This window comes from Amycolatopsis balhimycina FH 1894, assembly GCF_000384295.1.
GTDB lineage: Bacteria > Actinomycetota > Actinomycetes > Mycobacteriales > Pseudonocardiaceae > Amycolatopsis > Amycolatopsis balhimycina.
In genome coordinates this window covers 843,968-956,069 of the sequence record NZ_KB913037.1, presented here as the reverse complement: position 1 = coordinate 956,069, position 112,102 = coordinate 843,968, and the positions used below count along the sequence as shown (strand labels likewise).

Genomic DNA, 112,102 nt, shown 5'->3' with positions numbered 1-112,102 from the left:
AGGTGGGTGAGCGCGTCGTCGACGTCGACCCACAGGTGCTCGTTGCCCGGCAGCACCACGTCGTAGGTCCGGTCGAGGAAGTCGGCCAGCTCCTGGGCGGACGCCTCGAACATGGCGTGCCCGGACGGCGAGTTCAGCTCGATCAGGACGGCTTCGGGGTCCTCGACGGAAGGGCGGATGCGGACGTCTCCGTCGCCGGCGTCGGCCAGGAGGCCGTCCGCGAGGAGGTCACGCGCGTACACCCATTCGACCCACCCCGCGCGGCCGGTGCGGAAGGCGGCGACGACCGCGTACGGGTCGCGTGTGTCGTAGCGCAGCTCCACCTTGACCGGAACCGCGGGCGTCCGCGGCGCCAGCAGGTCGAAGACCGCCGTCGAGCGGAGCGTCACGTGATCGTTGCGCATCGTCCTACCCTTCGTCTCCCTTCCCGGCCCGGCCCGGCCGAGGGCATCACCACTGGGACGCATCAGGAGGCCGATTCCGTCGCGGGTGCGCCGCAAATCACCCGGTCGGGCTCATCGGCCCCCGTCTCCACCCGTGACCACCCACGGCGCGCAGCTGACCGGCGCGCCCCGTGAGGCCCACGCCTCCATATTGCGCGGTTTAGTCGCCGGGCGATAGCACCGTCGCACGGGTGTCGAACGTGGCGTCAGGCGGCCCCCCGTCGGCACAACCCCGGCTAGCTCGGGGTTGTTCGTTCCGTACTCGCCAGTAAGCGGAGTGTGGTCGGTGAGGACCACCCGTTTGCAGGCGCCCTAAAGTCGTAGGCTAGAGTTCTCGCAACAACAAGGGCGGGCGATTAGCTCAGCGGGAGAGCGCTTCGTTCACACCGAAGAGGTCACTGGTTCGATCCCAGTATCGCCCACTCGATTCGGGGTAGCCCCTGTTCGCGGAGTGCGCGAACAGGGGCTCTCTCGTTCTGTGTCTTGTGGGGGCCGAGCCCCCACACCCCCGCCGGGGGCAAGCCCCCGGGCCCCCGCGTGTGGTCCCGTTCGGGTGTGAACTTCCGTGAGTTGGGGTGGTCGACCCGCGCCTGGTCCGCTGCCGGGGTGGGGAACTTCTGTAAGTGGAGTGAACGATCCGTTCGGATCTTCCGTATCAGGTGACGAGAGCAGTTCGCGCCCGTGCCGCCTGGGCTCGCCGGAACTGCCTCTGAACCCTGCCGCCGCGGTGGGTTTCTGGTGAACGAACCGCCGCGGGAGGTGTGGATGTGATCTTCGGCACCGCGCGTGCCCGGCTGGTCCGGGGTAGGTACGACAAAACCGCGTGCGCGTGACGAATTGACGAGGAACGTCACGATCTGTGTACCGGGCACCCGCGCCGCGGCGGTCGCGTCCGCTCTCTGGTCCACTGTGGACCACTTCGGTGCCACAGTGTCCACAGTAGATCTTCACGGCCGTGCTCGGCCGTTCGCGAGCGTCTGGTCCACCCGGGTGCGGACAACGGTCCTCTCGTTACGGAACGTAGTTTTCCGGGGGATACGTCCTCTTACTCATCGTCACCTTCTTGTTATCTTGCGGCCATTTTCTGGCGGATAAGACGCGCAGCATGTGGCTGGAAATCCTTGTAACGATGGCGAGAGAGTCGCCGATACCTTGCCGTGAAGCCCTCCGCAGGCTCCGCGCGAGACCCGAACCGTGATAACGCTACGAAATCACCTTTGGTAACGCTGCGTGCTTGCGGATCCAACCCCGATCCTTGTTTCCGGGAGGTCAGATGGAAGAGTCTGTGCGGCCCTCTTACACGGTGAGCCAGCCACCGCCGCACATCGACCTCCAGGCCATCCCGCGTCCCGCCCACCGGGACGGCCAGCCGGGCGTCGAACCCTCGGGTACGCCGTCGCCCAAGGCATTGCCGGCCGCCTGGGAAGCGCGGTACAGAGCCTGGGTCATCGGCAGCGACGTCTTCATCACGCTGCTCGTCATCGCGATCAGCGCGTTCGTCATCGATCGCGTTGCGCCGCACGACATGCACGCCTTCGGCACGATGCTCGCGGTGTTCGTCTCCCTGCCGGTCAGCCGGGCGTGGAGCCCGCGTGTGCTCGGCGAAGGCGCGGAGGAGTACCGCACCCTCGGCCGCGGGTTCATCACCGCCGCCGTCCTGGTCGCGCTGGGCGGCCTGCTGTTCGGCGCGCTCGAGGTCCAGGTCTGGGTGTTCGTCGTCGTCCCGGCGATCGCGCTCGTCGCCTTCCCGCAGCGGTACCTGCTGCGCCAGGTGCTGCACCGCAAGCGCGCCAAGGGACTCTGCCTGCTGCCGGTGATGGCGGCAGGCAGCCCGGAGACCGTCGCCGACCTCATCGCGCGCACCCGCTCGGAGGTGCATGTCGGCTGGCGCGTCGAGGCGGCCTGCACGTTCACCGGGCACGGCGCCGACCGCGACAGCGGCGAGATCGACGGCGTCCCGGTGGTCGGCAGGCTGGAGGAGCTGTCCCGGTACGTGCGGCGCGGCGGCTACCGGGTCGTGGCGATCACCGCGGACCAGTACTGGACGCCGAAGCGGCTGCAGCGGCTGGCCTGGGACATGGAGGGCACCGGCGCGGAGATGGTCGTGGCGCCCGTGCTGATGGAGGTCGCCGGGCCCCGGCTCAACGTCACGGGCGTGCTCGGCATGCCCCTGCTGCGGGTCACCGCGCCGATGTTCACCGGCGGCCGCCGGGTGGTGAAGGAGATCGTCGACCGCTGCGGCTCGGCGCTGCTGCTCACCCTGCTGTCCCCGCTGCTGCTCGCGATCGCGGTCGCGATCAAGCTGAACGACCGCGGCCCGGTCATCTACCGCCAGCGCCGCGTCGGCCGCGACGGCGCGACGTTCACCATGCTCAAGTTCCGGACGATGGTCACCAACGCCGACGCGATCAAGCAGACCCTGGCCGCGGACAACGAGGGAGCGGGCCCGCTCTTCAAGATGAAGCGCGACCCGCGGATCACCCGCGTGGGTGGTTTCCTGCGCCGGTACTCGCTCGACGAGGTGCCCCAGCTGTTCAACGTCGTCTCCGGGAAGATGTCGCTCGTCGGCCCGCGGCCGCCGCTGCCGGAGGAGACCGCGCAGTACGCCCCGGACGCCCGGCGCCGGCTGCTGGTCAAGCCGGGGCTGACCGGCCTCTGGCAGGTCAGCGGGCGCAGCGACCTCACGTGGGCCGAGAGCATCCGGCTCGACCTGCGTTACGTCGAGGACTGGTCCCTCGCGCTGGACCTGGTGATCCTCTGGAAGACCTTCCGCGCGGTGATGGGCGGGCAGGGCGCCTACTGACCCGTCTCCGCCGCGCACTGCGCACCACGGCCGCCGATCCCCGTCGCAGGGGGTCGGCGGCCGTGTCCATTCCCGGGTCTTGTGATCCGCTCCACAGATGGTTGAACGCGAAATAGTTCAACGCTCAACCTGGTTGCAGGGGGTACCGACCCAACGGAAGGAATCTCAGCCCCATGACCACCTTTGCCGAGCAGACCGAGGCCCTTCAGCTCCCCGCGGACGTCCAGAACCTGCTGTTCCGCGAGGCCCGCACGGCCAACAGTTTCAGCTCCGAGCCGGTGACCGAGGAGCAGGTCCGCGCGATCTACGACCTCGTCAAGTGGGCCCCGACGTCGATGAACACCCAGCCGCTGCGCGCGCTGGTGCTCCGGACCGCCGAGGCGAAGGCCCGCCTGCTCCCGCACCTGGCCCCGGGTAACCGGGACAAGACCGAAGCCGCTCCGCTGACCGTCGTGCTCGCCGCGGACGTCGACTTCCACGAAAACATCCCGCAGGTCTTCCCGCACGCCCCGCAGGTGAAGGACAACTTCGCCGACGAGCAGGGCCGCGTCGAGTTCTCGAAGCTGAACTCGCTGCTGCAGGTCGGCTACTTCATCATCGGCGTCCGCGCCGCCGGGCTGGCCGCCGGCCCGATGACCGGCTTCGACGCCCAGGGCGTCGACGACGAGTTCTTCGCGGACAAGAAGTGGCGCTCGCTCGTCGTGGTGAACGTCGGCAAGCCGGGCGAGAACCCGTGGTTCGACCGCCTGCCGCGGCTGAACTTCGACCAGGTCGTCGAGACCCTCTGACGTCGTTCGGGCAGGCCGCTTCCGGAACCGGAGGCGGCCTGCCCGGCGTTCGCGCCACGCGCGTGAGGCGCGCGCGGGCCGCGGACTAGCATCGACGGCGTCGTCTTTGTCACTCCAGCTTGAGGAGCCGATCGTGTCGCAGTCGCCCCCCGTTTCCCCCGTGGCCGCCTCCCGTGTGGTGGTACCGGCGGGCACTACGGCGGGCGCGGCGGTCCGCGAAGCCGGTCTGCCGACCAAGGGCGAGGACACGATCGTCGTAGTCCGCGACGCCGAAGGGAAGCTGCGCGACCTCGCCTGGGCCCCGGAAACCGACGCGGAGGTCGAGCCGGTCGCCGCGAACACCGAGGACGGGCGCAGCGTCATCCGCCATTCGGCGGCGCACGTGCTCGCCCAGGCCGTGCAGCAGCAGTTCCCGGATGCCAAGCTCGGTATCGGCCCGCCGGTCAAGGACGGCTTCTATTACGACTTCGCCGTGGACACTCCGTTCACCCCGGAGGACCTGCAGGCGCTCGAAAAGCGCATGAAGCAGATCGTCAAGGGCGCCCAGCAGTTCTCGCGGCGCGTTTTCGACTCCGTCGACGAGGCCAAGAAGGAGCTCGCCGACGAGCCGTTCAAGCTCGAGCTCGTCGATCTCAAGTCCGAAGTGGACACGTCCGAGGTGATGGAGGTGGGCGAGGGCGAGCTCACCATTTACGACAATCTCGACCCGCGCACCAAGGAACGTGTCTGGAGTGACCTCTGCCGTGGTCCGCACGTGCCGACCACGAAGTTCATCCCGGCGTTCAAGCTGACCCGCGTCGCCGCGGCGTACTGGCGGGGTAGCGAAAAGAACCCGCAGCTGCAGCGGATCTACGGCACGGCGTGGGAGTCGGCGGAGGCGCAGGACGCCCACCTCGAGCGCATCGCCGAGGCCGAGCGCCGCGACCACCGCAAGCTCGGCGCCGAGCTCGACCTGTTCTCCTTCCCCGAGGAGATCGGCTCCGGCCTGCCGGTGTTCCACCCGAAGGGCGGCATCATCCGCCGCGAGCTGGAGAACTACTCGCGCCGCCGCCACGAAGAGGCCGGCTACGAGTTCGTGAACACCCCGCACATCAGCAAGGGCGAGCTGTTCCACACCTCCGGCCACCTGCCCTACTACGCGGACACGATGTTCCCGCCGGTGCAGTTCGACGAGGAGAACTACTACCTCAAGGCCATGAACTGCCCGATGCACAACCTGATCTTCCGCTCACGCGGGCGGTCCTACCGCGAGCTGCCGCTGCGGCTGTTCGAGTTCGGCACGGTGTACCGCTACGAGAAGTCGGGCGTGGTGCATGGCCTGACCCGCGTGCGCGGGCTGACGATGGACGACTCGCACATCTACTGCACCAAGGAGCAGATGCCGGGCGAGCTGCGGTCACTGCTGAAGTTCGTCCTCGACCTGCTGGCCGACTACGGCCTCTCCGACTTCTACCTCGAACTCTCCACCCGCGGGGACTCCGAGAAGTTCATCGGCGAGGACTGGGAGTGGGAGGAGGCCACCGAGACGCTGCGGCAGGCCGCCGTCGACTCCGGCCTCGAGCTGGTCCCGGACCCGGGCGGCGCGGCCTTCTACGGCCCGAAGATCTCGGTGCAGGCCAAGGACGCCATCGGCCGCACCTGGCAGATGTCGACCATCCAGCTGGACTTCAACCAGAACAAGCGGTTCGAGCTCGAGTACACCGCACCCGATGGCACCCGGCAGCGGCCGGTGATGATCCACCGTGCGCTGTTCGGCTCGATCGAGCGGTTCTTCGGCGTGCTGACCGAGCACTACGCGGGCGCGTTCCCGGCGTGGCTCTCGCCGGTGCAGGTGGTCGGCATCCCGATCACCGCCGACCAGGTCGAGCACCTGCAGGACGTCGAGAAGGCGTTGCGCGCCAAGGGGATCCGCGCCGAGGTCGACGCGAGCGACGACCGCATGCAGAAGAAGATCCGCACGCACACCACGCAGAAGGTGCCGTTCATGCTGCTGGCCGGCGCGAAGGACGTCGAGGCGGGCGCGGTGTCGTTCCGCTTCCGCGACGGCGGCCAGATCAACGGCGTGCCGGTGGACGCGGCGGTCAAGGCGATCGCGGAGTGGGTCGAGCGCCGCGAAAACGCGTCGCCGTCGGCCGAGGCGCTGGAGACGGTCGTTCGGTGAGTGAGGGTCCCGAGTTCGTCGAACAGCAGGGCATCGGGGTCCAGGACGCGTTCCAGCGCCTCTGGACCCCGCACCGGATGGCCTACATCAAGGGCCAGGACAAGCCGGCGGACGACGAGGACACCGGCTGCCCGTTCTGCCGCATTCCGTCCCTGGACGACAAGACGGGCCTGATCGTCGCGCGCGGCGAGACGGTGTACGCGGTGCTGAACCTGTACCCGTACAACCCCGGCCACCTGATGGTGGTGCCGTACCGGCACGTCGCGGACTACACCGAGCTGACGGTCGAGGAGACGCGCGAGGTCGCCGAGTTCACGCAGCACGCGATGAAGGTGATCCGGGCGGTGTCCGGCGCGCACGGGTTCAACATCGGGCTGAACCAGGGCGTGATCGCGGGCGCCGGCATCGCCGCGCACCTGCACCAGCACCTGGTGCCGCGCTGGGGCGGGGACGCCAACTTCATGCCGATCATCGGCCAGACGAAGGTGCTGCCGCAGCTGCTGGGGGAGACGCGGGACCTGCTCGCCGACGCCTGGTGAACTCGTCTGGACCACCGGCGGCCGCCCCTCGGCCGCCACGTCCATGACCGGGAAAAACTCCTTATTGAGTGTTCAACCGCGGGTATAGTGGAGGTATGTCCGAAACCCGATGGCTCAGCGACGACGAACAACGCGTCTGGCGTGAGTTCAACGCGGCCACCCGGATGCTCAGCGCGCATCTCGAGGCCCAGCTGCAGCACGACTCGGCCATGCCGCACACGTACTACGAGGTTCTCGTGGCGCTCTCGGAAGCACCCGGCCGCCGGCTGCGGATGAGCGAGCTCGCCGACGTGCGGCAGGCGTCGCGGAGCCGTCTTTCCCACGCGGTCGCGAGGCTCGAAGCGAACGGGTGGGTGCGGCGCGAGGCGTGCCCGACCGACAAGCGCGGCGCCTGGGCGGTGCTGACCGACGCGGGGTTCACCGCGCTGGAAGCGGCCGCGCCCGGACACGTCGAGGCCGTCCGGGAAAGCCTGTTCGACCCGCTGACGCCGGAGCAGGTGAGGGCGCTCGGCGAGATCAGCGCGGCGATCCGCCGTCAATTGTCGCCGAAATGCGCCGCCGCCGTGGCCGCCGAAGAGGCGAGGGAGCACGAAGCCGACGTCGTCCGGCTCACGAAATCGGGCTGACCCGGGGCGGCGCGTCGGGGCCGCGCACGTGGGTCGATAGGCTGCCATCGCCCACCCGACCCTCGTAGCCAGGTGCCTCGACGAACCGATGCTCAATATCTTCGCGCGTGCCTCCGTCTCCCGCGTCACCGATCCGATCGGCCAGGCGCTGGTCCGCTCCGGGCTGACCCCGAACGCGATGACCGTGTTCGGCACCGCCGGCGCGGTGGTCTGCGCACTGATCTTCTTCCCGAACGACCACCTCCTGTGGGGCACCTTCACGGTGTGGGGCTTCGCCATGCTCGACATCCTCGACGGTGCCATGGCCCGGGCCCGCGGCTACGGCACCCCGTTCGGCGCGGTGCTCGACGCGACCTGCGACCGTCTGGTCGACGGTGCCCTGTTCGCCGCCATCGCCTGGTGGTGCTTCGTCGTCGACGACAACCACCCGGCCGCCGCCGCGGCGCTGCTGTGCCTGGTGCTGGCCCAGGTGATCTCCTACGTCAAAGCCCGGGCCGACGCCTCGGGCCTGCCGGTCGACGGCGGGCTCGTCGAGCGCGCCGAGCGGCTGATCATCGCGCTGGTCGGCACCGGCCTGCACGGCTTCGGCATTCCGTACACCGTGGACGTGACGCTCTGGCTGCTCGCCGCCGGATCGGTCGTCACGCTGCTGCAGCGCTTCGCCGCCGTAGCGAAGGCGGCCCGCGAAGCGGCCGCCGGGGAGCAGCCGGCATGAGCAGGGTGAGCGAGCGGCTGAGCGCCTTCGGCTACGCGGCCGGCTGGCGGCTCGCCGGCTGGCTGCCCGCCGGGTTCGGCGGCACGGTCTTCTCGCTCGGCGCGGACCTGGCGGTCCGGCGGGACGGCGGGGCCGTGCGGCAGCTGCGCGCGAACCTCGCCCGCGTGGTGCCGCAGGCCGACCCGGTCGAGCTGGACGAGCTGACGCGGCGGGCGATGCGCTCGTACGCCCGGTACTGGCACGAGATGTTCCGGCTGCCCTCGATGGACCACAAGGAGGTCAGCGCCAAGGTCGCGGCCTCGATCACCGGCGTGGAGAACCTCGACGCCGCGCTCGCCGAGGGCAACGGCGCGGTGATGGCGCTGCCGCACAGCGGGAACTGGGACGCCGCCGGCGTGTGGCTGGCCGACTACCTCGGCAGCTTCACGACGGTGGCGGAACGGCTGAAGCCCGAGTCGCTCTACCGCCGGTTCGTCGAGTACCGCGAGTCGCTGGGCTTCGAAATCGTGCCGCTGACCGGCGACAGCTCGGCGATGCGCGTGCTGCTGAAGCGGCTGCGGGAGAACAAGGCCGTCTGCCTGGTCGGCGACCGCGACCTCACCACGAGCGGGATCCCGGTGAAGTTCTTCGGCGAGCAGGCCCGCTTCCCCGGCGGACCGGCGCGGCTGGCGGCGACGACCGGCGCGGCGCTGATCCCGGCCGGCTGCTGGTTCACCGAAGACGGCTGGCAGATCCGGCTGCACCCGCGCATCCGGGTCACCGCGCGGGCCGAGGTCCCGGCCGCGACCCAGGCACTGGCGGACATCTTCGCCGGCGACATCGCCGCGCACCCGGCCGACTGGCACATGGTGCAGAAGTTCTGGCCGGCCGACATCGAGGCCGGCGACCGGGTCAGCCTCGAAGAAGCGAGCTGAGGCGTGGCCACGCGGCCGATGCGGGTCGGGATCGTGTGCCCCTACTCGTTCGACGTGCCCGGCGGGGTCCAGGGGCACGTGATCGACCTGACGAAGGCGCTGCTCGGCCGCGGGCACCAGGTGTCCGTGCTGGCGCCCGCCGACGAGGACGCCGACCTGCCGGAGTTCGTGCACCCGGCGGGCAAGGCACTCGGCATTCCCTACAACGGCTCGGTCGCGCGGCTGCAGTTCGGCCCGGTGTCCTACGCCCGCGTGCGGCGCTGGATCCGCGAAGGCGATTTCGACGTCCTGCACCTGCACGAACCGGCCGCGCCGAGCCTTTCGCTGCTCGCGCTGCTCATCGCGGACGGCCCGATCGTGGCGACGTTCCACACCGCGACGACGCGCTCGCGCACGCTGTCGGCGTTCCAGCCGGTGCTGCGGCCGCTGCTGGAGAAGATCACGGCCCGGATCGCGGTGTCGGCGCTGGCCCGCCGGGTCCAGGTGGAGCACGCGGGCGGCGACGCCGTCGAGATCCCCAACGGCGTCGACGTCGAGTTCTTCTCTTCGGCGACGCCGCTGCCGGGCTATCCGCGGGCCGGGGGCACGGTCGGGTTCGTCGGCCGGTTCGGGGAGCCGCGCAAGGGCATGGGCGTGCTGCTGGAGGCGCTGCGGCGGATCCTGCCGGAGTTCGAGGACCTGCGGCTGGTCGTCGTCGGCCGCGGCGACGAAGACCAGCTGCGCCGCGAGGCCGGGCCGGAGCTGGCGCCGCACCTGGAGCTGCTCGGCCAGGCCGACGACCACGTGAAGGCCCAGGCGCTGCGCAGCGTCGACGTCTACTGCGCGCCCAACACCGGCGGCGAGAGCTTCGGGATGATCCTCACCGAGGCGATGGCGGCCGGGACCCCGGTGCTGGCCAGCGGGCTCGACTCGTTCCGGCGGGTGCTCGACGACGGCCGCGCCGGGCAGCTCGTCGAGACCGGTGATCCGGCCGCGCTCGCGGACGGGCTTCGCGAGCTGCTCGGAGACCCGGCGCGCCGGGCTTCGCTGGCCGCGGCGGCGGGGGAGCGCGTCACGATGTACGACTGGTCGGTGGTGGCCACACAGGTGCTGCGCGTCTACGAGGCCGCCGTCGCCGCCGACCCGCGCCGGGTGGCGGCGCCGGAGCGGGAGTTCGCCCGGTGAGCGTGCTCGGCTGGCTGCTCCCGGTGCTCGCGCTGGTCGTCGTGCTGGGCGGGCTGTTCCTGGTGGCGACGGCGAACCGGCTCGACCGGCTGCACGTCCGGACGGACGCGGGCTGGGCCGCCCTGGACGCGGCACTGGCGCGCCGGGCCGTGGTGGCGCGCGCGGTCGCTCTGGTGCTGGGCGACACAGCGCTGCGGACGTCGGCCGAGCGCGCCGAAGCGGCGCCCCGGACCGACCGTGAAGCCTCGGAGAACGAGCTGACCTTGCGGCTGAGCCGCGTCGACCGGGCGATCCTGCCCGCCGAGCTGGCCGAAGAGCTGACCGACGCCGAGCACCGGGTGGTGATCGCCCGGCGCGTCCACAACGACGCCGTCCGCGACACGCTGCGGCTGCGGCGCCGGCGCAAGGTCCGGTACTTCCGCCTCGCGGGCACCGCACCGCTGCCGGAGTACTTCGAGTTCGCGGAGCCGGAGGTCTGACATGTGGTGGGTGGTCGTCGAGGAGCCGCGCGGGTCGGACCGGAACTGGTCGCTGTCGGAGACGTTTCCGCATCCCGACCGGGAGACCGCCGAGAGCGAGGCGCTGCGGCTGGCGCGGGAGTACCAGCCGGCCTACCCGTGGTCGCCGAAGTCGCGGAAGGTGCTGCGGGGCCCGGACGGGTACCTGGTGATCGTCGAGGGGCGCACGTCGACTTTCCACTTCCGGTTGAGCGTGCTCGAAGAGATCTGAAGCTGCCACACTGAACTCCATGAGTGAGACCTGCGACGTCGCCCACGGCACGGCCCCGGCCGACCCGGGCGTGCGGACGCTGGTGGCGGTGTTCGCGTCGCCGGTGTCCCGCTTCCTGCTCCGGTTCGCGCGCGACCTTGGCTACCACGTCGCGCTGTACGAACCCGATGCGGCGCGCGTCACCGACGTGCCGGACGGCATCGAAGCGGACACGACGCCGCCGCCGCTGGACGGCTCGGCGGACGTCGTCGTCACCGACCACCACCGGCCGGAGCTGGGCGTGGTGCTGAAGATCGCGCTCGAGGGGAAGCCGCGCTGGGTCGGCGTGCTCGGCAACCCGCGTCACGAGGGCCCGCACGTGGCCGCGCTGCGCGGGCTGGGCGTGCCGGACGAGGAGATCGCCCGGGTGCACCGGCCGGTCGGGCTGAACATCGGGTCGCGAACCCCGGCGGAGATCGCGCTGGCCACCCTCGCCGGCCTCCTGGCCGACCGCAACGGCCGCCCCGGCGGCTTCGACTTCGGCGCCTGACCCGCTTCGGTTTCCGTAACTCGCGTGCCGGAAAACGGATCTCGCGTGATTGAAGCCGTAACTCGCGTGATTGAAGCCGTGACTCGCGTGATCGGAGCCGTACCGCCTCGAATCACGCGAGTCACGGGCTCGATCACGCGAGATCCGGCTCCGATCACGCGAGATCCGGGCCTGTCAGTGGACTGCCATTCCTTCCGGCATCGGTTCGAACCTCGCGTGGCGGCGGGTGAACGTCGCCGTGCCCGAGGTCATCGACCGCAGGTCGATGAGGTACCGGAGCAGCTCGGTCGCCGGGACCTCCGCCCTGATCACCGTCCGCCCGCCTTCGCCGGCCTCGGTGCCGAGGACGCGGCCCCGCCGGGACGACAGGTCGCCGAGCACGGTGCCGAGGTGCTCGTCCGGCAGCCGGATCGCCACCTCCTCCAGGGGCTCCAGCATCGTGATGTGGCCGTTCGCCGCGGCCTCCCGCAGGGCCAGCGCGCCGGCGGTCTGGAACGCCGCGTCCGAGGAGTCGACGCTGTGCGCCTTGCCGTCGACCAGCGTCACCTTGACGTCGACGACCGGGTGCCCGTCGGCGAGCCCGCGCTGCAGCTGGGCCCGCACGCCCTTCTCGACGCTCGGGATGAACTGGTGCGGCACCGAGCCGCCGACCACCTTGTCCACGAACTCGAACCCGCCGCCGCGCGGCAGCGGCTCGACCTCGATGTCGCAGACGGCGAACTGGCCGTGCCCGCCGGACTGCTTGACGTGCCGCCCGTGTCCCTTGGCCGGTTTGGCGAACGTCGAGCGCAGGCTGATCTTCACCGGTTCGGTTTCGACGTCCGCGCCGCCCGCCCGCAGCCGCGACAGCACGACGTCGGCGTGCGCTTCACCCATGCACCACAGCACCAGCTGGTTGGTCTCGGCGTTGCGGTCCAGCCGCAGCGTCGGGTCGCCGGCGACCAGGCGGGCGAGGTTGCGGGCCAGGGTGTCCTCGTCGCTGCGGGTCTTCGCGACCACTGCCACCGGCAGCAGCGGTTCCGGCATCGCCCACGGCTCCATCAGCAGCGGATCGTCGGGGGAGGAGACGGTGTCGCCGGTTTCCGCCGAGCCCACCTTCGTGAGCGCGCAGAGGTCGCCCGCGACGCAGTAGGGCACCTCCCGCAGGTTCGCGCCGAGCGGCGAGTAGAGGTGCGCGACGCGCTCGTCGGCGTCGTGGTCCTCGTGGCCGCGTTCGGCGAGGCCGTGCCCGGACACGTGCACCGGCCGTTCGGGGCGCAACGTCCCGGAGAACACCCGGACGAGTGACACCCGGCCGACGTAGGAGTCGACGGCCGTCCGGACGACCTCCGCGGCGAGGGGGCCCGCGGGGTCGGCGCTGATCGCGGAGTGCGGGCCGCCGTCCGGCGTCGTGACGTCGGGTGGCCGGTGCTCCAGCGGGGAGGGGAACGCGCGGACGATCCCGTCGAGCACCTCGGCGAGGCCGATCCCGCTGGTCGAGCACACCGGGATGACGGGGTGGAAGGAGCCGCGCGCGACGGCGGTTTCGAGGTCGCCGATCAGGGTTTCCTCGGCGATCTCCTCGCCGGCGAGGTAGCGGTCCATCAGGGACTCGTCCTCGCTCTCGGCGATGATCCCTTCGATCAGCTCGTTGCGGGCCTCGGCCATCCGCTCCAGGTCGGCCGGATCGGGCTCGCCGATCTTGGGCGGGTGGCCGCCGGAGTAGTCGAAGTACCGCTGGGTGATCAGCCCGACCAGGCCGTCGCCCGCGGGGAGGTACAGCGGCAGCACGCCGGCGCCGAACGCGGACTGGCAGGCGCCGATCTCCGCCGTCGCGTCGGCCCGGTGGTGGTCGAGCCGGGAGACGACGACGGCGCGCGGCATCCCGACCGCGGCGCACTCCTCCCAGACGGCGACCGTCGCCGCGTCGACGCCTTCGGCGGCGCTGACGACGAACAGCGCGGCGTCGGCCGCGCGCAGCCCGGCCCGCAGTTCCCCGACGAAGTCGGCGTACCCGGGCGTGTCGATCAGGTTGATCTTGTGGCCCTGGTGCAGCACGGGGGCGACCGAAAGGCCCACCGAACGCTGCTGGCGGACCGCCGCCGGGTCGTGGTCGCACACCGTCGTCCCGTCGACCACCGAGCCCGCGCGCGGCACCGTGCCGGACGCGGCGAGCAGGGCCTCCGCCAGGGTGGTCTTCCCGGAGCCCGCCGGGCCGACGAGCACGACGTTGCGGACCTTGGCGGGGTCGTCCACAGCGACGGCGGCCCCGGTGTCGGCGTTCTTGGCTTGTTTGTCTGCCATGACGACTCCTCGGCGAACGGCTGATGTACGGGATGTGTCCTCGATCACACACCCGCTACCCTGGTCACGGCAAGGCAGGGCTCCGGGGACCAGCCGAATGCCCAGGCGCGCGGCAGGGGTCCGGGAAGCGCGGCAGGGGCCCGGGGGCGTGCGGCAGGGGGAGGACATGGCGATGGACAGGCGGACCTTCTTGCGGATGTCCGGGGCGGTCCCGGTGGCGGGCCTGGCGGAGTGGCCGCCGCCGGACGACTGGGAGCGGCTGCGGCGGCGGCTTTCCGGGCCGCTGTTCCGGCCCGGCGACCCGGAGTACCCGGAGGCCAAGCAGGGGTACTTCACGATGTACGACGACCGCACGCCGGCCGCGGTCGTCGGCGCGGCGCGCGTCGAAGACGTCCAGGCGGCGGTCGGCTTCGCGGCCCGGCACCGGCTGCCCGTCGCCGCCCGCGGCGGCGGGCACAGCTACCCCGGCTACTCCACTGTGGACGGCGGGATCGTGGTGGACCTGAGCCGGTTTTCGGGGATCGACGTGCGCCCGGACGGCCGCGTGGTGATCGGCGCGGGGGCCCGGCTCGGGCCGATCGCGACGACGCTCGCCGCAGCCGGGCGCGTGCTGCCGGCGGGCAGCTGCGACACCGTCGGGATCGCCGGGCTGGTCCTCGGCGGCGGCGTCGGCGTGCTCGACCGCAAGTACGGGCTGACCTGTGACCACCTGGAGGCGGCGCGGATCGTCACGGCGGACGCCCGCGTGCGCACGGTGTCGAGGGCGGCGGAGCCGGATCTGTTCTGGGCGCTGCGCGGCGGGGGCGGCGGCAACTTCGGCATCGTCACCGGCTTCACGTTCCGGACCGTGCCGATCGCGGACGTGGCCACCTTCACCCTGAAATTCCCGGCGGGCACCCAGACGGCGTTGTTCGCCGCCTGGCAGGAGTGGCAGCCGTCGATGCCGGACGAGCTGTGGTCAGGGCTGAACCTCGACGCGACCGCCGCCAACGCCGGCGGCAGCTTCCTCGGGCCGCAAGCCCGGATGGACGGGCTGCTCGACGACCTGATCCGCCGCGTCGGCACCCGGCCCACCGAGCGGGAGGGGCGGGTGCTGGACCACCTGACCGCGATGCAGTCGTTCGACGATCCGGAATCCCGGCCCGGGGCGGTCGCGGCGCGAGCGGCGTACGTCGGGACCTCGCGCATGCTGACGCGGCCCGCCGACGACCCCGCCGCGGTCGTCGAGGTGCTGCTCAGCGAGCCGGGCGTCGGCACGCTCATCGACTCCGGCGGCGGTGCGATCGCCCGCGTCGGCGTGCGCGAAACGGCGTTCCCGCACCGGAAGGCCCTGGCCAGTTTCCAGCTTCTGCACGGCGCCGCCCCGGCGGACGGCGGCGAAGCCGAGGCCAGGCGCGCGCTCGCCGTGGTCCGTGACGGGCTGGGGCCGGAGTTCGGCACGACGGGCTACGTCAACTACCTCGACCCGGAGATGCCGGACTGGGCCGAGGCGTACTACGGGGTGAACCTGGCGCGGCTGCGCGCCGTCGCGCGGAAGTACGACCCGCGAGGAATTTTCGCGTTCCCGCAAGGGCTTTCTTCACCCCGCTCCACTGTCCACATGGGATAGACCTAGACTGCGCCGGACCCGAGGCAGAGAGGCAGCGCGTGCTCGACCTGGCTTTTTCCACCGAAGACCTGGCACACACCCGGTTCGCGTTCTCCCCGGCGTGGGAGATCGTGGCGAGCGTCCGCGTCCTGAACTCCCCGGGCGAGCACGCCCTGCACCTGCCGTGGGTCAAGCGCGCCACCGTGGCGCTCGGCGAAGCCGGCCTCGACATCGGGCTCCTGCGCGACCTCGTCCCGCTGCGGCACCTGCCCGGCTTCCTGGCCGGGACGCCGTCGACGCCCCTGCCCGAGCTGGCCGACGAGCTCGCCGACCTGCGCGACGTGCCGCCCCGCTTCGTCCGGCGCGAGCTGGACGCGATGTCCGGGCCGCGCTCGCCCGCGCTGAGCCGCTTCCACCGCGACCCGGAGGCGGGTCTCGAGCGGCTCGCGACGCTGATGGAGCGCTACTGGGACCTCGTGCTCGCCCCCGAGTGGCCCCGGATCCGCGCGCTGCTCGAGGCCGACGTGCTGCACCGGTCCCGGCTGCTGGCCCAGGGCGGGGCCGCCGAACTGTTCAACGACCTCACGCCGCTGGTCCGCTGGCAGAGCGGCACGCTGACGGTCGCGCACCGGCACCTGCGCGCGGCGGTCCCGCTGGACGGGCGCGGTCTCGTGCTCGTGCCGTCGGCGTTCGTCTGGCCGCGGGTGTTCTCCAAGACCGACGCGCGCTGGCAGCCGGTGCTGCGCTACCCGCCGCGCGGCATCGCCACGCTGTGGGAGACCGGCACGGCCACCGCGCCCGGGGCGCTGGCCGCCGTCGTGGGCCGTGGCCGGGCCATGCTGCTGGCCGAACTGGGCGCCCCGGCGTCCACCGCGGAGCTGGCCCGGCGGACCGGGCTGAGCACCGGCGCGGTGTCGCAGCACCTCGGCATCCTGAAGGCTGCGGCGCTGGTCAGCGGGCACCGTGCCGGACGTCACGTGCTCTACGCGCGTACTCCGCTCGCGGAAGCCCTGGTCGCGGGCACCGGCGAAGTGGACTGCTGAGATACCCGCGTACTGGCCTGCCTGAAGGGTCCACCGCCGACTTACGCTCGGAAGCGTAACCCCCGATTTCGTGTCGAAAGGCCCCGTCGTGTCCGAGCAGCAGACCACTCCCACCAGCGGCCCCGTCCAGTCCGTCACCGGCACCGCCAAGGTGAAGCGCGGCATGGCCGAGATGCTCAAGGGCGGCGTGATCATGGACGTGGTCACCGCCGAGCAGGCCAAGATCGCCGAAGACGCCGGCGCCGTCGCGGTGATGGCGCTGGAGCGCGTGCCCGCGGACATCCGCGCCCAGGGCGGCGTCGCGCGGATGAGCGACCCCGACCTGATCGACGGCATCATCGAGGCCGTCTCGATCCCGGTGATGGCGAAGGCCCGCATCGGCCACTTCGTCGAGGCGCAGGTCCTGCAGTCCCTCGGCGTCGACTACATCGACGAGTCCGAGGTGCTCACCCCGGCCGACTACGCCAACCACATCGACAAGTGGGCGTTCACCGTGCCCTTCGTCTGCGGGGCGACCAACCTCGGCGAGGCGCTGCGCCGGATCACCGAGGGCGCGGCGATGATCCGCTCCAAGGGCGAGGCGGGCACCGGCGACGTCTCCAACGCCACCACCCACATGCGGAAGATCCGCGGCGAGCTCCGGCGGCTGCAGTCGCTGCCCGAGGACGAGCTGTTCGTCGCGGCGAAGGAACTGCAGGCGCCGTACGAGCTGGTCCGCGAAGTGGCCGAGGCGGGCAAGCTGCCGGTGGTGCTGTTCACCGCGGGCGGCATCGCGACCCCGGCCGACGCGGCGATGATGATGCAGCTCGGCGCCGAAGGCGTGTTCGTCGGCTCGGGCATCTTCAAGTCCGGTAACCCGGCCCAGCGCGCCGCGGCGATCGTCAAGGCGACGACGTTCCACGACGACCCGGACGTGCTCGCGAAGGTCTCGCGCGGTCTCGGCGAGGCCATGGTCGGCATCAACGTCGAAGAGGTCCCGGAGCCGCACCGGCTGGCCGAGCGCGGCTGGTAAAGCCACGTCGATCGCGCAAGGGGCCCCGTGAACGCCTGTCCACGGGGCCTCTCTCGTGCGCTGGGATGCGGTCTACACCGTCATGGTGCGGTGCGCCGCGAGGTAGGCGACGAGGTTGTCAGGCCGATACGGCGGCTGCATCTGCCCGTGGCGGTCCACCGCGGTGGACGCGGCGAACTCGGACTGCGGGTCCACCGTGCCGATGCCGCGAACCACCGAGCCGAACAAGCGGAAGAACGCGTTGGGCGAATCATGCAGTACGCCGAGCGGGTTGCCGGGGAGCAAGCCGGTGAAGGCGTCCGGCTCGAAGGCGAGGCCGCACTTGTGCGCCCGGTCGGTCATCCAGCGCAGGGCGAGGTCCGAAAGGTCGGACACCGGATGCCCGCCGCCGACGTCGGAGTGGTCCCCGGCGAACCAGACCTGTTCGTGCTCCTGGCCGCTCTGTGACGGCTCCCAGACCGCCGGTTCGAACGACGGGCGGTGCTCGTCCACGGCCAGGGCCTGGAAGGCCGATTGCACGATCGAGGACAGCCGCGTGTCGTGGAACTGCCAGCGCCGGTTCAGCACGTTGAGCAGGCGGCCGCCGCTCAAGGGGATGCCCAGTGCGCCGACGGTGTCCCAGACCCCGATGAACCGGATCGGCGTCCTGTCTTCGTGGGCGTATTTCCGGCGGAACTCGGTGGCCTTCGGGCTGTCCGGGCCGGTGGCCGAGGTGTCCCGGTCGCGATAAAGCTGGTAGGCCTCTTTGACGAGGCCTGCGTTCTCGCGGCGGAGGACGCCGCAGTTCCGGATGAAGCCCACGGTGCTGCGCGCGGTGAACGCGCCGCGGCTGAAGCCGAAGAAGAAGAGTTCGTCGCCGGGCTCGTAGTTGTCGACGATGAACCCGTAGGCGTCCTGCACCTTGGCCGAGAGTCCCCACCCGAAAGCGCCACCGGTGAGGTGGTCCCACAGGTTCGGCCCGGTGCCGACGCCGTCGCCGTGGAAGGCCTTCTGGCGAATGCCGGCGGAGTCCGTTTCGGCGACCGCGTTCTTGACCTTCGCCACGTTCGTGGGATTCGGCTGGCCTAGTTTGTTCCAGGTGCCGTCGCAGCAGATCACCAGACGTTTCGCCATGTTTCCTCCCCGGCGTCGGATCATTGTGAGTCGCACCTGGACGGTGGCGTGTTACGCGCGAAAATACGAATCCCGCCTTGGTTTCCTGATTTCCGGATCGACCTCCGGTCGGTGATTTCTCCTCGCCCGGGAGTCCGTATCACGGCCGCCGGAAGGCGCTCTGTCTTGGCGGAGGTGTCATCATGTGGACTGTCGGTTTTTGGAAAGACGCGCTCGAACGTTCGGTCCGGACGGCCGCGCAGGCGGGCGCATCGGTGTTCGTCGCCGCCGGGTCGGGGCTGCTCGACATGCACTGGCTCACGTTCTTTTCCACGGTGGGCACGGCGACGGTGCTGTCGCTGCTGATGTCGATCGGAGGCGTGATCAAAACTCCGGACGGGACCGCGGCCTTGTACTCGAAGAGCAAGAGCGACGGGCGGACATCGGAGGACCCGCCGCCGGTCGACGTGGTTCCGGCGACGTCGTCGAGTTCGTGACGTCGGGTCGGCGTGCCTGCCAGAACGCCGAAGTGGGGAACCGGCGCTCCCAGCCGTAGATTTCCGAATGGCGGGCGTAGTAGCCGGCTGCCATGGCGTCGACCAGAGCGAGGTAGTTCGCCCGGTCGCCGTCGGCCAGGGCAGCCGCCGCGGCGATCGCCGTTCGCAACGCGGAAGTCACCCCGCCGGACGAAAGCGGGTCCGTCGCGAAGGCGGCGTCCCCGACCGCCAGCCAGCCTGGCCCGGCGCAGGGCCGCAGCCGGTGGCCGGCGGCGGTGACGACCCGGACGGGGCTCTCCGCCCGGCCGCGCACGAACTGCCGGACGTAGGTGGTGGCCACCAGGGCCGCGCGCCACCCGGCCGGCGTCGCCAGTCCGGCCCGTGCCGCGATGGGTGCGTCGGTGAAGCAGGCCACGATCCGGTGACCGTCCGGCAGGGGCGCCGAATACCACCAGCCCTCCGCCACGGCCTCCACGAAGGTGTCGCGGAACGGCTCGTCGCCGCGGCGGGGGACCACCCGGGCCGCACAGACCAGCCGGTCGTGCCGGGCCGGCCGGGCGTCGAGTTCGCGGGAGATCCGGGCCGCCCGGCCGGTGGCGTCCACCACCGCGTCCGCATGGGCGGGGATCGCCGCGTCGACGGTGAAGCCGCCCGCGATCCGGTGCACTCGCCGGACCCGCGACGGAAAGACCGTCGCGCCGGCCCGTGCCGCGGCGGTCGCGAGCATCTCGTCGAAGCGGGCCCGGTCGACGTGCCAGCCAGTACCGTGTGGACTGAACAGGAACGACTGTGACGACACCTCGTCGGTGCCCCAAGCACCGGACGTCCCGTACGACGGCAGCGCACCGAGCGCGGCGAAGCCGGCTCCGACACCGAGTTCGTGCAGCACGGGGTTCACGGCCGGTGGCAGGGACTCGCCCAGGCGCGGCCGCTCGCAACCCGGGGCGTCGTACAACCCGACGTCGGCGCCCAGGCGCGCCAGCAGCAGCGCGGTCGCCGAGCCGGCCGGACCGCCGCCGATCACCGCGACGTCGAGGTGCCTCACTGGTTCAGCGGGTCGCTGTCGGTTTCGACGAGTCCTTCGGCCTGCCGCGTGACGAACCCCATCCTGGTCCAGCCGCCATTCACGAACACGGGTCTGCTGTACCCCCGGTTCCACTGAACCGGCGCGGCGCCGGGCGGGGAGCCGGCCGGCACGACCTGGCCGGGCCGGGGCGCCGGCCACCAGAGCGGGTTGCACGCGTGGAAGTCGGCTTGCCACGGCAGCGACATGCCCGCGGTCACCTGACCGGGTTCGACCTGGTTGTGGTCGAGCCGGAACGACGGCTGCCCGTTGACCGTCTCGATCGGCCCGTACCTCGCGGGTTCGAGGAGGAACTCCCCGGCCTCGATGCCGGGGCGGAGCGCGCCGCCGACGCAGTTTTCCAGTGCGGCCTTGTCCATGCCGTCGGGCGTGAAGTCCTTGGACACCGGTGGTCCGTCCACCCACGTCATGTCCCAGGAGATGTCCGGGTTCCCGGCCTTCGCCCAGACCCGCATCCGCTGTTTCTGGGTCGGCGTCAGCGGCAGGTCCAGCGCAGCGCCGCGGCCGGACGCGAGCCGCGGCATGTGCCCCACTTTGGCGAGCTGTTCGTCGAGCTCGCGGGGTGACACGGGGTGCCGGAAGTGGTGGTGCGGCTTGGCGACCGAAGCGACCGCGCCGGAGTCGATCGCGGCCTGCAGGATGGGGTAGATGTCGTCCACGTAGGACGGCGGCGCGGATTTCTGCTGCTCTGTCGCGAGCGCGTCGAACATCGCGTCCCAGAGCCGGATCGCGCTGCCGACCGGCGGCGCGAAGTTCGGGGGAGCGGTGATCACCCAGGACCCGGCCACCGGGTGGTCCGCGCCGTTGATCCGGACGGTCGCCGTGACCGGGCCGTCGGCGATGTCGTCGTACCAGTTGTCGCTGTCGTCCTGGACGGACAGCGACGTGTGGGCGGGGGACCCGGTGGCGCCGGCTCCGCCGAAAACCAAGAGCCGCCCGTCGTCGTCCAGCCGGATTTCCCCCAGCGGAACCCGCTGGGGGCGGCACTCCTTGAGGATGAACTTCCCGGTGCCGAACTCGGCGCGACGATGGAGCCGGTCGACGGTGCGCGGCCCGGGATCGATCACCAGGTCGCGGAGCGCGTCGCCGGAATAGCCACTGTTCCGCGTCGAATCGGGCCGGAACAGCCGGGCGGCCGCTTTCGCGTTGACGAGGTGGACGGTCCAGGTGATCTCGACGCCGGGTCCTTCGACCAGTTCGGTGGGGACGCCCCGTTCGTCGTAGGCGAACAGCCGGAACCGCGCGACCTGGCGCTTGATCCGGTGCGAGCGGTCCTTGTAGGACCCGTCCGCCGGTGCCGAACGGTCCCACTGCCGCTCGGGGCCGATGAAATACTCGTCCACGCTGTTCCCCACGCGCGCGATACCGATCGCCGGGTGAATGCGTACCTCGACCACACCCATTTGAGCCCACCTCGACAGAAATCTCGCGAACCACGGTTTCACGCCGCCTCGACCTCCAGAGTCGCGGCCGGGAAAAGAACGTTACTGTGCCGATCGTTACTAATCCGACCACAGTCACGGCCGAATGGCTTTGTAGCAACGGTTGCGTCCCGCGCGGGGGGTCGGCCTACTTTTGGCCGGATTAGTACACCGAGCGATTTCAATGACCGGCTCCGAAACAGCCGAATCCCGCGGCGGCGACGAGCGCTTCCAGCCCGTTGCCGCGCAACGACTTCTGGGCGTCGGCCAGCGCGGCCGCCGGCGCGGCGCCGCGCGCGAGCCCCCGGTGGAATTCGACCATCAGCGGCCGGGTTTCCGCGTCGGGCACGGGAACCACGGACGCGATGAGGTGAACCGTGCCCGATCCCATGAACGTGGCGCTGAGGCCGAGGAGCTCGTCCCCCGTGCACACCACCGACCGGCCACTGTCGCAGGAGGCGAGCACGACGGTCCGCGGCACCCGGTCGAGCCGTTCCAGGTCGTGCACGACGAGCGGGCCGTCGTGCAGCCGCAGGTCGGAGAACAGCGGCTGGTCCACGGCGAGCCTGCCGTGCGCGGCCAGGTGCAGGGTGTCGGCCGTGCCCACGGCCTTCAGCACGGCCTCGACGGTGGCGGCTTCGCCCGCGAGCGGGGCGACGCCGTGCAACGCCGCCACGGCCTGTGCTTCGTCGTGGGCTCCGGCCAGGCCGGGCCCGGCGGCGACCGCGACCGTGCCGAGGACCGCGTCGCGGCGTTCGGCGGCGGCGTGCCACAGCGTGGCCGACGGCGACACCGTGACCGGACGCCCCGAGCAGGACGGCAGCACCGACCACGGCACACTGTGCAGCGAACCGGTCGGCACCAGGACGAGCGGCCGGTCACCGATCTCCGGCAGGAGCCCGAAAAGGGTCCGGTCCAGCACCTCCGCGGTCCGCTGCAGCAACGTCAGCGCGGCGGCCCGGGACTGCGCGCTGCCGGTGCGGTGCGCGAGGCGCCGGAGGGCGAACGCCAGGCGGGCCACCAGCTCGGCGACGTCGTCGTCGGCGGCGCCCAGCGCCCGCAGCCGCAGCCGCCCGCCGACCAGGCTGAGGGCGTGCAGGGCGCCGTCCGCCCGCGCGAACTCGATGAGCGCGCGATCGCCGAGGTCGAGGTCGGCGACCTTGACCGGGGTGGCCGGCGGCTGCCCGGGCACGCCCGGGTAGAGCCGCGCCCGGTCCCGGATCCGGCGTTCGAGCAGGGACTGCCGGTGCCGCAGGTCCGGCGCCGCGCGCCCGGGCTGGTCGATCTCCCGGACCGTGGCGCGCAGTTCGGCGAGCAGGGCGGCGAGCTCCGGGTCGTCGGGCGGGCGCACCGGCCGGTGGGCGAGCCGGCCGGCCCGGCCGCGTTCGGCCCACTCGAAGACCCGTGCCGGCTCGCCGGAGCGGAGGGCGAGCCGCAGCCCGAGTTCGCTCAGCTCGCTGCGGTGCGCGGCGGAATGGGCCCGCAGGTCGGTCGCCCCGAGCGACGCGGCGTGCTCGTCGAGGATGCGCAGCCCGGCCCGCACCGCCCGGTCCGTGGCCTGGGCGTTCCCGTCCTCCCAGGCCAGCAGGGCCCGCGCGTACCAGCCGCGCGCGCGAAGCGCGGCCGGCCCGCGCCGGTCCACCGCGCCGGCGCGGTGGAGGTGGAACCGGCTCCGCTTGGCTTCGGCGCGGGAGCCGGCCAGCCGGGCGGCGGCGAGGTGGGCTTCGAGGGCCGCGGCGGGCCAGCCCGCCGAGCTCAGGGTGGCCACCATGGTCTCGGCGTCCTCGCCGGAGATCGGCGTGTCATGCCCGAGCGCCAGCTGGGCCCGCAGCACGCCCAGCTGGGCCAGCGCCGCCCATTCCGCGCGCTGCTGGGCGACGAAGTCCCGGTGGGCCTGGCGCGCCTGGTCCAGCGCGGTCGTCCAGTCGCGGCCGAGCACCGCGGCTTGGGTGAGCAACAGGCGCGCGGCGGGCACGAGCAGGTGCCGCTGGTCCCGTTCGAACGCGAGGACGGCTCGCTGGGCGGCGTCGGCGGCCTCGCCGCGCGCGCCCACCGACAGCAGCAGTTCGGCCTGGTCGGAGAACACCGGGCCGAGCTGGCCGCCCAGTTCGCCGATCGCCTGCTCGGCCCGGCCGAGCCGGGCGAGCGCGGCGGGAACGTCGCCGCGCACGGTCTCGAGGAAGCCGAGGTTCTCGTCGATGATCGCCGTGGCCAGTTTCCGGCCGAGCCGCCCGGCCAGCTCGCGGGCCTCCTCCAGGTCGGCCTCGGCGGCGGGGAAGACGTACCGTTCGGTGTGCAGGATGCCGCGGTTGACCAACGCGCGTTGCAGGTTCAGCAGGTCACCGCCGTCACGCAGCAGCGAAATGGCGGACTCGTACTCGGTGTGGGCCTCGGTCAGCCTGCCGATCTGGTGCAGGATGTCGGCGCGCTGGGCGCGCGCCCGCGCGTGCCCGGCCCCGGTGAGCGAAGCGACGGCGTCGTCGATGTTCCGCAGCGCTTCGTGGGGTTCTCCGCGCTGGAGCAGTGCCGCCGCGAGCGGGATTCGTGTTTCGCCGGCGAGCGCGGGGGAGCCGGATTTCTCCGCGAATTCTACGGAATCTCGCAGGTGACTGATCGCGCTGTCGACGTTCCCGCATTGCAGCAATGCGCGGCCCCAGGCCCGCTCGGCGATCGAGGCCGCGGCGTCGTCGCCCTCGGCGTCGGCCTGCCGTTTGGCCCGTTCCGCGACCGGCACGGCGCGACCGGCGTCGACGTCGGCACGGCGCAACGCCTCGAGTGCCTGATCGAGGGCCGCGGTCGGGTTCATGCCTGACAGCATGAACCGTGTTGGCGGTATCCGGAACTAATTTTCCGATGCTGGAATCAAACGGGTGAGGGACGCCTCCGTCGAGCATGGGCCGAGTACGAGCGGAAGGCAGATCATGACTGTGCAGACCGAACTGATTGTCGACTCCCGGTACGTCGAAGACGTGGGAAACAAACTGAAGGATCTCCGGGTCTGGGCGGGAGCAACGGAACCGGAGACCGACGACGTGCTGCAGTTGTCCTTGATAAGGGACCTGGCCGGAATCGCGGAGTTCGCGACGAAGACCCGCGCGAAGTATTGGCAGGAGATCTCCGCGCTCGAGCGCCGCGGCGGCCGGCAGTTCACCGATCTCGACGTGCTGTTGTACGAGGTGCGCAATCAGTTCGCGAGCGAACTCGGAGCCCTTCCGGCGATCGGGAAGAACCGGGACACCTTGATCGGCTACCCGCAGCACAAGGGGCTCGGTGATCCCGATTTCGGTGACCGGATCGACCCGCCCGGTAACACCTACGAGGTCACGGCGGAGAACCCGGTTCGCGTCGGCATCGTGGACACACCGCTGTATTGGCACCCCGATTTCCCGAAAGATCAGATCGAGGCCGAGGACGGCGTGGCGGCGGAGCCCGACCGGAAGGGCATCTATTCGGTCTGGGCCGGGCACGCCACCTTCGTCGTGGCCGCCGCGGGCAACCTCGGCCACATCGCCCGGCCGCCGTGGCAGATCTGGCCCGCGGCGATGAACGGTGTCCTCGCCGTCGGGGCGGCCGGCGCGGACTTCAGCATGAAACGGGACTGGGTCGACACCGAAGCCGACGGCCTGCAGGTCAACGGCTACTACCTCGACAAGCCGGTGCGGCTGTCCGACGCGTCGGAGCAGAACTTCGAGGGTTTCGCGCGGTGGAGCGGGACGTCGTTCGCCGCCGCCGCCGTCACGGGCAAGATCGCCCACGATATCGCGTGCGGCAAGCGCTGACCGGCCCTTCGACCCGAGGTGGTGCCATGCGAGACGATCCTGCCGTGATCGCGCTGGTCAAGCGGGCGCGGGACGGCGACAACCGGGCCTGGGACCAGCTCGTCGAGCGGTACGCGCCCCTGGTGTGGTCGATCTGCCGCCGCTACCGGCTGTCCCCGGCCGACTGCGACGACGTCGGGGCGAGCGTGTGGCTCAGGCTCGTCGAAGGCCTGCCGTCGGTGCGTGAGCCGGCCGCGCTGCCGGGCTGGGTGGCGACCGTCACCCGCCGGGAATGCCTGCGGTTCCTGCGGGAGCAGCAGCGGACGCAGCCCGTGCCCGACGACGGCCGGCTCGTCGACGAGGCGGCTCCGGAGGCCGATGCCGAGTTGCTGAAGCAGGAGCGGTTCATCGCGCTGCGCCAGGCGTTCGCCGAGCTGCCGTCCCGCTGCCGGGAGCTCCTGACCCTCCTGTTCAGCGATCCGCGGCTGCCCTACGCCGAGATTTCGGGGAGACTGGCCATGCCGATCGGGGGGATCGGCCCGTCCCGCTCGCGGTGCCTCGCCGCGCTCCGCGGCAGCCGGGCCTTGGCGTCGTTCGTCGATCCCGGGGAAGCGTGATGGCCATGGCGGACCACTGGAGGGGCGACGAAGAGCTGCTCGCCGAGCTGGGCGAGGCGCTCCGGACTGCGCGGGAGGTGCCCGCCCGGTTCGTCGAGGCAGGCAAAGCCGCGTTCTCGTGGCGCGATCTCGACGCGGAACTCGCCACGCTTTCCTACGATTCCGTCACCGCCGGGCGGTCGACGGAGGTGCGCGCCGACTCGGCCCCATTGCGTGCGCTCACCTTTTCCGGCCGCGACTTCACGATCGAGCTCGAGGTCGGCTCCGGCGACCTCCACGGGCAGGTCGTGCCCGCGCAGCCGGGCGAACTCGACGTCGAAACCCGCGACGGGACCGTCATGACCGTGCCGGTCGACGAAGTCGGCTGGTTCGTCGTCCGGCCCAAGCCGGCGGGACGGTTCAGGCTGCGTCTGCGCGTCGGGACGGGACACATCGTGCTCACGGACTGGACGGCAGTCTAGCGGTTCCGCCGCGTATCACGGCCGCAGTTCCGTCCCCCGTCCGATAACGGCATGAAGGGTGCCGGAACGGAGGAGGAAAAATGGCCGCGAAAGAGAAGAAGCACCCTGCTGCGGGGGAGAAACGGAAAGGGTGCGGTGATTGTTCCGGCTGTGGCGGCGGGTGTGAGGAGCCGATCCCGGGCGAATGCGGCGGCCCGGCACCGGTTCCCTGGCTGCCCTACGACCGGGCCCAGTACTTCTACGAGGGCCGGGTGTTCGCGCTCGACCGGTTCGACCAGGGCCGGCTGGAAATCAGGATCACTTACCAGCACGCGCTCAGCCTGGTGGGCAGGCAGCAGGGGCCCTTGCTGTACACGGTCACCCTGCTGCCCGGCGAGTCGGTGGAGGTTTCCGAATTCGACCGGTACCGCCGGGTGCGGGCCGCGGAGCAACGGCTGTCGGTGCATTCGTCGTTCCGGCAGACGATGAGCGCGCTGTCCGAGACCAGCAGGTTCTCGTCGGCGTCGGCGTACACGAACAGCCTGGTGGACATCCGCACGCGGGCCGACACGTCGGTATCCGTGGGCGGCGGGCTCGCCGGCTTCTTCGGCGCACCCCAGGTGAGCGGCGAATTCGGGGTCGCGACCGAGACGACGGTGGCCAGCGGTGCCTCGGTGCGGACGGCGAGTTCCCAGTTCACCCAGAACGCGATCACCGCCGCACAGTCCACCGAGGCGGAACGGTCGGTCGTGGTCTCCACCTTCGACGAAGCCGACAGCCAGACGACGACGCGGCGGACCCTCCGCAACGAAAACCCTTGCTACGCCGTCACTTACTACGTGCGGCGGGTGCTGGAGGTGTACTCCGCGTCGAGCAGGGTCGAGTCGATCGAGTGGCGCATCGGCGACACGCCTTGGCGGTCCATCGAGGACAAGGCGGCGGAACTCGAGCGCGCCATGGAGCGCGTCGGCGACGTGCTGCCGCGGCCGCTCGAGGAGGTCATGGACGCCCGGCAGGTGACCCTCCCGACGGACGGCACGCTGTACGAGGCGGAGCTGGCGCACTGCTCCTCGTGCGATCCGATGCGCGAGGCGCGACTGCGGAGCGAGACGGAGGAGGCCCGGATCCGGAACCGGAGGGCCTGTCTGGAGGCGGAACTGCTGACCGGTCCGAAGGCGGAGGCCGGCGGAGAGACCGCGTGACGTCCTGGATGTACGTCCTAGATGTACTCGGAGATCTCGACGCCGTAGGTACCCGGCTCGAGGGCTTCGAAGATGTGGGGGACGTCGCCGGGGTAGGAGATGTAGTCGCCCGGGTGCAGTTCCTCCGGGGCGTCCAGGACGCCGATGCGCGCCCGGCCCGCACAGAGCACGATGTGCTCGACCACGCCGGTCATGTGCGGGTCGGAGCGCCGCGGCGTGCCCGGCTCACCGCGGACGATGTAGATGTCCCGCCGGGCGCCGGTGGGACACGCCGACAGCAGGGTGCACGCGTAGTCGGAGTGCTCGGCGAACACCGTCGGGCCCTTGCCGGCGCGGACCACGCGGACCTTCGGCCGCTCCGGCTCGACCAGCCGGGAAAACGGGACGTCGAGGGCGACGCCGAGCGCCCACAGCGTCTCGACGCTGGGATTGCCGGTGCCGGACTCGAGCTGCGACAGCGTCGACTTGGCCAGGCCGGCGCGGCGCGCGACCTCGGTCAGGGACAGTCCCGCGCGGGTCCGCTCGCGGCGCAGCGACGCCGCGATGATCTCCAGCGGTGCTCCGGTGGTCTCCTGTGACATTCCGTTCGCTCCATCGGTCGATCTGTTCGTCTTGACGAACAGGTGGCCTGTCGTTCACTGTAGAATACATGCGTTCGATATGGCGAACACTCGATCGGGGCCTCGCCCGTGACATCGGCCTGGTCTGTCTCGCCGATTGTCTCGTGGGGGTCTCCTACGGCGCCATCGCGGTGAGCTCGGGCTTTCCGCTGTGGCTGCCGATGCTGATGTCGCTGCTGGTCTTCGCCGGGGCGTCGCAGTTCATGTTCGTCGGCATCGTGGCCGCCGGCGGCAACCCGTTCGCGGCCGTGCTCGCCGGCCTGCTGGCCAACGCGCGCCACCTGCCGTTCGGCTTCGCGATCGGCGACGTCCTGGGCAAGCGGTGGACGGCCCGGCTGGCCGGCAGCCACCTGATGATCGACGAATCGGTCGCGTTCGCCCTGGCCCAGCGCGAGGCGCACCGCCGCCGTGCGGCGTACTGGGCCTGCGGGATCGGCCTGTTCGCCTGCTGGAACCTCGGCGTGGTCGCCGGCGCGTTCGCCGGGACGGCGATCAGCGACACGGACGTGTTCGGCCTGGACGCGGCGTTCCCGGCGGTGCTGCTGGCGCTGGTGCTGCCGTCACTGCGGGACCGAGCGGCGCGGCTGCCGGTGCTGGCCGGGGTGGTGGTGGCGCTGGCCGCGACGCCGTTCCTGCCGGCCGGGCTGCCGGTGCTGCTCGCCCTGGCGGGCGTCGTCGTGGGCGTCGCGGCGAAGGAGCCCGAACTGCAGGAGGCGTGCTGATGGACGGGGTGGAGCTGCTGATCGGCACGGCGGTGCTGGCGCTGGGGACGTTCGCGTTCCGGTTCGCCGGCCCGGTGCTGCGCAGCCGGGTGAAACTGTCGCCTCGAGCGGAACGGCTGATGGCGCTGGCGGCGGTGGTGCTGCTGGCGGCGCTGGTCGCGGTCAGCGCGCTGACGGAGGGGCACGGCTTCGCGGGCTTCGCCCGGCCGGCCGGGGTGCTGGTCGCCGGGGTGCTGGCGTGGCGGAAGGCGCCGTTCGTGCTGGTGGTGGTGGCCGCCGCGGCGACGGCGGCGCTGCTCAGGCTGGCCGGCGTGCCCTGAGGGCCCGGCTCACGCTGTTGTCCGGTCGCCGGCGCCCCAATGTGGCATTGGTGCGCTTGGGTCACGGGCGCCGGCGCCGCGAATGAGTCATTCGCGGCGGTGCGGACCGGGGCTGACCTGCCGGTAAGCCGCCGGGCCCGTGCGTCTAGGCTGGTGGGAAGGTCTTTCGGGAGGTCGGGTTGTCGTCGGAGCCGGTGGTCGGGGTGCTCGCCATGCAGGGTGCCGTGCGTGAGCACGTCGCGATGCTGGCCGAAGCGGGTGCGCGGGCCAAGCCCGTGCGCCGCGCCGCCGAGTTGTCCGAAGTAGACGGTCTGGTGCTGCCCGGTGGCGAGTCGACCGCGATGTCACGGCTGCTGGAGAGCTTCGAACTGCTCGAGCCGCTGCGGGCGCGGATCGCCGAGGGGCTGCCCGCGTTCGGCTCGTGCGCCGGGATGATCCTGCTCGCGCGGCAGACCCTCGACGGGCGGCCCGACCAGCAGCAGCTCGGCGGGCTCGACGTCGTCGTCCGGCGCAACGCCTTCGGCAGGCAGGTCGACTCCTTCGAGGCCGACCTCGACTTCGCGGGCATCGAAACGCCGCCCGTGCACGCCGTGTTCATCCGCGCTCCCTGGGTCGAGAAGGCCGGTGACGGCGTCGAGGTGCTGGCCACCGTCAGCGGCGTGCCCGGCGTGGACGAGGACACCGCTAGGATCGTCGCGGTCCGGCAGGGGGCGGTGCTGGCGACCGCGTTCCACCCGGAACTCACGCCCGACGTGCGGGTGCACCGGCTGTTCGTCGACCTGGTGCGAAAGGCCGGCTGAGACGCGGTGCCCGCCCGGGGTACGGAACAGATGGAGGAGAGATGAGCGGCCACTCCAAGTGGGCCACCACGAAGCACAAGAAGGCCAACCTCGACGCGAAGCGCGGCAAGCTCTTCGCGCGGTTGATCAAGAACATCGAGGTGGCCGCCCGCACGGGCACCGGTGGTGGCGACCCGGATGGCAACCCCACGCTCTACGACGCCATCCAGAAGGCGAAGAAGAACTCGGTCCCGCAGGACAACATCGAGCGCGCCCGCAAGCGTGGCGCCGGTGAAGAGGCCGGCGGCGCGGACTGGCAGGACATCACGTACGAGGGCTACGGCCCCAACGGCGTGGCGGTGCTGATCGAGTGCCTCACCGACAACAAGAACCGCGCCGCGATGGAGGTCCGGACCGCGCTCACGCGCAACAACGGCTCCCTCGCCGACCCTGGGTCGGTCGCCTACATGTTCAACCGCAAGGGCGTGGTGATCATGCCGAAGGGCGGCGTCACCGAGGACGACGTCCTCATGGCGGTGCTCGACGCGGGCGCCGAAGAGGTCAACGACCTCGACGAGAGCTTCGAAATCGTCTGCGAGGGCGGCGACCTGGTGCCGGTGCGCAAGGCGCTCCAGGAGGCCGGGTTCGAGTACGAGTCGGCGGAGCTCACCTTCCTCCCGACGGTCAACGTCCCTCTCGACGTCGACGGCGCGAAGAAGGTCTTCAAATTGATCGACGCCCTCGAGGATTGCGACGACGTCCAGAACGTCTACGCGAACTTCGATGTGTCCGACGAGGTGCTAGCCGAGGTCGGCTGAGTTTTCCCTTGTCCAGTAAGGATTCCCCGCCCGGGCCGGAAACTTTCCGGCCCGGGCACTGGGCTCCGGCGGGCTCGTCAGGCAGAATGTGCGTCGTGACCTCGATGACCCCCGCCGCTGCCGCCGACATCACCGCCGAACTGTCCGCGGAAGAACTGCGCCTCATCGAATGGATCGAGGGGCAGGCGAAAGAACGCGGTAACGCCGTCATCACCGTCGCCGCGGACGACGACGGTGCCGGCTACTGCTTCACCGCCTGTGCGTGGGCACTGCACCACGTGCCGGAAGCCGTCGTGGTCGGGCTGCCCGACCAAATGGGCCAGGTGCTGCTCGACGCCTACGTCGACCGCGCCGCCAACGGCGAGATCTTCGAGGTCGGCCGGCGCTACGACGACTTCTTCGAGGGCGTCCCGGTGGTCCTCGAGCGGGTCAACAGGGGGCACTACCCCGAGTACTTCGGCACCGCGTTCCTCATCTACCCGGACGGCGACTTCCCGGCCCTGCAGCTGATCGTCGCGACGCCGGAAGGCAAGTTCCCGTGGCACCCGGACGCACCCGAGGGCTTCGCCGCCTGGCAGCCGGTGCTGACCGAGAGCGGCGACCCCGAAAGCTGGACCCCCGGCGTCGACGGTCCCTAGAACTTCCGCAGGTCGGCGGCGGCTTCCGGATACTCCAGAGCCAGCTGTGCGGCGGACGCGAACTCGACGCAGTCGTCAATGTAGGGCGGCACGACCACGGTCCCCAGCAGGCTCCACGCACCCCGCGTGACGGTGGCCTGCCAGGTCCCGGCGGGCACGACGACCTGCGGGCGTTCCCCGGCGGCGACGTCGGTGCCGAGCACCGGCCGCTCGACCGAGCCGTCCGGGTGCAGCAGCAGCATCGCGGCCGGCGCGCCCGCGTGGTGCGCGTAGACCTCGACGCGGTCCAGCCGGTGCGGCGCGGAGAACTCGGGGTCGACGAGCAGGTAATAGATCGCCGAGCCGGTCTCCGACCGCCAGCTCTGCGCCCACCGCCCGCCTTCGACGGGCAACGGCTGAAGTCCCAGGTGGGTGACGAAATCCGAGGGCTGCGGCATGTCTGCCATCCTGCCGCAGACGCGCCCAGTAGCCTCTTGGCTCGAACTGATGTTCGCGGCGGGAGGAAGAACTGTGCGGGTGCTCGGGGTCGACCCCGGTCTGACCAGGTGCGGCCTGGGGGTGGTCGACGGCGGCAAGGGCCGGACCGTCCGCTGCGTCGCCGTCGACGTGGTGCGTACGTCGGCGGACGCCGATCTGGCGCACCGGCTGCTCGGCATCTCCGACGAGGTCGAGCGGTGGATGGACAAGTACAAGCCGGCCGCGGTGGCGGTCGAGCGGGTGTTCGCCCAGCACAACGTCCGGACCGCGATGGGCACCGCGCAGGCAGGCGGGGTCGTCGCGCTGGCCGCCGCGCGGCGGGGCCTGCCGGTCGTCTTCCACACGCCGAGCGAGGTCAAGGCCGCCGTGAGCGGGTCGGGCCGGGCGGACAAGGCGCAGGTCACCGCCATGGTGATGCGCCTGCTCAACCTCGAAGTCGCGCCGAAGCCCGCCGACGCCGCCGACGCGCTCGCGCTCGCCATCTGCCACCTCTGGCGGGAGCCGATGCGGGCCCGGCTCGCCGAGGCCGAAGCCCGCGCGGCCGAGATGGCCCGCACGCACAAGGCCCGCCTCGCCGCGGCGGCGAAACAAGCCAAGAACCCAGGAGCAGCACGATGATCTCGTCGGTACGCGGAGAAGTCCTTTCGGTCGGCCTGGACCACGTCGTGGTCGAGGTCGGCGGGGTGGGCTTAGCCGTGCAGGCCACCCCCGCCACCCTCGCGACCCTGCGCCGCGGCGAAGAGGTCCGGCTGCACACCGCGCTGGTCGTGCGCGAGGACTCCCTGACGCTGTTCGGCTTCGCCGACGCCGACGCGCGGGAGCTGTTCGGGCTGCTGCAGACGGTCTCCGGGATCGGGCCGCGGCTCGCGCTGGCCACCCTCGCCGTGCTCGACCCCGGCAAGCTGCGGGCCGCGCTGGTGGAAGGCAACATCACCGTGCTCACCTCGGTGCCCGGCATCGGCCGCAAGGGCGCCGAACGGCTCACCCTCGAGCTGCGCGACAAGGTCACCGCGCTCGGCGGCACCGGCGACGTGCCCGCCGTCGCGGCCCCCGGCGCCCTGCGCGCCGAGGTCGTCGAGGCGCTGGCCGGGCTCGGGTTCCCGGCCAAGCAGGCCGAGCAGGCCGTGGACAAGGTCATCGCCGACGGCGACGGCCACACGACGTCGAGTGTGCTTCGCGCCGCGCTGGCCACCCTCGGCCGGAAGCGGTAGGCGCGGCCATGGAGTATGAGGCCGTGAGCGACGAAGAGGACGACGCCCTCTCGGCGTGGGCCCAGACCGGCGAGGAGAACGTCGAGGGGACCCTGCGGCCCCGCAAGCTCGACGAGTTCGTCGGCCAGCCGCGCGTGCGCGAGCAGCTGGAGCTGGTGCTGGAGAGCGCGCGCCGCCGCGGCGTGCCGCCCGACCACGTCCTGCTGTCCGGTCCGCCCGGGCTGGGCAAGACGTCGATGGCGATGATCGTCGCGGCCGAGCTGGGCGCGGCCATCCGGATCACCTCGGGCCCGGCGCTCGAGCGCGCCGGCGACCTCGCCGCGATGCTGTCCAACCTGGCCGCCGGCGACGTCCTGTTCATCGACGAGATCCACCGGATCGCCCGCCCCGCCGAGGAGATGCTCTACCTCGCGATGGAGGACTTCCGGGTCGACGTCGTGGTCGGCAAGGGCCCGGGCGCCACCAGCATCCCGCTGGAAATCGCGCCGTTCACGCTGGTCGGGGCCACCACCCGGTCCGGCTCGCTGACCGGCCCGCTGCGCGACCGGTTCGGCTTCACCGGCCAGATGGAGTTCTACACCGACGCCGAGCTGGAACTGGTCGTCCGCCGGGCCGCGACGATCCTCGACATCCCGATCGACCGCGACGGCTGCGCCGAGATCGCCGGCCGCTCGCGGGGCACACCCCGGATCGCGAACCGGCTGCTGCGGCGCGTCCGCGACTACGCCGAAGTCCGCGCCGACGGCAAGGTGACCCGCGAGATCGCCCAGGCCGCGCTGGCCGTCTACGACGTCGACGAGCTGGGCCTGGACCGGCTCGACCGGGCCGTGCTGACGGCGCTGACCAGGTCGTTCGGCGGCGGGCCGGTGGGCATCTCCACGCTGGCGGTCGCCGTGGGGGAGGAGGCGACCACCGTGGAAGAGGTGTGTGAGCCCTACCTCGTGCGCGCCGGTATGCTCGCCCGCACCCCGCGTGGCCGGGTCGCCACCGCGACCGCTTGGGAACACCTCGGCATGGTGCCGCCAGCCGATCTCCCGGTGCGTCCGGACCAGGGCGGGCCGGCGCTCTTCGAGCAGGACTGAGCGGCCGGTACCGGCGGGTGGGTGTCAGCGTCCGCGCTGGTACCTGGCACACTCGACAGGAGCACATACCCAAAAACCGGACATTTCGGCTGGGCCCGGAGTCCGTCGAACGGAGAATCATGCAACAGCTATTGCTGCCCCTGCTGCTCGTGCTCGTCCTCGCCGTGCCGTTGGTGATGAGCACGCGAAAGCAGAAGAAGCAGCAGGCCGCGCAGCAGGAACTGCAGAGCAGCCTGGGGCCTGGTGACCGCGTGATGACCACGTCGGGTCTCTACGGCACCGTCGCCGACGCTTCGGGCGACAACACGATCGACATCGAGATCGCGCCGGGTGTCGTTACCACCTGGCTGCGCCTCGCGGTCCGCGAGAAGGTCGAGCCGGTCGTCGAGACCGAGGAGGACTCCGCCGACGAGGTGGAGACCCCCGCCGAGGAGCCGTCGATCATCGAGTCGACCTCCGGCATCAAGGACGACGAGCCGCAGACCACCGCGCAGGTCGCGCCGCCGCTGGAGCACGGCAAGAAGTAACCCCCGAGGCACCTCCTGGGCGGCCGGGAATCCCGACGAAAGTCGGGATGACCTCCAACGCCGGGCTCACGCAGCACCGAGTAGTGTCTCGGTGCTGCGTGCGTGTCCGCCGTCATACCCCGCGCCCGGGAGTGAGTCGCACACGGTCGGTTAAATGCACACAGTCCCTCCCGGTAACCCTCCGGGCGGGCACCGCAACTTTGGGGTCCACCCAGTCCGAGGAGACCGAAGCACCGTGGCAGCATCGGCCGGGCATCTCCGCCCGGGACGCTATCTCGCCCTGTTCGCCCTGATCGTGATCGTGCTGTACGCGCTGGTGTTCCTCACCGGCAACCACAAGCCGACCCCGAAGCTGGGCATCGACCTGCAGGGCGGCACCCGGGTCACGCTCACCGCCCGCACCCCCGACGGCGGCCAGCCGACCCGCGAGTCCCTGAACCAGGCGCGCCAGATCATCGAGCGCCGCGTCAACGGGATCGGCGTCGGCGGCACCGAGGTCCTCCTCGACGGCAACAACGTCGTCATCACGGTCCCGGGCGAGCAGGGCGACCAGGCGAAGAGCCTGGGCAAGACCGCGAAGCTGGGCTTCCGGAAGGTCGTCGCGAACGCCACCCAGCCGGTGGTGCCGCCGCAGACCGCGCCGCCGGCCACGACCCCGCCGGCCTCGGGCACCCCGAAGAGCTCGACGCCGCCGTCTTCGGGCGCGCCGTCGGCGACGTCCGGCGCCCCGACGACGAAGCCCGGTGGCGGTAACGCGCCCGGTTCGGCACTCGCGCAGCAGCAGAGCACCACGCCGGCCGCGCCGAGCAGCAGCACCCCGCCGCCGCCCGCGTCGACCCCGGCGCCTTCGGACGGCTCGGTCGACGCGCAGACCGCGCAGGAGATCCAGGCCGCCAAGGCGGTCCGGCAGAACCCGCAGCTGATCGGCGCCGACGGACAGCCGAACCAGGAGCTCGTCGCCAAGGCGATGGCGGCGCTGACCTGCGCACCGAACACCAAGGACCCCCTCGAGGGCAACGACGACACGAAGCTGCCGCTGGTCGCCTGCGGTGACCACGACACGTACAAGTACCTGATGGAGCCGGAGTTCCTGCCGGGCACCGAGATCTCGGACGCGAACGCGAACTACAACACGCAGAACGGCCAGTGGGTGGTGAACCTCAGCTTCAAGGGCGAGGGCACCAAGATCTGGGCCGACTTCACGACGAAGAACGTCGGCCAGCAGGCCGCGTTCGTCCTCGACACGCAGGTCGTGTCCGCGCCGAACATCCAGGTGGCCATCGTCGACGGCAACACCCAGATCACCGGCAAGTTCACGCAGGCCGAAGCGAAGGACCTCTCGGACATCCTCAAGTACGGCTCGCTGCCGCTGTCGTTCGCGTCGTCGGACGCGACCACGGTATCGGCGACTCTCGGCCTCGCGTCGCTGCAGGCCGGCCTCATCGCCGGTGGCATCGGCCTGCTGGTCGTGTTCATCTACTGCCTGTTCTACTACCGGCTGCTCGGCGTGCTCACCATCCTGTCGCTGGTTCTGTCCGGCGCGCTGGTGTTCGCCGTGCTGGTGCTGCTCGGGCGCTGGATCGGCTACACGCTGGACCTCGCCGGCATCGCCGGCCTGATCATCGCCATCGGTATCACGGCGGACTCGTTCGTCATCTACTTCGAACGGCTCAAAGACGAAATCCGGGAGGGCCGGACGTTCCGGTCCGCGGTGCCACGCGGCTGGGTCCGCGCCCGGCGCACCATCCTGGCCTCGGACGGCGTGAGCTTCCTGGCCGCCGCCATCCTGTACGTCATCGCGGTCGGCGACGTGCAGGGCTTCGCGTTCACCCTCGGTATGTCCACGGTGCTCGACCTGGTCGTCGTGTACCTGGTGACGCACCCGCTGGTGGCCATGGTGTCCACGTCCAAGAACGCGTTCCTGTCCAATCCGAGGCATCTGGGCCTCGGCGCCGTGCAGCAAGTGGGTTCGCAGCGTAAGAAGTCGACCTCGGTCGGCCGCGCGAACGTGAAGGAGGCCTGACATGGGGGTCGAAGAACTGGGCACGGACGCCGAAGGCAACGCCAACGTGAAGGCGAAGCCCGGCAAGAAGGAAAGCGTCTTCCACCGGCTCTACGTCGGCACGGGCGCGTTCGACGTCGTCGGCAAGCGCAAGCGCTGGTACATCTTCTTCGCGGGGCTGGTGCTGGTGTGCCTCGCCTCGATGATCTTCCGCGGCTTCAACATCGGCATCGAGTTCGAGGGCGGCACGCAGATCCAGATGCCGGCGAACGGCACCCACGGCGTGATCACCGAGGATCAGGCCAAGGCGTCGTTCCTGAAGGCACTCGGCCGCCCGGCCGCGGAGACGCAGAAGGTCGGCACCGGCAACGCGTCGACCATCCAGATCCGCACCGACACGCTGGACGCGGCCGACGTCGCGAAGGTCAAGCAGGGCCTGTTCCAGGACCTGGGCCCGATCGGCAGCAGCAAGCAGCCCAGCGTCCAGGCGATCAGCGACAGCGCGGTGAGCGCGTCCTGGGGCGGTGAGATCTCGCAGAAGGCGCTGATCGCGCTCGCGGTGTTCCTCGTCGCGGTGGTCATCTTCCTCGGGATCTACTTCGACCTCCGGATGGCCGCGGCGGCGCTCGTCTCGCTGCTGCACGACATCCTGGTCACGGCCGGCGTGTACTCGCTGGTCGGCTTCGAGGTCACCCCGGCGACCGTGATCGGCCTGCTGACCATCCTCGGGTTCTCGCTCTACGACACGGTGGTGGTGTTCGACAAGGTCCGCGAGAACACGCGCGGCCTGCTCGGGCTGACCCGCCGCACCTACGGCGAGGCCGCGAACCTGGCGCTGAACCAGACCCTGATGCGGTCGTTCAACACGGCGTTCATCGCGCTGCTGCCGATCCTGGGCCTGCTGATCGTCGGGTACGTGCTGCTCGGCTCGGGCACGCTGCAGGACCTGGCGCTGGTGCAGCTCACCGGTACCCTCGTCGGCGTCATGTCGTCGGTCGCCCTGGCGACGCCGCTGCTGGTCGACTTCAAGATGCGCGACCCGAAGTACCAGCAGCAGGCCGAGCGGGTCCGGCAGCGCCGGGCCAACCAGGAGCGCAAGGCGGCGGCGGGCGAGGACTTCGACGCCTCGGACGACGACGCCCTGGCGAAGGAACTGCGCAAGGAGAGGGCGTACGCGGCCGCGGCCGGCGTGCCCGCCCGGATCCAGAAGCAGCGCCCGGCCGGGAAGCGGAAGCGCTGACGTGGAACTGGACGACGCCCTCGGCCTGATCGCCGAGGTGCCGGACTTCCCCGAGCCCGGCGTGCTGTTCCGCGACCTGAGCCCGCTCTTCGCGGACGCGGGCGCGTTCAAGGCCGTGACCGACGCGCTGGCGGGCACCCTCGATCCTTCGGTCGAGGCGCTCGCCGGCGTGGAGGCCCGCGGGTTCCTGCTCGCCGCGGCCGTCGGGTACGCCCGCGGCCTCGGCGTGGTGCTGATCCGCAAGCCCGGCAAGCTGCCGCAGGTGGCGGGCCGCGTGGACTACGCGCTGGAGTACGGCACGGCGACGGTGGAACTGCCGTCCGGCGTGGTGAAGCCGGGCCAGCGGATCGCGGTCCTCGACGACGTCCTCGCCACCGGCGGCACGGTCGCGGCCACCGGCAAGCTCCTGGAGGACGCGGGCGCGGTGGTCGACAGCGTGTCGGTGGTCCTGGAACTGGCCGCCCTCGGCGGCCGCGGCGTACTGGGAGACCGCAAGATCCACGCGCTGCGGACCTGCTGAACCCGTAACTCGCGTGATCGGAAACCGATCTCGCGTGATGGGGGCCGTAACTCGCGAGTTACGGCCCCCATCACGTCAGTTACGGCCCGGATCACGCGGGTCACGGCCCGGATCACGCGGGTTCCGGCTGGTCCGGGGCTGGGGAACCCCCTGAACGGGCGCACCCGGGAGGGCCGCGAGGTGCAGCGGCTACCCTGGTGGTCCGAAGGCCGCACGAGCAGCAGGAGGTGCGGGTGAGCCAGGAGCTCGACGCCGCGGTGCCCGCGAAGCAGGGCGCCCAGCAGAACGGGCAGGCGGCGGCACAGCCCGCGCCGCCGAAGCCGAACGGCGCGGCGCCGAATCCGTCCGCCACCCGGCGGGTCCGGGCGCGCCTCGCCCGGCGGATCACCGCGCAGCGCGCCGCCCCGGTCAAGCAGGTCCTCGAACCCCTGGCCGTCATCCACCGCGAGCTCCACCCGAACGCCGACCTCGGACTGCTGCAGCGCGCCTACGACGTCGCCGAGGAACTGCACCGCGACCAGCGGCGCAAGTCCGGTGACCCCTACATCACCCACCCCCTGGCCGTCGCCACCATCCTCGCCGAGCTGGGCATGGACACGACCACGCTCGTCGCGGCGCTGCTGCACGACACGGTCGAGGACACCGGCTACGCCGTCGAGAGCCTGAAGGCCGACTTCGGCGAGAAGGTCGCCGAGCTGGTCGACGGCGTCACTAAGCTGGACAAGGTCAAGCTCGGCACGTCCGCCGAGGCCGAGACCATCCGCAAGATGGTCATCGCGATGGCCAAGGACCCCCGCGTGCTGGTCGTCAAGCTCGCCGACCGGCTGCACAACATGCGCACCATGCGGTTCCTGCCGCCGGAGAAGCAGGCCCGCAAGGCCCGCGAGACGCTCGAGGTGCTCGCGCCGCTGGCCCACCGGCTCGGCATGGCCACGGTGAAGTGGGAGCTGGAGGACCTGGCGTTCGCCATCCTGCAGCCGAAGAAGTACGACGAGATCGTGCGGCTGGTCGCCGACCGCGCGCCGTCGCGCGACATCTACCTGCGGTCGGTGATCGTCGAACTGACCAGCAACCTCGTCTCGTCGCGGATCACCGCGAAGGTCGAAGGCCGGCCGAAGCACTACTACTCGATCCACCAGAAGATGATCGTCCGCGGCCGCGACCTGGACGACATCCACGACCTGGTCGGCGTGCGGATCCTGGTCGAGGACGTCCGCGACTGCTACGCGGCGATGGGCGTCGTGCACGCGCTGTGGCAGCCGGTGCCCGGCCGGTTCAAGGACTACATCGCCCAGCCGCGGTTCGGCGTCTACCAGTCGCTGCACACCACCGTGATCGGCCCGGACGGCAAGCCCCTCGAGGTGCAGATCCGCACCTACGAGATGCACCGCACCGCCGAGTACGGCATCGCCGCACACTGGCGGTACAAGGAGACCAAGGGCACCCACAACGGCAACGCGGTGGACGTCGACGAAATGGCGTGGATGCGCCAGCTCCTCGACTGGCAGCGGGAGGCGGCGGACCCGGGCGACTTCCTCGAGTCGCTGCGCTACGAGCTGGCCGCGCGCGAGATCTTCGTGTTCACGCCGAAGGGTGACGTGGTCACGCTGCCGGTCGACTCGACGCCGGTCGACTTCGCCTACGCCGTGCACACCGAGGTCGGCCACCGCTGCATCGGCGCCCGCGTCAACGGCAGGCTGGTGGCGCTCGAACGGAAGCTCGAGAACGGCGAGTCCGTCGAGATCTTCACGTCGAAGGCGGAGAACGCCGGGCCGTCGCGTGACTGGCTGTCGTTCGCCGGATCGCCGAAGGCCCGCGCGAAGATCCGGCAGTGGTTCGCCAAGGAACGCCGTGACGAGGCGATCGAAAGCGGCAAGGAAGCCATCACCAAGGAGATCCGCAAGGTCGGCCTGCCGATCCAGCGGCTGGTCTCCGCGGAGTCGATGGGCGCGGTCGCCACCGAGCTGCGCCACGCCGACATTTCGTCGCTGTACGCGGCGGTCGGCGAAGGCCACACCAGCGCGAAGCACGTCGTTCAGCGGCTGGTTGCGCTGATCGGCGGGGTCGACGCGGCGGAGGAGGAGCTCGCCGAGCGGGCGACGCCGTCCACGGTGACCCGGCGCCGCGGCTCCAACGACGTCGGTGTCGTGGTCAAGGGCGCCAGCGACGTCTGGGCCAAGCTCGCCCGCTGCTGCACGCCGGTGCCGGGCGACGAGATCCTCGGCTTCGTGACCCGCGGTGGCGGGGTCTCGGTGCACCGCACCGACTGCACGAACGCCGGTGACCTGCAGTCCCAGCCCGAGCGGCTGGTCGAGGTCGAATGGGCGCCCTCGGCGTCGTCGGTGTTCCTGGTGGCCATCCAGGTCGAGGCCCTCGACCGGCACCGGCTCCTCTCGGACGTGACCAAGGTGCTCGCCGACGAGAAGGTCAACATCCTGTCGGCCTCGGTGACGACGTCCCGCGACCGGGTCGCGGTCAGCCGCTTCTCGTTCGAGATGGGCGACCCGAAGCACCTCGGCCACGTCCTCAAGGTGGTCCGTGGCGTGGAAGGCGTCTACGACGTCTACCGCGTGACGTCGGCTTCCTGAGGCTGCCACGACCCGTCGATCGCGATGCCCGCGGCCGCGGCGATCCGGTCGCGGGATTCGAGCAGCCGCGCGCGCAACGACGGCAGGTCGACCTCCAGCAGGCGGCCGTTCCGCTTGACCGCCTTCCCGGCGACGAAGACGCTGTCGACGAGGCCGGGGTGACCCGCGCTGACGATGCTCCCGGCCGGGTCGCCGACCGGGAAGACCGACGGGTCCTCGGCGTCGAGCAGGAGCAGGTCGGCGTCCTTGCCGACGGTGAGGCTGCCGGTCCGGTCGCCGCGCCCGCACGCCCGGGCGCCGTCGATCGTGGCGAACGCGAGGACGTCCCGGGTGGTGACGGCGCCGCGCTCGGCGGCCAGCGCCGTGCGCATGGTGGCGAACATGTCGCCGCCGGCGGACGGGCAGTCGTCGATCGACAGCGACGGCCGGAGACCGGCGGCCAGCGCCCGGCCGGTGACGGGTGGTTCGAAGCCCATCTTCAGCTCGACGTCCGGGCTGACCGACACCGAGCCGCCCGCGTCGGCCAGCATCGCCAGCTGGTCGTCGGAGAGGCCGTTGCCGTGCACGACGGTGGTGCGGTCGTCGAGCAGGCCGCGCTCCCGCATCCCGGCGATCGGCCGGTCGCCGTGCGGCCAGCCGCCGGTGCCGTGGACGTGCAGGCTCACCCGCAGGCCGAGTTCCCGCGCCAGCGCGACATCCGCCGCGGTATCGTCCATTGTGGACATCGCCGGTCCCCGTAGGCCCAATGCCATTCCTTCGTCCGGCAGCAGGGCTCGCACCCGCCGGATCTCCGGGGCGATGTCCGGCCCCGCGGCGCCGTAGCAGAAGATCGAGCGGCCGGGCGCGTCCCGCAGGGCCTGGATCGCGGCGTCGGCGTTCTCGGGGCGGTCGGCGCGGTGGAACCAGTCGAGCAGGGTCGTGACGCCGGAGCCCAGCGCCTCGATCCGGCCCAGCAGGTTGCCGAGGTACACGTCTTCCGGGCGGTAGCGGGGCCCGAGCGTGCCGTGCATGGCCACGCGGTACTGGGCGAACGTCCAGTCCGCGCCGAGGCCGCGGAACGCCGTCTGCCAGGTGTGCCGGTGGGTGTCCACGAAACCCGGCATGACGATCTTGCCCGAGGCGTCGACGACCTCGGCCCCGGCGGCGTCGAGGACCGGGGCGATCGCGGCGATCCGGCCGTCCTCGACGAGCACGTCACCGCGGCGGAGGTCCCCGACCGCCGGATCCATGCTGACCACCATGCCGCCGCGTACCAGTGTTCGCATTGGGTTCCCTTCCTAGAGTTGACGCATCAACTCTAGGGTGCGTCGAGTTGATGCGTCAACTGTCGGGCCTTATGCTTCCGCCATGGCGGAAACCCTGGAGCCGGCGGAGTGGGAGTTCTGGGACACCTGGATGCGTGCGCAGCGCCTGGTCCTCCGTGAGCTCGACCAGGGACTGCAGCGCGCCTGCGGCATCTCGAAGGCCGAGTTCAGCGTGCTGGTGAGACTGCGGCGGCCGATGCGCGTCGGGGAGCTGGCCGACGCGCTCGACTGGGAGAAGAGCCGCGTCTCGCACCTGCTGACGCGCATGGAGAACCGCGGGCTGGTGCGGCGGATCGAGGACGGGGCCACCGGCCGCCGCACCGGGATCGAGCTGACCGGCGAAGGCCGCCGTACCGCGGAGCGCGCGACGCTCGCGCACGGTGGCAACATCCGCCGGCTCGTCCTCGACGAGCTCACGCCCGAGCAGGCCGCGGGCATCCGGAGCTGGAGCGAGCACCTGATCGAGCGGATCGAGCCCGGTTAGTGTCGCGCGTCGCAACTTGCTTGCCGTTCGGCCCGAGCGCGGGCGCTGAGGGTGAGCTGACCGCGAAGCTGTTGTTCTAGAGGAATTTCCTCAGCAGGGCGTTGACCTCGTCCGGTCGTTCCATCGCGGGGAGATGGCCGGTGTCGGCGAGTTCGACCAGCTCCGCGCCCGGCAGCGACTCCGCGAGGTGCCGCGAAAGCTCCACCAGGCCGAGCGCGTCGGCCCTCCCGATGACCACCAGGGCGGGTGTCGTGATCTCGGCCAGGCGGTGCCGGGTGTCCGGGATCTTCTCCGTCCACTGTGGAGTGGTCCAGTCGTGCCGGTACACCTGCTCGCACATTTCCCGCACCAGCGCGACCATCCCGGGCGGCAGGACCGAGATGTCGCGCTCCGGACCGGCGACGAGGTAGCTGAGGTTGGCGTCCGCCATCGCGCGCACGTCCGCCGGGTCGGGGGTGCGCTCCCGGGCCTGGTATTCGCCGAGCCGGCCGGGCGGGAAGGCTTCGGCGGCCAGCCGCGCGAGGTCCGCCTGCATGTGGTCCGGCCAGGTGTGCCCGGTGAGGCCCGAGCCGAGCAGCACGAGCCGGGTGATCCGCTCCGGCACGGCGAGGGCGGCGTCCAGCGCGCACGCCCCGCCCATCGACGCCCCGACCAGCGCGGCCTGCTCGATCCCCCTGGCATCGAGCAGGGCCAGCAGGTCCTCGTAGTGGGCGTGTTCGCCGGTTTCGCCGCCGGTTTCGCCGAAGCCCCGGCGGTCGTAGCGGATCACCCGGTGGGTGGCGGCGAGCGTGGTGAACTGCGCGTCCCACATCCGCCGGTCGCCGATCGCGGCGTGCAGCAGCACGACCGCGGGCCCCTCACCCGCTTCGTCGTAACCGAACGCCGTCCCGTTCACTTCGATCGCCGCCATGGCCCCAAGCTAGCGACACGACCGCGTCACACACCGCGGGTTTCGCTCAGGGCGAGCGGTTATCGTGCGGGACATGACCGACGGATTCGAGCTGACGCGCGACGGCGAGGTCGCCCGGCTCACGCTGGCCCGGCCGGAGAAGATGAACGCGATCACCTACGGCATGTGGTCGGCGATCCCGGACGTCGTGGCCGAAGTGGAAGCCGACCCGGCCCGCAAGGTGCTGGTGATCGCGGGCGCCGGAAAGCACTTCTCCGCCGGCGCCGACATCAGCGAGTTCGGGGAGCTGCGGACCACGGCGGAAGGCGCGGCGAGCTACGACAAGGCCGTCGAGGGCGCGGTGGCCGCCCTCACCGCGATGCGGAAGCCGTCGGTCGCGATGATCCAGGGCAACTGCATCGGCGGCGGCTGCCAGATCTCGGTCGCCTGCGACTTCCGGTTCGCCGCCGAAGACGCGCGGTTCGGCATCACCCCGGCGAAGCTCGGCATCGTGTACCACTTCGGCTCGACGCGTCAGCTCGTGTCGCTCGTCGGCCCGGCGCACGCCAGGTACTTCCTCCTGTCCGGCGAGCTGATCAGCGCGGGCCGCGCCCGGGAGATCGGGCTGCTCAACGACGTCTTCCCGGCCGGCGAACTGGAACCGTCGACGCGGGCGTTCGTGTCGACGCTGTGCTCGCGCTCGCAGGCGTCCGTCCGCGGGATGAACCGGATCATCGAAAAGATCGTCGCCGGGCAGGAGACGCCGGACGCCGAGGTCGAGGAGATCCGCTCGGAGGCCCTCCACGGCGTCGACTACGCGGAGGGCGTCGCCGCGTTCCTCGAGCGGCGCCCGCCGCGCTTCACCTTCCGCTGACGGCCTCAGGCGTCCAGGTATTCGCGGAAGTGCTCGGCGACGACGTCGGTGACGCCCGCGGGATCGAGCCTGCCGTCGATCTCGATGACGCGGATGCCGAGCTCCCGCGCCGACCGCACGGCCTGCGCGGCGAGCATCCGGTCGCGGGTCAGCCGCGTCCGCTGCCGCGGGATCGCGGGTTCGTCCGGCCGGTGCCGCAGCTGGTGCTGGCGGAACAGCTCGGTCGGCACCAGCACGACCATCCGGCGCGGCGAGTCCACGAGCGGTGCGACCAGTTCCGGCCGCAGCGCCCAGCCTTCGGCGACGATCGGCCGCGGCGACTCCCAGGCACGCAGGTCGTCCAAGGCGCGCTGGAAGCGCTGCCGGAACTCGGCCAGCGCCACGGTCAGCTGCTCGCCGGCCGGGATGTCGTCGGCCGGTGAGGTTTCCGGCCGGATCCGGTCGTCGTCGTGGTAGGCCGCCAGCCCGTGCCGGCCGGCCAGCAGCCGGGCGACGGTGGACTTGCCGGTCCACGGCGCGCCGCCGATCCACAGAGCTTTCCGCAGGGTCCCGAACGGGTCCGAGGTCATCGTTCGACTATCGCGGCACCGGCGGCCCCAAGGCCAGTGTTCCGGCGGCGGTTGAGCCGTTCAGCGCAGAGTGACTTCGCGCGTACGGGGGGCCACGACGTCGCCGGTCACGGTCGGTCGCCCTCATCGACCACGAGGACGGTGGAGCTGTTGGCGAAGCCCGGATCCTTCTCGAAGCGGAACCGGAACTGCGCGCCGGGCCGGATCGCGGCGATCACCTGGGTCTCGGCGGTGTCGAGCACGATGATCGAGTGCTCGGCGGTGATCGGCTCGGGGCGCAGTACCACGTCCGGGCGCGGTTCGGGGACGACGATCGGCAGCGGCAGGGTGCCGCTGACCGAGCCGGAGCCGTCGTCGGCCTCCTCGTGCATCGGCGGCTCGAAGGACAGCGCCGGTTCGAACGGCGGCGGCGGGACGAGCTGCGGACGGCGTCGCCACCAGAGCCCGGCGAGCAGGCCGGTCAGGAGACCACCGGAGCCGCTGACGGCCGAAGCCAGCCCGATGCCGAGGCCGGAGGGCTCTTCGACGCGTTGCACCGGGGGAGTGACCGGCGGTGCCGCCGCCGGGAGCGGCCCGAACTGCACGGCGGGGTCCTCGGCGTCTTCGGGCAGCTGCAGGACCTGGCCGGGCTCGATCGTCGCGGGGTCGGTGAACGGCGTCCCGTCCGGCCGTGGCCTGCCCTGGTTCAGCTTGAAGATCTCGGGGAACCGCCGTCCGTCGCCGAGGGCCCGCTCGGCGATCTTGAACAGCGTGATGTCCTCCGGGTTTTCGGCGTGCGGGACGATGAAGTACTTGACCGGCGGCGGAGGGGGAGCGTCGGACTGCGCGAGTGCGGGACCGCCGGCGAGCACGGCGAAGAGGACCGCGGCGGCGCCGGCCTGACCGGCCCGCCCGAGGACGCGGCGCACCGCGGGAACCGGGTTTTCCACCATCGTCGGCACCTCTCCCCGGCGACCGGTGGGCCTCCGGTGTTGCCCTCTACACGGGGCGGGAGGGGGTGCGGTTCAGATCTTGTCCCAGGCCGCGTGCTCGCGGCCAGCCGGTCGAGGTGGAAGGCGAGCCCGCAAACCCGCCCGGCCCGGACCCGCATCGCGGTGAAATGGCCGTAGGAGACCATTCCCGCGATCGCGGCGTCCGGGCCGAGCGGATCCGGAGTTCAGCTCGAAGCGGAGCGGCACTACTGGACGGTGACGCCCGTGAACTTGACCTGCTTGGTCGGCGCCCCGGTGCCGTCCTGCGGGTTCGGGTTCGCGATGCCCGCCTTGGCGACGGCGTCGAGCACCTTGAGACCCTCGTCGCTGATGCTGCCGAACACCGAGTAGTCCGGCGACAGTTCGGCGGCGCCGTACACCATGAAGAACTGGCTGCCACCGGAGTTCGGGGCCTGCGTCTTCGCCATGGCGATGATGCCGCGGCCGTACTTGATCTCCGGGAACGCCTCGTCCGGCATCGTGTAGCCCGGACCGCCCTGGCCGTCCGTGGTCGGGTCGCCGGTGGCCGACGGGTCACCGCACTGCAGCATCTGCAGCCCCTCGGTGCCGAGCCGGTGGCACATGGTGCCGTCGTAGAAGTTCTGCTTGGCGAGGTTGATGAAGCTCTGCACCGCGCAGGGCGCGAGCGACCGGTCGAGCGTCAGCGGGATGTCGCCCGCCGTGCTCTTGAGCGTCACGTTCACCGTGCCGGTCGACGGGACGTTCTTGCCGTCGGGCAGGTTCACCTTCTTCGGCGCCTTGCCCGTCGTGTCGGCCTTGAAGTCGCACGTCGTCGGGTTCGGCAGCGCCTTCGACCGCTTCGGCAGCGCGGTGCGCTGCGTCGGGATCTGGAGGTCGGTGGGCGGCGGGGCGGCCGAGGAGGACGCCGCGGCGTTGGTGTTGTCCCCGCCGTTGGCGCTCACGATCCACACCACCACGCCGGCGACGACGAGGACGGCCACACCGACCACACCAGCCCCGATCATCCGGCGTCGCTTCTGCTGCTCCTTCCGGCGATCGAGCTGTCGCTCGAGCTTGCGCTTCGCAGCTTCGCGGCGCTGCTGGTTGGTCGCCACCCCGGTCCCTCCCAGGTTCCGCTCGTGTCACACGTCTGAGGTAGCGGCAGTGTATGGGCACAGCCTGTGAGGACCATGTACAGGGCCCGCTAGTCTCAACCCGATCGTGATCGGCGCCATCCGGCGCGGATGTCCGGGAGGCGTTCGGTGCTCGTCGTCGGGTTCGGCAGCGGCCCGCTGCAGGCCAACTGCTACCTGCTGGCGGAGGCCGCCGGCGGGCCGTGCGTGGTCGTGGATCCGGGGCAGGAGGTGGCCGGGCCGCTGGCCGCCGCGCTCGCCCGGCACAGGCTGGTCCCGGCGGCGCTCGTGGCCACCCACGGGCACCCCGACCACGTCGCCTCGGCCGCGTCGTTGTCGGCCGGACACGGCGTCCCGCTGCACCTGCACCCCGCCGACGCGGAGCTCTACGACGGCGAAAGCGTGCCGCTCGAGCCGGGTACCTTCGCCGGCCTGGACGTCGACGTCCGGCACACGCCGGGGCACACCCCGGGCTCGGTGGTCCTCGTCCTCGAGACGGCCGAGGGCGGGCGGCTCGCGCTGACCGGCGACACGCTGTTCGCCGGTTCGGTCGGCCGCGGCGACGTCACGGCCTCGCTGCGCGACCTGCTGGCCGGCCTGCCGGACGACACAGTGGTGCTGCCGGGCCACGGCCCGGCGACGACGATCGGCCGGGAACGCGCGGGCAACCCGTTCCTCGCCGGGACGGGGGCGTGAGCATGGCCGAGGAGGCGACCGAACGGCTGGCGCTGTTCGAGGAGGACCCGCGTTCGCGGCGGCGCCGCGGCATCTCGGGCCTGATCGGCGCGGTGATCGTCGCCGCGGCGTTCGGCGGCGTCGCCGGCCTGATCGGCGGCACGGTGACCGGGCTGGTCGTCGCGCTGGTGATCGCCCTGCCGCTGTTGTACGTCATGGCCGTCAGCATCCGGCGCCGCGTCTGGCTGGAGGGCTCGACGCTGCTCGTCCGCACCTGGGGACTGCGCCGGGTCGACCTGGTCACCGCGACGCGGCTCGACCTCGTCGTCGGCGACGTCCGGGGCAGCCGCACGGTGAGCCTGCTGGTCAACGCCGGCCAGCGCGGGAAGGTGGCGAAGGTCGACCTCGCGGTCTTCTCCGGGACCGGCGGGCGCGAGCTGGGCATCCTGCCGCTGCGGAAGCTCGCGAACGCGCTGATGAACAACACCGAGGCGAACGGCCTGGTGTTCGGCGAGCTGCTGATCGCCGAGCTGAAGGCCGAGGCCCGCGGCGCCGGCGTGGCGGAACGCCCGCTCTACCGGCTGGCTTCGGTGGCGCCGTCGGGCAAGTACGTGCAGCGGTTCACGATGGAAGCCGTCAGCCGGTTCGTGGCGACGCTCGACTGAATCCCCGGGCCCGGGTCACGGGTGGGCCGGAACGGCCTTCGCCGTGAGGCTCTCGGCCGGCTCGCGTGAGGCGATCAGCGCGGCCAGGACGGTCGTCACCGGGACGGCCGCCACGATGCCGACGCTGCCCGCGAGCGTGCGGATGATCTCCTGGGCGATGTCCTCGCTGCCGAGCAGCGCGCCGAGCCCGACACCGGAGATCGACGAGTACAGCAGCACCGGCAGCGCGGCCCCGGCGTAGGCCATCACGAGGGTGTTCACCGCCGAACCGACGTGGTCGCGGCCGATCCGCAGGCCCGAGCTGTACAGCTCGCGCCAGGTCAGGTCCGGGTTGGCGCGGCGGAGCTCCCAGACCGCGCTGGTCTGGGTGACGGTGACGTCGTCGAGCACGCCCAGCGCGCCGATCACGACGCCGGCGAGCAGCAGCCCCCGCGCGTCGATGCCGTGGCCGAGCGAGCCGATCAGCGTCGTCGTGCTGTCGTCGAGCCCGGTCAGCGAGGCGGCGGCGGAGAAGATCGCCGACAGGACGCCGATCAGGGCGAGGCTGACGAGCGTGCCGAGCACGGCCGCGGACGTCCGCGCCGACAGCCCGTGGGTCAGGTACAGCGCGATGAACATGATCGCGCCCGCACCGGCGATGGCCACTACCAGGGGGTTCTCGCCGGCGAGGATGGCCGGGAGGATGAACAGGGCGATGACGACGAAGGACAGGCCGAGCGCGACGAGCGCGGCGACGCCCTGCCAGCGGCCGAGCACCAGCACGGCGACGGCGAAGAGGGCGGCCAGCACCAGAAGCGGTGTGCCGCGCTGGAAGTCGACCAGCTGGAAGCTGGCCGGGTCGGCCGCGTTCCCGCCGTTGTAGGCCAGGACGACGGCGTCGCCCGCGGCGAACCGCGGGGTGCTGGGCTCGATCGGCACGGTCAGCTTGAGCGGCTTCCCGGTGGCGGGGCCGTCGGTCATGGTGAGGTCGACGGTCAGGCAGGGTTTCGCGTTGGGGTCCGTCTGGTCGCCGACCTGGACCTGGCCCTGCGCGAGGCACGGGCCGGTGTTCGTGGTGCCGATCGAGGCGTGCACGGGCGTGCCCTGCGGGACGACGCTCGTCGGTGACGCCTTTCCCCAGGGGTACAGCACGACCATCCCGACCACGGTGGCCAGGACCAGCGGGGCGAGCAGCCAGATCAGCAGCAGCCGGACGCGTCGTGACGCCGGCGCGGCGGGTCCGTGACCATGACCATGACCATGACCATGACCATGACCATGACCATGGCCGTGTCCGTGGCCGGTTTCGAGCGGTTTCGCGGCGGTTTCGGGCTTTTTCGCCGTACCGTTCTGGCCGGCGGCCCGCGGCTTGGCAGCCCGCTGCGGCCCGGTGTCCCCGCGCCGGGCGACGCGCTGGGGTCCGGTGTCGGCCCGGTTCGGGATCCGCTGGGCGCCGGTGTCGGCTCGCTGGGGGATCCGCTGCGGCCCGGTGTCGGTGCGGCGGCGGGACGTCTCGGAGGCGTCGGCCGCGCGGCGGCTGCCTTCCGGCGGTGTCCGGCGGGCGGGTTTCCGGGGCGTTCCCGGCGTTCCGGACGTTCCGCGGACCGGCGAAGGGGACACCTCGTCCGTGACCCGGCGAATCGGTCCGGTTTCGTCGTCGGTGAGGTCGGGGCGGTCCACCCGCACATCCTGACAGCGGGATTCCGGCCCCCGCGCGAGGGGCCGCCGACGGCCCGGTTCGTCCGGATGCGCCGTGTCGTCCCTCCGATCACGCGAGTCGGCTCTTCAATCACGCGAGTTCGCCGTTCCGGTACGACGATCTCGCGTGATCAGCGGCGTATCTCGCGTGATTGGGCGCGTAACTCGCGTGATGGGAGGGACGACACGGGGTCAGGTGGGGGACTGGCGGAGGTGGACGCGGCGGTAGGCCGACGGCGGGGTGTCGAAGTGGTCCAGGAAGGCTTGGCGCAACGTTTCCGTCGAGCCGAAGCCGCAGCGGCGGGCGATCGTGGCCAGCGGCAGGTCGGTGCCGGACAGCAGGCGGGCCGCTTGCTCGGTGCGGATCGTGCGGACGTACTTGCCCGGGGTGGTGCCGAGGTGGGCGTCGAAGAGCCGGGTGAGCTGGCGGGTGCCGATCCCCGCGCGGGCGGCCAGCGCCGGCGTGCCGAGGTCGGCGTCGAGGTGCTCGGTGATGTACGCGGTGAGGTCGCGGACCTCGGGGTGTTCCGGCGGCGGCCCGGTCAGGAAGAGGCTGACCTGCGCCTGGTTGCCGGGCCGCTGCAGGTAGGTGACCAGCGCGCGGGCGGCCTCGCGGGCCAGCGACGGGCCGTGGTCGGCTTCCACCAGCGACAGCGTCAGGTCGAGCCCGCTCGTCACGCCCGCCGCCGTGTAGACGTTGCCGTGCCGGATGTACAACGGCACGGGATCCACCGTCACCGCCGGGTAGTCCCGGGCCAGCCGCGCGGCGTAGCGCCAGTGCGTCGTCGCGCGGCGGCCGTTGAGCAGCCCGGCCGCGGCGAGCACCTCGGCGCCCGTGCAGACCGACGCGACCCGGCGGCTGGAGCGCGCGAGCCGCCGGACGTGGGCGAGGACGCGTTCGTCGGCCGCGGCGGCCGTGCTGCCCCAGCCGCCCGCGACGACGAGCGTGTCGAGGTCCCCGGCGACCTGGTCCAGGCGCAGGTGCGGTTGCAGCGTCAGGCCGGAGCTGGTGCTGATGCCCCGGCCGTCGACCGAGGCGAGCCGCAGCTCGTACGGCGGCCGCGCGCCGAGCCGGTTGGCGGCGTCGAACACATCGGCGGGGCAGGCGATGTCCAGCAGCTCGGCGTCGGCGTAGCCGACGATCGCGACCCGTCTGGGTGAGCCTGGCATGATCGAACGTTAGCAGCCGGACCGGCACTCGGACGCGGTTCGCAGGATTTCGGACATCGCGGCCACGCGCACCCTCGAGATCCCGCCAGGCTGAGCGGCATGACCGATGAGCGGAAGACCATCGCCTTCGTCGTTTACCCCGGGCTGACGCCCCTGGACCTGGTGGGCCCGCTGCAGGTGCTCAGCGCATTGGCCCAGTTCGACCGCGGCTACCGGACCGTCGTGGTGGGGGCCACCACGGACACCGTCGGCACCGACACCCCGCTCCGGATCGCCCCGAGCCACACGTTCGACGAGGTGCCGTCGCCGTTCGCGGTGCTGGTGCCCGGCGGCACCGTGCCGACGCTGCGCGCGATGTCCGACGAAACGCTCCTCGCGTGGCTGCGTACCGCGGCGGCGAGCGCCGAACTGGTGACGTCGGTCTGCACCGGCTCGCTGATCCTCGGCGCCGCGGGTCTCCTGGAGGGCAAGCGCGCGACGACGCACTGGATGTTCCGCGACCTGCTGACCGGGCTCGGCGCGACGCCGGTGGCCGAGCGCTGGGTCGAGGACGGCTCGCTGATCACCGCGGCGGGTGTCTCGGCGGGCATCGACCTGGCGCTGCACCTGGTGGAACGGCTGGCCGGACGGCAGCTGGCGACGAACATCCAGTTCGCCATCGAGTACGACCCCGAGCCGCCGCAGGGCGGCCTGGACTGGGCGAACCAGCCGTACGGCGACCTGAAGCCGTTGCGTGAGCACACCCTGCGCGAAGGGCTGGCCGGGAACCCGGCGCTGATGGGGAAACTGCTCGCGCACGCCTGAGATCGACCTCGGCCATCCGGGTGAGCGGGCTTCCCCGGACCGCCTGGGCGGCTAGATTCAATTCGCTCGATCAGGTGATCTCGCGGGTGGGGGTAGCCGTGCGGTTCCAGGTCCTCGGTCCGATGACGGCCACCGTCGCGTTGCCGTCGGCGGCTCAGCCGCGGCGGCTGCTCGCCGTCCTCCTCGCCCAGGCCGGCCAGTTCGTCGGTCGCGACACCCTGGTCGACGAGCTGTGGCCCGACGGCGCGCCGGCGAGCGCGGCGGCGATCGTGCAGGTCACCGTGTCGAAGCTGCGCAAGACGCTCTCGCCCGGCCTGGGCGCCGCCGAGGCCGGGCAGCGCCTGCGGTCCGGGCCGCGGGGCTACGCGCTGGCCGTCGAGCCGGGGGAGCTGGACGCGGACGACTTCCTGACGCTGCTGTCGGCCGGTGCCGACGACCGCGCGCAGCGCCGCCGCGCGCTCGAACGGGCCCTGGCGTGCTGGCGGGGCGACGCGTTCGCCGACGTCGCGGGCGGGCCGCTGCTCGAGGCGCACAAGCTGTGGCTGGAGGACCGGCGGTCGGCGGCGCTGCTGCAGCTGGTCGAGCTGGAGCTGGCCGACGGGGACGGCCGGTCCGTGGTCGAGCGGCTCGACCCGGTCGTCGCGGCCCGCCCCGCCGACGAGCGGTTCGCCGCCCGGCTCGCGTCCGCGCTGGGTGCCGTCGGCCGCCGCGAATCGGCACTGGAGGTGCTCCGCCGGACCCGGCGGGCGCTCTGGGAAGAGGCGGGTGTGTGGCCGGGCGCGGACCTCGTCGCGGTGTACCGCCGGATCGCCGGCACGGAGTGGACGACACCCGGGCCGCCCGCCCAGCTTCCGCCCGCGGTCCCCGACTTCACCGGGCGCGCGGCCGAGCTCGCCGACGTCGCCCGTGCCCTGCGCGGCCCGGCTCCGGTCGTGCTGCACGGGGCCGCCGGGAGCGGGAAGTCCGCGCTGGCCGTCCAAGCCGCGTGGCGGGCTCGCCGCCGGTTCCCGGACGGCCAGCTGGCCGCGTCGCTGCGCGGCCCCGACGGGACGCCCGCCGACCCGGCCGCCGTGCTGACCGGGTTCCTGCGCCTGCTCGGGGCGACGCCCGCGGAGCTGGCCGACCGCGCCGGGCTGACCGGGCTCTGGCGCAGCTACACCGCCGACCGGCGGCTGCTGGTGCTCCTGGAGGACGCCGCGTCCGAGACGCAGGTGCGCGCCCTGCTGCCGAGCGGGCCCGGCTGCGCCACGCTGGTCACCGCGCGCCGTTCGCTCCCCGGGTTGTGCGGCGCGCGCCCGGTTCCGGTCGCCGAACTATCCACAAAGGACGCGTGGGCGCTGCTCGCGGCCATCGCGGGGGAGCCGCGGCTGCGCGCGGAACCCGAAGCCACACAACGGCTTCTCGGGCGCTGCGCCGGGCTCGCGCTCGCCGTCCGGATCGCCGGGGTGAAGCTCGCGGCGCGGCCGGACCGGCGCGTCGCCGAACTCGCCGCACGTCTCGCCGACGACCGCCGCAGGCTCGACGAGCTGACCGCGGGCGACCTCGGCGTCCGGGCCGCGGTGACGTCGGCGCTGCGGGAACGATCCGCCTCCGAGGTGTCGCTGCTGCGGCTGCTCGCCGCGTTCGCCGGACCAGTCCCGGACTGGTGCGCGGCCGCGCTGCTCGACCGGCCACTGGACGAGGCCCGCGACCGGCTCGACGCGCTGGCCGCCGCGCACCTGCTGACCCCCGCCGGGACGCGGTGGGCGGTCCACCCGTTCGCCCGGCTCGTGCTGGCCGAGAGCGCCCCGGCGCGGCACGACGAGGGCGCGCTGCGCCGTGCGTGCGAGGTCGCGCTGGCGCTCGCCGAACACGTCAGGGGCCGTCCGGCACCCGGCTCGCGGAAGCCGGATCCGGCGGCGCTGCGCCGGGTCACGGCCGACCCGGCGGGCTGGACGGCCGAGGAGACCGGGCACCTCGCCGCGGCGGTCCGGCTGGCGGGCGCGCACGGCTGGCACGAGCTGACCGGGCAGCTCGCCGACGCCTGCACCGCGCTGGCGGGCACGCCGTGGCTCGGCCACGCCGCCCGCGCCGTCTCGGTCCTCGGGCTGGCCGCGGCCCGGCGCCGCCGCGACCCCCACGCGGAGGCGGAGAAGCTCTTCGACCTCGGTTCGGTGCACTGGCAGCACGGCCGCTGGCAGCAGGCGCGGAAGTACTTCGTCATGGCCGAGCACCGCTACCGCCTGCTGGAGGACCCGCGGGGCACCGGCGCGGTGCTGGCCGCGCTCGCCGACATCCACCTCGACGACGGCGATCCGCGCACCGCCGAGGCCCAGCTGCGGGAAGCCATCGACCTACTGCGCGACTGCGGTGACCGCCGTGGGCAGGCGGCCGCGGCGGCGCAGCTGGGTTCGCTGGCCGAGGACGTCGGCGACGTGCGGCGCGCGGTCGAGAGCTTCGAGGTGAGCATGCTGCTCGCCCGGGAATGCGACGACGGCCGCGGGCACGACCAGGCCGCGAAGCGCTACGCCGACGTCCTGCGCCGCCAAGGCGAAGCCGACCAGGCGGGCGATCTGCTCGCCGGCGCGCTCGGCGGGGCCGTCCGCACCGGCGAGCGGCACTGGGAGGCGCACGTCCTGCGCAGCCTCGGCGACCTGCACGCCGAGGCCGGGGAACTCGCCGACGCGCACCGCCGCCTGACCCGGTCGCTGGCGCTGTTCGAGGAGATCGGGCACCGGCACGCCGCCGCCTACACCCACCGCAGCCTGGCCGAGGCCCGCCGCCGCGCGGGCGACCCGGCCGGCGCGCGGCGGCACCTGCGGACGGCGCTGGGCGTGTTCCGGGAGCTGGGCGACCGCCGCGGCGCCGGGTACGCCCTGCTCGGCCTGGGCCGGACGCAGGCGGACGAGGGCGCCGGGCCCGAGGCCGCGCGGCTCCTGGGGACGTCGGCCGACCTGTTCCGCGAGCTGGGGTTCCCGCTGTGGGAGCTGCGCGCGCTGCGGGAGCTCAACGCCGTCACCAGTGAATCTCCGGCTCGTGACCGGACTCGTGAAGTCTTGACGAAGATCAAGATCTGACGCGCTCCCCGGCTCCCGCACGGCCCCGGCGTTTGGCGAAGTTATGGCCCTCCCGATTTGGCTGCCGTTGTCGGATTGCCGTACTGAGGGAGACAAGCCATGCGAGGACAACGGATGCTGGCACGGGCGGGTCTGGGGCTGACCGCTTCGGCCGCGACCGTGTTGTTCGCGACCATCGGCACCGCCGCGGCGAGTGTCGAGGTCACCAAGCTCACGCACGCGCAAGCCGTGTCGCAGCTGTCCGCCGCCGGGGTGACGTACTCGTCGAGCGGGAACTGCACGGACCGCAACAACCCCGACTGCACGTCCTTCGAGCAGATCAACCAGAGCACGGTCGACGGCGTGATCACGCTGAAGCGGGCCGGTGGCTGCGCGCTCAACATCACCGGGGGCACCGAGACCGGGCACGCGACGAGCACCTACAGCCACTGGAACGGCTACAAGGTGGACACCGCGCACAACAGCTGTCTCGACGGCTACATCAAGGGCACCTTCACCTACATCGGCCTGCGCGCCGACGGCTATCCGCAGTGGCAGGCCGGGTCGGGCAACCTCTACGCCGACGAGGGCAACCACTGGGACATCACGTACTACACCTGCGGCTGCTGACCGCCGGCCGGGGCCTGCCCGCATCGAGGGCGGCGGACAGTCCCCGGCCGCGTTCAGTTTTCGATCAGCACCCAGTCGCCGGAGCCGTCGCCGGGCCGGTACGGGCTGTCCGCCCGTTTCGCGACGACGCCGGGCAGCCCGTGTTGCCGGCTGGCCCCGGCGACGGCCTCCCCGCCGCCCAGGTAGTAGCGCGGCACCTGCCAGTGCCGGTCGGCCACCCCGAGGTCGTCCAGGAGTTCCCGGCGGGCGGTGTAGGGCAGGTCGAGGGTCGCCTTGCCGTCGAGGTGCAGGACGTCGGAGGCGAAGTAGAAGACCGGGCAGCGGGCGGTGAGCCGTTTGGCGGCTGAGCCGTCGGCCCGGCGGCGTTCTTCGAGGCCGCCGGGGTGGGGCTTGCCGTCCTTCACCACGACGACTTCGCCGTCCAGCAGCACTTCCGTGGACCCGAACTGCTCGCCCAGCTTGTGCAGCTCGGGGTAGCGGCCGGTGACGTCGGCGCCGGTTTCGTCGTGCGCGGTGACGCGGCCACCGCAGACCAGCAGCATCGTGCGCAGGCCGCCCCAGGCGAACTCGTAGGCCCAGGCGTCGTCGTCGGGCGGCAGGTCACCCGGCACCGCCGTCATCGGCTCCAGGAACTCGGGCGCGTCCTGGTGTCCCGGCTCGGCGGGGTCGAGCCGCCGGAGCGTCCAGTCGCGGCCGTCTTCGTCGTGCCGGTTGAGGAACAGGTACTTGCCCCGCGCGCGTTCGCCGTGGAAGACGACCTCGACCTTGTGGTCGTTCCAGTGCAGGGCTTCGTACTTCCCGGTGTCCCACACGGTCATCCGGCCGCCGCCGTACTCGCCGGCCGGGATCTCGCCCTCGAAGGTCAGGTACTCCAGGGGGTGGTCTTCGGTGTGCACGGCGAGCCGCGGCACGCCGGGGGAGAGCGGCAGGCCCTTCGGCACGGCCCACGACACGAGCACGCCGTCGCGCTCCAGCCGGAAGTCCCAGTGCAGCCGGGTCGCGTGGTGTTCCTGGATGACGAAGAGGTCGTCGTCCCCCGGCTGCGGCGGCCCGCCGGGCCAAGGCTCGTTCGTGCGGTCGCGGCTTCGCTTGGCGCGGTATTCCTCGAGTCTGTCGGCCATCGCCGCCCCAGTACCCCTTCGGCTCGGGAGCTTCCAGGGTACCGGGGGACGACGTCAGTCCGTTTCCGCCATGGCTTCGGCGAACTGGGCCGCGTACAGCCGCGCGTAGGCGCCACCGCTGCCCAGCAGCGTTTCGTGGTCGCCCTGTTCGACGATCCGGCCGTGCTCCATCACCAGGATGACGTCCGCGTCGCGGATCGTCGACAGGCGGTGGGCGATGACGAAGCTCGTGCGCCCGCTGCGCAGCGAGTTCATCGCCCGCTGGATGAGCACCTCGGTGCGGGTGTCGACCGAGCTGGTCGCCTCGTCCAGGATGAGGATGGCCGGCTTGGCCAGGAACGCCCGCGCCACCGTGATCAGCTGCTTTTCGCCCGCGCTGACCGTGCCGCCTTCGTCGTCGAGCACCGTCTCGTACCCGTCCGGCAGGGTGCGGACGAAGCGGTCGACGTAGGTCGCCTGCGCCGCTTCGACGATCTCCTCGCGGCCCGGGTCGTCCGCGCCGTAGGCGATGTTCTCCGCGATCGTGCCGCCGAACAGCCACGCGTCCTGCAGCACCATGCCGGTCTGGTCGCGCAGTTCCTCGCGGTTCATCTTCGCGATGTCGACGCCGTCGAGCGTGATCCGCCCGCTGTCGAGCTCGTAGAACCGCATGAGCAGGTTGACCAGCGTCGTCTTCCCCGCCCCGGTCGGGCCGACGATCGCGACCGTCTGACCGGGTTCGACGGTCAGCGAGAGGTCTTCGATCAGCGGCTTGTCCGCGTGGTAGCGGAAGGAGACGTCCTGGAACTCGACCCGCCCGCGGATCACGGACGGCCGCTCGGGGTCCGAGGGCTCCGGCCCCTGCTCTTCGGCGTCGAGCAGGGCGAACACCCGCTCGGCCGAAGCGACGCCGGACTGCAGCAGGTTCGCCATGCTGGCGATCTGCGTCACCGGCTGGCTGAACTGGCGTGAGTACTGGATGAACGCCTGCACCTCGCCGAGGCTGAGGTTGCCCGACGCGACGCGGAGCGCGCCGATCACGGCCACCAGCACGTAGCTGAGGTTGCCGATGAACATCATCGCCGGCTGGATCATCCCGGAGATGAACTGCGCCCGGAAGCTCGCCTCGTACAGCGTTTCGTTCTGCTTGTCGAAGATCGCCCCGGACTCGTCGCGGCGGCCGAACACCTTGACCAGCGCGTGCCCGGTGTACATCTCCTCGACGTGCGCGTTGAGCTTCCCGGTCGTCGACCACTGCTTGATGAAGTTCGGCTGCGCCCGCTTCCCGATCTTCGCCGCGATGACCGCCGACAGCGGCACGGTCAGCAGCGCGATCAGCGCCAGCAGCGGCGAGATCAGGAACATCATGATCAGCACGCCGATGACGGTCAGCAGCGAGGAGACGACCTGCGACAGCGTCTGCTGCAGCGACTGCGCCAGGTTGTCGATGTCGTTGGTGACCCGCGACAGCACCTCGCCGCGCGGCTGGCGGTCGAAGTACTTCAGCGGCAGCCGCGCGAACTTCGCCTCGACCTCCTGACGCAGCCGGTACACCGCCTGCTGCACCAGCGTCGTCGTCAGCCTGGCCTGGATCAGCCCGAAGAACGACGAGATGATGAACAGCGCCATCACCGTCAGCAGGATCTGCCCGACCTTGTCGAAGTCGATGCCCACGCCGGGCACGAGGTCGACGTGGCCGTAGATGTCGGCGAGCGTGTTTTCGCCGCGCGCCCGCAGCCCGGCGACGATCTGCTCCTTGGTGACACCCGGGGGCACCTGCTTGCCGAGCACGCCGGCGAGGATGGCGTCGGTGGCCTGGCCGAGGATCTTCGGCCCGATCACGGTCAGCGCGACGCTGACCGCGCCGAGCACGAGGACGCCGATCAGGGCGGCCCGTTGCGGTCTGAGCAGCTGCAGCAGGCGCTTCAGCGAGCCCTTGAAGTCGAGGGCTTTCTCCGGCGGCGCGCCGCCGCCCATGAAGCGGGCGGCCGGTCCGGCCACGGCCCCGGTGTTCTTGTGCCGCTGCGCGGCCGGCCGTTCCCCGGCCTCGGTGACGGCGGCACCGGTCGATTCCGTGGTGCTCATGCCGCCTCCTGCTCGGTGAGCTGCGACAGCACGATCTCGCGATAGGTTTCGTTGCCGTCGAACAGTTCGTGGTGGGTGCCGGTGCCGACGACGCGGCCTTCGTCGAGGACGATGATGCGGTCGGCGTTGCGGATGGTGCTGACCCGCTGCGCGACGATGACCACCGTCGCGTCGGCGGTTTCGGAGACGAGCGCGCGGCGCAGGGCCGCGTCGGTCGCGTAGTCGAGCGCGGAGAACGAGTCGTCGAACAGGTAGATCTCCGGCTTGTGCACCAGCATCCGCGCGATCGCGAGCCGCTGCCGCTGGCCGCCCGAGACGTTCGTGCCGCCCTGCGCGATCGGCGCGTCCAGGCCCTCGGACATCGCTTCGACGAAGTCCTTGCCCTGCGCCACTTCCAGCGCGTGCCACAGCTCTTCGTCGGTCGCGTCCGGATTGCCGTAGCGCAGGTTGCTCGCCACCGTGCCGGCGAACAGGTACGGCTTCTGCGGCACCAGCCCGACCGCGCGGGCGAGCACCGTCGGGTCGAGGTCGCGCACGTCGACGCCGTCGACCTTCACCGTGCCGGCGGTGGCGTCCATCAGCCGGGGGATCAGGTGGAGCAGCGTGGTCTTGCCGGTACCGGTCGACCCGATCACGGCGGTGGTCTCACCCGGCCGCCCGATCAGCGAAATGTCGCACAGCACCGGCTTTTCCGCGCCGGGGTAGCGGAATTCGACGCCGGAGAGCTCCAGGTGCCCGTGCACCGCGCCCGGGCGGATCGGCGACACCGGCGGGCGGACGCTCGACTCGGTGTCCAGCACCTCGCTGATCCGCTCGGCGCTGACCTCCGCGCGCGGCACCATCATGAACATGAAGGTGGCCATCATGACGGCCATCAGGATCTGCAGCAGGTAGGACAGGAACGCCGTCAGGGCGCCGATGTGCATGCTGCCGGAGTCGATGCGCTGCCCGCCGAACCACAGCACCGCGACGCTGGAGGCGTTCATCACCAGCATCACGATCGGGAACATCAGCGCCATCAGCCGGCCGACCCGCAGCGACACGGTCAGCAGCTCGTCGTTGGCGACGTCGAAGCGTTGCCGCTCGTGGTGGTCGCGGACGAACGCGCGGATCACGCGGATGCCCATGATCTGCTCGCGCATGATCTGGTTGATCCGGTCGATGCGCTCCTGCATCAGCCGGAACGCCGGGCGCATCTTGGCGATGATCGTGCCGACCGCGACCGCCAGCACCGGCACGATGACCAGCAGCAGCGACGACAGCGGGACGTCGAGGTTCAGCGCCAGGATGATGCCGCCGATGCACATGATCGGCGCCGACACCATCAGCGTCAGCGTCATCAGGACCAGCATCTGGACCTGCTGGACGTCGTTGGTGGTGCGGGTGATCAGCGTCGGCGTGCCGAACTGGCCGACCTCGCGGGCCGAGAAGTCCTGCACGCGGTGGAAGACCCCGGCGCGGATGTCACGCCCGATCGCCATCGCCGTGCGGGCGCCGAAGTACACCGCGCCGATCGAGCCGACGATCTGGGCCAGCGTGACGGCGAGCATCATCGCGCCGACCCGCAGGATGTAGGCCATGTCGCCCTTGATCAGGCCGTTGTCGACGATGTCGGCGTTCAGCGTCGGCAGGTAGAGCATGGCGATCGTCTGCACGAGCTGAAGCAGGACGATCACCCACAGCGTGCCCCGGTACGGGCGCAGATGGCTGCGCAGGAGCTTGACTAGCACAACGATTCCCCCAGTGGAGTGGTGGTGTTCGGTTCGGGTTCGGATGCGGTGCCACCGGTCAGGGTCGGCATCCCGGCGGCCAGCTCGTCCAGCAACCGCTCGAGGGTTGGCAGGAGCGGTTCACCTTCGGTCGTGAACCAGTTGACGAAGGCTACGCGGACAGCGCTTTCCACCGAGGAGGCCATCAGCCGGCACAGCAGGTGGTCCACACCGCCCACCCGTTTCGCGATCGTTTCGGCGAGGACCCGCTCGACCGCCGCGTGGGCGTTCAGGAATTCGCCACGCAGCATGAGCTGGCCCATCAGCTCCCGGATACGCGCAACATACGCGCGATCCGGCTCGCCTTCACGCGAATATTGCTCGAGCACGGCCTGCTTGACGGACACCCAGAGCGGCTCGCCGTCCGGCCGGGCGAGCAGCGCTTCGCGCATGCCCTCGTGCCGGTCGACGACCACCGCGCAGACCGCCTGCTCCTTGCTGGAGAAGTAGTTGTTGAATGTGCGGGGGGAGACGCCCACTTCCTTGGCGATGTCCTCCACCCGGACGTTCTCCAGCCCGCGGTCCAGCGTGAGCTGCAGGGCGGCCTGCGCGATCGCCCGGCGGGCTTCGCGCTTCTTCCGCTCGCGCAGCGTCAGCTTCGGGGGTTCTTCCGGTGGCATGAGCGGAGTGTAGCGAAAAACTTGCGTGCCCCGCAAAAAAGTGCGTGGCACGCAAAGTTGGGACGAATCGGACATCGCCGCGGTGTGGACGGTCGAGTGCGCAGTGTTGCGACCCGCAATTTGCAAAAATGAGCCGAATGGCCCAATCGCCTGCGCTCACCAGCGGTGATGGCCCGGAAATCCGATCACGCGGAGCGATCGCGCGGAGACCCGCTGTGGACATCCCACGAAGCTTTCTGCTTGCATGTCCGGCATCGCCGCCCGGGGAGCGGCGCACCGCAGTCGTTAGTTCGCACTCTGAGCAAGGAAGAAGTGGGACCACATGGCGAGCCGGGCCCGGGAACTCCTGGATCGATCACGCGTCCTGCTGGACCGCTCGCGGGTCGCCGCCGCCCAGTTCCTCACCGCGCCGCCGAAGCATCCTGGGTACACAGCCGCGCCCGCGGCGGGGCCGGCGTTCGCGGAGCTGACGCGGCCGGCGCCGGTGGCGGCGCCGCCCGGCGAAGGCGTGCTGGCCGAGATCTGCGCCAGCGTCGCCCTGCGTGACCTCAACCTCCTCGACCAGCTCCTCGCGCGGCTGGAGGAACTGGAGGCGGGGGAGGAGGACCACCACCGCCTCGCCGAGCTCTACCAGCTCGACCACCTCGCGACGCGGCTGCGGCGCAACGCCGAGAACCTGCGCGTGCTGGCCGGGCAGGACACCGCCGACGACGCCGCCCGCGCGACGTCGGTGCTCGACCTGATGCGCGAGGCGATGTCCTCGATCAACCATTACGCCCGGATCACCATCGGCCGGGTGGTGAACCTCGGCCTCGTCGGGTTCGCCGCGGAAGACCTCGGGCGGGTGCTGGCGGAGCTGTTCGACAACGCCGCCAACCAGTCCTCGCCCAGCTCGCCGGTGCACGTCAGCGCCCACCTGACCGAGCAGGGCAGCGTGCTCGTCCGGATCGAGGACGAGGGCATCGGCATCCCCGCCGACCGGGTCGGGGACCTCAACGCTCGGCTGGCCGCGGGCGGCGACCTCGACGACGCCGCGGCGCGGCACATGGGGCTCGCCGTGGTCGCCCGCCTCGCCGCCCGCCACGGCGTCACCGTGCGGCTCGACCGGCGCAGCCCGCACGGCACCGTGGCCACGGTGCTGCTGCCCACCGGCATCCTCACGGAACTCGCCGAGCACGCGTGGTCCGGCACTCGGACCGTCACCTTCGAGCCGGTCAAGGTGGGGGCTGGCGGCGAACCGGTCGCCGTCGGTGCCTTGCCGCGCCGCCGCCCGGGCACCTTCCCGCGAGAGGCGGCGGTGCCGCGCAAGCCCGGCCCGCGGCCCCGGCCGGTCGAACGGGCCGCCGGCGGGACCACGCCCAGCGGCCTGCCGCGCCGCGTGCCCGGCAGCATCCGGGGCGCCGCGCCGGAACCACCGCCACCGCCGGGGCCGGACACCTCCGCCTCCGGGCACGAGCGGCTGCTCGCCGACCTCGGCGCGTTCGCCGACGGCGAGCGAGCCGCGCTCGAGGAGAACCGCACCCAGCAGGACGAAACGCCCGGAGGAACCACCTCGTGAGCGCTCCCCACCCCGCCCCGGCGGATTTCGCCTGGCTGCTCGACGACTTCGTGCGCAAGGTCCACGGCGTCAGCCACGCGCTGATCATGAGCGTCGACGGCTTCCCGCTCACCGCGTCGGACTCGGTCGCCGAGGCCGAGGCCGAGCAGCTGGCCGCGATCGCCAGCGGCCTGCTCTCGCTGGCCGGAAACAGCGCGGCGCTGTTCGGGAAGGGCACCTGCGAGCAGATCATCATCCGGCTGACCCACGGCTACTTCCTGTTCATGGGCATGGGTTCCGGTGCCGGGCTCGCCGTGCTGACCTCGGGTGAGGCGGACATGAAGGTGGTCGCCTACGAGATGACCCAGTTCATCACCAACGCCGGCCACGCGCTCACCCCCGAGGTGCGCGCGGAGCTGCGGCAGGTACTGACCGCGCGCCGGCCCCGGGCGTGAAGGAGGTGATGTCCGTGTCCGAACCGTCCACAGTGCCCGGTCCGGGTGACCCGTTGCCGCGGCGCAGCCGCCGGATCCGGGCGTACGCGCTCACCGGCGGCCGTACCAGCACGCGCCACCAGCTGCTGGTGGAGACGCTGGTTTCGGTGCCGCGGTACGACCCCGCGCTGAGCGACGCGCTCATGCCCGAGTCGCGCTCGCTCTACGAACGCGCCAGGACGCGGTGCTCGGTCGCCGAGCTGTCGGTCGGGCTGGACCTGCCGCTCGGGGTGGTGCGGGTGCTGATCGGCGACCTCGCCTCCCAGGGCGCGGTCTTCGTCCACCCGACCGCGCACGCCTACCACCACGACACCAACGTGCTCGAGAGGATCCTTGATGGGCTCAAGCGGCTCCCCGCCTGAGGGCGATCTGCTGGCGATCTCCGCGAAGATCGTCGTCGCCGGGGGCTTCGGTGTCGGCAAGACCACGTTCGTCGGGGCGGTCTCGGAAGTGCCGCCGATGAGCAACGAGGCGTGGATGACCGAAGCGGGCGAAGGCATCGACGAGATCCCGCCCGGCGGCAAGTCGACCACGACGGTCGCGATGGACTTCGGCCGGATCACCCTGCGCCCGGACCTGCTGCTGTACCTGTTCGGCACGCCGGGGCAGGCGCGGTTCTGGTTCCTGTGGGACGACCTGAGCCGCGGCGCGCTCGGCGCGGTCGTGCTGGTCGACACCAGTCGGATCGACGAGTCGTTCGCCGCGATCAACTACTTCGAGAACGACTCCGAGCTGCCGTTCGTCGTGGCGGTCAACCAGTTCGAGGGCAAGCCGGTGCACGACCTCGAAGAGGTGCGCGACGCCCTCGCCCTCGACCCGGCGGTCCCGCTGGTCACCTGCGATGCCCGGGACCGCGCGTCGACGATCGCCACCCTGACCGAACTGGTCGGTCACACGCTGTCGCTCGCGGTGCTTTCCGGCCCGGCCGGCCGCGAGCTCGCCGTCAGCGCCCCGCACGCCTGAGGAGGAGACGAGCCCCATGCGCAAGGTCCTGGTCGTCGGCGCCGGGCAGTCCGGCCTGCAACTGGCCCTCGGGCTGCAGGCGAAGGACTACGACGTCACGGTGATGTCCGCGCGGACACCGGAGGAGATCCGGGGCGGGCGGGTGATGTCGACGCAGTGCATGTTCCACGACGCCCTGCAGCACGAACGGGACCTCGGGCTGAACCTGTGGGAGGCCGGGACCGTCGACGTCGAGGGCATCGGGATTTCGGTGGCCGGGCCGGACGGCGGCCGCGCGCTCGACTGGTTCGGCGAGCTGGACCACCCCGCGCAGTCGGTCGACCAGCGGGTGAAGATGGCGGGCTGGCTGGAGCTGTTCGAAGACCGCGGCGGCAAGCTCGTCATTCACGGCGTGATGACGTCCGAGCTGGACGCGCTGGCCCGGCTGTTCGACCTGGTGATCATCTCGGCGGGCAAGGGCGAGCTGGTCCAGCTGTTCGACCGCGTGCCCGGGCGGTCGCCGTACACGCGGCCGATGCGCGCGCTTTCGCTGGTCTACGCCCACGGCGTCGGCCCGCGGCCGGAACACCCAGACAAGCCGGGGGTGCGGTTCAACATCGTCCCCGGCGTCGGCGAGCTGTTCATGATCCCGGCGTCCACGCTGAGCGGGAACTGCGACATCCTGTTCTTCGAAGGCGTCCCCGGCGGGCCGCTGGACTGCTTCGACGACCGGCCCGGCCCGGGCGAGCACTTCACGCGGGTCCTCGACCTGATGCGGCGGTTCGTGCCGTGGGAGTTCGAGCGCTGCCGCGACGCGGAGCTGACCGACGCGAAAGCGACGCTGGCCGGCGGGTACACGCCGGTGGTCCGCAACCCGGTCGGGACGCTGCCGGGCGGGGCGAGGGTGCTGGGCATGGCCGACGTCGTCGTGGCCAACGACCCGATCACCGGGCAGGGCTCGAACAACGCGAGCCATTGCGCGGCGACCTACCTGGACGCGATCCTGTCCCACGGCGACCGGCCGTTCGACGCGGCGTGGATGGCCGCCACCTTCGAGCGCTACTGGGAGTACGCCCGGCACGTGACCGAATGGACCAACGCGCTGCTCCTGCCGCCGCCCCCGCACGTGCTCCAGATCCTCGGGGTCGCCGGGCAGAATCCGGCCGTGGCCCGGCGGTTCGTCAACGGATTCGCCGATCCGACGGACTTCCGGCACTGGTTCATGGACCCGGTGAGCTGGGAGAAATACCTGGCAGAGGTCTAGATCGCCGGGCGATCACACTGTCGCGGAGGGACGATTCGGGCTACGGTAGTTACCGAGCGTGAAGTCGACTGGGTGGTCTATCGGAGGTGCGTGGCATGCGGGCGATGTGGAAGGGCTCGGTGTCGTTCGGGCTGGTCAGCATCCCGATCCAGCTGTACGCGGCCACCGAGAACAAGAACGTCTCCCTCCGCCAGGTGCACGAGGCCGACGGCGGCCGCATCCAGTACAAGCGGTTCTGCACGATCGATGGCGAGGAAGTGCCCTACGCCGAGATCGCGAAGGGCTACGAGCTGCCCGACGGCGAGATGGTGGTGATCACCGACGCCGAGATGGCCGAGCTGCCGCTGCCCACCCAGCGCACGATCGACGTGCTGGAGTTCGTGCCGCTGGAGTCGATCGACCCGATCCAGTACGACCGGACCTACTACCTGGAGCCGCAGAAGAACGCGGTGAAGCCGTACGTCGTGCTGCGGGACGCGCTGCACAAGTCGAGCCAGGTGGCCATCGCGAAGGTCTCCGTGCGGCAGCGGGAGAGCATGGCGGTGCTGCGCGTCCACGCCGACGTGCTGGTGATGACGACGATCCTGTGGCCGGACGAGGTCCGCGAACCCGACTTCCCGTTCCTGCGCGACGACCCGCCGCAGATCCGGCCGCAGGAGCTGTCCATGGCCGGGTCGCTGATCGACTCGCTGGCCGAGCCGGTGTTCGAGCCGGAGAAGTACCGCGACCACTACCGCGAGGCCCTCGAGCAGATGATCGAGGCCAAGGTCGCGGGGGAGGACACGACCAAGCCCGCGGCGGTCACCGCCAAGGCCGACGTCGTCGACCTGATGGCGGCGCTGCAGGCCAGTGTGGACGCCGCGAAGAAGTCGCGTCAGTCCTCTTCGGAGGGGTCCGATGAGGACGCCGGGCCGGCCGCCGCGAAGAAGAAGCCGGCGGCCCGCAAGCGGGCTCCGAAGCCGGCCTGAGTCCGGCTGAGACCGCCCGGACGGGTGGTTGGGCCGACACGCCGTCCCTTTACCGCGTCCGCGTGCTTTCCGGGCCTACCTTGGGGTGTCGAGCACGTTCGCGGAAAGGTGGCCGGTCATGGAGTGTGCCTCTTGTGACGCGGGGATCGATCACTGCCACGGCACGCTGGTGATCCACCCGGAAGGCGGATTCGCCGAGTGCACCGACGCGGCCTGCGGGGACGGTGACCGCGTGCGGCACGCGCTGATCGTCGACTGCCAGGCCATCGGCAGCGGGTGCGGTTGTGTCGACACGCCGCGGAAACCCTTGCTGCGCCAGGTTTCCTGAGCCTCCCGCCAGGATCCGTGAAGGCCTTCCCGCCGGGCTTCGCCGCCCGCCGGGGAGGCCTTCACGGCGTTCGGGGCGGCGTCAAGGCCGTAACACGATCGTGTATGCAGCTGTGTACACGGGCTTGGCAATGTGCTAACACTAACGGGGTCCTTCGGCTCTCCCTCCCCCTCGGAGCCGGAGGACCCTTTAATTTCCGGGGTGTCCGTTGTGGATACGTCAGCGGCGGCTGTACAGTTCATCGCATGGTGACCTGTGAGACGCGTGAGTCGGCGCTGGCTCGCGTCGGGCGCGCCCTGTCCGATCCGACCCGCTGCCGGATCCTGACCGCGCTGCTCGAGGGCCCGGCCTATCCCGGACGCCTGGCCGCGGAACTCGGGCTGAGCCGGTCCAACGTCTCGAACCACCTGTCGTGCCTGCGTGGCTGCGGGCTCGTCGTGGCGGGCTACGAAGGCCGTCAGGTGCGGTACGAGATCGCCGACGCGCACCTGGCCCGAGCCCTGCGCGAACTCGTCCAGGTTGTCCTGGCGGTCGAACCACGCGAAGACTGCGACGAAGAGCCGGTGGGGACGCGATGAAGCCGGAACCGGCCACGGAGACGTGTGCCGGCGGCTGCTGCGCGCCGCCGGTGGCGGCGCCGGACCGCCGGGCGGTCCTGGTGCGCCGCGTCCGCTTGCTGGTGGCGGCGACCATCACCTACAACGTCGTCGAGGCCGTCGTCGCGCTGACCGCCGGAGCCGCGGCTTCGTCCGGTGCCCTGATCGGCTTCGGGCTCGATTCGGTGATCGAAGTCGCTTCGGCGGTCGCGGTCGCGTGGCAGTTTTCGGGTGCCGACCCGGAAGCCCGCGAACGGCGGGCGCTGAAGGCGATCGCGATTTCCTTTTTCGCTCTCGCGATTTACGTGACGGGCGAAGCCGTCAGTACGTTTTTCACCGGCGCGGCGGCGGAAAGTTCCCGGACCGGAATCGTGCTCGCGGCCATTTCGCTCGTGGTGATGCCGGTGCTCTCCGCCGCGCAGCGCCGGGCCGGGCGGGAGCTCGGCTCCGCCAGCGCGGTTGCGGATTCGCGGCAGACCTTGCTCTGCACTTACCTTTCCGCGGTCCTGCTGGCGGGGTTGCTGCTCAACGCCCTGGCCGGCTGGTGGTGGGCGGACCCGGCCGTCGCACTGGCGATCGCCGCCGTGGCGGTGAACGAAGGCCGCACGGCCTGGCGTGGCCAGCACTGCTGCTGACGCACGCCAGGCCGTGGCGGAGTCTCGGGATCAGTACCAGTGCGCCCGGCCACCGATCCGGCGGCCCGTGCCGCCCAGGATGGCCAGCGCCACGCCGGCCACCGCGAGAATGATACCGATGGTGTACAGCACCGGGATGCCCACGATGAACCCGATGACGAGGAGAATCACACCGAGAATGATCACTTGACACACTCCTTCGCATGAGACCCGGCCCGGCTCCGTGCCGTCCGGGCGGATGCGCTCTCGACCGGAGGATGGCCAGTTTCGGGATAAACCAAACTACGGCGAATGGAGCAATCTTGGATCAGTACCGATAGTGATCGAGCTTGTACGGACCCTCGACGTCGACGCCGATGTAATCCGCCTGCGCCTTCGTGAGCTTGGTGAGTTTCAAACCCAGGGCGTCGAGGTGCAGCCGGGCCACCTTCTCGTCGAGGTGCTTCGGCAGCCGGTGGACGTCGGTGGCGTACTCGCCCGGCTTGGCGAACAGCTCGATCTGCGCGATGGCCTGGTTGGTGAAGGAGTTCGACATCACGAACGACGGGTGCCCGGTCGCGTTGCCGAGGTTCATCAGCCGACCCTCGGAGAGCACGATGATCGCGTGGCCGTCCGTGAACGTCCACTCGTGCACCTGCGGCTTGATCTCCGTCTTCACGATGCCCGGCAGCTTCGCCAGGCCGGCCATGTCGATCTCGTTGTCGAAGTGCCCGACGTTGGCGACGATGGCGTTGTGCTTCATGCGGTTCATCTGGTCCGCGGAGATGATGCCGAAGTTCCCGGTGGTGGTGATGAAGATGTCGGCGGTGGCCACCACGTCGTCGAGTTCGACGACGTCGAGCCCGTCCATCGCCGCCTGCAGCGCGCAGATCGGGTCGATTTCGGTGACCGAGACCCGGGCGCCCTGGCCGCGCAGCGCCTCGACCGCACCCTTGCCGACGTCGCCGTAGCCGCAGACGACCACGCGCTTGCCGCCGATCATCACGTCGGTGGCCCGGTTCAGTCCGTCCACAAGGGAGTGCCGGATGCCGTACTTGTTGTCGAACTTGGACTTCGTCACGGAGTCGTTGACGTTCATCGCGGGGAAGAGCAGCTCGCCGTCCTTGGCGAGCTTGTAGAGCCGCTTGACGCCGTTGGTCGTCTCCTCGGTGACGCCGCGGATCTCCTTGGCCATGCGGGTGAAGCGGTCGCCGTCGGCGGCCAGGCTCGCGCGCAGGGTTTCGAGGACGATCCGGTACTCCTCGGGGTCCTCTTCGGACGGTTGCGGCACCGCGCCGGCCGCTTCGAACTCGACTCCCTTGTGGACGAGCAGGGTGGCGTCGCCGCCGTCGTCGAGGATCATGTTCGGCGCCTGCCCGCCGGGGAAGGCGAACAGCCGGTCGGTGCACCACCAGTACTCTTCGAGCGTCTCGCCCTTCCACGCGAACACCGGCGTGCCCGCCGGGGCATCGACGGTGCCCTCCGGGCCGACGACGACCGCGGCGGCGGCCTCGTCCTGGGTGGAGAAGATGTTGCAGGACACCCAGCGCACCTGCGCGCCGAGCGCCACCAGGGTCTCGATGAGCACCGCGGTCTGGACGGTCATGTGCAGCGACCCGGCGATGCGGGCGCCCTTCAGCGGCTGGGCCGCGGCGTACTCGCGGCGGATGGCCATCAGGCCGGGCATCTCGTGCTCGGCCAGCCTCAGCTGGGTGCGGCCGGCGCCGGCCAGCGCGAGGTCGGCGACGGCGAAGTCGAGGCCATTGCGGGTCTGCAGTTTGTCACTCATGGTTCGATGCACTCCGGAGCTCGTTTGCGGAACGCTCGGGAGGCGGGACGGAAAAGCCCCAGGGACAACGAAAGGCACCTCCCTCGCGGGAGGCGCCCTTGGAGTCGTGGTCCGGGCCGAGCGTGGCGGAAAGAGTTCCGTCGCAGCGCCTCTCGGCCCTCGACCAGGATGGCAAAGCCGCCGCGAGGCTGTCAAGCGAGCGGGCGAGCCATGAGAACGTCGTCGACGTCGTGGCCGTCGATGCGGAATTCGGCCCGCAGCACGCCTTCGACGACGAATCCGCACTGCTCATAGACCCGGCGCGCGCCGGTGTTGTGACCCAGCACGCGCAGCGTCACCTTGCGCGCGCCGCGCCGCCGCGCTTCGGCCACGGCGGCGTCGACGAGCTGCCGCGCGATGCCGAGCCGGCGCCGGTCCGGGTCGACGGCGAGCCCGCCGATCACCCGCACGTGCCGGTGGGCCGGGATCGGGAAGCCCTCGCCGAGGCGGACGTAGCCGGCGACCGCGCCGTCGTGCTCCGCGACGAGGACGTCCCCGGGGTGGGTGCCGTCGTCGAAGAACGGGGTGCCGGGCGGCGGCGGGGGAGCGGGGGACACCGCCGGGGTCCAGGTGCGCTCGTCGAGCTTCGCCAGGACGGCCTCGTCGTCGGCGAGGGCCGCCCGGATGGTGATCACTAACCGACTTCCCGCCACGCCTGCTCGACGATCCCGGCCAGCTCCTGGGGGTCGTGGTTGCCTTCGATGCCATTGGTTCGCACCGTGACGGTCAGTCCGGGTCCGGTGCGCTGGCAGTTCGTCACGAACGAGAGGGCCGGGTCGGGGTCGTTGCCGGGCCCGCCCCGGGTGTTGTGCAGCAGGCACTGCACGGCACCGATGCGCACGAGCTCGGTGCCCGGCTTGGCCTCGCGGAGGGCCTGGACGTCTTCGTAGGGCGCGAACAGCTCCGGCGACGGCGCGCGCACGGCGATCAGCTGCAACGTCCGCGACAGGCGCTCGTCCTGGTACTCCTGGACCACCGCGCCGGCGCCGTCGTAGGCCGCCGACACGCGCGCGGCGGTCTCCTGGTCGGTCTTGGTGATGCGGTCGATACTGGCTTTGCCCCGGACGGCGTCGACCTTCGCGATCGCTTCCTCGGCCCTCCGGAGCCCGCCCAGGTTCGCCGGCGCGGTCGGGGCCTGCCCGCTCGGCCCGCCGAGCAGGCTCAGCACCAGCCACGGCACGCCGACCAGGAACGCGCCGACGAGGACACCGATGAGGCCGACGACGACGGGCCGGGCGGTCAGCGGGCGGCGCGGTACGGGCACCGGCGGCTGAGGCTGCGGCTGCGCGGGTGCCGGTCCGACGGGGAATTCTTGCGAGAAGCCCTCGGTCACGAGGGAATCGTGGCGCAGATCGGGCCCCCGCGGGTAGGCAATTTTGCGGTCACCGCGTCAGAGCAGGTGTGCGCGCCGCCAGAGGCCTTCGGAGTGGCCGCCGATCAGTCCCGCGTCGCGCAGGAACGGCACGATCTTCGCGGCCATCCAGCGGCGCGTCTCGTGGAAGTGCGGGTTCGCGAGCGCCGCGGCCCGGCCCTCGCGCGGGTCGATCCCGACACTGCGGTAGATCCGCGGGTCGACCATGCTGTCGACGACACCGTAGGCGACGAGCGCGGTCCGCAGCCGGTGCCGCCGCAGCGCCGCCTTCGACAGCTTCGGCGTCTCCCGCAGCACTTCCTCCTTGGCGAACCGGACGTGCCGGGCCTCCTCGACGACGTGGATGCGGTTGACCGAGCGGATCAGCGGCTGGATGCCGTCGTCGTCCATCATCGCCCGCTGCAGCCGGTCGGTGGTCTCCTCGGCGACGAGCACGCTCGCGAACATCGACGGCCCGGCGGCGGTCGCGCCGAACACCTTCGCGGCGCGGTGCACGACCTTCGGGACGCCGTAGCGCGGGACGCCGAGGCGCTCGGCGGTGCGGGCGAACATCACCGAGTGCCGGGTCTCGTCGCCGATCTCGGTGAGCGCGTACTGCGCGTGCTCGGTGCGCGCGTCGAGGTCGAAGACGTACCGCGCGAGCAGGTGCATCAGGATGATCTCGAACCACAGGCCGACGCTCATGATGCTGGCGATCTCGTGCTTGGACAGCTCGATCCGCTGCTCGGGCGTCAGCTTCGCCCACAGGCCGGTGCCGTAGAGCGACACGCGCTCCAGTGGCATGTACGCCTTGCCCTCGGCGAGCGGCGCGTCCCAGTCGACGTCGACGTACGGGTCGTAGGAGTTCTTCGCGGAGCTCTTGAGCAGACGGGCCGCGGTGACGTCCCGGTTCTCGACGCTCATGGCGGCCTCCGGAAGTAGGGGGTACGCGATGTACTACGTACTTCGGCAGCGTACACCGCCCGCCGCGCCCTGAGTACCAATCCGGCCAAAAGCAGGCCGACCCCGCGCCGGGACGCAACCGTTGCTACAAAGCCATTCGGCCGTGACTGTGGTCGGATTGGTAACCCTCGGCACAGTAGGCTTTCGCCGTGACCAAGGTCGACGGACGGGCGGCGCGCTGGGCGGGCCAGCAGGAGCGGCGGCGCGCGGAGTTCGTCGACGCGGCCCTGGCGGCGATCGCCGAACACGGCCCGGACGTCTCGACCGAGCAGATCGCCGAGCGCGCCGGTGTGGCCCGCACCCGCCTGTACCGGCACTTCGACGGCGCGCCGGACCTCCAGCGGGCGATCGCCCGGCGCGCGGCCGAACTGGTGACCGCCGAGCTGGAGCCGTTGTGGCACCCCGAAGGCTCCCCGAACGAGATGATCGCGGCGGCGATCTCGACGCACCTGCGCTGGCTGACCGAGCACGCCCAGCTGCACCGCTACCTCGTCCGGACGCTGCCGGCCACCCCCGAGGGCGCCGCGGACGTCCGCGGCACCATCGCGCGGCACCTCAGCGGGCTGTTCACCGGCTACCTGACGGCGTTCGGCCTCGACCCGGCGCCGGCGGACACGATCGCCTTCGGCCTGGTCGGCTACGTCGAGTCGGCGACGACCCGCTGGCTCGACCACCCCGGCGCGCTCACCCTGGCCCAGCTGACGGCCCAGCTGACGGGCACGATCTGGGCGATGCTGGACCACACGCTGCGGGCGGGCGGGGTGGAACTGGACCCGGACCGGCCGTTGCCGCTGCCGGACGGGCTCTGATCCACCGCGGGGCTCGCCGACGGCGGAGTTCGGACCGCTGACCACCGTGTTTCAGCGCGACGTCAGGGTCGTTTCAGTGCCGCCTGCCAGAGTCGGGCGCGGGCCCGGATACGGATGCCGGTGCCGACCTTCGCAGACGGGACTCCCATGAAGTTTCGACGGCTCCTGCCGCTCGCCGCTGTCGCGGCTGCGGCGGTCGTGCTCGGCGCCGGGGCCGCAGCGCCCGCGAGCGCCGCGAGCACACCCCTCGGGTACGCCGGCGCGGCCCAGCACACCGGTCTCTCCCCCTCGGTCGCAGGTCCGCTGGTCAACGCGACCTCGCGGAACTGGGCCGGCTACGCCATCACCTCGTTGTCCTCGCCCACCGCCACCTTCACCCACGTGCACGGGTCGTGGACGCAGCGCGCGATCACCTGCCCGGCGCCGGACGCCTGGGCGATTTTCTGGGTCGGCTTCGACGGGTGGACCAACGGCACGGTCGAGCAGGGCGGCAGCTCGGCCCGGTGCGTCAACAGCACCCCGGTCTACCAGCTCTGGTGGGAGATGTTCCCGACCAACGCGATCCAGCCGGTCCTGACCATCAACGCCGGCGACTCCGTCAGTGCCGACGTCACCTACAACGCGGCGACCGCGCAGTACACGATCACCGTCGCGGACGCCACCCAGCACACGAGTTTCACCACCACGCAGACGTGCGCGGCCAACCTCGTCTGCTCGCGGAGCAGCGCCGATTGGATCGTCGAGGCGGTGGGCCGGTTCGGGACCGGCAACTTCTTCCCCCTGGCCAACTACGGCCAGGCGCTGATGAACAACTCGGTCGCCACGGACAACGCGGGCCACAGCGGGTCGATGACCTCGAACTCGACCTGGCAGCGGACCAGGATCCAGGAGCAGGACGCGACCACCACCTACGCCACGACCGGCAACACCAGTACGAACGGGCAGAACTTCGCGGTCACCTGGGCGCACCAGTGAGCCCGGTGCGTCGCGCGGCGCTGGTGGTGTGCGCCGTCCTGCTGGCCGTGGTCGCGGGCGGGACGTCGGCGGTGGCCGCGAACCCGATCACCATCTCCAACGGCCTGTTCAACAACAGTGCCGCGACCGCCTGGTCTTCGGCGCCGGCCACGACCATGGGCGACCGGACCGTCACCCGGACCACCGGCGGGGTCCAGGGGCTCGTCGTCAGCGGCCCGACCGGGTCGGTGTTCCACCAGACGCTCGGTGTGTCGAGGTACATGTTCATCGGGACCCACAACCACGTCCTGATCCTGGAGTCGCCGACCGGCGGCGGGAACCGCTCGGTGTCCCTGGTGGACTTCACCACCACGCCACCCGCCGAGCGGCCGATCCTGACCGTCTTGGCGAGCTCCGCGGCGGTGAGTTCGCCGGCGGTCCAGTTCAGCGTCGGGACCGGTGACGCGTTCTTCGTCTTCGCGCCCACCGGCACCACGGTCGCCGGGCTCGGCATCTACCGCAGTGACAACGGCACCATCCTGTGTCCCGGACCGCCGCCACTGACGCCGACCGGGCAGCTTTTCGGCGAAGCCACGGCGACCCAGCTCCGGATCAAGATGGGCGGCACCGTACTGGCCGCGTGCGCCCGGCCGCCGGGCAGCTGACGAGCACGGTCCGGTTTCACGCGGGATCGCGAGACGCTAGTCCTCGCGCGGGAATTCCGCCCGCACGCCCAGGAGCCGCACGGCGCGGGTCAGCTCGAACATGCCGAGCACCTCCTGGGCCGCGCGGCCGATCTCGGTGGCGTCCGACGTCGGCTCGGGCAGGGTGACGCTGTGCGTGTGGGTCAGGAACGGCACGAACCGGACCTTGACCGCGACCCGCGCCGCCGGCCTGCCCTCCTCGAGGACGTCCTGGGCGACGCGCTTCGCCAGCGCCGAGACCTCCGCCGCCATCTCGGCCGGGTCCGTGAGATCACGCTGGAACGTCGTTTCGCGGCTGCGGGACCGGGCCACGTACGGTGTCGCGCTGACGTCGGCGTCGCTGATGCCGCCGCCGAGCAGGCGCAGCCACGGGCCGGTCTTCGGGCCGAACCGCGCGGCGAGCGCCGCCGGGTCCGCGCCGGCCAGGTCGAGGACGGTGTGGATGCCCGCTTCGGCGAGCTTCTTCGCCGTCTTGCCGCCGATGCCCCACAGCGCGTCGGTCGGGCGCGCGGCCATCACGTCCCACCAGTTCTCCTGCGTCAGGCGGAAGATCCCGCCCGGCTTCCCGAACCCGGTGGCGAGCTTGGCCCGCAGCTTGTTGTCGCCGATGCCGACCGCGGACGACAGGCCCGTCTCGCGCGCCACCGCCTCCTTGATCGACACCGCCAGCGCCTCGGGGTCGGACGTCTCGGCGCCGACGAACGCCTCGTCCCAGCCCAGGACCTCGACCACGACCGGCAGCTCCCGCACCGCCGCCATCACCCGCGCCGACACCTCGAGGTAGGCGTCCGGGTCACTGGGCAGGAAAACGGCGTCCGGGCAGCGTTTGGCGGCGATCCGCAGCGGCATGCCGGACTGGACGCCGAACTCGCGGGCCTCGTACGACGCGGTCGCGACCACGGCGCGCTCGGTCGGGTCGCCGTTGCCGCCGACCACGACGGGCCGCCCGCGCAGCTCCGGGTGGCGGGCGACCTCGACCGCGGCGATGAACTGGTCGAGGTCGACGTGCAGGACCCACTTCACGCCGCCCAGTCTCGCCTCAGATCCGGTGCCGCGCCACGTGGGTCCAGACCGTGCCGGTGAGGGCGATGATCCCGCAGAGCGTGACGCCGGGATCGGGCAGGACCAGCCCGAGGACCAGGAGCGTCACGGCGATGACGTCGAAGAAGATCAGGACGGCGCTCCGGAACGCGCGCGACTTCGGGCGCCTGCCGTCGCGCAGCGCGAGGGCCAGATCAGGGTCACTGAGCTCGAGGCTGCGCTCGATCTTCTCGAGCTCGGTGCGATCGTGGTGACTGAGCATCGGGGGTACTCCTTCGGCGCCGAACCCGCCGTATCGCCAGAGCGAATACCCAATCGTCCTCCGGACGAACCGCCGAACGCCTTCTCATTTCGTGCTTTTTTCTGCTCCGACCGGGTGATCCGCGCTCGGTGACCACCCTCGGCCACGTTAAGTTGCCTCTCGAACGTGTCTGGTGACGATCCGGACGACCGGGGGGACGCTCGATTTGGCGGGCTCTTCCCTGCGTGCCGGCACCCCTTCGAGCAGCCGGAGGACCTGATGACCCTGCCCACCGAACCGATCGGCAGCATCCCGCGGCCGGACTACCTCCTCGACGGCCTCGGCGAGTTCGCCGCGGGGCGGATCGACGCCGCGGAGCTCGCCGGGCTGGAGAGCCGGGCGCTCGCCGACACGCTGAGCCGGTTCGAGGAGACCGGCTCGCCCGTGCTGACCGACGGCGAGCAGGGCAAGCCGAGCTTCGCGACGTACCCGCTGGCCGGGCTGGACGCGCTCGCCCCGGACGGGGTCGTCATCCCGTTCGCCGACGGGCACACCCGGCAGCTGCCGCGGCTCACCGCGGGCCCGTTCCGCTACGCGACCCGCGCGGATTCGTACCTGACGCGGGCGAAGGCGCTCACGGACAAACCGGTCAAGCAGGCGGTGATCGCCGCGTCGGCCCTCTCGCTGATCTACCCGGGCGACGGCATCGACGGGTACCCGCGCGAGCGGTTCGTCGCCGACCTGGTCGACGAGGCCGAAGCGGACATCCGGGGCAGCCTCGAAGCGGGCGCGGACAGCGTGCAGCTCGACTTCACCGAGGGACGCCTCTCGCTGAAGCTCGACCCGTCCGGCGGGTTGCTGCGGCAGTTCGTCGACCTCAACAACGCCGTGCTGGACCGGTTCACGGCCGAGGAGCGCGAGAAGATCGGCGTCCACACCTGCCCAGGCGGCGACCAGGACTCCGTGCACAGCCTCGACGTCGACTACGCGGGCCTGCTGCCGGCGCTGTTCGACCTGCGGGCCGGGCGGTTCTACGTCCAGCTGGCCAGTGAAGGCGACCCGGAGCGGACGCTCGGGCTGATCGCGGACCACCTCAAAGCGGGCCAGCGGGTGTTCATCGGCGTCACCGACCCGATCGACCCGCGGGTGGAGACCCCGGAAGAAGTCCGCGACCGCGTCCTGGCCGCGGCGCGGATCGTGCCTCCCGACCGGCTCGGCACCTGCGACGACTGCGGGTTCTCGCCGTTCGCCGACGACACGTCGACCTCGCGCGACGTCGCGTTCGCGAAGATCAAGGCCCGGGTCGAAGGCACCCGGCTGGCGTCCGAAAAGCTGGGCTGAGGGGGCGGCGCCTCTCGCCGGTGTTGATGTTCGAATTTGAACCTCGTGTAGGGTCGATCTTGTGGGTGACTCGCGGGGTGACGACATGACGGCCGTGGTGCGGACGCGGGTGCGCATTCCCCTGCGGCTCGGCGGTGGCGTCGCGGTCGACGCCGAGGCCGTCACGTTCCGCGGCCTGGCCGACGGCGGCGAGCACCTGGCCTTCGTCCTGGGGACGCCCGGCGAGGTGCCGCTGGTGCGGCCGCACTCGGAGTGCCTCACCGGCGATGTCTTCGGGTCGGCGCGCTGCGACTGCGGCCCGCAGCTGGCCGAGGCCGTCGCGCGGATCTCCGAGACCGGCGGGTACCTGCTGTACCTGCGCCAGGAAGGCCGCGGAATCGGGCTGTACAACAAGCTCGACGCGTACGCGCTTCAAGACGGTGGCCTCGACACGTATGCGGCGAACGCCGCGCTCGGCCTGCCCGAGGACGCCCGCGACTACACGGTCGCCGCCCAGATGCTGGGCGCGCTCGGTGCCGGCCGGATCGACCTGCTGTCGAACAACCCGGACAAGGCGGTGCAGCTGCGGGCGGCCGGGATCGCGGTGCGCGACCGGGTGCCGACCGGGGTGTTCGCGACCGAGAACAACGTCCGGTACCTCCGGGCGAAGGCGGAGCAGACCGGTCACACGCTCACCCTGCCCGGCCTGGCCAGCTGACTCCCCGCGTCACCGAAAGCCGTGAATGGCACATTGCGGGACTCTATGTCCCGCAATGTGCCATTCACGGACTTGGACCGGCGGGTCAGGCCAGGCGCTGGGCGGCCGCCGCGGCGGGGCTCGTCGTGAGCTTCTCGAGGAGTCCGATGAGGACCGTCTGCTCCGAAGGTGTCAGTGACGCCGCCCAAGCCTGCTCACGCGCGTTGTGCTCCTGGTAGGCGTCGGCGACCGAGGTGCGGCCCGTTTCCGTCAGCGTCAGGCGGACCGCGCGGCGGTCGTGGGGGACCTGGGTGCGCGTCACCAGGCCATCCCTTTCCAAGGTCTTCACCAGCGCCGACACCGCCGCCCGGCTCATCCCGGCGAGCCGGGCCGCGTGCCGGGACTCGAGCGGGCCGGCCAGCCACAGCACGAACAGCACCCGGAACCCGCCCCAGCTCCAGCCGCGTGGCCGGTGGACCGTCGATTCCCAGTCGTAGATCAGCGCGCCGGCCAGCCGGTGCAGTGTCAGCCCGAGGCGCATCGCGACCGGGTCGGTCGCGGGCAGTTCGGCCTGCGCCTTCCCGATCGCGTAGTCGACGAACGAAAGGTAGTCGAGGTCGGCCGGTCGGTCCGTCATGCGGCCCAGGTTAGGGGAAGCGGGGTTTCCCGCGGCGGGCCGGCGAGCTAGGCTGGCCCCGGGCAGAGATAGTCAATCCTTTGACGATCAAGGAGCGCTCGCCGTGACGAAGAAAGCCTTCGCCTCTTCGGCCGACCTGGCGGAGAAAGCGCAAACCCTCGAAGTGCTCGCGGACGGCGTCTACGCGCTGACCGCCGAGGGCGACCCGAACATCGGCGCGATCGAGGGCGAGGACTTCCTCGTCTGCTTCGAGGCACTGGCCACGCCCGTTGCCGCCCGCGAGTGGCTCGCGAAACTGCGGGAGCACACCGACAAACCCGTGCGGTACCTCGCGCTGAGCCACTACCACGCGGTGCGTGTGCTCGGCGCGTCCGCCTTCGACGCCGACGTCATCGTCGCGCACGAGCACACCCGCGCCCTGATCGCCGAGCGAGGCAAGGAGGACTGGGTGAGCGAGTTCGGCCGGATGCCACGGCTCGCGAAGGGCGCGGAGTCCGTGCCGGGGCTGACCTGGCCGACGCTGACCTTCTCCGACCGGCTCACCATCGACCTCGGCGGCGACCGCGGCGATCTGGTCCTCCAGTACTGCGGGCGTGGCCACACCGAAGGCGACCTGGTGGCCTGGCTGCCACGGCCGAAGATCCTCTACGCCGGCGACCTCGTGGAAGCCGAAGCCGCGTTGTACACCGGCGACGCGTTCCACCGCGAATGGGCGTCGTCCACTTTGGACCGGGTGGCCGCCGTCGGCGCCGAGGTGCTGATCGGCGGCCGTGGCGGCGTGAGCCGCGGCGCGGCGGCCGTCGAGGCGGCGATCGCGCAGACCCGGCACTTCCTCGACACGATGATCCGCGAGGTCGGCGCGGTCCGCGACGCCGGCGGCACGCTCAAGGAAGCCTTCGAACGCACCCACGCCGCGCTCGAAGGCGGGTACGGGCACTGGCCGATCTTCGAGCACTGCCTGCCCTTCGACGTCTCCCGGCTGTGGGACGAACTTTCCGGCGTCGAACGGCCGGTGGTCTGGACGGCCGAACGCGACCGCGAGGTCTGGGACCAGCTGCAGGGATGACGGTCGCGGTCCTCGGCAGCGGCCCGGTCGGCCAGACGGCCGCGCTGCTGCTCGCGCGCTGGGGCGTGCCGGTCGTGCTCGTCGACGAGCACGTGCGGCGCGACCCCGTGGGGTCCAAGGCCATCTGCCACCAGCGGGACACCTTGGACGTCTGGGCGGCACTGGGCGCGGGCTGCCTGGCCGAAGAAGGCCTCACCTGGACGACCGCGCGGACGTTCCACCGCGGCCGTGAGCTGTTCTCCTACCGGCTGCCGGACGCGGGGTCCGCGCTGCCGCCGTTCGTCAACCTGTCCCAGGCCCGCGTCGAGGAGGTGCTGGACGGCCTGATCGCGGACCAGCCGCTGATCGACGTCCGCCGCGGCCACCGCGTCACCGGCCTGACGCAGCCCGGCTGCGTCGAGATCGACTGCGAGACCGCGGACGGCCCGCGCCGGATCGAAGCCGACTACGCGCTCGCCTGCACGGGCGCGCACGGCGACGCGGTGCGGCGCGCCGTGGGGGAGCGGCTCGACGGGGTCTCGTTCGCCGACCTGTTCCTCATCTGCGACATCCGCGCCGACCTCGCCGGGTGGGCGGCCGAACGGCGGTTCCACTTCGACCCGCCGTGGAACCCCGGCCGCCAGGTGCTGATCCACCCGTGCCCCGGCTCGCAGTTCCGGATCGACTGGCAGGTGCCCGACGCCTACGACCTCGCCGCGGAAGAGACCGGCGGCGCGCTCGGCCGCCGGATCCGGGCGATCATCGGCGACCGGCCGTACGAGGTCGTGTGGCGGTCGGTCTACCGCTTCCACACCCGGCTGGTCCGCCGCATGCGCGCCGGCCGCGTGCTGCTGGCCGGCGACTGCGCGCACCTGTTCGCGCCGTTCGGGGCGCGGGGCCTGAACGGTGGTGTCGCGGACGCGGAGAACGCGGCGTGGAAGCTCGCCCACGTGCTGCGCGGGCTCGCCCTCGACGGCCTGCTCGACAGCTACCACGCCGAACGGCACGCGGCCGCGGTGGAAAACGCCGAGGTGACGACGGCGACCATGGACTTCCTGGTGCCGCGGGACGAACAAGGGCGCCGGTACCGGGAGGACGTCCTGACGCGCGCGGCGGGCGACCCGGCCGTGCACGCGCTCGTCGACTCCGGCCGGCTGGCCGAACCGTTCTGGTACGCGGACTCGCCGTTGACGACCCCCGACCCCCTGCGCCCGGCAGCGGGCCGGCCGCCGCGCGGGGCGCTGCCGCCACCGGGGCCCGGCGTGCTGCTGCCGGACGTGACCGTCCCCGGTGGACGGTTGCGCGACCTGGCCCGGCGAGGGTTCCTGCTGCTGACGACGCCCGGCGTGGCGTCCGCGGGGCTGCGCTCGGTGGGCATCCCGGTGGGCGGGACGCTGGGGGCGTGTCCGGGGGAAGCCTGGCTGGTCCGCCCGGACGCGTACGTCGCCGCGGTGCTGTCCGAACCCTCCCCGGCGGACGTCGGACGCGCACTGCGCCGCGCCTCGGGAGACGCGGCAGGCTGACCACAATGGACAGTTCGGCTAGCCCGCGGTGCGCGGCGCCCCGGTCGACTCGCGGACGACCAGTGACGTCGGGACGATCACCGGTGCCTCCGGCGGCGGTGCCCCGGCCAGCTGCGCGAGCAGCTGCCGGGCCGCCGACTCGCCCATCTCCCGCAGCGGCTGGTGGATCGTGGTCAGCGGTGGCTGGGTGTGGGCGGCCAGGGGGACGTCGTCGAAACCGATCACGGCGACGTCCTCCGGCACCGCGCGGCCGGCCTTGCGGAGCCCGGCCAGCACACCCGCCGCCGTGAGGTCGTTGTGCGCGAAGACCGCGTCGAACTCCGGGCCGGTCGCGAGGAGCTGGAGGATGGCCGCCTCGCCGCTTTCGCTCGTGAAGTCGCCTTCGATGATCAGCCGCGGATCGAGGGCCAGGCCGGCTTCGCGCACGCCGTCGTGGAAGCCGTTGAGGCGGTCGCTCGTGCAGCCGAAGCCGTGGGGCCCGGTGACCGTGGCGAGCCGGGTGCGGCCGGTGTCCAGCAGGTGCCGGGCCGCGGCCGCGCCGCCCCGGCGGTTGTCCGTGCCCACCGACGGGAACGCGGGGCGGCGGCCGCGGTCGTCGATCATCACCACCGGCAGCCCGGAGTCGTGCAGCACGCGCAGGTGCCGCACCGCGTCCGGCGGTTCCACCAGCAGCAGGCCGTCGAACGCCTTGGCCGACACCCGCCGCGAGAAGCCGTCCAGCGAGTCGGCACCGCGGCTGGCCGTGGACAGCAGTAAGCCGTAGCCCTTCGCTTCGAGGACGTCGGCGACGCCCTGGAGCACCTCGCCCATCCACGGCCAGGTCACCCCGGGTACCAGCATCCCCACCGTGCGCGTCACCCCGCGAGCCAGCCCGACCGCGCCGGCACTGGGGATGTACCCGGTCGCGGCGATCACTTCGCGCACCCGCACCGCGGTCGCCGCGTCCACGTCGGCCTTGTTGTTGAGCACCCTCGACACGGTCGTCTTGCTCACCCGCGCGCGGCGGGCGACCTCGGCGATCGTGACGCGCATCCGTCCTCCCGATCGAGGGGGGTGGCAAGCCCTGTGGTGACAAGGTACTCGCCCCCGGGCCCGGCGCGAGCCGTCCGAGATCGATCAAGTCCTGCCGGACAACCGGCCGGCGGGCGCGTCGCGGCCGCCGGTCACGTTCGCGCTGACCCGGTCAGTCCGATGTGGACACTGCCGTCCGTTGCCGCCGCGGTGTCGTGAAAGACTCGTTCACCTCGTTCGACGACATGAACGAGTCTTTCATGTCGTTTCGGCGCGTCCGGGCAGGCGGGGGCACACGGTCACCGGGTCCGGCCGTGATGAGATGACGAGGTGATCATCGACCCGCCCGCGCTGCTCCTGCTCGCGCTAGCCGGGGTCGGCGCCGGCCTGACCGGGGCCACTGCCGGGCTCGCTTCGCTCGTGTCGTACCCGGCGCTGCTCGCCGCGGGGCTGCCTCCGGTGACCGCGAACATCACCAACACCGTCGCCATGCTGGGCACCACCGCGGGCGCCGCCGCCGGGGCGCGGCCCGAGCTGGCCGGGCAGCGGGCCCGGCTCGTCCCGCTCTGCCTCATCACGACCGTCGGCGGCGCGTGCGGCGGGGTCGTGCTGCTGCTGACCCCGTCCGGCGCGTTCACCGTCATCGTGCCGTGGCTGATCGGCGGGGCGTCACTGGTGCTGATGGCCGGGCCGCGGCTGCGCCGGCTGGCCGAAGGCGCCGAACACCACGGCCTGAGCCCGGCGACGGGCGTGTCCGCGTTCTTCATCGGCGTCTACGGCGGCTACTTCGGCGCCGCCGCGGGAGTGCTCATGCTCGCGCTGCTGGTGTCGGTCTGGAGCCAGCCGCTCGCCCGCACGAACGCGGCGAAGAACCTGGTCACCGGTTCGGCGAACCTGCTCGCCGCGATCGTCTTCTCGGCCACGGGCAAGGTGGTCTGGCCGGCCGCGCTCGCCGTCTGCCTCGGTTCCCTCGGCGGCGCGTGGCTGGGTTCGACGCTCGTGCGGCATCTGCCGGCGACGCCGTTGCGGATCGGGATCGGCATTGCGGGACTGGGTCTGGCGGTGGTCCTCGGCCTGCGGGCATGATCGGCGGGGTATCGGCGAGCAGGAGACCAGATGAGCATTGTCGGGACCAGGGTGGTCCGCCAAGAGGATCAGAACCTGATCACCGCGGGCGGCACCTATGTGGACGATCTGCGGGTGGATGCGCTGACCGGGGCCGCACACGCGGTGTTCGTGCGAAGTCCGATCGCGCACGCGCGGATCGGCGGCATCGACGTGAGCGAAGCGAGGGCGGCGCCGGGGGTGCTCGGTGTGTTCACCGCCGCCGACCTCGGGCTCGACCCGCACCCGGCCGGACCGCTGAAAGAACCTTGGCTGGCCGACGGGGTGGTGCGCTACGTCGGCGAACCCGTCGCGCTGGTCCTCACCGAAGAGCGCTACCAGCTCGCCGACGCGGCCGAGCTGGTCGACGTCGACTACGACCCGCTGGACGCGGTCGCGAGCATCGACGTGGCGCTGGCGGGCGAGACGCTGCTGCACCAGGAGACCGACAGCAACATCGTGCAGGTCAACGGCGCGGAGCAGTTCGACGACGCGATCTTCGAAGGCTGCGACGTCGTGGTCACGCAGACCATCGTCAACCAGCGTGTCGCGCCCGCCCCGCTCGAGGGCCGCGGCGCGTCCTGCGCCTGGGGCGACGACGGCAGGCTGACGGTCTGGCTGTCGTCGCAGAACGCCCAGATCGCCCGCATGCAGCTGGCGATGAGCCTCGGCGTCGGCGAGGAGTCGGTCCGGGTGATCACGCCGGACGTCGGCGGCGGGTTCGGCGCGAAGATCGGCGCGGACCCCGAGGTGACCGTGCTCGGCTGGGCCGCGAAGCGGCTCGGGCGGCCGGTGCGCTGGGTCGAGTCGCGCACCGAGAACCTGACGTCGATGACGCACGGCCGCGCGCAGCAGAACACCGTGACCATCGGCGGGAAGCGCGACGGCACGGTCCTCGCGTACCGCCTCGACGTCATCCAGGACGCGGGCGCGTACCCGCGGACACTGTTCCTGCCGACGCTGACCGAGCTGATGGCCGTCGGCGTGTACCGGTTCCCGAAGGTGGAGACACGCAGCCGCGCGGTCGTCACGAACACGACGCCGGTCTCGGCCTACCGCGGCGCCGGCCGGCCGGAGGCGACGGCCGCCGTCGAACGGGCGATGGACATGTTCGCCGGCGAGATCGGGCGCGACCCGGCCGAGGTCCGCCGGGTCAACTTCATCCGGCCGGACGAGTTCCCGTACCAGACACCGACCGGCGCGTCCTACGACACGGGCGAGTACGCGGCGGCACTGGACAAGGCCCTGGACGCCGCCGGGTACACCGAACTGCGGGCCGAGCAACAGCGGCGGCGGGAGGCGGGCGACCCGGTCGAACTCGGTCTGGGCATCGCGACCTACGTCGAAATCACCGGCGGCGACGGCGGCGGCGAGAGCGGCCGCGTCGACATCCACCCGGACGGCTCGGTCGTCGCGTGGACCGGAAGTTCGCCGCACGGGCAGGGACTCGGGACGTCACTGGCGATGCTGCTGTCCGACCGGCTCGGCGTGCCGCTGGACAAGATCACCGTCCGGCACGGCGACACCGACGAGGTGCCCAAGGGCATCGGCACGTTCGGTTCCCGGTCGCTGCAGCTGGGCGGCTCGGCGATCCGGCAGGCGGCCGACCAGGTGATCGCCCAGGCCCGCGAGCTCGCGGCCGACCTGCTGGAAGCCGCGCCGGACGACCTCGAACTGGACGTCGAGCGCGGGGTCTGGCAGGTGCGTGGCGCGCCGTCGAGCACCGTGCTCAGCTGGGCGCAGGTGGCCGAGCGTGCCGAGGGCAAGCTCACCGCCGACGTCTGGTTCGGCGACGGCAAACCGACGTTCCCGTTCGGCGCGCATCTCGCGGTGGTCGAGGTCGACACCGAGACCGGCAAGGTCGAGCTGCGCCGGATCGTCGCCGTCGACGACGCCGGCCCGATCGTCAACCCGCTGACCTTCCGCGGGCAGCGCCACGGCGGCCTCGCCCAGGGCGCGGCGCAGGCGCTCATGGAGGTCGTCACCTACGACGACGACGGCAACCCGACGACCGCGACACTGGCGGACTACTCGTTCGTCACCGCCGCCGAGCTGCCGGACTTCGAGCTCGTCGACATGACCACCCCGACCGACCGGAACCTGCTGGGCGTCAAGGGAATCGGCGAGGCGGCCACCATCGGCTCGACGCCGGCGGTGCACAACGCCGTGGTCGACGCTCTTTCGTCCCGTGGCGTCCGGCACCTGGACATGCCCACGACCCCCATCCGGGTCTGGGCCGCACTCGAAGAAACTGGGAAGGGACGCGCGCGGTGAAGGTTTCGATCGAGGTCAACGGGCGCTCGGTGGCCGAGGAGGTGCCGGACCGGACGCTGCTGGTGCACTTCCTGCGTGACACCGCCGGGCTCACCGGCACGAACATCGGCTGCGACACGACGTCGTGCGGGGCCTGCACCGTGCTGCTCGACGGCGAGTCGGTCAAGTCGTGCACGGTGCTGGCGGCGCAGGCCGACGGCCACGCCGTCACCACCGTCGAGGGACTGTCCTCTTCGGACGGAGAACTGCATCCCGTGCAGCGCGCCTTCCGTGAGCAGCACGGGCTGCAGTGCGGGTTCTGCACGCCGGGCATGATCATGGCGTCGGTTTCGCTGCTGGCCGACAACCCGAAGCCTTCGCGGGACGAGGTGCGGGCGGGGCTCGAGGGCAACCTGTGCCGCTGCACGGGTTACCACAACATCGTGAGCGCCGTGATCGACGCTTCGGGGCAGGAGGTGGACCGGTGATCCCGGCTTCGTTCCAGTACGAGCGCGTGTCCACAGTGGACGAGGCGCTGGCTCGGCTGGCGGCTTTGGGCGACGAGGCGAAGGTGCTCGCCGGCGGGCATTCCCTGCTGCCGCTGATGAAGCTGCGGCTGGCCGCGCCGGAGTACCTGGTGGACATCGGGCCGCTCGACGAGCTCCGGTACGTCCGCCTCGACGGCGGCGAAGTCGTGATCGGCGCGTTGTCCCGTTACAGCGATCTCGCGCAGGACCCGGTGCTGCTGGAGCACGCGCCGCTGCTGGCGCACGTGTCGGCTTCGGTGGGCGACCGGCAGGTCCGCCACCGCGGCACGATCGGCGGGTCGCTGGTGCACGCGGACTCGGCGGCGGACCTGCCCGCGGCGGTGCTCGCCTCGGACGCCGTGCTGGTCGCGCGCGGCCCTTCCGGCGAGCGGCGGATTCCGGCGTCGGAGTTCTTCCTGGGCCCGTTCACGACGCCGCTGGAGCCTGCCGAACTGCTGACGGAGATCCGCTTGCCGTCGCAGGCCGGTCAGGGCTGGGGCTTCGAGAAGTTCACCCGCCGCGCGATCGACTGGGCGATGGTCGGGGTGGCTGTCGCCGGGGGTCGCGTGGGTCTGGTGAACATGGGCGGAGTGCCGCTGCGGGCGTCGGCCACGGAGTCGGCGCTGGCGTCGGGAGCGTCGATCGCCGAGGCGGCGGCAGTGGCGGCGGAGGGCACGAACCCGCCGGACGAGCCGCACGCCACGGCGGAGTACCGCCGCCACCTGGCCAGGGTGCTGACGCGCCGCGCGCTCACCCAGGCGAGCTGAGGGCTTCCGCGATCACCGGCGTCCTTTCCGGGGGCCGCCGGTGATCGCGATGGCCGATTCCCGCCAGCACCGGCTCCGGCGTCGACGGCACGCTCGAAGACGTGAACACACCTGCGCACACGGCCATCGAGCCCGGCATCCTGTACTTCGGCACCCCGGTCGTGCTCATTTCGAGCACCAACGAGGACGGCTCGGCCAACCTGGCCCCGATGTCGTCGGCGTTCTGGCTCGGGTGGCGGGCCATCCTCGGGCTCGGGGCCCGGTCGAAGACCGCCCAGAACCTGGTGCGCACCGGCGAATGCGTGCTGAACCTCCCTTCGGAGGGGCAAGCGGGGGCCGTCGACCGGCTCGCGCTCACCACTGGGTCGGATCCCGTTCCTGTCGGCAAGGCTCGGCGTGGCTATTTCCACGTCGCCTCGAAGTTTTCGCGGGCCGGGTTGACCGCTGTTCCGTCGGAAACTGTTGTGCCTCCCCGGGTTGCCGAGTGTCCGGTTGCCATGGAGGCTGTCGTCGAGGCCGTGCATCCGGTGGGGGACGATGGGGGGATCTTGACCTTCGAGGTTCGGGTTCAGCGGGTCTTCGTGCACGATGAGATCCGGGTGGCCGGTAGTGATGATCGCGTCGATCCTGACTCCTGGCGGCCGCTCATCATGAGTTTTCAGAAGTTCTACGGGTTGGGCGAGCAGGTTCATCCTTCCACTCTGGCTCGGATTCCGGAGCGGCTCTATCGTGGTCCTGATATCGATCGGGCTCGGTTGGTTTCTTCTCGGTGACTTTGCTTGAGTTTCAAGATGCGGCTTCGCCGTGGCCCCAGCTCAAGCGCCCAATGTGGCATTGGGGCGCTCGGCACCTCGCCCGGGCGCCGGCCGATCGCTACCCCACCGCGAGCGTCGGGCCGGTACGTGCGCCAGCCGCGCCCCGCTCCCGGCCCCCTCGGCTGCGAAGCACCCCCCCGCGATGCACGTGCACCCGCATGGCACGAGGGCACGGAAGCGGCAAGGCCTTTGCCCGCGCAGTCCAGGGATCGTGGTCTTTCGGGCATCCGCGTGGCGGTGCCGTCGCGGCGTCTTACGGCACTGCTACTGTTCGTGAGGAGAATTGCTTGAGGGCTTGACGAAACGAGTGCGGCGAGGGGATATGGCGGAGCGGTTCGAGTTCGTCCTCGAGGTCGTCGAAGCTCTCGTCGTCGGGCAGGCGACCGGGGGCGATGTCCGGCGGTACCCCTTGCGGGCCGGGCACCTGCCCGCCGATCCCGTGCGGTTCGTGCATGTCGCGCGGCGGGTTTACGACGCTCTCGAGGAACGGCGGCTTTCGGTCTCCGGTGAGCTGCACCCCGGTGTGCGGATGGCCTTCGAGCTGCTCGCCGAGCCGCGTGTTTCGGTTGCCGTCAGCGGGATCGATGGTCTTGGTGCCGATGTTGCCGTGCTCGTGGTCACCGATGGGGCGCAGGCGCTCGGTGTCACCCAGGCTCCGGACACCGATGAACTGCTGTTTTCGCTGTTCGCGGACGAGGACCTCGTCGAGGTCGTCACCGGTGTGCTGCCGCCGGCTCCGGCCGCCACCACCGGGAGGCACGTCGTGCACCGGGCCGCCGGGCGGGACGTTTCGGCCATGACCGCCAAGCGCATCGCGGACGCCGAGTTCGACGAAGAAGAGACCGATGCCTTCGGCATGATCGAGGTCAAGGCCGTCGTCCGGCCGGGGCGCCGTGCTCCGGCCGCGAAACCGTCGGACGTCGCCGTGCTGGAACGGGTGCTCGCCGAACCTCGGCTGGGTGGTGGCCACATCGCCGTCACCGCGCTGGGCCGGCGGGGCGAGCTGCTCGCGGGTGACCCGCTGAGCTGGCTGGACACCGCCGACGGCCGCTATCTGGTGCACACCAAGACCGGCGAGGCGGGCGAGCTGACCGCGGAGTACGTGCCGGCCGGGCGGGCCGACCTCGCGCGCGCGATCCGGCACGCGATCGCGGCTGTCTACTGATCGGGGAGGAACAGTCCTAGTGACGGAAGAGACCGCGGCGGCCGCCCAGGCGCTCCAGGCGACCATGCAGATGCAAGCCGCGACGACCCCCGAGGCCAAGATGATGGCCACGGTCCGCGTCGGCCTCGCCGGTGCCCAGCTGAAGCGGCTCGCCCAGAGCGGTGGCTTCGCGATCGACGACACCACCGGAAACCAGCTGATCAAGGCGCTCGAAGGCGTCCTCGAGTCCCTCGAAGAGCGGTGGGCCACGCTGCAGCGGCTGCACGACGCGCCGGCCATGAGCCGGACCGCCACCGGGCAGTGGGTCTCCGCGCACATGGTCAGCACCGCCGCCGACGAGCACGGGCTGCTCACCCAGCTGCAGGCGGCGCGGCAGGAGTTCCCGACCTACATCGAGGCCATCAAGCTGGCGAAGAAGAACTACCAGTCCCGGGAAGAGAGCACGCGGGCCACGCTCGCGGCGATCCCGCCCGCCGACCACAGCTGAGGGAGACCGTGGCACCCACCGCCCAGTCCGTGTCGGACCCGTCGTCCCCGGACTACGACCCGCGCAGCCCCCTCTACGACGTCACCGCCGACTCCTCGTCGAAGTACTACGTGGGGCCGCTGACCACGGACAGCTCGCCCTCGGGCGACCAGATCCGCGAGATGGCCACGCTGCAGGTCGACGACGAGATCCGGCGCGGCTGGCTCGGCCCGGTCGTCGACCCCGTGCTGCGCGACCGGAAGATCCAGGAGCTCTACCAGCAGCACCTCGCCGACGCCAAGCACGGCCTCGACGAGGGCCTCTCCATGCGCGAGACCGGCGGCCCGCCGCGCACGCTGTGGGCCAACGCCAGCCACGAACAGATGAACGAAGCCATCACGCTGGACGCCAACCCGGCGACCGTCGCGGAAACTTCGGAAGAGTGGGTGCGCGTCGGCAACGACCTGGGCACGCACCAGAAGACCCTCGCCGACGCGATCAACGCCAGCACCAGCAACTGGCAGGGCGGCGCCGGTGACGCCGTCCGCGAGCACCTCGCCGGCGTCGGCAAGTGGCTGGGCGCGACCGCGCAGGGCGCGACGCTCGCCGGGCGGCAGCAGGAGATCCACTCCCAGGCGCTCAACGAGACCCAGCGGCAGATGGGCGCGAACCCGCCGGTGCAGTTCGACCTGCAGGCCACCAACCAGCGCCTGCAGCAGATGACCGACCCGCTGCAGTACGCCTCGGCCGCGGGGGAGGCCGTGCAGACCTACAAGGCGCAGCAGGTCGCCCGCGAACACGCCGCGCAGATCCTGACGCAGTACGACGAGACCATCGGCAGCGCCGTCGCCACCCCGAAGTTCCCGGCCCCGCCGAAGCTGCCGACCGAGACGGCACGACGATCGACGACCATGGCGCCGGCGGGCGGGAGCGCGGCCACCGGCACCCGGCCGCTGCTGGCGCGGAGCCCGGTGGAACCGGCGCTGGACGGGACGACCGCGCGGACCCCGGCCGGCCTGACCGCGGCGGGTCTCGACGGTGCCAACGGCACGGGCGGTGCCGGTGCGGGCATCCCCGGCGGCAGCGGCGCGGGCGTGTCCGGCATTCCCGGTGCGGAGGGCCCCGGTGGCTCCGGTTTTTCCGGGAGCGGCATCCCCGGCGGAGAGGGCACCGGCGGCTCCGGCTTCTCCGGGAGCGGCATCCCGGGCAGCGGCTTCTCCGGCAGTGGCATCCCTGGCAGCGGTGTGGGCGGTTCCGGCGGCGCGGGCTTCACACCGCCCTCCTTCGACGTGCCCGGCACGCAGACGGGCGGCAACTTCACCGGCGCCGGCATCCCCGGCTCCTCGGTGCCGCGCTTCGACGACACGACGACGTCGTCCGGTTTCTCGCCGTCCGGCATCGGCCCCGGGACCACCGGCGGCAGCGGGTTCACCCCGCCGAACATCCCCACCATCCCGGACGTCTCGGGCGGCACCGGCGGCCCGCGCGGCGGGAGCCCGATTCCCGGGTTCACCCCGCCCGGCATCGACCCGCTCACCGGCCTGCCCACCGGCACCGGCGGGCTCGGGAACCCCGGTGGTGCCAAGATGCCGACCATCGGCCGGGGCGGCGGGATCAACGGCGACAGCATCGCCAGCAGGCTCGGCGGGATCGGCGGCGGTGGCGGTGGCGGGGGCGGCTCCCTCGGCGGGATCGGCGGCTCGGGCACCGGCGGTGCCGGCGCCGGCGGTGCCGGGATGCGCGGCGCGGGCAACCTGAGCGGGGGCGCGGCGTCCGGCGCGGCCGCCGAGGCCGAAGCGGCGGCGGCGCGGAACGCGATGTCCGGGCGCGGCGCGGCCGGCGCGGCGGGCTCCCCGGGGATGGGCGCCATGGGCGGGGCCCGCGGCGGCAAGAAGGAAGACGACAAGGAACACAAGGCAGCCGGCTACCTCGAGAGCGACGACCCGAGCTTCTTCGCGGGCGAAGAAGCGGTGGCGCCTCCGGTGATCGGCGACTGGAAGAACCAGGATTGGAAGTGAGCACATGACGGCCGGCGGTTTCGAGGTCGAACCGGACGACCTGGTCGCGCACGCGAGCCACGTCGACAGCCTGGTGGACCGGCTCAACACGGCCGTTTCGGCGTCCGACACGGCGATGTCGGACCACGCCTACGGGCTGCTGTGCGCGTTCCTGCCGCCGATCATCCGGCCGACGGGCGAACAGGCGAAGGACGCGCTGTCCGCGTCTGTCGAGGGCGTGCGCGGGCTTTCCGACAACGTCAAGACCGCGGCGCAGTCCTATCGCGACGGGGAAGAAGGCAACGCGCAGCCGTTCGAGCGTCAGCTCGCGGCCTCGCCGGCTGAAGTGAAGGTGAAGGCATGACGGGCCCGAACGGCTTGGGGGACCTGATGCAGGACCCCGACGAGACGATCCGCCGGATGGACGACTGGGCGGCCGGGTTCGCGGTGAAGGCGCAGAAGTACCAGGCGGCGCAGGAGCAGACCGAACGGCTGCGGCTGACCGCGAGCAGCCCTGACGGCGCGGTCAGCGTCACCGTCGGTGCGGATGGCACGGTCACGGACCTGACGTTCTCGAACAAGGTCAAGTCGTTCCCGCTGGAAGAACTCTCGCGGCAGATCCTCACGACGATGCGCCGCGCGCAGGCCGGCATCGCCGACCGCGTCGCGGGGGTGATGGCCGAGCAGCTCGGTGACGAGGATCGCGAGACCCGCACCCTGCTGCTCGACAACCTGCGCGGCCGGTTCTCCGATCCGGACGAGCCGGACGACCAGCCGGCACCCGGCGAGCCCGGCCCGGTGCCGCCGTCTCCGGCGGGCGGCGCGGCCGTCCCGCCCGCGGCTCCGCCGGCGTCCGCGCCGCGGAGGCGGCCCACCGCTCCGGAGGACGAGGACAACAACCCGTGGTGACCCGAGTCGACAAGAAGGTCGTGTAGTGGCGAACCCGTTGGTCGCGGAGACCAAGGATTCGACGAAGGCGTATTCGGGGATTTCGCTGCTGGAGTCGGCGAATGATCTGAAGTCGGCGATCGAGAGTGGTGACTGGGCGTCGGTGGCGATGGGTGCCGTCGGCACGGCCCTGGACGCGCTGTCGATGGCGATGGATCCCTTCGGCGCGATCCTGGCGGCCGGGGTCGGCTGGCTGATCGAGCACGTCGGGCCGTTGAAGGAAGCGCTCAACGGGCTGACCGGCAATGCCGATGAGATCGCCGCGCAGTCGGAGACGTGGAAGAACATCGCCACCGAGCTGGGCAGCATCGGCGAGGACCTGACCGGGATGGTCAAGACCGACACCGCGTCGTGGACGGGGACCGCCGGGGACGCCTACCGGCAGCGGGCGCAGGACACGGTGACGCTGCTGACCACGGCTCAGAAGGGCTGCGAGGGCGCCTCCAGCGGGGTCAAAACCGCTGGTGAAGTCGTCGCGGCCGTGCGGGCGTTGGTGCGGGACATCATCGCGGAGCTGATCGGTCACCTGATCAGCTGGGCACTGCAGGTGGTGTTCACCCTGGGCATCGGGATGACCTGGGTCGTCCCGCAGGTGATCAACGCGGTGGCGAAGACGGCGTCGAAGATCGCGAACCTGGTCAAGCGGCTGGTGACGGCGTTGAAGGCGCTGATGCCGCTGCTGAAGCGGGCCGGCGATCTGTTCGGTGACGCGGCGAAGGCGTTGCGGAACATCAAGCCGGGCAAGGCCGCGCCGCCGCCGAAGCACGCCGACATCAAGGGCAACCCCAAGGGGCTCGACGACGGCCCGAAGGGCAATGGCGGGCCGCCCCCGAAGACCGACCCGCCACCCAAGACCGACCCGCCCCCGAAGACCGACCCGCCGCCCAAGGGCGACGACAGCACCAGTGCGGCGGGCGCGAAGGCCGACCCGCCACCCAAGACCGACCCGCCACCGGCGTCGAAGGGGCCCGAAGACTCCCCGAAGAGCCCGGACCCCACGCCCGACGGCCCGACCGGATCGCGCGGGCTCGACGGACCCGGTTCGGGTGGCAAGGGCAAGGGCAAGGACAACAGCCCACCGCCGCTGAAGGACGAGAAGCCGAACCCGCGGTCGCAGGACAACACGCGGTGCGTGACCGACCCGATCGACGTCTCCACCGGCCAGATGGTGATGAGCGAGGTCGACGCCGAGTTCCTCGGTGTGCTGCCCCTGGCCGTCGAGCGGACGCACTTCTCGTCCCACCGGGCCGGCCGCTGGTTCGGCGCGAGCTGGGTGTCCACATTGGACCAGCGGCTGGCGGTCGACGACGCCGGCCTGACCTTCGCCGCGGCCGACGGGACGATCCAGAAGTTCCCGTACCCGCTCGTCGGTGTCTGGACCACCAGTGACCAGGGGCCCGAGCGGCGCCTGACCCGCACCGACGACGGTGGCTACCTGATCGAGGACTTCGAGCGGGCGCACGTGCTGTACTTCGCCCCTGGCGGACCGGAACTGCCGCTGACCTCGGTCGGCGACCGGCACGGCAACCGGATCGAGTTCGCCCACGACTCCCGCGGCGTGCCCACCGAGATCCGGCACAGCGGCGGCTACACCGTCCGCGTGGAGACGGCCGGTGGGCTGGTCGCGGCGCTGCACGCGGTCGCCGCCGACGGCACCGAGGTCGAGCTCCTGCGCTACGGCTACACCGATGGCGAGCTCACCGCGGTCACCAACAGCACCGGACAGGCGTTCCGCTACACCTACGACCCGGCGGGGCGGATCACCGCCTGGACCGACCGCAACGGCGAGTGGTACCGCTACACCTACGACCAGCACGGACGCTGTGTCCGCACCGAAGGCGCCGGCGGGTTCTTCACCGGCACGTTGGCGTACGACACCGAAAACCGCGTCACCCACTCCACGGATTCCCTGGGCCACCGCACCGAGTTCCACCTGAACGAAGCCGGGCAGGTGGTCAAGGAGGTCGGCCCCGCCGGCGGCGCGATCGTCAACGAGTGGGACGCCCACGACCGGCTCCTGCGCCAGACCGACCAGCTGGGCCGCACGACCGCCTACGCCTACGACGACGCGGGCCACCTCGTCACCATCACCCGGCCGGACGGCGCCGAGATCACCTTCGAGCGCAACCGGTTCGGCCTGCCGCTGACGATGACCGAAGCACCCGGGGTGGTCACGCGCTGGGAGTACGACGAGCGCGGCAGCCTCACCGCGGTGACCGATCCGGCCGGCGCCACCACCCGGTACGCCTACGACGGCGAGGGGAACGTCTCGGCCGTCACCGACGCGCTGGGCAACACCCTGCTCGTCGAGACGGACGCCAGTGGCCTGCCGGTCGCGACCACCGACCCGCTCGGCCGCGTGACCCGGTACGAGCGCGACCTGTTCGGCCGGATCCGGGCCATCACCGACCCGTCGGGGAGCGTGGAGCGCTTCGGCTACACGGTCGACGGCCGGCTCGCGTGGCACCGGCACCCGAGCGGCGCCGTCGAGCGGTGGATCTTCGACGGCGAAGGCAACAGCGTCGCGTACACCGACGCGGCCGGGGCGGTCACCCGGGCCGAGACCACGCACTTCGACCTGCCCGCGGCGGAGATCCGCCCGGACGGCAGCCGCGTCGAATTCGCCTACGACACCATGCTGCGGCTCACCGCCGTCACGAACGAGCAGGGGCTCGTCTGGCGCTACGAGTACGACGCGGCCGGCAACCTGGTGCGCGAGACGGACTTCGCCGGCACAGCGGTGGACTACCGCTACGACGCCGCCGGGCAGCTCGTCGCCCGGACGCACGCCGGGGAGACGACGACCTTCCGCCACGACCTGGCCGGCAACGTCGTCGAGCACATCTGCGGGCCGGTCACGACGCGGTACACCTACAGCACCGTGGGGCACCTCCTGGAAGCCGACGACGGCCGGACGCGGGTGACGTTCCAGCGGGACGCCGCGGGCCGGGTCACCGCCGAAACGGTGAACGGCCGCACGGTCGAGTCGGGCTACGACGCACTAGGCCGCCGGGTCCGGCGCCGGACGCCGTCCGGCGCCGAGAGCGTCTGGGAGTACGACGCGCTGGACCAGCCGGTCGCCGTGCACACGGGCGGCCGGACCCTGCGGTTCGAACACGACCACGCCGGCCGCGAGGTCCGGCGCGCGCTCGACTCCGGCGCGGCGATCAGCCAGGCGTGGACACCGGACGCGCAGCTGCTCTCGCAGACGATCACCGCCGCGACGGGGCAGCTCAGCCAGCAGCGTTCCTACGCGTACCGGCCGGACGGCGCGCTGACCGGCGTCCAGGACCGGCTCACCGGGCCGCGCGGGTTCACCCTGGACCAGCGTGCCCGCGTCGTCGGCGTGCAGGCGCCGCGCTGGTCCGAGCGGTACGCCTACGACGCGGCGGGCAACGTCACCGACGCCGTCTGGCCGGCTTCGGGCAGCCAGGACGCGCTCGGGCCGCGGTCGTTCGCCGGCACGGTGGTCCGGACGGCCGGGCGGACCCGTTTCACGCACGACGACCGGGGCCGTCTCGTGCTCCGGGAGACCGAGACGGCGGGGACCTGGCAGTACGCCTGGGGCCCGCAGGACCGGCTCGCCGGGGTGCGGACCCCGGACGGCACCCAGTGGCGGTACACCTACGACCCGCTGGGCAGGCGGATCGGCAAGGAACGGCTCGGCCCGGACGGCACGAGCGTTGCCGAGCGCGTCGAGTTCACCTGGGACGACCAGGTCCTGGTCGAGCAGGCCCACTCGGACGCCACCGGCATCCGGGTCACCGTGTGGGACTACGAGCCGGACGGCTTCCAGCCGCTGATCCAGCGGGAACGGCAGTTCCGCTCGCCGCAGGAGCTGCTCGGCGAGCAGTTCCACCTGGTCGTGGCCGACCCGTCGGGCGCGCCGGCCGAGCTGGTCGACGACCGCGGCACCGTCGCCTGGTTCTCGCGGCTGAGCCTGTGGGGCGCGACCGTCGAGGAGACCCGCACGGGGGCGGGCACGCCCCTGCGGTTCGCCGGGCAGTACTTCGACGCCGAGAGCGGGCTGCACTACAACTTCTTCCGGTACTACGACCCGTCGACCGGGCGGTACGCCAGCCCGGACCCGATCGGCCTCGGCGCCGGGCCCAACCCGCACGCCTACGTCGAGAACCCGCACGCGTGGGTCGACCCGCTCGGGCTCGCACCCCAGAGCTGCAAGAACGGCGGCACGAGCGCGCAGGGCGCCGCGGGTGGTCCGAGCGGCCAGAAGCCGAAGCTGACGATCAAGACGAACGTCCCGAACAACGTCGTCACGGAGCACTCGCCGGGCGGACGGCTCTACCAGCAGATGTCGCCGGCCGGGAAGTACGGCGCGAAGAAACCCGGGACCAACGCGCAGAAGTACGACCGGCGCACCGCGGCCGGGTACGAGAATCCCAAGCACGACCACGGCAAGATGCTCCCGCTGTGGGAAGACGCGGCGCTTTCGCCGGTTCCGGGTGGGAAGAAGCCGGACAAGAAGTGGCTGATGGACCCGAACCGGCGCTTCGACACCAAGCAGCCCGGTGAGAACTACACGGGTGCGAGCGGCAACGAGATCAAGGGCCACAAGAACGGCGTGCTCGGGCACGACGAGGCCGCGGGCTCGAACTGGAACCGGGAAGGGAAGGACCGGACCCGGGAGGAAAACCTCAAGCACAACCGCGAGACGAGCACCTACCACGGCATCGAGTCCAAGGAGCGGTCCAACGCGAGTGGCGCGCACGAGGACCGCTACATGAGCCCGCGCCCGGGCGACGGCGCGAATCGCGCGTACTGGGACCGCAACGACCCCAACTTCGCGAAGCAGGGTGGCCCTTGGCACACCTGGCAGGAGGTTCCCGGTGGCGCGAAGCCGCCGGCCGCCGGCCCGCAGGCGGGCCCGTCCGGCTCGGGCCCGGTGCACTCGCCGATCTCGCCGGACGGCGCCCCGCCGGCCAAGCGGCCGCGGCGGGACGACTCGGACACCGACATGGGTGACTGACGCGGCGGAACCGCTCGACAGACGGCTTCCGGGGGTCGACACTGGGCCGATGACCGGCCTGATCACCGGAAGCCGTGTCCGGCTGCGGCCTGCCGCCGCCTCGGACGCCGCCCGGTTCGAGGAGATCCTGTCGCACCCCGAAGTCGCCCGCTGGTGGGCGGACGCCGAAGAGCCGGTGGCCACCCAGGTGTCCTACCTGCTGGACCCGGACGAAGGCACCACGACCTACGCCGTCGAGCACGACGACGTCGTCGTGGGGATCGAGCTCGCCTTCGAGGAGGCCGATCCCCAGTACCGGCACGCCGGGATCGACATCGCGGTGCACCCCGACTGGCAGGGCCGTGGCCTCGGCTCCGACGCCATCCGCGCGCTCGCCGAACACCTGTTCACGGTGCGTGGGCACCACCGGCTGGTGATCGACCCCGCCGCCGACAACAAGGCGGCGATCCGGCTCTACGAGTCGCTCGGCTTCCGGCCGGTCGGCACGATGCGCTCCTACGAGCGCGGCCCGGACGGCAGCTGGCACGACGGCCTGCTGATGGACCTGCTGGTGGACGACCTGGTGCCGGTGGCCGCGCTCAGCGGCTCGTGAATCGCTGACGGTTCAGAGGCGGTCCAGGCGGATCGCCGCGGCCATGCGCTCGTAGCCCGCGTCGCCCGGGTGGAGGTGGTCACCGGAGTCGTACGCCGGCAGCATTCGCAGCGGATCGGCGGGGTCGCGGACCGCCGCGTCGAAGTCGATCACCGCGTCGAACACCCCGCTGGTGCGGATGAACGCGTTCACCGCCTGCCGGGTCGCCTCCAGGGTCTCGTCGTAGACCCGCCAGCCCTTGAACGGCGTGAGCGTGCCGCCGAGGACGCGGATGCCACGCGCGTGCGCCTGAGCCACCAGCTGGCGGTACGCCGACGTGATCGCGCTCGCGTCGGTCTGGTGCGGGGTCTGCTGGATGTCGTTGATGCCCTCCAGCACGATCAGCGTCCGCACACCGCCGACGCCCAGCACGTCGCGGTCGAAGCGGGAGAGCGCGTTCTGGCCGGCGCCGGAGCCGGGTACGTCGAGCAGCAGCCGGTTGGCGCTGATCCCGGCGTTCAGCACGCCGAACCGGCCGTGCAGCCGGTCGGCGAGGTAGTCCGGCCAGCGGTGGTTCGCGCCGGCCGCCGAGCCGACGCCGTCGGTGATCGAATCACCCAGTGTCACGATCGAGGCTTCGGCGCCGCCCTGGACGTCGACGCCGGAAACGTAGTGCCACACCGCCGCCTGCTCGGTGTAGGGGGCGCCGGACTCGCTGGCGGCGAAGTCGCCCGCGCGGGTGAAATACGACGTCTGCGACGCTGCCGGGTGGTAGGTGACCGGGCCGGACTTCGACGGCACGTACGTCGTCACGAGCAGGTTCGCGTCGGCGGGCACCCGCAGGCTCACCGGGTCGCTCAGCGCCTCGGCGCCGGCCGGCACGACGACGCTCGGCGAGCCGCCGAAGGTCACCGGCCGCAGGGTGCCCGCCGCGGCGTCCGGGCCGGTGCCCTGGACCGCGATCGTGACGTGCCCGAAGGTCAGGGGAGCGGCCCCGAAGGCGTTGGAGAGGTGGACGCGTGCCCGGCCACCCCCGGCGCTCGTGTGCACGACGTTGCGGATCGAATAGCCCGGGTAGCCGTCCGGGGTGTTCGGCACGGCGGCCGCGGGCGCCGCCGCCCACGTGCCCGTCCAGCCGCCGACGGCGTGCTGGGCGACGACCGGGAGAGCGCTTTCCGGGTTCGCGCTGCCGGAAGCCGTGAGGATGCCGAAGCCCGCCAGGACGGCCGTGCCGACGGTCAGGAAGCGTCGCATACCCCCACCGTCCCGTGTGTCCTGCGGGTCAGCGACCGCTGATCAGGTGAGGGCGGCGGACAAGATCCCGGACAGCGGGCCGGGGGCGGACCCGTCCGGAATTCTGGGGATACCGGACGGGCCCGCGCGAGGTGGCCGTTGCCGCGACGGCCGCTCGCCGGGGTACCCGGTCCCGATCGGGCGGAGGCTGGCCCGGATCGTTGCGTCGTGGTGACCCCGGAGGGCGTGTGCGAGACGCCCTCACCCCAAGCACGGCCCCCGGCCCGCCCCGGTTCAGCCCATTCCCCAGCTTTCTCGCGCAGCCCACCCAACCCAGCACGCGGAAAGGCCGTGAATGGCACATTCACGGACTCTACGTCCCTCAATGTGCCATTCACGGCCTTCACGAGCGGGAGGGTCACGCCGCGGCGGCGGGAACTCCGCTCAGGGCGCGGTGGCCCGCGTCGGTCAGTTCGGCGGGTGCCCACTGGCCGGGGGCGACGAGCCGGGTGGCTCTGACCAGCCCGGCGTGGGCGAGGTCGTGGGCGGTGTTCTGGTCGCAGCAGGACAAGCCGTCGACGCGGAGGTCGGGTTCGCAGCTGCAGCGGAGCTCGGCACGGCCTTCGGCGACCGCCTTGAGCATGGCGATCGCGCGGCGGCTCAGCGCGTTCGGGTGGGTGGACATCGGTCTGGCCTTTCGTGCGGCTGGTTCGGTGCGAGTGCTGCAGCTCGTTACCTAGGGATACGCGGCGAACACGAGCGTGGTTCACAACGATCGCTCCGGTTGGCCCCTTGACACGGTTGAGACCAACCAGCAGGGTCAGTCATCGGATGAATCAGTTCCGCCAGCGACAGATGCGCCTCAGTGGGGCGAACTCTGCCGTAAATCCGCCGTAGTCATCCGATCCCTGGAGGTTCAATGACGACCTTCCCCCGCCGCCAAGCCCTCGGCATGGCCCTCGGTGGCGCCGTCGCGCTCAGCGCGGCCGGCCTCACCCCCGCCGGTGCGGCCATACCCGTGGACGCCGCCCCCGACAGCACAGACGGCCCCGACACCCCGATCGTGCCGCCTCCGCCACCCGTCCCGGTCGCGCTCGACGCCTGGTTCACCAACGACGGCATCGACAGCGCGTCGGCGACCGGCGGTGACTTCGACGGGTCCGGCTACACCTTCCCGGCCGAGCACCTGCCCGCCGGGCAGACCACCACCGCCGGTGGCGTCCCGTTCAAGCTCGGGTCCGCGGCCGCCGGCGCGAAGAACAACATCGCCGCCACCGGCCAGAAGATCGACCTGCCGAAGGGGCGCTACTTCGTCGCGTACTTCCTGGTCGCCGCCAGCTACGGCACCACCGGCGGCACGGCGACCGTGCACTACGCCGACGGCAGCACGAGCACCGGTTCCCTGTCCGGTCCGGACTGGTACACCGGCAGCGGCGCGCTCGTCTCGCCGTTCCGCTACGCGCCCGGCGGGGTCGTCGACAACAACCCGGTTTCGCTGGCCACCGGGCAGGTCTGGGTCGACCCGGCCCGGGAAGCCGTCGCGCTGACCCTGCCCACCACCGCCAACCCCGCGCCGAACGTCTCCAGCCTGCACGTCTTCGCGCTCACCCTCCAGCCGGTCGCCGTCGGCCGTTCGGCGCTGATCCTGGACGGCCGCTCGACGGCCAACCTGCTGTCCGACGGGGGCCCGCAGGCCGCCGAGGCGACCGTGGTCAACGCCGGCACCGTGTGGCTCGGCGCCCGCGACCGGGTCACCGTCACCGTCGACGTCCCCGGCGGCCGGACCACCGTGCCGGCGGCCATCCGCGCGCTGGCGCCGGGGGAGCAGGCGACCGTGCGGCTCGGGCTCGCGCCGAACGCGTCCGTGCCACCCGGTACCACGACGAACGGCCAGCTCCGCGTCACCGCGGGACGCGGCACGCTGGCCACGCAGCAGGTGCCGATCACCCTCGGTGTCCCGGACTTCCGCCCGGCCGACGCGTCGCTCTCGACGCACCGCGCGCCCTACTGGTTCACCGACGCCAAGTTCGGCATCTTCATCCACTGGGGCGTGTACGCCGTGCCCGCGTGGGCGCCGGTCGGGCAGCAGTACGCGGAGTGGTACTGGCAGAACCAGCAGGACCCCAACGGCCCGACATACGCCTACCACAAGGAGAAGTACGGCGAGAACTTCGTTTACGACGACTTCATCCCGATGTTCACCGCGGCGAAGTTCGACCCGCGGACCTGGCTGAAGCTGATCGCGGACGCGGGTGCCGAGTACTACGTCCTGACGTCCAAGCACCACGACGGCTTCGCGTTGTGGGACACCAAGGTCAGCGACCGCAACTCCGTCAAGCTCGGCCCGAAGCGGAACGTCATCGCGGAGCTGTTCGCGGCTTCCCGGAAGTACACCCCGCAGCTGCGCAACGGCCTGTACTTCTCGCTGCCGGAATGGTTCAACCCGGACAACCCGTGGATGGGCCACGCGCCGCGCAATCCCTACACCGGCGCGTCGCTGCCCTACACCGGCTACACCGCCGGCAAGGACTTCGTCCGCGACTACCAGGCGCCGCAGGTGCTGGAGCTGATCTCGGAGTTCGACCCCGACGTGCTGTGGTTCGACATCGGCGGCGTCAACGACAGCCGGAACGTGCTCACCGAGTACTTCAACCGCGCGAAGAACCGCAAGCGCCCCAAGGACGTCACCTACAACGACCGCGGCGGCATCCCGGACCACGACTTCACGACGCCGGAGTACACGACGTACCCGAACACCGTGGTGGCGAAGTGGGAGGCGAGCCGTGGGCTCGACCCGTTCTCCTACGGCTACAACCGCGCGACCCCCGACGCGAAGTACATGACGGCGGAGGAGGTCGTCCGGACCCTCGTCGACATCGTCTCGAAGAACGGCAACTTCCTGCTCGACATCGGACCGGACTTCGACGGCACCATCCCGGACGTCATGCAGAAGCACCTGCGGGACGCGGGCGCGTGGCTGAAGGTCAACGGCGAGGCGATCTACGGCACGACGTACTGGTCGCGGATGGCGCAGCTCGGCGACCTGCGCTTCACGGTGAAGCAGAACGAGGCGTTCTACGTGCATTCGCTGGTGGCGCCGGGCAGCCGCGTGGTCGTGGACGCCCCGGTCCCGATCCGCGCGGGGGACCGGGTGACACTGCTCGGGTATCGCGGCACCCTGCACTGGACGGTCGAGAACGGTTCGCTGGTCATCGACGTCCCGGCCGCGGCCCGCCAGTCGGGCCGCTTCACCTGGGTGTTCAAGATCGCCTGGAGCTGACCCGCCGCTGCGCCAGCGATCTCAGTTCCGGCGGGACCGGCCCGGGGTGGACCACGCCCAGCCACTGCGTGGCTCGTGTCATCGCCACGTAGAGGTCGTTGGGGCCGTGCGGGCCCGCCGCGAGGACGGCGGCGGGGTCGGCGATCACAACGGCGTCGAACTCCAGGCCCTTCGCCTCGGCCGGGGTCAGCAGCACCACTCCGGCGCTCAGGTCTGGTGGCACGCTCAGCGACAGGACGGCCGCCAGCTCGCCGGCCTCCGGCGCGATGATCGCCAGCCGGCCCCCGGTGTGCTCGCCGACGAGTTCGGCGAGCGCACCGGGCACGTCGGCGGCCGCCTGGCGCCACGGCGGCTTTCCGCTCGCCCGCACCGACGTCGGCGGCCGCAACTCCGGGTGGTGGCGGGCGAGCAGTTCCGCCGCGACTTCCATGATCTCCGCCGGGGTGCGGTAGCCGACGGTCAGCTGCGCGAGCCGGTGCGGCCGCGGCACCCGGTCCCACGACGTCGCGCCGGCCGCGCTCCCGGTCTGGGCCAGGTCCCCGACGACGGTCATCGACCGGGACGGGCAGCGGCGCGCCAGCATTCGCCAGTCCATTTCGGACAGTTCCTGGGCCTCGTCGACGACGACGTGCCCGAACACCGGCACGCTCTCGCCGACCAGCGCGGCGACCTCGTCCAGCAGCGGGATGTCCGCGGCACTCCACGGCCCCTCGACGATCTCCGCGGGTGTCAGGGACGGCCACAGCTCGTCGAGCACGTCCTGGACGCCGGTGTCGCCGAGCACGGCCGTCCGCAAGGCTTGCCGGTCCACCTCGTCCAGCAGGACACGCGGGCCGTCGTCTTCGTCCGGGTCGAGCACCACACCCGCGGCGGCCAGCGCTCGCAGTTCGGCGTCGCCGAGGCGGCCGTCGGCACTGCCGCCGTCGAGCGCCTCACCGGTCTCGGTGAACGCGAGCGCCTCCATCCGGTCGACCAGCTCCCCGGTGAGCGTGGCCACGACCGCCCGGTGGAAGACGTCCCGCGCCTGGTTGTGCGGCAGCCCGGTCTCCCTGGCTTTCCGGACGGCCCGGCGCACCACCGCCGGGTCCAGGCGCAGGACCTGCTGCTCGAACTCGACGCCCAGGGGCTCCTCGGGCACCCGGACGGTGGCTCGCACCGCCTCGGCCAGCCGGGTCGCCATGTCCGCGCGGCCCTTGCGGGCGGCTTCCGCGGCGGTGTCCTCCCGGGTGACCGCGACGCCGGGGAGGAGATCGGGCACGGTCGCCGTCACCACCCGGTTCTCGCCGAGCCCGGGCAGCACCTGGCCGATGTAGTCGAGGAACACCCGGCTGGGGCCGATGACGAGCACCCCGCGGGTGCGCAGGTGTTCGTGGGTGTAGAGCAGGTAGGCGACCCGGTGCAGGGCGACGGCCGTCTTTCCCGTGCCCGGTCCGCCTTGTACGACGAGCACGCCCCTGGCGTCGTCCCGGATGATCCGGTCCTGCTCGGCCTGGAGGGTCGTGACGATGTCGCGCATGCGCCCGGTGCGCTCGGCCGTCACGGTGGCGAGCAGCGCGGCTTCGCCGACCAGCCCGTCGGTCGGCGCGTCCGGGTCGAGCAGTTCGTCGTCCACGGCGACGACGGTCCGGCCGCGGGTGGTGATCCGCCGCCGGCGCACGACTTCGCCCGGCTCGGCGGCGGTCGCGGTGTAGAAGGGCCGGGCGGCGGGCGCGCGCCAGTCCACCAGCAGGGGATCGCGGTCGTCTTCGAACAGCCCGATCCGTCCGATGTGGACACGCCGGCCACCGGTCAGGTCCAGCCGGCCGAAGCACAGCCCGTCCTCGACCGCCGCCAGCCGCGCCACCTCGGCCCGCCACACGTCCGATGCGTGTCCACGGGCGAGCGCGGCGGCCGCTTCCTCCCGCAGGGCGTCGAGGCGGGCGTAGAGAACGTTCACGTGGTCCTGCTCGGCGGCGAGTTCCTGCATGCCGGAGAGCCTGCCCGCGATCTCGCGGAAAGTGCAGTCTTGTTCTTCTTGACAGTGTCAGCCGCGCCTCAGAAGTCCGCGTTTTTGCCGATGTACAGCTCCGCGAACGCGGCCGCCGCGGCGGGGGAACCCAGCAGGCGGCGCATCCGGGCCTCCGCGATGCGCGCCAGGAACGGGTTCTCCGTCCCGGCGGCCGTGTGGTGGAAGATGTCCGACAGCCACAGTGAAAACTCCTGGTACTGCCAGACCAGGGGCAGGCACGCGGCGGAGTAGCCGGCCAGCGGGGCCGGGTCGTCCGCGTAGTACGCCGCCAGCGCGTCGGTCAGCAGGAACGCGTCGTGCAGGGCGAGGTTCATGCCTTTCGCCGCGATCGGGGCGACCAGGTGCGCCGACTCGCCCGCCAGGTGCAGCCGGCCGTGCGACATCGGCTCCACGACGTAGTTGTGCATGTCGAGGATCCGCTTCTCGACCAGCGTGCCTTCGATGATCTCCCCGCCGGGCACGGTGAGCCGCGCGTGCAGTTCCCGCCACACGCGCTCGTCCGGCCAGTCCGCTTCGGTCTCGCCCGGCGCGGTCTGCAGGTAGAACCGCGTCACCGCGGGCGTGCGCGCCATGTGCGCGGCGAACCCGCGTGGGTGGATGCCGAACAGCACGCCGTCGGCGGACGGTGGCGCCTCCGCGAGCAGGGCGAGCCAGCCGATTCCGTAGTCGTGGTGGGCGCGGACGGCGGATTCCGGCAGGTAAGTCGAAGAGACGCCGCGGGCGCCGTCGCAGCCGGCGACGAAGTCGCAGTCGAGCCGGTGCTCATCGCCGCCGGCCCGGAACGTGACGGCGGGGGAGTCCGACGTCAGGTCGTGAAGGCGGACGTCCGAAACCCCGAAGACCGCCTCACCGCCCGCGCCGGTGTACTGCGCGACGAGGTCGGTCACCAGAAGCTGTTGCGGGTAAACGAAATGCCGCTGCCCGGTGACGTCGCCGTAGCGGAAGACGTGCCGCCGCCCGGCGAACCGGAACTCGAACTTCTCGTGCCGCGGCGCCTTCGCGACGAGCTGCTCGCCGAGACCGCGTCGTTCGAGCCCGCGGACCGCCCACTCTTCGATGAACCCGGCCCGTGGCCGCTGTTCGATGAACGCCCGGCTTTCCCGCTCCAGCAGCACGCAGCCGATCCCCGCGCGCCGCAGGAGGTTCGCCACCGTGAGTCCGGCCGGGCCCGCCCCCAGCACGGCCACCGCCGTGCGCGTCGACACCATGCGCCCGAGGGTAGCGCGAACCGGACGAACCGCTCAGTAGTAGTGCCGCAGCTGGGGCCACGCCTGTGACCACGGCCGGGTCAGCGAACACAGCGAGAGCACGACGCCCTGTTCGTCGTTGTCGACGCCTGCGGTGTTGCGGTGTTTCGCGACCGGACGGCACCCGGTGATCAGCCGGGACGCGGGCGAGCCCGGCTGGATCCGCCCGACGAGCAGCACCGGCCCGACCAGCCGGTCCGGCGGCGGGCCCCAGTCGGCGTACGACATGTGCGGCGAGTACGGCTGCGGCAGCCCGCGTTCGGGACCGTAGCGTTCGATCGCCCCGGCTTCGCCGTAGTTCCCGGCGACGATCACCGCGGTGTCGCGCTCGGTGTCCGGAATCCGCTGCCACGCGCCCGCGACGCTGTCGGCGAAGTCCGGCCAGCCGACCTGCTCGCCCGGCTCCTTGTTCATCGCCAGCAGGGGACCGTTCAGGGCCGGCGCCGGCACGATCGGGAGTCCGATGAGGACGGACACGGCCACGCACACCGCGGCGGCCCCGCCGGTCAGCGCGCGGCGCAGCGTCCCGCCACGGCCCAGCCACCGCAGCACCGGCTCGGCACCCAGCGCCACCAGCGGCAGCAGCAGCGGCACCGAGTAGTACGGCTTCCCGCCGAGGACCAGGAGCTCGAGGCAGACCACCGGATAGGCGATCGCGAGGGCCCGGGCCCAGCGCAGGCCGGGTTCGCGCCACGGCCGCACGAGCCCGGCGATCCACACCGGCACCAGGACCGGCGAGAGGAGGACCAGCTGCATCGGCACGAACAGGACGCGGTTTTCGGCGCCGTCGTCCTCGCTGATGCCGCCCGCGACGGTGAGCATCGGCCAGCTGTGCGACGCCTGCCAGAGCACCACCGGGGCCGCGAGCACTACGGCGATTCCGGCGCCGGCCGCGAGCCACCAGGTCGCGAACACCCGGCGCGGCCCGGCGACGGCCACGCCGACGCCGAGCCCGGACAGCAGGAGCAGGACCAGCCACTTGTTCGCCAGGCCGAGCCCGGCGGCGGCGCCGACGGCGAGCCACCACCGGCCGTCGCCGGTACGCAGCAGCCGCAGGCCGAAGAACGCGATCAGCGACCACAGCAGCACGTCGGCGGAGTTGGTGGCCAGCATGTGCGACACGACCAGCACGTAGGTCGACAACGCCGTCGCGAGCGCGGTGAACAGCTGGACGCCGCGGCCGCCGCCGAACTCGCGAGCGATGAGCGCGACGACCACGACGGTCGCCACGCCCAGCAGGGTGGCGGCCACTCGCAAACCCGCGGGCGTCTCGCCGAACAACGCCGTCGACGCGCGGGCGAGCCACGGCGTGATCGGCGGGTTGTCGACGTAGCCCCAGTCCGGACGGCGGCCGGCGGCGACGAAGTACAGCTCGTCGCGGTGGAAGCCGTAGCGTCCGGACAGCGCCGTCAGCACAGCGGCCTGGACGGCGACGACAATTCCCACCGGCAGCGCGGCGAACCGCGGCAGTGACAACCGGGCCTCCGGCCCGGGCCGGAGGCTCCGCCACCCGGACCCCCGAAAAGCTCGCGTGCGACTGGCCCCCATGGCAGCCTCCCCTTGGCGTGCCCGGATCGTACGCGGTCGATCAAGCCTCCGGGAGCGCCCCGAGGAATTCGCCGCCGGCGTCGGCGACCAGCTCGGCCAGGGACTGCGCGCGGCGGATCGGCGTGAACTCCACGTGACCGTTCGGGGACACGGTGAACCCGTGCACGGCCGGGCGCGGCAGCGTGTTGTACGCGTAGTGCGCGCCGAAGTAGTACGCGCCGGTGTCGTGGGCGACGACGAGGTCGCCGGGTTCCAGCAGCGGCAGGGGGCGCTCCCGGGCGAGGAGGTCGCCGGCGAAACACAGCGGACCGGCGATGTCCTGCGGCACTTCGGGTCCGGGCTTCGGGGTGCCCTTGGCGTCGAACGCGCCGAGCCGCAGCGGCCAGTGCTCCGGCTGCAGCACCGTGCGGGCCGCCACCTGGGCACCCGCGTGCGTCACGGCGATGGGCCTGCCACCGGCGACCTTCGTGTACTCCACCGTGCTGACCAGGAAGCCGCTCTTCGCCAGCAGGGACCGGCCGAACTCGGTGACGAAGTCGTAGCGTCCGTCGGCGAGCGCGGGGACGCGATCGAGCAGCGTCGCGACGTAGCCGGCGTAGGTCGGGCCGGGCTCCTCGGAGGCGAAGTTCACCGGGAGCCCGCCCCCGAGGTCGAGGCTGGTGACCTGCCGGTACCCCGCTTCGGCGTTGATCTCCTCGGCCAGCTCGTACACCGTGGCGACGCCCTCGGCCATCAGCTCCGGCGGACAGCCTTGCGACCCGACGTGGACGTGCAGCCGGGTCAGCCACGGCCGGCACGCGAACGCTTCGAGCAGCAACCCCCGGTTTCCGTGGTCGCGCAAGGGAATGCCGAACTTCGACACCGCGGTGGCGGTGCTGGTGTCCCCGATCAGGCCGGCGCCGACCTGCGGGTTGATCCGCACACCCAGCACCGACCGCGGCGGTACCGCGCCGACCAGCCGGTCGAGCCGGGCGAGCTCCTGGAAGTTGTCGGCGTTGACCGCGGTGCCCTCGGCCAGCGCGTGCGCCAGCTCGGCGGTGGTCTTGGCGGGGGAGTCGAGCACCAGCCGCGCGCCGCGAAGCCCGGCGGCTTCCGCGACCGCCGTCTCGCCGGGACTCGCGACCTCGGCGTCGACCCCGAGGCCGCCGAGGAACCGCAGGAGCGGAGCGAGCCCGCACGCCTTGACGGCGACCGTGTGCTGGACGCGGCCGAGCGGCGCGAACGCCTTGGTCAGGTCCTCGACGGCCTCGCGGAGGCCGTCGAGGTCGACGAACCCGGCCAGCGGGTCGACGAGGTTCTGCTCCGCCGCGGCGGAGACGGCGCGGAGTTTTCGTTCGGTTCGGTTCACGTTCCCAGGACAGCAGCACCCGGTGCGGCGGGTCCAAGACTCCGTCCCGATGAAAGCATAGGCTCGACCTATAGTGGCTGGGTGGACCTGCGCCGATGGCACTACTTCGCCGTGCTCGCCGAAGAGATGCACTTCACGAAGGCGGCCGCGCGCCTGTTCGTGTCACAGCCGTCGCTGAGCCAGCAGATCCGCGCGTTCGAAGCCGAACTCGGTGTGGCGCTGCTGGACCGCTCGGGCCCGCGTTTCGTTTTGACCGAGGCCGGGCGCGTCGCCGCCGCGGAGGCCCGCGAACTGCTCGACCGCCTGAACCGGGCGCGGGGCGTGATCGCCGCGGCCGGCCGGGGCGACGCCGGACGGCTCCGGATCGCCTACACACGTTCGGCGCCGGGCCCGCTGGCCGGCGACCTGGTCGCGGCGTACCGCGAGCGGCACCCGGACGTCGAACTCGCCCTGGAGACGGGCTGGACCAGCCTGAACCTGGCCCGGCTGGCGGCGGGCGAGATCGACGTCGGCTTCGTGCGGCCGCCGGTGAGCGTCCCGGACGTCGAGGTCGCCGTCGTCGGTTCGGAGGAAGTCCTGCTCGCGCTGCCGCACACGCACGCGCTGACCCGCCGCCGCGGCCGCGTGCGGCGGGCCTGGATCGCCGCCGAGCCGGTGGTGTTCTGGCCGCGGGAGAACGGCCCCGGGCAGTACGACGCGATCAGTGGCCAGGTCTGGCCGGGCGGGCTGCCGCCGATCGTCCGCGAGGAACCCGAGGACGAGCAGCTGATGCGCGCGGTCGCCGAAGGCGCGGGCATCGCCGCGGTGCCGGAACACCGGGCGCGGGCATTGCGCCGCCGCGGCGTGGTGCTGCGGCGCCTGGAGGAACCGGCGCCGAGGATCGACCTGGGCCTCGCCTGGCGAGCCGGCCCGCTACCCCCGGTGGTGCGAACCTTCGTCGACCTGGCCCGCGACGGAACCGGCCCGTGATCGAAGGGTCATCACGCGTGATTGGAGGGACGACACGCCGGATCGAGCGTAGTTCGCCGTGTCGTCCCTCCAATCACGCGTGTCGGCTCTTCAATCACGGGTGTCGACCTTTCCATCACGCGAGTTCCGGGAAACCGGTCAGTCGCAGGCCTTCAGCACCGCGTCCGCCACCTCGCCCAGGTGGGCTGCTGCGCTGTGGCCGGCGACGATGCGGTCTGTCAGGTACGCGAACACCAGCCGCCGTCCCGGGTCCGCCCACGCGATGCAGCAGTTGCTTCCGTTGTGCCCGAACGTCTCCCGCGCGCTCAGCGATCCCATCGGACGGCCTGCCCCGCCGAGCTGGAAGCCGTGGGCCCAGCGGATCCGCGTGCCGATCGTGCGGTCGAGCACCGCGTCGCCCGAGGGGCGCCGGGCCTCCGTGACCGCTTCGCGGGAGAAGCCGTCCAGCAACGCCTGGTAGAAGCGGGCGAGGTCGCGTGCTGTCGTCGAGATTCCGGCGGCCGGGATCACCGCGCGGCGGACCGACCGGCGGTTGACCATCCGGGCGGTCGGCGGGCCGCCGAGGCCGTGGCCGCGGATCGGCACGTGCCGCCCCCACAAGCGGTCCGGCAGCCCGAGGTGGGTGTCGGAAAGGCCCAGCGGGCCGAGGACCTCCGACCGCAGCACCGCGGCCACCGGGGCGCCGGTCGCCCGGCGGACCAGCTCCCCCAGGATGTGGCCGTACACGATCGGCTGGTACGCGGTGACCTCGCCGGGGCGCCACCGCAGCGTGGCCCGCTCGATCGCCTGGACCGCGCGCGGCCAGTCGCTCATGGCGAGCGCGTCGAGAGCGAAGCCGCGGGCCGTGGCGAAGCCGGAGCGGTGCGCCAGCACGTGCCGGATCGTGACGGCGCTCTTGCCGCCGCCCGCGAACTCCGGCCAGTACCGGGCCACCGGCGCGTCCAGCTCGAGGACCCCGGCCACCGCGAGCCGGTGCACCAGCAGCGCGGCGAACGGCTTGCTCGCCGAGAAGATCCAGAACAACCCGTCCGGCGGGCCGCCGCAGCTGTGGTCGATCAGGACCCGGCCGTCCCGCAGCACGCACAGGCTCGCCCGGGCCCCGCGGGCGCGCACCAGTTCGGCGACCTCGATCACCCACGCGAGGCTACCGACGCGGCGTATGCTGCGGGCGGACAGGAGGGGATTTCCGATGCCAGCGCACGAAATCACCGATCGCATCGCCAACCTGATCGACGAAGAACACCGGCTGCGCGCCGCTGCCCTCCACCACGGCGGGCTGACGCAAGATGAGCGCCTCCGGCTCAAGGACCTCGAACGCCGGCTGGACGCGGCGGTCGAGCTGCTGCACCGCCGCCAGGCACTCGCCGTCTTCGACGACGAGTGAGCCTCTAGCTCTCGCCGAGGGCCGAGCGCACCGCCGCGATGACGCCGGGGTGGCCGAGCGGCAGCGGCGGCGGCACGCGGTCTTCCGGGCTCTCGGTGCTGGAGGCGATCAACCGCACGTCAGTGCCCGCGTCGCGCAGCTTCGCGACGACGTCGTCGTGCTCGGCCAGCCAGGCCTCGTTGGCCGCCGACGCGTCGCCCGAGGCGAGGAACGCGTCCGAAGCCGGGTCGACCAGCAGCAGCCGCGCCGCCGCGCCCGGGTGGCGTTCGACGAGCTGGAGGGCTTCCGCCGCGAAGGGGCCGCTCACCACGACGGTGATCTCGGGATCGCCGGGGCCGGCGTCGCCGAGGAGGTCGTCGGCCTCGCTCAGGGCGCCGCCGGCCGTGATCCGGCACCAGAAGATGCCCCGCCGTTCCGCCAGGGGCCGCCAGGTCGCGGGCAGCTCGTCGTGCTTTCCGGCACCCGCCGGGTCGAGGACGATCACCTTGGGCCCTGCCGGGTCGCCGGCGGTCACCACGGACGGGCCTTCGGAACGGACGGGTTCGGGTGCGGCGGTCATCGGGCCTTCCTTCAGCGTCGGGGGAGTTCCGGGGTGTCCGTGTCGAGCGGCACGGCGCCGGAGCGGACGAGTCCCCATTGGACGGTCTGGCGGCCGGTCAGCGCCTCCAGCACCGTCGGGTTGAGGATGACGATTTCGAGGTCTTCGCAGGCTCTTCGCCGTGTAGTAGCCGGCGAAACCCCCGCCGACGATCACGACACGCATGGATCCCCTTCCGGTCGGATCTCCTCGTCCCGAACGGATTACCCGAGGTCGGAGCGGGGAAACCCGTGGGGTTGACCTCTCGCCCCAGTGGCGTACGGTCAGGGGTGTTGGCTGTTGTTCAGACACGTGCTCCGGTCAGCGCCCCCGTACGCTGAGCAAGGGAGCGCCATGTACGACTGTTTCCGCACGATCGACGAACCGTCCGGCCTCACCGTCACCACGACCGATCGACCCGGCGGGATCCGCGTCCTCACGCTGGTCGGCGACATCGACGCCGCCACGGTCGGGACCCTCGAAGAAGCCCTCGCCACCGGCGATCGGCTGGTCGTCGACCTTTCCCGGGTGGCCTTCCTCAGCTGCGCCGGGGTCCGGTCGCTGTTGCAGGCGAACGCCCGCACCGAACTCGCGGTCGTACGCGGCGGGCACGCGGTGGCGCGCTCGCTCGAGG

The 112,102-nt window shown here is 71.7% G+C and carries 107 protein-coding genes, 1 tRNA gene and 1 riboswitch (2 of these 109 cut by a window edge); of the genes, 72 read left to right on the top strand and 36 right to left on the bottom strand.

The genetic code is table 11. The annotated features are described in order from the left end of the window. Window positions 1-404: the 5' portion of an SsgA family sporulation/cell division regulator gene (locus tag A3CE_RS0103500; protein WP_013227152.1), read on the bottom strand. 22 nt of this gene lie to the left of the window's left edge; the window shows 404 of its 426 coding nt (coding positions 1-404); the start codon lies at window positions 402-404; its stop codon lies off the left edge, out of view. A gap of 389 nt (window positions 405-793) precedes the next feature. On the opposite strand from A3CE_RS0103500, the gene A3CE_RS0103495 reads away from it, so the two are divergent. From A3CE_RS0103495 to A3CE_RS0103440, 12 genes are all read left to right on the top strand, one after another. Beyond that, window positions 794-865, top strand: a tRNA-Val gene (locus A3CE_RS0103495). Between the two features lie 851 nt (window positions 866-1,716). Continuing rightward, window positions 1,717-3,246, top strand: coding sequence for a sugar transferase (locus tag A3CE_RS0103490; protein WP_026468105.1), 1,530 nt, complete (start codon window positions 1,717-1,719; stop codon window positions 3,244-3,246). Window positions 3,247-3,419: 173 nt separating this feature from the next. Next, window positions 3,420-4,034 (top strand): malonic semialdehyde reductase, encoded by a 615-nt coding sequence (locus A3CE_RS0103485; protein WP_020638675.1) that lies wholly within the window; start codon window positions 3,420-3,422, stop codon window positions 4,032-4,034. Window positions 4,035-4,167: 133 nt separating this feature from the next. Next, window positions 4,168-6,195 (top strand): threonine--tRNA ligase, encoded by a 2,028-nt coding sequence (thrS, locus tag A3CE_RS0103480; RefSeq protein WP_051183735.1) that lies wholly within the window; start codon window positions 4,168-4,170, stop codon window positions 6,193-6,195. Beyond that, on the top strand, window positions 6,192-6,734 hold the full coding sequence (locus A3CE_RS0103475; RefSeq protein ID WP_020638673.1) for an HIT family protein: 543 nt from the start codon (window positions 6,192-6,194) through the stop codon (window positions 6,732-6,734). The genes thrS and A3CE_RS0103475 overlap by 4 nt, the downstream gene beginning before the upstream one ends. A 95-nt stretch (window positions 6,735-6,829) precedes the next feature. Beyond that, a complete protein-coding gene (locus A3CE_RS0103470; RefSeq protein WP_020638672.1) occupies window positions 6,830-7,360 on the top strand; it encodes a MarR family winged helix-turn-helix transcriptional regulator in 531 nt (176 codons plus the stop codon). An 88-nt stretch (window positions 7,361-7,448) separates the two neighbouring features. Then, on the top strand, window positions 7,449-8,075 hold the full coding sequence (gene pgsA, locus A3CE_RS0103465) for a phosphatidylinositol phosphate synthase (protein WP_020638671.1): 627 nt from the start codon (window positions 7,449-7,451) through the stop codon (window positions 8,073-8,075). Continuing rightward, window positions 8,072-8,989, top strand: coding sequence for a phosphatidylinositol mannoside acyltransferase (locus A3CE_RS0103460; protein WP_026468104.1), 918 nt, complete (start codon window positions 8,072-8,074; stop codon window positions 8,987-8,989). The genes pgsA and A3CE_RS0103460 overlap by 4 nt, the downstream gene beginning before the upstream one ends. 18 nt (window positions 8,990-9,007) lie before the next feature. Continuing rightward, the gene (locus A3CE_RS0103455; protein ID WP_026468103.1) at window positions 9,008-10,153 is read left to right on the top strand and encodes a glycosyltransferase family 4 protein; all 1,146 of its coding nucleotides are present in this window, start codon (window positions 9,008-9,010) and stop codon (window positions 10,151-10,153) included. Then, window positions 10,150-10,632, top strand: a complete 483-nt coding sequence (locus tag A3CE_RS0103450; RefSeq protein ID WP_020638668.1) for a hypothetical protein — start codon at window positions 10,150-10,152, stop codon at window positions 10,630-10,632. Before A3CE_RS0103455 ends, A3CE_RS0103450 begins: the two co-directional genes overlap by 4 nt. 1 nt (window position 10,633) lies before the next feature. After that, entirely contained in the window at window positions 10,634-10,882 is a 249-nt protein-coding gene (locus tag A3CE_RS0103445) for a hypothetical protein (RefSeq protein ID WP_020638667.1), read from the top strand. A 19-nt stretch (window positions 10,883-10,901) separates the two neighbouring features. Further along, window positions 10,902-11,411 (top strand): XdhC family protein, encoded by a 510-nt coding sequence (locus tag A3CE_RS0103440; RefSeq protein ID WP_020638666.1) that lies wholly within the window; start codon window positions 10,902-10,904, stop codon window positions 11,409-11,411. A 174-nt stretch (window positions 11,412-11,585) separates the two neighbouring features. Here the strand turns inward: A3CE_RS0103440 and A3CE_RS0103435 are convergent, their stop codons facing one another. After that, window positions 11,586-13,694 (bottom strand): elongation factor G-like protein EF-G2, encoded by a 2,109-nt coding sequence (locus A3CE_RS0103435; protein ID WP_020638665.1) that lies wholly within the window; start codon window positions 13,692-13,694, stop codon window positions 11,586-11,588. A 172-nt stretch (window positions 13,695-13,866) separates the two neighbouring features. On the opposite strand from A3CE_RS0103435, the gene A3CE_RS0103430 reads away from it, so the two are divergent. From A3CE_RS0103430 to pdxS, 3 genes are all read left to right on the top strand, one after another. After that, window positions 13,867-15,303 (top strand): FAD-binding oxidoreductase, encoded by a 1,437-nt coding sequence (locus tag A3CE_RS0103430; RefSeq protein WP_020638664.1) that lies wholly within the window; start codon window positions 13,867-13,869, stop codon window positions 15,301-15,303. A 38-nt stretch (window positions 15,304-15,341) separates the two neighbouring features. Then, window positions 15,342-16,325 carry an ArsR/SmtB family transcription factor gene (locus A3CE_RS0103425; RefSeq protein WP_020638663.1) on the top strand — a complete coding sequence of 328 codons (984 nt, stop codon included), beginning with the start codon at window positions 15,342-15,344 and terminating at the stop codon, window positions 16,323-16,325. An 88-nt stretch (window positions 16,326-16,413) separates the two neighbouring features. Continuing rightward, window positions 16,414-17,337, top strand: a complete 924-nt coding sequence (gene pdxS / locus A3CE_RS0103420; RefSeq protein WP_020638662.1) for a pyridoxal 5'-phosphate synthase lyase subunit PdxS — start codon at window positions 16,414-16,416, stop codon at window positions 17,335-17,337. A 72-nt stretch (window positions 17,338-17,409) separates the two neighbouring features. Here the strand turns inward: pdxS and A3CE_RS0103415 are convergent, their stop codons facing one another. Continuing rightward, window positions 17,410-18,450 carry a DUF2235 domain-containing protein gene (locus A3CE_RS0103415; protein ID WP_020638661.1) on the bottom strand — a complete coding sequence of 347 codons (1,041 nt, stop codon included), beginning with the start codon at window positions 18,448-18,450 and terminating at the stop codon, window positions 17,410-17,412. A 182-nt stretch (window positions 18,451-18,632) separates the two neighbouring features. Here A3CE_RS0103415 and A3CE_RS59730 point away from each other — a divergent pair, with 182 nt between their 5' ends. Then, entirely contained in the window at window positions 18,633-18,926 is a 294-nt protein-coding gene (locus A3CE_RS59730) for a holin (protein ID WP_084641219.1), read from the top strand. On the opposite strand, the gene A3CE_RS49890 is transcribed toward A3CE_RS59730, so the two are convergent. The 3 genes from A3CE_RS49890 to A3CE_RS0103395 all read right to left on the bottom strand — a co-directional run bounded on the left by A3CE_RS49890 (window position 18,814) and on the right by A3CE_RS0103395 (window position 24,237). Further along, entirely contained in the window at window positions 18,814-19,971 is a 1,158-nt protein-coding gene (locus A3CE_RS49890) for an NAD(P)/FAD-dependent oxidoreductase (protein ID WP_020638660.1), read from the bottom strand. The genes A3CE_RS59730 and A3CE_RS49890 overlap by 113 nt on opposite strands. Beyond that, window positions 19,968-21,413: a LodA/GoxA family CTQ-dependent oxidase gene (locus A3CE_RS53240; protein ID WP_020638659.1), complete on the bottom strand. Its 1,446-nt coding sequence runs from the start codon at window positions 21,411-21,413 to the stop codon at window positions 19,968-19,970. The genes A3CE_RS49890 and A3CE_RS53240 overlap by 4 nt, the downstream gene beginning before the upstream one ends. 199 nt (window positions 21,414-21,612) lie before the next feature. Then, window positions 21,613-24,237, bottom strand: coding sequence for a CHAT domain-containing protein (locus A3CE_RS0103395; RefSeq protein ID WP_020638658.1), 2,625 nt, complete (start codon window positions 24,235-24,237; stop codon window positions 21,613-21,615). Window positions 24,238-24,352: 115 nt separating this feature from the next. Here A3CE_RS0103395 and A3CE_RS0103390 point away from each other — a divergent pair, with 115 nt between their 5' ends. The 4 genes from A3CE_RS0103390 (at window position 24,353) to A3CE_RS0103375 (ending at window position 27,448) form a co-directional block, all read left to right on the top strand. Continuing rightward, window positions 24,353-25,210, top strand: coding sequence for a S8 family serine peptidase (locus A3CE_RS0103390; RefSeq protein WP_026468101.1), 858 nt, complete (start codon window positions 24,353-24,355; stop codon window positions 25,208-25,210). Window positions 25,211-25,236: 26 nt separating this feature from the next. Continuing rightward, window positions 25,237-25,806, top strand: a complete 570-nt coding sequence (locus A3CE_RS0103385; protein ID WP_026468100.1) for an RNA polymerase sigma factor — start codon at window positions 25,237-25,239, stop codon at window positions 25,804-25,806. 5 nt (window positions 25,807-25,811) lie between these two features. Beyond that, on the top strand, window positions 25,812-26,267 hold the full coding sequence (locus tag A3CE_RS0103380; RefSeq protein WP_043791679.1) for a hypothetical protein: 456 nt from the start codon (window positions 25,812-25,814) through the stop codon (window positions 26,265-26,267). An 80-nt stretch (window positions 26,268-26,347) separates the two neighbouring features. Further along, the gene (locus A3CE_RS0103375; RefSeq protein ID WP_020638655.1) at window positions 26,348-27,448 is read left to right on the top strand and encodes a hypothetical protein; all 1,101 of its coding nucleotides are present in this window, start codon (window positions 26,348-26,350) and stop codon (window positions 27,446-27,448) included. Window positions 27,449-27,465: 17 nt separating this feature from the next. On the opposite strand, the gene A3CE_RS0103370 is transcribed toward A3CE_RS0103375, so the two are convergent. Then, window positions 27,466-28,029, bottom strand: a complete 564-nt coding sequence (locus tag A3CE_RS0103370) for a helix-turn-helix domain-containing protein (protein WP_020638654.1) — start codon at window positions 28,027-28,029, stop codon at window positions 27,466-27,468. A 68-nt stretch (window positions 28,030-28,097) separates the two neighbouring features. On the opposite strand from A3CE_RS0103370, the gene A3CE_RS0103365 reads away from it, so the two are divergent. The 5 genes from A3CE_RS0103365 (at window position 28,098) to A3CE_RS0103345 (ending at window position 31,345) form a co-directional block, all read left to right on the top strand. Further along, on the top strand, window positions 28,098-28,790 hold the full coding sequence (locus A3CE_RS0103365) for an AzlC family ABC transporter permease (protein ID WP_026468098.1): 693 nt from the start codon (window positions 28,098-28,100) through the stop codon (window positions 28,788-28,790). Next, window positions 28,790-29,110, top strand: coding sequence for an AzlD domain-containing protein (locus A3CE_RS0103360; protein WP_026468097.1), 321 nt, complete (start codon window positions 28,790-28,792; stop codon window positions 29,108-29,110). The genes A3CE_RS0103365 and A3CE_RS0103360 overlap by 1 nt, the downstream gene beginning before the upstream one ends. Before the next feature lie 179 nt (window positions 29,111-29,289). Continuing rightward, on the top strand, window positions 29,290-29,910 hold the full coding sequence (gene pdxT / locus A3CE_RS0103355) for a pyridoxal 5'-phosphate synthase glutaminase subunit PdxT (RefSeq protein ID WP_020638651.1): 621 nt from the start codon (window positions 29,290-29,292) through the stop codon (window positions 29,908-29,910). A 41-nt stretch (window positions 29,911-29,951) separates the two neighbouring features. Beyond that, on the top strand, window positions 29,952-30,707 hold the full coding sequence (locus A3CE_RS0103350; RefSeq protein ID WP_020638650.1) for a YebC/PmpR family DNA-binding transcriptional regulator: 756 nt from the start codon (window positions 29,952-29,954) through the stop codon (window positions 30,705-30,707). Window positions 30,708-30,793: 86 nt separating this feature from the next. Then, window positions 30,794-31,345 (top strand): DUF4262 domain-containing protein, encoded by a 552-nt coding sequence (locus A3CE_RS0103345; RefSeq protein ID WP_020638649.1) that lies wholly within the window; start codon window positions 30,794-30,796, stop codon window positions 31,343-31,345. On the opposite strand, the gene A3CE_RS0103340 is transcribed toward A3CE_RS0103345, so the two are convergent. Further along, complete coding sequence (locus A3CE_RS0103340; protein WP_020638648.1) at window positions 31,342-31,782, bottom strand: cupin domain-containing protein; 441 nt, start codon at window positions 31,780-31,782, stop codon at window positions 31,342-31,344. The genes A3CE_RS0103345 and A3CE_RS0103340 overlap by 4 nt on opposite strands. Window positions 31,783-31,855: 73 nt before the next feature. Here A3CE_RS0103340 and ruvC point away from each other — a divergent pair, with 73 nt between their 5' ends. The 8 genes from ruvC (at window position 31,856) to A3CE_RS0103300 (ending at window position 40,992) form a co-directional block, all read left to right on the top strand. Next, a complete protein-coding gene (gene ruvC, locus A3CE_RS0103335; protein WP_020638647.1) occupies window positions 31,856-32,440 on the top strand; it encodes a crossover junction endodeoxyribonuclease RuvC in 585 nt (194 codons plus the stop codon). Beyond that, window positions 32,437-33,033 (top strand): Holliday junction branch migration protein RuvA, encoded by a 597-nt coding sequence (gene ruvA, locus A3CE_RS0103330; RefSeq protein WP_020638646.1) that lies wholly within the window; start codon window positions 32,437-32,439, stop codon window positions 33,031-33,033. The genes ruvC and ruvA overlap by 4 nt, the downstream gene beginning before the upstream one ends. Window positions 33,034-33,041: 8 nt before the next feature. Further along, the gene (gene ruvB / locus A3CE_RS0103325; protein ID WP_020638645.1) at window positions 33,042-34,115 is read left to right on the top strand and encodes a Holliday junction branch migration DNA helicase RuvB; all 1,074 of its coding nucleotides are present in this window, start codon (window positions 33,042-33,044) and stop codon (window positions 34,113-34,115) included. A 119-nt stretch (window positions 34,116-34,234) separates the two neighbouring features. After that, the gene (yajC, locus tag A3CE_RS0103320; protein WP_026468095.1) at window positions 34,235-34,642 is read left to right on the top strand and encodes a preprotein translocase subunit YajC; all 408 of its coding nucleotides are present in this window, start codon (window positions 34,235-34,237) and stop codon (window positions 34,640-34,642) included. A 235-nt stretch (window positions 34,643-34,877) separates the two neighbouring features. After that, entirely contained in the window at window positions 34,878-36,665 is a 1,788-nt protein-coding gene (gene secD, locus A3CE_RS0103315) for a protein translocase subunit SecD (RefSeq protein WP_020638643.1), read from the top strand. Window position 36,666: 1 nt separating this feature from the next. After that, window positions 36,667-37,884: a protein translocase subunit SecF gene (gene secF / locus A3CE_RS0103310; RefSeq protein ID WP_020638642.1), complete on the top strand. Its 1,218-nt coding sequence runs from the start codon at window positions 36,667-36,669 to the stop codon at window positions 37,882-37,884. Window position 37,885: 1 nt separating this feature from the next. Then, a complete protein-coding gene (locus A3CE_RS0103305) occupies window positions 37,886-38,404 on the top strand; it encodes an adenine phosphoribosyltransferase (RefSeq protein WP_020638641.1) in 519 nt (172 codons plus the stop codon). A gap of 233 nt (window positions 38,405-38,637) precedes the next feature. After that, window positions 38,638-40,992 carry a RelA/SpoT family protein gene (locus A3CE_RS0103300; protein ID WP_020638640.1) on the top strand — a complete coding sequence of 785 codons (2,355 nt, stop codon included), beginning with the start codon at window positions 38,638-38,640 and terminating at the stop codon, window positions 40,990-40,992. On the opposite strand, the gene A3CE_RS0103295 is transcribed toward A3CE_RS0103300, so the two are convergent. After that, window positions 40,968-42,257: an amidohydrolase family protein gene (locus A3CE_RS0103295; protein WP_026468094.1), complete on the bottom strand. Its 1,290-nt coding sequence runs from the start codon at window positions 42,255-42,257 to the stop codon at window positions 40,968-40,970. The genes A3CE_RS0103300 and A3CE_RS0103295 overlap by 25 nt on opposite strands. An 82-nt stretch (window positions 42,258-42,339) precedes the next feature. Here A3CE_RS0103295 and A3CE_RS0103290 point away from each other — a divergent pair, with 82 nt between their 5' ends. After that, window positions 42,340-42,780, top strand: a complete 441-nt coding sequence (locus tag A3CE_RS0103290) for a MarR family winged helix-turn-helix transcriptional regulator (protein ID WP_020638638.1) — start codon at window positions 42,340-42,342, stop codon at window positions 42,778-42,780. A gap of 76 nt (window positions 42,781-42,856) precedes the next feature. Here A3CE_RS0103290 and A3CE_RS0103285 read toward each other — a convergent pair whose 3' ends face one another. After that, window positions 42,857-43,690, bottom strand: coding sequence for an alpha/beta fold hydrolase (locus tag A3CE_RS0103285; RefSeq protein WP_020638637.1), 834 nt, complete (start codon window positions 43,688-43,690; stop codon window positions 42,857-42,859). Between the two features lie 73 nt (window positions 43,691-43,763). Here A3CE_RS0103285 and A3CE_RS0103280 point away from each other — a divergent pair, with 73 nt between their 5' ends. Then, the gene (locus A3CE_RS0103280) at window positions 43,764-44,543 is read left to right on the top strand and encodes an enoyl-CoA hydratase/isomerase family protein (RefSeq protein ID WP_020638636.1); all 780 of its coding nucleotides are present in this window, start codon (window positions 43,764-43,766) and stop codon (window positions 44,541-44,543) included. A gap of 5 nt (window positions 44,544-44,548) precedes the next feature. On the opposite strand, the gene A3CE_RS0103275 is transcribed toward A3CE_RS0103280, so the two are convergent. The 3 genes from A3CE_RS0103275 to A3CE_RS0103265 all read right to left on the bottom strand — a co-directional run bounded on the left by A3CE_RS0103275 (window position 44,549) and on the right by A3CE_RS0103265 (window position 47,159). Beyond that, a complete protein-coding gene (locus A3CE_RS0103275; protein WP_020638635.1) occupies window positions 44,549-45,112 on the bottom strand; it encodes a P-loop NTPase family protein in 564 nt (187 codons plus the stop codon). Between the two features lie 107 nt (window positions 45,113-45,219). Further along, window positions 45,220-46,044 carry a LysM peptidoglycan-binding domain-containing protein gene (locus tag A3CE_RS0103270; RefSeq protein ID WP_026468093.1) on the bottom strand — a complete coding sequence of 275 codons (825 nt, stop codon included), beginning with the start codon at window positions 46,042-46,044 and terminating at the stop codon, window positions 45,220-45,222. Window positions 46,045-46,289: 245 nt separating this feature from the next. Beyond that, entirely contained in the window at window positions 46,290-47,159 is an 870-nt protein-coding gene (locus A3CE_RS0103265; protein WP_020638634.1) for a peptidylprolyl isomerase, read from the bottom strand. A gap of 147 nt (window positions 47,160-47,306) precedes the next feature. Here A3CE_RS0103265 and A3CE_RS0103260 point away from each other — a divergent pair, with 147 nt between their 5' ends. Further along, complete coding sequence (locus A3CE_RS0103260) at window positions 47,307-47,873, top strand: MBL fold metallo-hydrolase (protein WP_020638633.1); 567 nt, start codon at window positions 47,307-47,309, stop codon at window positions 47,871-47,873. Between the two features lie 2 nt (window positions 47,874-47,875). Then, window positions 47,876-48,517, top strand: a complete 642-nt coding sequence (locus A3CE_RS0103255; protein ID WP_026468092.1) for a hypothetical protein — start codon at window positions 47,876-47,878, stop codon at window positions 48,515-48,517. Window positions 48,518-48,532: 15 nt separating this feature from the next. Here the strand turns inward: A3CE_RS0103255 and A3CE_RS0103250 are convergent, their stop codons facing one another. Together A3CE_RS0103250 and A3CE_RS0103245 are read right to left on the bottom strand one after the other, a co-directional pair. Further along, window positions 48,533-50,176, bottom strand: coding sequence for a YibE/F family protein (locus tag A3CE_RS0103250; RefSeq protein WP_020638631.1), 1,644 nt, complete (start codon window positions 50,174-50,176; stop codon window positions 48,533-48,535). Between the two features lie 210 nt (window positions 50,177-50,386). Beyond that, window positions 50,387-51,364, bottom strand: coding sequence for a GlxA family transcriptional regulator (locus A3CE_RS0103245; RefSeq protein ID WP_020638630.1), 978 nt, complete (start codon window positions 51,362-51,364; stop codon window positions 50,387-50,389). Window positions 51,365-51,463: 99 nt separating this feature from the next. Here A3CE_RS0103245 and A3CE_RS0103240 point away from each other — a divergent pair, with 99 nt between their 5' ends. The 3 genes from A3CE_RS0103240 (at window position 51,464) to A3CE_RS0103230 (ending at window position 55,833) form a co-directional block, all read left to right on the top strand. Then, entirely contained in the window at window positions 51,464-52,168 is a 705-nt protein-coding gene (locus A3CE_RS0103240) for a DJ-1/PfpI family protein (protein ID WP_020638629.1), read from the top strand. Window positions 52,169-52,242: 74 nt separating this feature from the next. Further along, window positions 52,243-55,224: an AfsR/SARP family transcriptional regulator gene (locus tag A3CE_RS0103235; RefSeq protein WP_245589416.1), complete on the top strand. Its 2,982-nt coding sequence runs from the start codon at window positions 52,243-52,245 to the stop codon at window positions 55,222-55,224. A 99-nt stretch (window positions 55,225-55,323) separates the two neighbouring features. Beyond that, entirely contained in the window at window positions 55,324-55,833 is a 510-nt protein-coding gene (locus A3CE_RS0103230; RefSeq protein ID WP_026468091.1) for a hypothetical protein, read from the top strand. 53 nt (window positions 55,834-55,886) lie between these two features. On the opposite strand, the gene A3CE_RS0103225 is transcribed toward A3CE_RS0103230, so the two are convergent. From A3CE_RS0103225 to A3CE_RS0103210, 4 genes are read right to left on the bottom strand one after another with little or no spacing between them, the layout of a single operon-like run. Next, window positions 55,887-56,954, bottom strand: a complete 1,068-nt coding sequence (locus A3CE_RS0103225) for a DNA polymerase ligase N-terminal domain-containing protein (protein ID WP_020638626.1) — start codon at window positions 56,952-56,954, stop codon at window positions 55,887-55,889. Window positions 56,955-57,008: 54 nt separating this feature from the next. Next, window positions 57,009-59,018, bottom strand: coding sequence for an ABC transporter ATP-binding protein (locus tag A3CE_RS0103220; protein WP_020638625.1), 2,010 nt, complete (start codon window positions 59,016-59,018; stop codon window positions 57,009-57,011). Continuing rightward, window positions 59,015-60,748 carry an ABC transporter ATP-binding protein gene (locus A3CE_RS0103215; protein ID WP_020638624.1) on the bottom strand — a complete coding sequence of 578 codons (1,734 nt, stop codon included), beginning with the start codon at window positions 60,746-60,748 and terminating at the stop codon, window positions 59,015-59,017. Before A3CE_RS0103215 ends, A3CE_RS0103220 begins: the two co-directional genes overlap by 4 nt. Further along, a complete protein-coding gene (locus A3CE_RS0103210) occupies window positions 60,742-61,407 on the bottom strand; it encodes a TetR/AcrR family transcriptional regulator (RefSeq protein ID WP_020638623.1) in 666 nt (221 codons plus the stop codon). Before A3CE_RS0103210 ends, A3CE_RS0103215 begins: the two co-directional genes overlap by 7 nt. A gap of 322 nt (window positions 61,408-61,729) precedes the next feature. Here A3CE_RS0103210 and A3CE_RS0103205 point away from each other — a divergent pair, with 322 nt between their 5' ends. The 9 genes from A3CE_RS0103205 (at window position 61,730) to A3CE_RS0103165 (ending at window position 68,171) form a co-directional block, all read left to right on the top strand. Beyond that, window positions 61,730-62,965: a sensor histidine kinase gene (locus tag A3CE_RS0103205; protein ID WP_020638622.1), complete on the top strand. Its 1,236-nt coding sequence runs from the start codon at window positions 61,730-61,732 to the stop codon at window positions 62,963-62,965. Continuing rightward, window positions 62,962-63,399: a roadblock/LC7 domain-containing protein gene (locus A3CE_RS0103200; protein WP_020638621.1), complete on the top strand. Its 438-nt coding sequence runs from the start codon at window positions 62,962-62,964 to the stop codon at window positions 63,397-63,399. Before A3CE_RS0103205 ends, A3CE_RS0103200 begins: the two co-directional genes overlap by 4 nt. 8 nt (window positions 63,400-63,407) lie before the next feature. Further along, on the top strand, window positions 63,408-63,800 hold the full coding sequence (locus tag A3CE_RS0103195; protein ID WP_026468090.1) for a DUF742 domain-containing protein: 393 nt from the start codon (window positions 63,408-63,410) through the stop codon (window positions 63,798-63,800). Beyond that, entirely contained in the window at window positions 63,775-64,401 is a 627-nt protein-coding gene (locus tag A3CE_RS0103190; RefSeq protein WP_020638619.1) for a GTP-binding protein, read from the top strand. Before A3CE_RS0103195 ends, A3CE_RS0103190 begins: the two co-directional genes overlap by 26 nt. Window positions 64,402-64,417: 16 nt before the next feature. Then, window positions 64,418-65,644 (top strand): styrene monooxygenase/indole monooxygenase family protein, encoded by a 1,227-nt coding sequence (locus tag A3CE_RS0103185; protein WP_020638618.1) that lies wholly within the window; start codon window positions 64,418-64,420, stop codon window positions 65,642-65,644. A gap of 95 nt (window positions 65,645-65,739) precedes the next feature. Next, window positions 65,740-66,612: a non-homologous end joining protein Ku gene (gene ku, locus A3CE_RS0103180; RefSeq protein WP_020638617.1), complete on the top strand. Its 873-nt coding sequence runs from the start codon at window positions 65,740-65,742 to the stop codon at window positions 66,610-66,612. Between the two features lie 118 nt (window positions 66,613-66,730). Then, on the top strand, window positions 66,731-66,940 hold the full coding sequence (locus A3CE_RS0103175; protein WP_020638616.1) for a hypothetical protein: 210 nt from the start codon (window positions 66,731-66,733) through the stop codon (window positions 66,938-66,940). 245 nt (window positions 66,941-67,185) lie between these two features. Further along, a complete protein-coding gene (gene cmtR / locus A3CE_RS0103170; RefSeq protein WP_020638615.1) occupies window positions 67,186-67,518 on the top strand; it encodes a Cd(II)/Pb(II)-sensing metalloregulatory transcriptional regulator CmtR in 333 nt (110 codons plus the stop codon). Continuing rightward, complete coding sequence (locus A3CE_RS0103165; protein WP_020638614.1) at window positions 67,515-68,171, top strand: cation efflux transmembrane domain-containing protein; 657 nt, start codon at window positions 67,515-67,517, stop codon at window positions 68,169-68,171. The genes cmtR and A3CE_RS0103165 overlap by 4 nt, the downstream gene beginning before the upstream one ends. A gap of 30 nt (window positions 68,172-68,201) precedes the next feature. Here the strand turns inward: A3CE_RS0103165 and A3CE_RS49880 are convergent, their stop codons facing one another. From A3CE_RS49880 to A3CE_RS0103140, 5 genes are all read right to left on the bottom strand, one after another. Beyond that, complete coding sequence (locus A3CE_RS49880; RefSeq protein WP_004559113.1) at window positions 68,202-68,357, bottom strand: hypothetical protein; 156 nt, start codon at window positions 68,355-68,357, stop codon at window positions 68,202-68,204. A gap of 121 nt (window positions 68,358-68,478) precedes the next feature. Then, entirely contained in the window at window positions 68,479-69,939 is a 1,461-nt protein-coding gene (gene ahcY / locus A3CE_RS0103155) for an adenosylhomocysteinase (protein WP_020638613.1), read from the bottom strand. Window positions 69,940-70,022: 83 nt separating this feature from the next. After that, window positions 70,023-70,099, bottom strand: a riboswitch (S-adenosyl-L-homocysteine riboswitch). Between the two features lie 31 nt (window positions 70,100-70,130). Continuing rightward, window positions 70,131-70,613, bottom strand: a complete 483-nt coding sequence (locus A3CE_RS0103150; RefSeq protein ID WP_020638612.1) for a GNAT family N-acetyltransferase — start codon at window positions 70,611-70,613, stop codon at window positions 70,131-70,133. After that, window positions 70,613-71,311, bottom strand: a complete 699-nt coding sequence (locus A3CE_RS0103145; RefSeq protein ID WP_020638611.1) for a hypothetical protein — start codon at window positions 71,309-71,311, stop codon at window positions 70,613-70,615. Before A3CE_RS0103145 ends, A3CE_RS0103150 begins: the two co-directional genes overlap by 1 nt. 57 nt (window positions 71,312-71,368) lie before the next feature. Then, window positions 71,369-72,253: an AurF N-oxygenase family protein gene (locus tag A3CE_RS0103140; protein ID WP_020638610.1), complete on the bottom strand. Its 885-nt coding sequence runs from the start codon at window positions 72,251-72,253 to the stop codon at window positions 71,369-71,371. Between the two features lie 188 nt (window positions 72,254-72,441). Here A3CE_RS0103140 and A3CE_RS0103135 point away from each other — a divergent pair, with 188 nt between their 5' ends. From A3CE_RS0103135 to A3CE_RS0103125, 3 genes are all read left to right on the top strand, one after another. After that, the gene (locus A3CE_RS0103135) at window positions 72,442-73,101 is read left to right on the top strand and encodes a TetR/AcrR family transcriptional regulator (protein WP_020638609.1); all 660 of its coding nucleotides are present in this window, start codon (window positions 72,442-72,444) and stop codon (window positions 73,099-73,101) included. Between the two features lie 147 nt (window positions 73,102-73,248). After that, window positions 73,249-74,076: a G1 family glutamic endopeptidase gene (locus A3CE_RS0103130; RefSeq protein ID WP_020638608.1), complete on the top strand. Its 828-nt coding sequence runs from the start codon at window positions 73,249-73,251 to the stop codon at window positions 74,074-74,076. Continuing rightward, window positions 74,073-74,720, top strand: a complete 648-nt coding sequence (locus tag A3CE_RS0103125; RefSeq protein WP_020638607.1) for a hypothetical protein — start codon at window positions 74,073-74,075, stop codon at window positions 74,718-74,720. The genes A3CE_RS0103130 and A3CE_RS0103125 overlap by 4 nt, the downstream gene beginning before the upstream one ends. 36 nt (window positions 74,721-74,756) lie before the next feature. On the opposite strand, the gene A3CE_RS0103120 is transcribed toward A3CE_RS0103125, so the two are convergent. Then, a complete protein-coding gene (locus A3CE_RS0103120; protein WP_020638606.1) occupies window positions 74,757-75,782 on the bottom strand; it encodes a DNA polymerase IV in 1,026 nt (341 codons plus the stop codon). A gap of 16 nt (window positions 75,783-75,798) precedes the next feature. Beyond that, entirely contained in the window at window positions 75,799-76,062 is a 264-nt protein-coding gene (locus A3CE_RS0103115; protein ID WP_020638605.1) for a DUF3040 domain-containing protein, read from the bottom strand. 258 nt (window positions 76,063-76,320) lie between these two features. On the opposite strand from A3CE_RS0103115, the gene A3CE_RS0103110 reads away from it, so the two are divergent. Continuing rightward, window positions 76,321-77,382 (top strand): cobalamin-independent methionine synthase II family protein, encoded by a 1,062-nt coding sequence (locus A3CE_RS0103110; RefSeq protein ID WP_020638604.1) that lies wholly within the window; start codon window positions 76,321-76,323, stop codon window positions 77,380-77,382. 85 nt (window positions 77,383-77,467) lie between these two features. Then, window positions 77,468-78,079 carry a GTP cyclohydrolase II gene (locus A3CE_RS0103105; protein ID WP_020638603.1) on the top strand — a complete coding sequence of 204 codons (612 nt, stop codon included), beginning with the start codon at window positions 77,468-77,470 and terminating at the stop codon, window positions 78,077-78,079. A gap of 85 nt (window positions 78,080-78,164) precedes the next feature. On the opposite strand, the gene A3CE_RS0103100 is transcribed toward A3CE_RS0103105, so the two are convergent. Beyond that, the gene (locus tag A3CE_RS0103100; protein WP_020638602.1) at window positions 78,165-78,695 is read right to left on the bottom strand and encodes a MarR family winged helix-turn-helix transcriptional regulator; all 531 of its coding nucleotides are present in this window, start codon (window positions 78,693-78,695) and stop codon (window positions 78,165-78,167) included. 103 nt (window positions 78,696-78,798) lie between these two features. On the opposite strand from A3CE_RS0103100, the gene A3CE_RS0103095 reads away from it, so the two are divergent. Continuing rightward, on the top strand, window positions 78,799-79,761 hold the full coding sequence (locus tag A3CE_RS0103095; RefSeq protein ID WP_020638601.1) for an MBL fold metallo-hydrolase: 963 nt from the start codon (window positions 78,799-78,801) through the stop codon (window positions 79,759-79,761). Next, a complete protein-coding gene (locus A3CE_RS0103090) occupies window positions 79,758-81,263 on the top strand; it encodes an FAD-dependent monooxygenase (protein ID WP_020638600.1) in 1,506 nt (501 codons plus the stop codon). The genes A3CE_RS0103095 and A3CE_RS0103090 overlap by 4 nt, the downstream gene beginning before the upstream one ends. A gap of 18 nt (window positions 81,264-81,281) precedes the next feature. On the opposite strand, the gene A3CE_RS0103085 is transcribed toward A3CE_RS0103090, so the two are convergent. Further along, on the bottom strand, window positions 81,282-82,295 hold the full coding sequence (locus tag A3CE_RS0103085) for a LacI family DNA-binding transcriptional regulator (RefSeq protein WP_020638599.1): 1,014 nt from the start codon (window positions 82,293-82,295) through the stop codon (window positions 81,282-81,284). A 309-nt stretch (window positions 82,296-82,604) separates the two neighbouring features. Here A3CE_RS0103085 and A3CE_RS0103080 point away from each other — a divergent pair, with 309 nt between their 5' ends. The 12 genes from A3CE_RS0103080 (at window position 82,605) to A3CE_RS0103025 (ending at window position 97,895) form a co-directional block, all read left to right on the top strand. Then, entirely contained in the window at window positions 82,605-83,360 is a 756-nt protein-coding gene (locus A3CE_RS0103080) for a sulfite exporter TauE/SafE family protein (RefSeq protein ID WP_020638598.1), read from the top strand. A gap of 30 nt (window positions 83,361-83,390) precedes the next feature. Next, a complete protein-coding gene (locus tag A3CE_RS0103075) occupies window positions 83,391-85,652 on the top strand; it encodes a xanthine dehydrogenase family protein molybdopterin-binding subunit (RefSeq protein ID WP_026468088.1) in 2,262 nt (753 codons plus the stop codon). After that, complete coding sequence (locus A3CE_RS0103070) at window positions 85,649-86,119, top strand: (2Fe-2S)-binding protein (RefSeq protein WP_020638596.1); 471 nt, start codon at window positions 85,649-85,651, stop codon at window positions 86,117-86,119. Before A3CE_RS0103075 ends, A3CE_RS0103070 begins: the two co-directional genes overlap by 4 nt. Further along, complete coding sequence (locus A3CE_RS0103065; RefSeq protein WP_020638595.1) at window positions 86,116-86,925, top strand: FAD binding domain-containing protein; 810 nt, start codon at window positions 86,116-86,118, stop codon at window positions 86,923-86,925. Before A3CE_RS0103070 ends, A3CE_RS0103065 begins: the two co-directional genes overlap by 4 nt. Window positions 86,926-87,026: 101 nt before the next feature. Further along, entirely contained in the window at window positions 87,027-87,698 is a 672-nt protein-coding gene (locus tag A3CE_RS0103060; RefSeq protein WP_020638594.1) for a flavin reductase family protein, read from the top strand. 364 nt (window positions 87,699-88,062) lie between these two features. Continuing rightward, entirely contained in the window at window positions 88,063-88,905 is an 843-nt protein-coding gene (locus A3CE_RS0103055; protein ID WP_020638593.1) for an ESX secretion-associated protein EspG, read from the top strand. 19 nt (window positions 88,906-88,924) lie between these two features. Continuing rightward, the gene (locus tag A3CE_RS0103050) at window positions 88,925-89,392 is read left to right on the top strand and encodes a hypothetical protein (RefSeq protein ID WP_020638592.1); all 468 of its coding nucleotides are present in this window, start codon (window positions 88,925-88,927) and stop codon (window positions 89,390-89,392) included. An 8-nt stretch (window positions 89,393-89,400) separates the two neighbouring features. After that, a complete protein-coding gene (locus tag A3CE_RS0103045; RefSeq protein WP_020638591.1) occupies window positions 89,401-91,389 on the top strand; it encodes a hypothetical protein in 1,989 nt (662 codons plus the stop codon). 4 nt (window positions 91,390-91,393) lie between these two features. After that, window positions 91,394-91,732 carry a type VII secretion target gene (locus A3CE_RS0103040; protein WP_020638590.1) on the top strand — a complete coding sequence of 113 codons (339 nt, stop codon included), beginning with the start codon at window positions 91,394-91,396 and terminating at the stop codon, window positions 91,730-91,732. Beyond that, window positions 91,729-92,277 carry a YbaB/EbfC family nucleoid-associated protein gene (locus A3CE_RS0103035; protein WP_020638589.1) on the top strand — a complete coding sequence of 183 codons (549 nt, stop codon included), beginning with the start codon at window positions 91,729-91,731 and terminating at the stop codon, window positions 92,275-92,277. The genes A3CE_RS0103040 and A3CE_RS0103035 overlap by 4 nt, the downstream gene beginning before the upstream one ends. Before the next feature lie 25 nt (window positions 92,278-92,302). After that, window positions 92,303-97,303 carry an RHS repeat-associated core domain-containing protein gene (locus tag A3CE_RS0103030; RefSeq protein WP_020638588.1) on the top strand — a complete coding sequence of 1,667 codons (5,001 nt, stop codon included), beginning with the start codon at window positions 92,303-92,305 and terminating at the stop codon, window positions 97,301-97,303. A 49-nt stretch (window positions 97,304-97,352) separates the two neighbouring features. Continuing rightward, window positions 97,353-97,895 (top strand): GNAT family N-acetyltransferase, encoded by a 543-nt coding sequence (locus A3CE_RS0103025; protein ID WP_020638587.1) that lies wholly within the window; start codon window positions 97,353-97,355, stop codon window positions 97,893-97,895. 12 nt (window positions 97,896-97,907) lie between these two features. Here the strand turns inward: A3CE_RS0103025 and A3CE_RS0103020 are convergent, their stop codons facing one another. Continuing rightward, window positions 97,908-99,128 carry an SGNH/GDSL hydrolase family protein gene (locus tag A3CE_RS0103020; RefSeq protein ID WP_020638586.1) on the bottom strand — a complete coding sequence of 407 codons (1,221 nt, stop codon included), beginning with the start codon at window positions 99,126-99,128 and terminating at the stop codon, window positions 97,908-97,910. Between the two features lie 397 nt (window positions 99,129-99,525). Continuing rightward, the gene (locus A3CE_RS0103015) at window positions 99,526-99,792 is read right to left on the bottom strand and encodes a hypothetical protein (RefSeq protein WP_020638585.1); all 267 of its coding nucleotides are present in this window, start codon (window positions 99,790-99,792) and stop codon (window positions 99,526-99,528) included. 234 nt (window positions 99,793-100,026) lie between these two features. Here A3CE_RS0103015 and A3CE_RS0103010 point away from each other — a divergent pair, with 234 nt between their 5' ends. Further along, window positions 100,027-102,387 (top strand): alpha-L-fucosidase, encoded by a 2,361-nt coding sequence (locus A3CE_RS0103010; protein ID WP_020638584.1) that lies wholly within the window; start codon window positions 100,027-100,029, stop codon window positions 102,385-102,387. Here A3CE_RS0103010 and A3CE_RS0103005 read toward each other — a convergent pair. The 4 genes from A3CE_RS0103005 to A3CE_RS0102990 all read right to left on the bottom strand — a co-directional run bounded on the left by A3CE_RS0103005 (window position 102,368) and on the right by A3CE_RS0102990 (window position 108,538). Continuing rightward, entirely contained in the window at window positions 102,368-104,353 is a 1,986-nt protein-coding gene (locus tag A3CE_RS0103005) for a HelD family protein (protein WP_020638583.1), read from the bottom strand. The genes A3CE_RS0103010 and A3CE_RS0103005 overlap by 20 nt on opposite strands. Before the next feature lie 68 nt (window positions 104,354-104,421). Further along, window positions 104,422-105,603 (bottom strand): 4-hydroxybenzoate 3-monooxygenase, encoded by a 1,182-nt coding sequence (locus A3CE_RS0103000; protein WP_020638582.1) that lies wholly within the window; start codon window positions 105,601-105,603, stop codon window positions 104,422-104,424. A gap of 33 nt (window positions 105,604-105,636) precedes the next feature. Then, a complete protein-coding gene (locus tag A3CE_RS0102995; RefSeq protein WP_020638581.1) occupies window positions 105,637-107,118 on the bottom strand; it encodes an ArnT family glycosyltransferase in 1,482 nt (493 codons plus the stop codon). Between the two features lie 112 nt (window positions 107,119-107,230). Further along, the gene (locus tag A3CE_RS0102990; RefSeq protein ID WP_020638580.1) at window positions 107,231-108,538 is read right to left on the bottom strand and encodes a type III PLP-dependent enzyme domain-containing protein; all 1,308 of its coding nucleotides are present in this window, start codon (window positions 108,536-108,538) and stop codon (window positions 107,231-107,233) included. An 81-nt stretch (window positions 108,539-108,619) separates the two neighbouring features. Here A3CE_RS0102990 and A3CE_RS0102985 point away from each other — a divergent pair, with 81 nt between their 5' ends. Further along, window positions 108,620-109,507, top strand: a complete 888-nt coding sequence (locus A3CE_RS0102985) for a LysR family transcriptional regulator (RefSeq protein WP_020638579.1) — start codon at window positions 108,620-108,622, stop codon at window positions 109,505-109,507. Window positions 109,508-109,645: 138 nt separating this feature from the next. On the opposite strand, the gene A3CE_RS0102980 is transcribed toward A3CE_RS0102985, so the two are convergent. Continuing rightward, entirely contained in the window at window positions 109,646-110,641 is a 996-nt protein-coding gene (locus tag A3CE_RS0102980; protein ID WP_020638578.1) for a serine hydrolase domain-containing protein, read from the bottom strand. 55 nt (window positions 110,642-110,696) lie between these two features. Between A3CE_RS0102980 and A3CE_RS49875 the strand changes: the two genes are divergently transcribed. Next, complete coding sequence (locus tag A3CE_RS49875; protein ID WP_020638577.1) at window positions 110,697-110,891, top strand: DUF2630 family protein; 195 nt, start codon at window positions 110,697-110,699, stop codon at window positions 110,889-110,891. A 4-nt stretch (window positions 110,892-110,895) separates the two neighbouring features. Here the strand turns inward: A3CE_RS49875 and A3CE_RS0102970 are convergent, their stop codons facing one another. After that, window positions 110,896-111,450, bottom strand: coding sequence for a hypothetical protein (locus tag A3CE_RS0102970; RefSeq protein WP_020638576.1), 555 nt, complete (start codon window positions 111,448-111,450; stop codon window positions 110,896-110,898). Window positions 111,451-111,822: 372 nt separating this feature from the next. Here A3CE_RS0102970 and A3CE_RS0102965 point away from each other — a divergent pair, with 372 nt between their 5' ends. After that, on the top strand, window positions 111,823-112,102 hold the 5' portion of the coding sequence (locus A3CE_RS0102965; RefSeq protein WP_020638575.1) for an STAS domain-containing protein. It continues 89 nt past the right edge of the window; only the first 280 of its 369 coding nucleotides appear in the window; the start codon lies at window positions 111,823-111,825; the stop codon falls past the right edge of the window.

What these genes read in the sequence shown, in the direction of transcription:
- A3CE_RS0103380 (WP_043791679.1), top strand. Translation starts at nt 25,812, where the DNA reads ATGGCGGACCACTGGAGGGGCGACGAAGAGCTGCTCGCCGAGCTGGGC.
- A3CE_RS0103190 (WP_020638619.1), top strand. Translation starts at nt 63,775, where the DNA reads ATGGGCTCAAGCGGCTCCCCGCCTGAGGGCGATCTGCTGGCGATCTCC.
- A3CE_RS0103230 (WP_026468091.1), top strand. Translation starts at nt 55,324, where the DNA reads ATGCGAGGACAACGGATGCTGGCACGGGCGGGTCTGGGGCTGACCGCT.
- A3CE_RS0103085 (WP_020638599.1), bottom strand. Translation starts at nt 82,295, where the DNA reads ATGCGCGTCACGATCGCCGAGGTCGCCCGCCGCGCGCGGGTGAGCAAG.
- A3CE_RS0102970 (WP_020638576.1), bottom strand. Translation starts at nt 111,450, where the DNA reads ATGACCGCCGCACCCGAACCCGTCCGTTCCGAAGGCCCGTCCGTGGTG.
- A3CE_RS0103165 (WP_020638614.1), top strand. Translation starts at nt 67,515, where the DNA reads ATGAAGCCGGAACCGGCCACGGAGACGTGTGCCGGCGGCTGCTGCGCG.
- A3CE_RS0103210 (WP_020638623.1), bottom strand. Translation starts at nt 61,407, where the DNA reads ATGCCACCGGAAGAACCCCCGAAGCTGACGCTGCGCGAGCGGAAGAAG.
- A3CE_RS0103390 (WP_026468101.1), top strand. Translation starts at nt 24,353, where the DNA reads ATGACTGTGCAGACCGAACTGATTGTCGACTCCCGGTACGTCGAAGAC.
- A3CE_RS0103485 (WP_020638675.1), top strand. Translation starts at nt 3,420, where the DNA reads ATGACCACCTTTGCCGAGCAGACCGAGGCCCTTCAGCTCCCCGCGGAC.
- A3CE_RS0103370 (WP_020638654.1), bottom strand. Translation starts at nt 28,029, where the DNA reads ATGTCACAGGAGACCACCGGAGCACCGCTGGAGATCATCGCGGCGTCG.
- A3CE_RS0103020 (WP_020638586.1), bottom strand. Translation starts at nt 99,128, where the DNA reads ATGCGACGCTTCCTGACCGTCGGCACGGCCGTCCTGGCGGGCTTCGGC.
- A3CE_RS0103005 (WP_020638583.1), bottom strand. Translation starts at nt 104,353, where the DNA reads ATGCAGGAACTCGCCGCCGAGCAGGACCACGTGAACGTTCTCTACGCC.
- A3CE_RS0103350 (WP_020638650.1), top strand. Translation starts at nt 29,952, where the DNA reads ATGAGCGGCCACTCCAAGTGGGCCACCACGAAGCACAAGAAGGCCAAC.
- A3CE_RS49875 (WP_020638577.1), top strand. Translation starts at nt 110,697, where the DNA reads ATGCCAGCGCACGAAATCACCGATCGCATCGCCAACCTGATCGACGAA.
- A3CE_RS0103445 (WP_020638667.1), top strand. Translation starts at nt 10,634, where the DNA reads ATGTGGTGGGTGGTCGTCGAGGAGCCGCGCGGGTCGGACCGGAACTGG.
- A3CE_RS0103285 (WP_020638637.1), bottom strand. Translation starts at nt 43,690, where the DNA reads ATGGCGGCGATCGAAGTGAACGGGACGGCGTTCGGTTACGACGAAGCG.
- A3CE_RS0103040 (WP_020638590.1), top strand. Translation starts at nt 91,394, where the DNA reads ATGACGGCCGGCGGTTTCGAGGTCGAACCGGACGACCTGGTCGCGCAC.
- A3CE_RS0103010 (WP_020638584.1), top strand. Translation starts at nt 100,027, where the DNA reads ATGACGACCTTCCCCCGCCGCCAAGCCCTCGGCATGGCCCTCGGTGGC.
- A3CE_RS0103395 (WP_020638658.1), bottom strand. Translation starts at nt 24,237, where the DNA reads ATGAACCCGACCGCGGCCCTCGATCAGGCACTCGAGGCGTTGCGCCGT.
- A3CE_RS0103195 (WP_026468090.1), top strand. Translation starts at nt 63,408, where the DNA reads ATGTCCGTGTCCGAACCGTCCACAGTGCCCGGTCCGGGTGACCCGTTG.
- A3CE_RS0103075 (WP_026468088.1), top strand. Translation starts at nt 83,391, where the DNA reads ATGAGCATTGTCGGGACCAGGGTGGTCCGCCAAGAGGATCAGAACCTG.
- secF (WP_020638642.1), top strand. Translation starts at nt 36,667, where the DNA reads ATGGGGGTCGAAGAACTGGGCACGGACGCCGAAGGCAACGCCAACGTG.
- cmtR (WP_020638615.1), top strand. Translation starts at nt 67,186, where the DNA reads ATGGTGACCTGTGAGACGCGTGAGTCGGCGCTGGCTCGCGTCGGGCGC.
- A3CE_RS0103295 (WP_026468094.1), bottom strand. Translation starts at nt 42,257, where the DNA reads ATGCGAACACTGGTACGCGGCGGCATGGTGGTCAGCATGGATCCGGCG.
- A3CE_RS0103105 (WP_020638603.1), top strand. Translation starts at nt 77,468, where the DNA reads ATGACGGCCGTGGTGCGGACGCGGGTGCGCATTCCCCTGCGGCTCGGC.
- A3CE_RS0103175 (WP_020638616.1), top strand. Translation starts at nt 66,731, where the DNA reads ATGGAGTGTGCCTCTTGTGACGCGGGGATCGATCACTGCCACGGCACG.
- A3CE_RS0103490 (WP_026468105.1), top strand. Translation starts at nt 1,717, where the DNA reads ATGGAAGAGTCTGTGCGGCCCTCTTACACGGTGAGCCAGCCACCGCCG.
- A3CE_RS0103110 (WP_020638604.1), top strand. Translation starts at nt 76,321, where the DNA reads ATGACCCTGCCCACCGAACCGATCGGCAGCATCCCGCGGCCGGACTAC.
- A3CE_RS0103225 (WP_020638626.1), bottom strand. Translation starts at nt 56,954, where the DNA reads ATGGCCGACAGACTCGAGGAATACCGCGCCAAGCGAAGCCGCGACCGC.
- A3CE_RS0103025 (WP_020638587.1), top strand. Translation starts at nt 97,353, where the DNA reads ATGACCGGCCTGATCACCGGAAGCCGTGTCCGGCTGCGGCCTGCCGCC.
- A3CE_RS0103015 (WP_020638585.1), bottom strand. Translation starts at nt 99,792, where the DNA reads ATGTCCACCCACCCGAACGCGCTGAGCCGCCGCGCGATCGCCATGCTC.
- A3CE_RS59730 (WP_084641219.1), top strand. Translation starts at nt 18,633, where the DNA reads ATGTGGACTGTCGGTTTTTGGAAAGACGCGCTCGAACGTTCGGTCCGG.
- A3CE_RS0103385 (WP_026468100.1), top strand. Translation starts at nt 25,237, where the DNA reads ATGCGAGACGATCCTGCCGTGATCGCGCTGGTCAAGCGGGCGCGGGAC.
- A3CE_RS0103270 (WP_026468093.1), bottom strand. Translation starts at nt 46,044, where the DNA reads ATGGTGGAAAACCCGGTTCCCGCGGTGCGCCGCGTCCTCGGGCGGGCC.
- A3CE_RS0103375 (WP_020638655.1), top strand. Translation starts at nt 26,348, where the DNA reads ATGGCCGCGAAAGAGAAGAAGCACCCTGCTGCGGGGGAGAAACGGAAA.
- A3CE_RS0103185 (WP_020638618.1), top strand. Translation starts at nt 64,418, where the DNA reads ATGCGCAAGGTCCTGGTCGTCGGCGCCGGGCAGTCCGGCCTGCAACTG.
- A3CE_RS0103035 (WP_020638589.1), top strand. Translation starts at nt 91,729, where the DNA reads ATGACGGGCCCGAACGGCTTGGGGGACCTGATGCAGGACCCCGACGAG.
- A3CE_RS0103415 (WP_020638661.1), bottom strand. Translation starts at nt 18,450, where the DNA reads ATGGCGAAACGTCTGGTGATCTGCTGCGACGGCACCTGGAACAAACTA.
- A3CE_RS0103245 (WP_020638630.1), bottom strand. Translation starts at nt 51,364, where the DNA reads ATGCCAGGCTCACCCAGACGGGTCGCGATCGTCGGCTACGCCGACGCC.
- A3CE_RS0103255 (WP_026468092.1), top strand. Translation starts at nt 47,876, where the DNA reads ATGGCCGAGGAGGCGACCGAACGGCTGGCGCTGTTCGAGGAGGACCCG.
- A3CE_RS0103460 (WP_026468104.1), top strand. Translation starts at nt 8,072, where the DNA reads ATGAGCAGGGTGAGCGAGCGGCTGAGCGCCTTCGGCTACGCGGCCGGC.
- A3CE_RS0103115 (WP_020638605.1), bottom strand. Translation starts at nt 76,062, where the DNA reads ATGCTCAGTCACCACGATCGCACCGAGCTCGAGAAGATCGAGCGCAGC.
- A3CE_RS0103440 (WP_020638666.1), top strand. Translation starts at nt 10,902, where the DNA reads ATGAGTGAGACCTGCGACGTCGCCCACGGCACGGCCCCGGCCGACCCG.
- A3CE_RS0103455 (WP_026468103.1), top strand. Translation starts at nt 9,008, where the DNA reads ATGCGGGTCGGGATCGTGTGCCCCTACTCGTTCGACGTGCCCGGCGGG.
- A3CE_RS0103340 (WP_020638648.1), bottom strand. Translation starts at nt 31,782, where the DNA reads ATGCCGCAGCCCTCGGATTTCGTCACCCACCTGGGACTTCAGCCGTTG.
- A3CE_RS0103090 (WP_020638600.1), top strand. Translation starts at nt 79,758, where the DNA reads ATGACGGTCGCGGTCCTCGGCAGCGGCCCGGTCGGCCAGACGGCCGCG.
- A3CE_RS0103470 (WP_020638672.1), top strand. Translation starts at nt 6,830, where the DNA reads ATGTCCGAAACCCGATGGCTCAGCGACGACGAACAACGCGTCTGGCGT.
- A3CE_RS0103220 (WP_020638625.1), bottom strand. Translation starts at nt 59,018, where the DNA reads ATGAGCACCACGGAATCGACCGGTGCCGCCGTCACCGAGGCCGGGGAA.
- A3CE_RS0103280 (WP_020638636.1), top strand. Translation starts at nt 43,764, where the DNA reads ATGACCGACGGATTCGAGCTGACGCGCGACGGCGAGGTCGCCCGGCTC.
- A3CE_RS0103290 (WP_020638638.1), top strand. Translation starts at nt 42,340, where the DNA reads ATGGCGGAAACCCTGGAGCCGGCGGAGTGGGAGTTCTGGGACACCTGG.
- pgsA (WP_020638671.1), top strand. Translation starts at nt 7,449, where the DNA reads ATGCTCAATATCTTCGCGCGTGCCTCCGTCTCCCGCGTCACCGATCCG.
- A3CE_RS0103000 (WP_020638582.1), bottom strand. Translation starts at nt 105,603, where the DNA reads ATGGTGTCGACGCGCACGGCGGTGGCCGTGCTGGGGGCGGGCCCGGCC.
- A3CE_RS0103240 (WP_020638629.1), top strand. Translation starts at nt 51,464, where the DNA reads ATGACCGATGAGCGGAAGACCATCGCCTTCGTCGTTTACCCCGGGCTG.
- A3CE_RS0103140 (WP_020638610.1), bottom strand. Translation starts at nt 72,253, where the DNA reads ATGAGCGTCGAGAACCGGGACGTCACCGCGGCCCGTCTGCTCAAGAGC.
- ruvB (WP_020638645.1), top strand. Translation starts at nt 33,042, where the DNA reads ATGGAGTATGAGGCCGTGAGCGACGAAGAGGACGACGCCCTCTCGGCG.
- A3CE_RS0103365 (WP_026468098.1), top strand. Translation starts at nt 28,098, where the DNA reads ATGCGTTCGATATGGCGAACACTCGATCGGGGCCTCGCCCGTGACATC.
- ku (WP_020638617.1), top strand. Translation starts at nt 65,740, where the DNA reads ATGCGGGCGATGTGGAAGGGCTCGGTGTCGTTCGGGCTGGTCAGCATC.
- A3CE_RS0103055 (WP_020638593.1), top strand. Translation starts at nt 88,063, where the DNA reads ATGGCGGAGCGGTTCGAGTTCGTCCTCGAGGTCGTCGAAGCTCTCGTC.
- A3CE_RS0103100 (WP_020638602.1), bottom strand. Translation starts at nt 78,695, where the DNA reads ATGACGGACCGACCGGCCGACCTCGACTACCTTTCGTTCGTCGACTAC.
- A3CE_RS0103275 (WP_020638635.1), bottom strand. Translation starts at nt 45,112, where the DNA reads ATGACCTCGGACCCGTTCGGGACCCTGCGGAAAGCTCTGTGGATCGGC.
- A3CE_RS0103435 (WP_020638665.1), bottom strand. Translation starts at nt 13,694, where the DNA reads ATGGCAGACAAACAAGCCAAGAACGCCGACACCGGGGCCGCCGTCGCT.
- yajC (WP_026468095.1), top strand. Translation starts at nt 34,235, where the DNA reads ATGCAACAGCTATTGCTGCCCCTGCTGCTCGTGCTCGTCCTCGCCGTG.
- A3CE_RS0103345 (WP_020638649.1), top strand. Translation starts at nt 30,794, where the DNA reads ATGTGCGTCGTGACCTCGATGACCCCCGCCGCTGCCGCCGACATCACC.
- A3CE_RS53240 (WP_020638659.1), bottom strand. Translation starts at nt 21,413, where the DNA reads ATGGGTGTGGTCGAGGTACGCATTCACCCGGCGATCGGTATCGCGCGC.
- A3CE_RS0103430 (WP_020638664.1), top strand. Translation starts at nt 13,867, where the DNA reads ATGGACAGGCGGACCTTCTTGCGGATGTCCGGGGCGGTCCCGGTGGCG.
- A3CE_RS0103205 (WP_020638622.1), top strand. Translation starts at nt 61,730, where the DNA reads ATGGCGAGCCGGGCCCGGGAACTCCTGGATCGATCACGCGTCCTGCTG.
- ruvA (WP_020638646.1), top strand. Translation starts at nt 32,437, where the DNA reads ATGATCTCGTCGGTACGCGGAGAAGTCCTTTCGGTCGGCCTGGACCAC.
- A3CE_RS0103360 (WP_026468097.1), top strand. Translation starts at nt 28,790, where the DNA reads ATGGACGGGGTGGAGCTGCTGATCGGCACGGCGGTGCTGGCGCTGGGG.
- A3CE_RS0103130 (WP_020638608.1), top strand. Translation starts at nt 73,249, where the DNA reads ATGAAGTTTCGACGGCTCCTGCCGCTCGCCGCTGTCGCGGCTGCGGCG.
- ahcY (WP_020638613.1), bottom strand. Translation starts at nt 69,939, where the DNA reads ATGAGTGACAAACTGCAGACCCGCAATGGCCTCGACTTCGCCGTCGCC.